At 60.2% G+C, this 110,968-nt stretch carries 112 protein-coding genes (1 of these 112 cut by a window edge); 57 read left to right on the forward strand and 55 right to left on the reverse strand.

Features of this window, described 5'->3' with window-relative positions; genetic code table 11:
• Positions 1-212: hypothetical protein (locus AGR7B_RS26085; protein WP_208616027.1), on the reverse strand; the 212-nt coding region annotated here is incomplete at its 3' end.
• Positions 213-224: 12 nt separating this feature from the next.
• On the opposite strand from AGR7B_RS26085, the gene AGR7B_RS10490 reads away from it, so the two are divergent.
• The gene (locus AGR7B_RS10490) at positions 225-704 is read left to right on the forward strand and encodes a DUF2938 domain-containing protein (RefSeq protein ID WP_065655748.1); all 480 of its coding nucleotides are present in this window, start codon (positions 225-227) and stop codon (positions 702-704) included.
• Positions 705-744: 40 nt separating this feature from the next.
• Here AGR7B_RS10490 and ypfJ read toward each other — a convergent pair whose 3' ends face one another.
• Together ypfJ and AGR7B_RS10500 are read right to left on the reverse strand one after the other, a co-directional pair.
• Positions 745-1,662 carry a KPN_02809 family neutral zinc metallopeptidase gene (gene ypfJ / locus AGR7B_RS10495; protein WP_065655747.1) on the reverse strand — a complete coding sequence of 306 codons (918 nt, stop codon included), beginning with the start codon at positions 1,660-1,662 and terminating at the stop codon, positions 745-747.
• Between the two features lie 97 nt (positions 1,663-1,759).
• A complete protein-coding gene (locus AGR7B_RS10500) occupies positions 1,760-2,248 on the reverse strand; it encodes a DUF2306 domain-containing protein (protein ID WP_078051811.1) in 489 nt (162 codons plus the stop codon).
• A 47-nt stretch (positions 2,249-2,295) separates the two neighbouring features.
• Here AGR7B_RS10500 and AGR7B_RS10505 point away from each other — a divergent pair, with 47 nt between their 5' ends.
• From AGR7B_RS10505 to AGR7B_RS10515, 3 genes are all read left to right on the forward strand, one after another.
• On the forward strand, positions 2,296-3,162 hold the full coding sequence (locus AGR7B_RS10505) for a LytTR family DNA-binding domain-containing protein (RefSeq protein WP_162934103.1): 867 nt from the start codon (positions 2,296-2,298) through the stop codon (positions 3,160-3,162).
• Positions 3,163-3,319: 157 nt separating this feature from the next.
• On the forward strand, positions 3,320-6,808 hold the full coding sequence (gene carB, locus AGR7B_RS10510; RefSeq protein ID WP_003522842.1) for a carbamoyl-phosphate synthase large subunit: 3,489 nt from the start codon (positions 3,320-3,322) through the stop codon (positions 6,806-6,808).
• 297 nt (positions 6,809-7,105) lie between these two features.
• The gene (locus AGR7B_RS10515; protein ID WP_078051809.1) at positions 7,106-7,294 is read left to right on the forward strand and encodes a type II toxin-antitoxin system antitoxin; all 189 of its coding nucleotides are present in this window, start codon (positions 7,106-7,108) and stop codon (positions 7,292-7,294) included.
• Positions 7,295-7,373: 79 nt separating this feature from the next.
• On the opposite strand, the gene AGR7B_RS10520 is transcribed toward AGR7B_RS10515, so the two are convergent.
• From AGR7B_RS10520 to AGR7B_RS10530, 3 genes are all read right to left on the reverse strand, one after another.
• Positions 7,374-8,513, reverse strand: a complete 1,140-nt coding sequence (locus tag AGR7B_RS10520) for a GGDEF domain-containing protein (RefSeq protein WP_080856602.1) — start codon at positions 8,511-8,513, stop codon at positions 7,374-7,376.
• Positions 8,514-8,664: 151 nt separating this feature from the next.
• Complete coding sequence (locus AGR7B_RS10525; RefSeq protein ID WP_080856603.1) at positions 8,665-10,113, reverse strand: UdgX family uracil-DNA binding protein; 1,449 nt, start codon at positions 10,111-10,113, stop codon at positions 8,665-8,667.
• Complete coding sequence (locus AGR7B_RS10530) at positions 10,113-11,345, reverse strand: putative DNA modification/repair radical SAM protein (RefSeq protein ID WP_080856604.1); 1,233 nt, start codon at positions 11,343-11,345, stop codon at positions 10,113-10,115. The genes AGR7B_RS10525 and AGR7B_RS10530 overlap by 1 nt, the downstream gene beginning before the upstream one ends.
• Before the next feature lie 221 nt (positions 11,346-11,566).
• Here AGR7B_RS10530 and greA point away from each other — a divergent pair, with 221 nt between their 5' ends.
• Together greA and AGR7B_RS10540 are read left to right on the forward strand one after the other, a co-directional pair.
• Entirely contained in the window at positions 11,567-12,043 is a 477-nt protein-coding gene (gene greA / locus AGR7B_RS10535; RefSeq protein ID WP_003522847.1) for a transcription elongation factor GreA, read from the forward strand.
• 90 nt (positions 12,044-12,133) lie between these two features.
• The gene (locus AGR7B_RS10540) at positions 12,134-13,189 is read left to right on the forward strand and encodes a glycosyltransferase family 4 protein (protein ID WP_080856605.1); all 1,056 of its coding nucleotides are present in this window, start codon (positions 12,134-12,136) and stop codon (positions 13,187-13,189) included.
• Positions 13,190-13,220: 31 nt separating this feature from the next.
• Here AGR7B_RS10540 and AGR7B_RS10545 read toward each other — a convergent pair whose 3' ends face one another.
• Positions 13,221-13,688 carry an Lrp/AsnC family transcriptional regulator gene (locus AGR7B_RS10545; protein WP_020811379.1) on the reverse strand — a complete coding sequence of 156 codons (468 nt, stop codon included), beginning with the start codon at positions 13,686-13,688 and terminating at the stop codon, positions 13,221-13,223.
• A gap of 266 nt (positions 13,689-13,954) precedes the next feature.
• On the opposite strand from AGR7B_RS10545, the gene trxB reads away from it, so the two are divergent.
• From trxB to AGR7B_RS10565, 4 genes are all read left to right on the forward strand, one after another.
• Positions 13,955-14,929, forward strand: a complete 975-nt coding sequence (trxB, locus tag AGR7B_RS10550; RefSeq protein ID WP_003522850.1) for a thioredoxin-disulfide reductase — start codon at positions 13,955-13,957, stop codon at positions 14,927-14,929.
• Between the two features lie 24 nt (positions 14,930-14,953).
• Positions 14,954-15,850, forward strand: a complete 897-nt coding sequence (locus tag AGR7B_RS10555) for a LysR family transcriptional regulator VtlR (protein WP_020011327.1) — start codon at positions 14,954-14,956, stop codon at positions 15,848-15,850.
• A 615-nt stretch (positions 15,851-16,465) separates the two neighbouring features.
• The gene (locus AGR7B_RS10560) at positions 16,466-16,756 is read left to right on the forward strand and encodes an ArsR/SmtB family transcription factor (RefSeq protein WP_003522852.1); all 291 of its coding nucleotides are present in this window, start codon (positions 16,466-16,468) and stop codon (positions 16,754-16,756) included.
• Between the two features lie 127 nt (positions 16,757-16,883).
• On the forward strand, positions 16,884-17,996 hold the full coding sequence (locus tag AGR7B_RS10565; protein WP_065655738.1) for an alkene reductase: 1,113 nt from the start codon (positions 16,884-16,886) through the stop codon (positions 17,994-17,996).
• Between the two features lie 53 nt (positions 17,997-18,049).
• On the opposite strand, the gene AGR7B_RS10570 is transcribed toward AGR7B_RS10565, so the two are convergent.
• The gene (locus tag AGR7B_RS10570; RefSeq protein WP_080856606.1) at positions 18,050-18,439 is read right to left on the reverse strand and encodes a DUF6220 domain-containing protein; all 390 of its coding nucleotides are present in this window, start codon (positions 18,437-18,439) and stop codon (positions 18,050-18,052) included.
• Complete coding sequence (locus AGR7B_RS10575; protein ID WP_080856607.1) at positions 18,439-19,476, reverse strand: NAD-dependent epimerase/dehydratase family protein; 1,038 nt, start codon at positions 19,474-19,476, stop codon at positions 18,439-18,441. Before AGR7B_RS10575 ends, AGR7B_RS10570 begins: the two co-directional genes overlap by 1 nt.
• Positions 19,477-19,565: 89 nt before the next feature.
• Here AGR7B_RS10575 and AGR7B_RS10580 point away from each other — a divergent pair, with 89 nt between their 5' ends.
• The gene (locus tag AGR7B_RS10580; protein WP_003522856.1) at positions 19,566-20,510 is read left to right on the forward strand and encodes a LysR family transcriptional regulator; all 945 of its coding nucleotides are present in this window, start codon (positions 19,566-19,568) and stop codon (positions 20,508-20,510) included.
• A gap of 58 nt (positions 20,511-20,568) precedes the next feature.
• On the opposite strand, the gene AGR7B_RS10585 is transcribed toward AGR7B_RS10580, so the two are convergent.
• A complete protein-coding gene (locus tag AGR7B_RS10585) occupies positions 20,569-20,835 on the reverse strand; it encodes a DUF2188 domain-containing protein (protein WP_003522857.1) in 267 nt (88 codons plus the stop codon).
• Between the two features lie 194 nt (positions 20,836-21,029).
• Between AGR7B_RS10585 and AGR7B_RS10595 the strand changes: the two genes are divergently transcribed.
• Positions 21,030-22,136, forward strand: coding sequence for a calcium:cation antiporter (locus AGR7B_RS10595; RefSeq protein WP_080856608.1), 1,107 nt, complete (start codon positions 21,030-21,032; stop codon positions 22,134-22,136).
• A 58-nt stretch (positions 22,137-22,194) separates the two neighbouring features.
• Here the strand turns inward: AGR7B_RS10595 and AGR7B_RS10600 are convergent, their stop codons facing one another.
• Complete coding sequence (locus tag AGR7B_RS10600) at positions 22,195-23,397, reverse strand: pyridoxal phosphate-dependent aminotransferase (protein WP_003522859.1); 1,203 nt, start codon at positions 23,395-23,397, stop codon at positions 22,195-22,197.
• A gap of 211 nt (positions 23,398-23,608) precedes the next feature.
• Between AGR7B_RS10600 and AGR7B_RS10605 the strand changes: the two genes are divergently transcribed.
• The 4 genes from AGR7B_RS10605 (at position 23,609) to AGR7B_RS10625 (ending at position 26,706) form a co-directional block, all read left to right on the forward strand.
• Positions 23,609-24,535 (forward strand): EAL domain-containing protein, encoded by a 927-nt coding sequence (locus AGR7B_RS10605; RefSeq protein WP_080856609.1) that lies wholly within the window; start codon positions 23,609-23,611, stop codon positions 24,533-24,535.
• Positions 24,536-24,681: 146 nt separating this feature from the next.
• Positions 24,682-24,993, forward strand: a complete 312-nt coding sequence (locus AGR7B_RS10610; RefSeq protein WP_078051800.1) for a hypothetical protein — start codon at positions 24,682-24,684, stop codon at positions 24,991-24,993.
• Positions 24,994-25,143: 150 nt separating this feature from the next.
• Positions 25,144-26,046 (forward strand): DMT family transporter, encoded by a 903-nt coding sequence (locus tag AGR7B_RS10615; RefSeq protein WP_080856610.1) that lies wholly within the window; start codon positions 25,144-25,146, stop codon positions 26,044-26,046.
• A gap of 444 nt (positions 26,047-26,490) precedes the next feature.
• A complete protein-coding gene (locus AGR7B_RS10625) occupies positions 26,491-26,706 on the forward strand; it encodes a cold-shock protein (RefSeq protein ID WP_003494703.1) in 216 nt (71 codons plus the stop codon).
• A 145-nt stretch (positions 26,707-26,851) separates the two neighbouring features.
• Here the strand turns inward: AGR7B_RS10625 and AGR7B_RS10630 are convergent, their stop codons facing one another.
• The gene (locus tag AGR7B_RS10630) at positions 26,852-27,496 is read right to left on the reverse strand and encodes an MBL fold metallo-hydrolase (protein ID WP_080856611.1); all 645 of its coding nucleotides are present in this window, start codon (positions 27,494-27,496) and stop codon (positions 26,852-26,854) included.
• A 230-nt stretch (positions 27,497-27,726) separates the two neighbouring features.
• Here AGR7B_RS10630 and AGR7B_RS10635 point away from each other — a divergent pair, with 230 nt between their 5' ends.
• From AGR7B_RS10635 to AGR7B_RS10655, 4 genes are all read left to right on the forward strand, one after another.
• Positions 27,727-28,326, forward strand: a complete 600-nt coding sequence (locus AGR7B_RS10635; protein ID WP_080856612.1) for a DUF1236 domain-containing protein — start codon at positions 27,727-27,729, stop codon at positions 28,324-28,326.
• Between the two features lie 241 nt (positions 28,327-28,567).
• On the forward strand, positions 28,568-29,074 hold the full coding sequence (locus AGR7B_RS10645) for a MarR family winged helix-turn-helix transcriptional regulator (protein ID WP_031234081.1): 507 nt from the start codon (positions 28,568-28,570) through the stop codon (positions 29,072-29,074).
• Between the two features lie 2 nt (positions 29,075-29,076).
• The gene (locus AGR7B_RS10650; RefSeq protein WP_080856613.1) at positions 29,077-29,790 is read left to right on the forward strand and encodes a response regulator; all 714 of its coding nucleotides are present in this window, start codon (positions 29,077-29,079) and stop codon (positions 29,788-29,790) included.
• A 31-nt stretch (positions 29,791-29,821) separates the two neighbouring features.
• Positions 29,822-31,201: an ATP-binding protein gene (locus AGR7B_RS10655; protein ID WP_065655728.1), complete on the forward strand. Its 1,380-nt coding sequence runs from the start codon at positions 29,822-29,824 to the stop codon at positions 31,199-31,201.
• 58 nt (positions 31,202-31,259) lie between these two features.
• On the opposite strand, the gene AGR7B_RS10660 is transcribed toward AGR7B_RS10655, so the two are convergent.
• From AGR7B_RS10660 to AGR7B_RS10675, 4 genes are all read right to left on the reverse strand, one after another.
• Positions 31,260-31,601: a tRNA-binding protein gene (locus tag AGR7B_RS10660; RefSeq protein ID WP_003522868.1), complete on the reverse strand. Its 342-nt coding sequence runs from the start codon at positions 31,599-31,601 to the stop codon at positions 31,260-31,262.
• 11 nt (positions 31,602-31,612) lie between these two features.
• Positions 31,613-32,431 carry a pyrroline-5-carboxylate reductase gene (gene proC, locus AGR7B_RS10665; protein WP_078051799.1) on the reverse strand — a complete coding sequence of 273 codons (819 nt, stop codon included), beginning with the start codon at positions 32,429-32,431 and terminating at the stop codon, positions 31,613-31,615.
• Position 32,432: 1 nt separating this feature from the next.
• Positions 32,433-32,933 carry a type III secretion system chaperone family protein gene (locus AGR7B_RS10670; protein WP_003522870.1) on the reverse strand — a complete coding sequence of 167 codons (501 nt, stop codon included), beginning with the start codon at positions 32,931-32,933 and terminating at the stop codon, positions 32,433-32,435.
• Positions 32,934-33,361: 428 nt separating this feature from the next.
• Positions 33,362-33,625, reverse strand: coding sequence for an accessory factor UbiK family protein (locus tag AGR7B_RS10675; protein ID WP_003522871.1), 264 nt, complete (start codon positions 33,623-33,625; stop codon positions 33,362-33,364).
• A gap of 308 nt (positions 33,626-33,933) precedes the next feature.
• Here AGR7B_RS10675 and lgt point away from each other — a divergent pair, with 308 nt between their 5' ends.
• The 6 genes from lgt to AGR7B_RS10705 all read left to right on the forward strand — a co-directional run bounded on the left by lgt (position 33,934) and on the right by AGR7B_RS10705 (position 39,954).
• Positions 33,934-34,746, forward strand: coding sequence for a prolipoprotein diacylglyceryl transferase (gene lgt, locus AGR7B_RS10680; protein ID WP_162934157.1), 813 nt, complete (start codon positions 33,934-33,936; stop codon positions 34,744-34,746).
• Positions 34,747-34,761: 15 nt separating this feature from the next.
• Positions 34,762-35,862 carry a class I SAM-dependent methyltransferase gene (locus tag AGR7B_RS10685; protein ID WP_080856614.1) on the forward strand — a complete coding sequence of 367 codons (1,101 nt, stop codon included), beginning with the start codon at positions 34,762-34,764 and terminating at the stop codon, positions 35,860-35,862.
• Between the two features lie 151 nt (positions 35,863-36,013).
• The gene (gene pgeF / locus AGR7B_RS10690) at positions 36,014-36,808 is read left to right on the forward strand and encodes a peptidoglycan editing factor PgeF (protein WP_080856615.1); all 795 of its coding nucleotides are present in this window, start codon (positions 36,014-36,016) and stop codon (positions 36,806-36,808) included.
• A 1-nt stretch (position 36,809) separates the two neighbouring features.
• Positions 36,810-37,961, forward strand: a complete 1,152-nt coding sequence (locus AGR7B_RS10695) for a M24 family metallopeptidase (RefSeq protein ID WP_080856616.1) — start codon at positions 36,810-36,812, stop codon at positions 37,959-37,961.
• Between the two features lie 89 nt (positions 37,962-38,050).
• Complete coding sequence (locus AGR7B_RS10700) at positions 38,051-38,800, forward strand: hypothetical protein (protein ID WP_065655721.1); 750 nt, start codon at positions 38,051-38,053, stop codon at positions 38,798-38,800.
• Positions 38,801-39,021: 221 nt separating this feature from the next.
• Entirely contained in the window at positions 39,022-39,954 is a 933-nt protein-coding gene (locus tag AGR7B_RS10705; protein ID WP_003522877.1) for a ribose-phosphate pyrophosphokinase, read from the forward strand.
• A gap of 248 nt (positions 39,955-40,202) precedes the next feature.
• Here the strand turns inward: AGR7B_RS10705 and AGR7B_RS10710 are convergent, their stop codons facing one another.
• From AGR7B_RS10710 to AGR7B_RS10725, 4 genes are read right to left on the reverse strand one after another with little or no spacing between them, the layout of a single operon-like run.
• On the reverse strand, positions 40,203-41,051 hold the full coding sequence (locus AGR7B_RS10710) for a phosphatase PAP2 family protein (protein WP_078051794.1): 849 nt from the start codon (positions 41,049-41,051) through the stop codon (positions 40,203-40,205).
• Positions 41,041-42,549: an ArnT family glycosyltransferase gene (locus AGR7B_RS10715; protein ID WP_162934104.1), complete on the reverse strand. Its 1,509-nt coding sequence runs from the start codon at positions 42,547-42,549 to the stop codon at positions 41,041-41,043. The genes AGR7B_RS10710 and AGR7B_RS10715 overlap by 11 nt, the downstream gene beginning before the upstream one ends.
• A complete protein-coding gene (locus AGR7B_RS10720) occupies positions 42,524-42,811 on the reverse strand; it encodes a lipid-A-disaccharide synthase N-terminal domain-containing protein (RefSeq protein WP_031233742.1) in 288 nt (95 codons plus the stop codon). Before AGR7B_RS10720 ends, AGR7B_RS10715 begins: the two co-directional genes overlap by 26 nt.
• 20 nt (positions 42,812-42,831) lie before the next feature.
• Positions 42,832-43,671, reverse strand: a complete 840-nt coding sequence (locus tag AGR7B_RS10725) for a glycosyltransferase family 2 protein (RefSeq protein WP_065655719.1) — start codon at positions 43,669-43,671, stop codon at positions 42,832-42,834.
• A gap of 190 nt (positions 43,672-43,861) precedes the next feature.
• On the opposite strand from AGR7B_RS10725, the gene AGR7B_RS10730 reads away from it, so the two are divergent.
• Positions 43,862-46,126 (forward strand): methyl-accepting chemotaxis protein, encoded by a 2,265-nt coding sequence (locus AGR7B_RS10730; protein WP_080856618.1) that lies wholly within the window; start codon positions 43,862-43,864, stop codon positions 46,124-46,126.
• Between the two features lie 132 nt (positions 46,127-46,258).
• Here AGR7B_RS10730 and adh read toward each other — a convergent pair whose 3' ends face one another.
• The 3 genes from adh to AGR7B_RS10745 form a co-directional block, all read right to left on the reverse strand.
• On the reverse strand, positions 46,259-47,776 hold the full coding sequence (gene adh, locus AGR7B_RS10735; protein ID WP_080856619.1) for an aldehyde dehydrogenase: 1,518 nt from the start codon (positions 47,774-47,776) through the stop codon (positions 46,259-46,261).
• Positions 47,777-47,949: 173 nt separating this feature from the next.
• Complete coding sequence (locus AGR7B_RS10740) at positions 47,950-48,909, reverse strand: helix-turn-helix domain-containing protein (RefSeq protein ID WP_080857059.1); 960 nt, start codon at positions 48,907-48,909, stop codon at positions 47,950-47,952.
• Positions 48,910-49,014: 105 nt separating this feature from the next.
• Positions 49,015-51,099 (reverse strand): putative bifunctional diguanylate cyclase/phosphodiesterase, encoded by a 2,085-nt coding sequence (locus AGR7B_RS10745; RefSeq protein ID WP_080857060.1) that lies wholly within the window; start codon positions 51,097-51,099, stop codon positions 49,015-49,017.
• A 305-nt stretch (positions 51,100-51,404) separates the two neighbouring features.
• Here AGR7B_RS10745 and AGR7B_RS10750 point away from each other — a divergent pair, with 305 nt between their 5' ends.
• The 5 genes from AGR7B_RS10750 to AGR7B_RS10770 all read left to right on the forward strand — a co-directional run bounded on the left by AGR7B_RS10750 (position 51,405) and on the right by AGR7B_RS10770 (position 56,693).
• Positions 51,405-52,013: a 50S ribosomal protein L25/general stress protein Ctc gene (locus AGR7B_RS10750; RefSeq protein WP_065655715.1), complete on the forward strand. Its 609-nt coding sequence runs from the start codon at positions 51,405-51,407 to the stop codon at positions 52,011-52,013.
• A 295-nt stretch (positions 52,014-52,308) separates the two neighbouring features.
• Complete coding sequence (locus AGR7B_RS10755) at positions 52,309-54,696, forward strand: putative bifunctional diguanylate cyclase/phosphodiesterase (RefSeq protein ID WP_080856620.1); 2,388 nt, start codon at positions 52,309-52,311, stop codon at positions 54,694-54,696.
• Positions 54,697-54,713: 17 nt separating this feature from the next.
• Positions 54,714-55,427, forward strand: a complete 714-nt coding sequence (locus AGR7B_RS10760) for a substrate-binding periplasmic protein (protein WP_065655945.1) — start codon at positions 54,714-54,716, stop codon at positions 55,425-55,427.
• An 89-nt stretch (positions 55,428-55,516) separates the two neighbouring features.
• Positions 55,517-56,233 (forward strand): aminoacyl-tRNA hydrolase, encoded by a 717-nt coding sequence (gene pth / locus AGR7B_RS10765; protein ID WP_080856621.1) that lies wholly within the window; start codon positions 55,517-55,519, stop codon positions 56,231-56,233.
• 7 nt (positions 56,234-56,240) lie between these two features.
• The gene (locus tag AGR7B_RS10770; RefSeq protein ID WP_080856622.1) at positions 56,241-56,693 is read left to right on the forward strand and encodes a GNAT family N-acetyltransferase; all 453 of its coding nucleotides are present in this window, start codon (positions 56,241-56,243) and stop codon (positions 56,691-56,693) included.
• A 3-nt stretch (positions 56,694-56,696) separates the two neighbouring features.
• Here the strand turns inward: AGR7B_RS10770 and clpS are convergent, their stop codons facing one another.
• The gene (gene clpS, locus AGR7B_RS10775) at positions 56,697-57,008 is read right to left on the reverse strand and encodes an ATP-dependent Clp protease adapter ClpS (RefSeq protein ID WP_035260429.1); all 312 of its coding nucleotides are present in this window, start codon (positions 57,006-57,008) and stop codon (positions 56,697-56,699) included.
• Positions 57,009-57,249: 241 nt separating this feature from the next.
• On the opposite strand from clpS, the gene ychF reads away from it, so the two are divergent.
• The 3 genes from ychF to AGR7B_RS10790 all read left to right on the forward strand — a co-directional run bounded on the left by ychF (position 57,250) and on the right by AGR7B_RS10790 (position 59,598).
• Positions 57,250-58,353 carry a redox-regulated ATPase YchF gene (ychF, locus tag AGR7B_RS10780; protein WP_080856623.1) on the forward strand — a complete coding sequence of 368 codons (1,104 nt, stop codon included), beginning with the start codon at positions 57,250-57,252 and terminating at the stop codon, positions 58,351-58,353.
• 307 nt (positions 58,354-58,660) lie between these two features.
• Positions 58,661-59,134, forward strand: coding sequence for a MaoC family dehydratase (locus AGR7B_RS10785; RefSeq protein WP_065655710.1), 474 nt, complete (start codon positions 58,661-58,663; stop codon positions 59,132-59,134).
• Positions 59,131-59,598 (forward strand): MaoC family dehydratase, encoded by a 468-nt coding sequence (locus tag AGR7B_RS10790; RefSeq protein WP_059757406.1) that lies wholly within the window; start codon positions 59,131-59,133, stop codon positions 59,596-59,598. The genes AGR7B_RS10785 and AGR7B_RS10790 overlap by 4 nt, the downstream gene beginning before the upstream one ends.
• A 43-nt stretch (positions 59,599-59,641) precedes the next feature.
• Here the strand turns inward: AGR7B_RS10790 and AGR7B_RS10795 are convergent, their stop codons facing one another.
• The 5 genes from AGR7B_RS10795 to petA all read right to left on the reverse strand — a co-directional run bounded on the left by AGR7B_RS10795 (position 59,642) and on the right by petA (position 63,600).
• Entirely contained in the window at positions 59,642-60,184 is a 543-nt protein-coding gene (locus AGR7B_RS10795; protein ID WP_003494623.1) for an adenine phosphoribosyltransferase, read from the reverse strand.
• 92 nt (positions 60,185-60,276) lie between these two features.
• Entirely contained in the window at positions 60,277-60,669 is a 393-nt protein-coding gene (locus tag AGR7B_RS10800) for a GFA family protein (protein WP_080857061.1), read from the reverse strand.
• A gap of 84 nt (positions 60,670-60,753) precedes the next feature.
• Complete coding sequence (locus AGR7B_RS10805) at positions 60,754-61,662, reverse strand: cytochrome c1 (RefSeq protein ID WP_080856624.1); 909 nt, start codon at positions 61,660-61,662, stop codon at positions 60,754-60,756.
• A gap of 22 nt (positions 61,663-61,684) precedes the next feature.
• Positions 61,685-63,007 (reverse strand): cytochrome b, encoded by a 1,323-nt coding sequence (locus AGR7B_RS10810; RefSeq protein WP_065655707.1) that lies wholly within the window; start codon positions 63,005-63,007, stop codon positions 61,685-61,687.
• A gap of 14 nt (positions 63,008-63,021) precedes the next feature.
• Entirely contained in the window at positions 63,022-63,600 is a 579-nt protein-coding gene (gene petA / locus AGR7B_RS10815) for a ubiquinol-cytochrome c reductase iron-sulfur subunit (RefSeq protein ID WP_065655706.1), read from the reverse strand.
• A gap of 309 nt (positions 63,601-63,909) precedes the next feature.
• Between petA and AGR7B_RS10820 the strand changes: the two genes are divergently transcribed.
• Positions 63,910-64,842 carry an endonuclease/exonuclease/phosphatase family protein gene (locus tag AGR7B_RS10820; RefSeq protein ID WP_080856625.1) on the forward strand — a complete coding sequence of 311 codons (933 nt, stop codon included), beginning with the start codon at positions 63,910-63,912 and terminating at the stop codon, positions 64,840-64,842.
• Positions 64,843-64,851: 9 nt separating this feature from the next.
• On the opposite strand, the gene AGR7B_RS10825 is transcribed toward AGR7B_RS10820, so the two are convergent.
• Complete coding sequence (locus tag AGR7B_RS10825; protein ID WP_425352599.1) at positions 64,852-66,861, reverse strand: ABC transporter ATP-binding protein; 2,010 nt, start codon at positions 66,859-66,861, stop codon at positions 64,852-64,854.
• A 200-nt stretch (positions 66,862-67,061) separates the two neighbouring features.
• The gene (locus AGR7B_RS10830) at positions 67,062-68,912 is read right to left on the reverse strand and encodes an ABC transporter ATP-binding protein (RefSeq protein WP_080856626.1); all 1,851 of its coding nucleotides are present in this window, start codon (positions 68,910-68,912) and stop codon (positions 67,062-67,064) included.
• A gap of 540 nt (positions 68,913-69,452) precedes the next feature.
• Here AGR7B_RS10830 and AGR7B_RS10835 point away from each other — a divergent pair.
• Both AGR7B_RS10835 and AGR7B_RS10840 read left to right on the forward strand, forming a co-directional pair.
• Positions 69,453-69,914 (forward strand): tRNA (cytidine(34)-2'-O)-methyltransferase, encoded by a 462-nt coding sequence (locus tag AGR7B_RS10835; protein ID WP_161987926.1) that lies wholly within the window; start codon positions 69,453-69,455, stop codon positions 69,912-69,914.
• A 172-nt stretch (positions 69,915-70,086) separates the two neighbouring features.
• The gene (locus AGR7B_RS10840; protein WP_065655703.1) at positions 70,087-71,739 is read left to right on the forward strand and encodes a Na/Pi cotransporter family protein; all 1,653 of its coding nucleotides are present in this window, start codon (positions 70,087-70,089) and stop codon (positions 71,737-71,739) included.
• Between the two features lie 36 nt (positions 71,740-71,775).
• Here AGR7B_RS10840 and AGR7B_RS10845 read toward each other — a convergent pair whose 3' ends face one another.
• The gene (locus AGR7B_RS10845) at positions 71,776-72,051 is read right to left on the reverse strand and encodes a hypothetical protein (RefSeq protein ID WP_003523094.1); all 276 of its coding nucleotides are present in this window, start codon (positions 72,049-72,051) and stop codon (positions 71,776-71,778) included.
• A 129-nt stretch (positions 72,052-72,180) separates the two neighbouring features.
• Here AGR7B_RS10845 and hemF point away from each other — a divergent pair, with 129 nt between their 5' ends.
• From hemF to AGR7B_RS10860, 3 genes are all read left to right on the forward strand, one after another.
• Positions 72,181-73,092, forward strand: coding sequence for an oxygen-dependent coproporphyrinogen oxidase (gene hemF / locus AGR7B_RS10850; protein WP_080856627.1), 912 nt, complete (start codon positions 72,181-72,183; stop codon positions 73,090-73,092).
• A gap of 123 nt (positions 73,093-73,215) precedes the next feature.
• A complete protein-coding gene (locus AGR7B_RS10855) occupies positions 73,216-73,485 on the forward strand; it encodes a hypothetical protein (RefSeq protein ID WP_078051779.1) in 270 nt (89 codons plus the stop codon).
• A gap of 228 nt (positions 73,486-73,713) precedes the next feature.
• Complete coding sequence (locus tag AGR7B_RS10860; protein WP_003523091.1) at positions 73,714-73,899, forward strand: DUF1059 domain-containing protein; 186 nt, start codon at positions 73,714-73,716, stop codon at positions 73,897-73,899.
• A gap of 24 nt (positions 73,900-73,923) precedes the next feature.
• Here the strand turns inward: AGR7B_RS10860 and AGR7B_RS10865 are convergent, their stop codons facing one another.
• Genes AGR7B_RS10865 through AGR7B_RS10875 form a run of 3 tightly spaced genes read right to left on the reverse strand, consistent with a single transcriptional unit; the run spans position 73,924 to position 76,432 of the window.
• Positions 73,924-75,180: a CCA tRNA nucleotidyltransferase gene (locus tag AGR7B_RS10865; protein ID WP_080856628.1), complete on the reverse strand. Its 1,257-nt coding sequence runs from the start codon at positions 75,178-75,180 to the stop codon at positions 73,924-73,926.
• Positions 75,177-75,806 carry an NUDIX hydrolase gene (locus AGR7B_RS10870; protein ID WP_080856629.1) on the reverse strand — a complete coding sequence of 210 codons (630 nt, stop codon included), beginning with the start codon at positions 75,804-75,806 and terminating at the stop codon, positions 75,177-75,179. The genes AGR7B_RS10865 and AGR7B_RS10870 overlap by 4 nt, the downstream gene beginning before the upstream one ends.
• The gene (locus AGR7B_RS10875; protein ID WP_065655697.1) at positions 75,803-76,432 is read right to left on the reverse strand and encodes a DUF1285 domain-containing protein; all 630 of its coding nucleotides are present in this window, start codon (positions 76,430-76,432) and stop codon (positions 75,803-75,805) included. The genes AGR7B_RS10870 and AGR7B_RS10875 overlap by 4 nt, the downstream gene beginning before the upstream one ends.
• A gap of 175 nt (positions 76,433-76,607) precedes the next feature.
• Here AGR7B_RS10875 and AGR7B_RS10880 point away from each other — a divergent pair, with 175 nt between their 5' ends.
• The 5 genes from AGR7B_RS10880 to AGR7B_RS10900 all read left to right on the forward strand — a co-directional run bounded on the left by AGR7B_RS10880 (position 76,608) and on the right by AGR7B_RS10900 (position 83,954).
• Positions 76,608-77,618 carry an AAA family ATPase gene (locus AGR7B_RS10880; protein WP_065655696.1) on the forward strand — a complete coding sequence of 337 codons (1,011 nt, stop codon included), beginning with the start codon at positions 76,608-76,610 and terminating at the stop codon, positions 77,616-77,618.
• Positions 77,619-77,643: 25 nt separating this feature from the next.
• Positions 77,644-78,558, forward strand: coding sequence for a DUF58 domain-containing protein (locus tag AGR7B_RS10885; protein ID WP_020808613.1), 915 nt, complete (start codon positions 77,644-77,646; stop codon positions 78,556-78,558).
• Positions 78,555-81,365 (forward strand): DUF4159 domain-containing protein, encoded by a 2,811-nt coding sequence (locus tag AGR7B_RS10890; RefSeq protein WP_080856630.1) that lies wholly within the window; start codon positions 78,555-78,557, stop codon positions 81,363-81,365. The genes AGR7B_RS10885 and AGR7B_RS10890 overlap by 4 nt, the downstream gene beginning before the upstream one ends.
• Position 81,366: 1 nt before the next feature.
• Positions 81,367-83,451 (forward strand): hypothetical protein, encoded by a 2,085-nt coding sequence (locus AGR7B_RS10895; RefSeq protein ID WP_080856631.1) that lies wholly within the window; start codon positions 81,367-81,369, stop codon positions 83,449-83,451.
• A gap of 89 nt (positions 83,452-83,540) precedes the next feature.
• Positions 83,541-83,954: a GNAT family N-acetyltransferase gene (locus AGR7B_RS10900; RefSeq protein WP_080857063.1), complete on the forward strand. Its 414-nt coding sequence runs from the start codon at positions 83,541-83,543 to the stop codon at positions 83,952-83,954.
• On the opposite strand, the gene AGR7B_RS10905 is transcribed toward AGR7B_RS10900, so the two are convergent.
• Positions 83,951-84,904 (reverse strand): LysR family transcriptional regulator, encoded by a 954-nt coding sequence (locus tag AGR7B_RS10905; protein ID WP_080856632.1) that lies wholly within the window; start codon positions 84,902-84,904, stop codon positions 83,951-83,953. The genes AGR7B_RS10900 and AGR7B_RS10905 overlap by 4 nt on opposite strands.
• Before the next feature lie 85 nt (positions 84,905-84,989).
• Here AGR7B_RS10905 and AGR7B_RS10910 point away from each other — a divergent pair, with 85 nt between their 5' ends.
• Positions 84,990-85,955 (forward strand): MBL fold metallo-hydrolase, encoded by a 966-nt coding sequence (locus tag AGR7B_RS10910; protein WP_080856633.1) that lies wholly within the window; start codon positions 84,990-84,992, stop codon positions 85,953-85,955.
• Between the two features lie 59 nt (positions 85,956-86,014).
• Here the strand turns inward: AGR7B_RS10910 and AGR7B_RS10915 are convergent, their stop codons facing one another.
• Together AGR7B_RS10915 and AGR7B_RS10920 are read right to left on the reverse strand one after the other, a co-directional pair.
• Entirely contained in the window at positions 86,015-87,328 is a 1,314-nt protein-coding gene (locus AGR7B_RS10915) for an MFS transporter (RefSeq protein WP_059757366.1), read from the reverse strand.
• A gap of 338 nt (positions 87,329-87,666) precedes the next feature.
• Entirely contained in the window at positions 87,667-88,236 is a 570-nt protein-coding gene (locus AGR7B_RS10920) for a GNAT family N-acetyltransferase (RefSeq protein ID WP_035220162.1), read from the reverse strand.
• Between the two features lie 297 nt (positions 88,237-88,533).
• On the opposite strand from AGR7B_RS10920, the gene AGR7B_RS10925 reads away from it, so the two are divergent.
• On the forward strand, positions 88,534-89,526 hold the full coding sequence (locus AGR7B_RS10925) for a glutathione S-transferase family protein (protein WP_065655689.1): 993 nt from the start codon (positions 88,534-88,536) through the stop codon (positions 89,524-89,526).
• 16 nt (positions 89,527-89,542) lie between these two features.
• Here the strand turns inward: AGR7B_RS10925 and AGR7B_RS10930 are convergent, their stop codons facing one another.
• Positions 89,543-90,034, reverse strand: a complete 492-nt coding sequence (locus tag AGR7B_RS10930; protein WP_065655688.1) for an NUDIX domain-containing protein — start codon at positions 90,032-90,034, stop codon at positions 89,543-89,545.
• Positions 90,035-90,100: 66 nt separating this feature from the next.
• Between AGR7B_RS10930 and AGR7B_RS10935 the strand changes: the two genes are divergently transcribed.
• Positions 90,101-91,051 (forward strand): metallophosphoesterase family protein, encoded by a 951-nt coding sequence (locus AGR7B_RS10935; RefSeq protein ID WP_080856634.1) that lies wholly within the window; start codon positions 90,101-90,103, stop codon positions 91,049-91,051.
• A 204-nt stretch (positions 91,052-91,255) separates the two neighbouring features.
• Here AGR7B_RS10935 and leuA read toward each other — a convergent pair whose 3' ends face one another.
• The 4 genes from leuA to AGR7B_RS10960 form a co-directional block, all read right to left on the reverse strand.
• On the reverse strand, positions 91,256-92,965 hold the full coding sequence (gene leuA / locus AGR7B_RS10945; RefSeq protein WP_080856635.1) for a 2-isopropylmalate synthase: 1,710 nt from the start codon (positions 92,963-92,965) through the stop codon (positions 91,256-91,258).
• Between the two features lie 319 nt (positions 92,966-93,284).
• On the reverse strand, positions 93,285-93,527 hold the full coding sequence (brnA, locus tag AGR7B_RS10950; RefSeq protein WP_174036285.1) for a type II toxin-antitoxin system BrnA family antitoxin: 243 nt from the start codon (positions 93,525-93,527) through the stop codon (positions 93,285-93,287).
• The gene (locus AGR7B_RS10955; protein ID WP_080856636.1) at positions 93,508-93,777 is read right to left on the reverse strand and encodes a BrnT family toxin; all 270 of its coding nucleotides are present in this window, start codon (positions 93,775-93,777) and stop codon (positions 93,508-93,510) included. The genes brnA and AGR7B_RS10955 overlap by 20 nt, the downstream gene beginning before the upstream one ends.
• Positions 93,778-93,811: 34 nt before the next feature.
• Positions 93,812-94,990 carry a benzoate/H(+) symporter BenE family transporter gene (locus tag AGR7B_RS10960; protein ID WP_080856637.1) on the reverse strand — a complete coding sequence of 393 codons (1,179 nt, stop codon included), beginning with the start codon at positions 94,988-94,990 and terminating at the stop codon, positions 93,812-93,814.
• Positions 94,991-95,268: 278 nt separating this feature from the next.
• Between AGR7B_RS10960 and AGR7B_RS10965 the strand changes: the two genes are divergently transcribed.
• Positions 95,269-96,351, forward strand: coding sequence for an esterase-like activity of phytase family protein (locus tag AGR7B_RS10965; protein ID WP_080856638.1), 1,083 nt, complete (start codon positions 95,269-95,271; stop codon positions 96,349-96,351).
• Positions 96,352-96,414: 63 nt separating this feature from the next.
• On the opposite strand, the gene AGR7B_RS10970 is transcribed toward AGR7B_RS10965, so the two are convergent.
• Positions 96,415-97,059 carry an NrsF family protein gene (locus AGR7B_RS10970; protein WP_078051767.1) on the reverse strand — a complete coding sequence of 215 codons (645 nt, stop codon included), beginning with the start codon at positions 97,057-97,059 and terminating at the stop codon, positions 96,415-96,417.
• Entirely contained in the window at positions 97,056-97,604 is a 549-nt protein-coding gene (locus AGR7B_RS10975; RefSeq protein WP_121490424.1) for a sigma-70 family RNA polymerase sigma factor, read from the reverse strand. The genes AGR7B_RS10970 and AGR7B_RS10975 overlap by 4 nt, the downstream gene beginning before the upstream one ends.
• A 185-nt stretch (positions 97,605-97,789) precedes the next feature.
• On the opposite strand from AGR7B_RS10975, the gene AGR7B_RS10980 reads away from it, so the two are divergent.
• Positions 97,790-98,059 (forward strand): pentapeptide MXKDX repeat protein, encoded by a 270-nt coding sequence (locus tag AGR7B_RS10980; RefSeq protein ID WP_003523062.1) that lies wholly within the window; start codon positions 97,790-97,792, stop codon positions 98,057-98,059.
• A gap of 72 nt (positions 98,060-98,131) precedes the next feature.
• Here AGR7B_RS10980 and AGR7B_RS10985 read toward each other — a convergent pair whose 3' ends face one another.
• Positions 98,132-98,713 (reverse strand): ATP-dependent Clp protease proteolytic subunit, encoded by a 582-nt coding sequence (locus AGR7B_RS10985; protein WP_003523060.1) that lies wholly within the window; start codon positions 98,711-98,713, stop codon positions 98,132-98,134.
• Between the two features lie 236 nt (positions 98,714-98,949).
• On the opposite strand from AGR7B_RS10985, the gene AGR7B_RS10990 reads away from it, so the two are divergent.
• Complete coding sequence (locus AGR7B_RS10990) at positions 98,950-99,540, forward strand: HupE/UreJ family protein (protein WP_080856639.1); 591 nt, start codon at positions 98,950-98,952, stop codon at positions 99,538-99,540.
• Positions 99,541-99,640: 100 nt separating this feature from the next.
• Positions 99,641-100,393, forward strand: a complete 753-nt coding sequence (locus AGR7B_RS10995) for a DUF2076 domain-containing protein (protein WP_078051764.1) — start codon at positions 99,641-99,643, stop codon at positions 100,391-100,393.
• A 24-nt stretch (positions 100,394-100,417) separates the two neighbouring features.
• Here AGR7B_RS10995 and queF read toward each other — a convergent pair whose 3' ends face one another.
• The 4 genes from queF to AGR7B_RS11015 form a co-directional block, all read right to left on the reverse strand.
• Entirely contained in the window at positions 100,418-100,882 is a 465-nt protein-coding gene (gene queF / locus AGR7B_RS11000; protein ID WP_078051763.1) for a preQ(1) synthase, read from the reverse strand.
• A gap of 16 nt (positions 100,883-100,898) precedes the next feature.
• Positions 100,899-101,801 carry a cation diffusion facilitator family transporter gene (locus AGR7B_RS11005; protein WP_080857066.1) on the reverse strand — a complete coding sequence of 301 codons (903 nt, stop codon included), beginning with the start codon at positions 101,799-101,801 and terminating at the stop codon, positions 100,899-100,901.
• A 155-nt stretch (positions 101,802-101,956) separates the two neighbouring features.
• Positions 101,957-102,358: a glyoxalase superfamily protein gene (locus AGR7B_RS11010; RefSeq protein ID WP_080856640.1), complete on the reverse strand. Its 402-nt coding sequence runs from the start codon at positions 102,356-102,358 to the stop codon at positions 101,957-101,959.
• Positions 102,359-102,426: 68 nt separating this feature from the next.
• Positions 102,427-103,533: a branched-chain amino acid ABC transporter substrate-binding protein gene (locus tag AGR7B_RS11015; RefSeq protein ID WP_065655678.1), complete on the reverse strand. Its 1,107-nt coding sequence runs from the start codon at positions 103,531-103,533 to the stop codon at positions 102,427-102,429.
• A gap of 285 nt (positions 103,534-103,818) precedes the next feature.
• On the opposite strand from AGR7B_RS11015, the gene AGR7B_RS11020 reads away from it, so the two are divergent.
• Positions 103,819-104,994 (forward strand): DUF3095 domain-containing protein, encoded by a 1,176-nt coding sequence (locus AGR7B_RS11020; RefSeq protein ID WP_080856641.1) that lies wholly within the window; start codon positions 103,819-103,821, stop codon positions 104,992-104,994.
• 132 nt (positions 104,995-105,126) lie between these two features.
• Here AGR7B_RS11020 and AGR7B_RS11025 read toward each other — a convergent pair whose 3' ends face one another.
• The 5 genes from AGR7B_RS11025 to AGR7B_RS25870 form a co-directional block, all read right to left on the reverse strand.
• On the reverse strand, positions 105,127-105,447 hold the full coding sequence (locus AGR7B_RS11025) for an ArsR/SmtB family transcription factor (RefSeq protein ID WP_003524068.1): 321 nt from the start codon (positions 105,445-105,447) through the stop codon (positions 105,127-105,129).
• A gap of 540 nt (positions 105,448-105,987) precedes the next feature.
• Positions 105,988-107,034 (reverse strand): choline ABC transporter ATP-binding protein, encoded by a 1,047-nt coding sequence (choV, locus tag AGR7B_RS11035; protein WP_035260963.1) that lies wholly within the window; start codon positions 107,032-107,034, stop codon positions 105,988-105,990.
• Complete coding sequence (gene choW / locus AGR7B_RS11040) at positions 107,031-107,882, reverse strand: choline ABC transporter permease subunit (protein ID WP_080857067.1); 852 nt, start codon at positions 107,880-107,882, stop codon at positions 107,031-107,033. Before choW ends, choV begins: the two co-directional genes overlap by 4 nt.
• A gap of 285 nt (positions 107,883-108,167) precedes the next feature.
• Positions 108,168-109,070 (reverse strand): choline ABC transporter substrate-binding protein, encoded by a 903-nt coding sequence (locus AGR7B_RS11045; RefSeq protein ID WP_371259706.1) that lies wholly within the window; start codon positions 109,068-109,070, stop codon positions 108,168-108,170.
• A 108-nt stretch (positions 109,071-109,178) separates the two neighbouring features.
• On the reverse strand, positions 109,179-109,436 hold the full coding sequence (locus AGR7B_RS25870; RefSeq protein ID WP_139102971.1) for a hypothetical protein: 258 nt from the start codon (positions 109,434-109,436) through the stop codon (positions 109,179-109,181).
• A gap of 20 nt (positions 109,437-109,456) precedes the next feature.
• Between AGR7B_RS25870 and AGR7B_RS11050 the strand changes: the two genes are divergently transcribed.
• The 3 genes from AGR7B_RS11050 to AGR7B_RS11060 form a co-directional block, all read left to right on the forward strand.
• Positions 109,457-110,038: a thymidine kinase gene (locus AGR7B_RS11050; protein WP_080856642.1), complete on the forward strand. Its 582-nt coding sequence runs from the start codon at positions 109,457-109,459 to the stop codon at positions 110,036-110,038.
• A 113-nt stretch (positions 110,039-110,151) separates the two neighbouring features.
• Positions 110,152-110,604: a pseudoazurin gene (locus AGR7B_RS11055; protein ID WP_003524080.1), complete on the forward strand. Its 453-nt coding sequence runs from the start codon at positions 110,152-110,154 to the stop codon at positions 110,602-110,604.
• Between the two features lie 238 nt (positions 110,605-110,842).
• Positions 110,843-110,968, forward strand: partial view of a DUF2333 family protein gene (locus AGR7B_RS11060; protein ID WP_078051758.1) — the 5' end (the start) only. The gene runs 1,026 nt beyond the window's last position; only the first 126 of its 1,152 coding nucleotides appear in the window; it begins with the start codon at positions 110,843-110,845; the stop codon falls past the right edge of the window.

Genomic DNA, 110,968 nt, shown 5'->3' on the forward strand with positions numbered 1-110,968 from the left:
CTTGTCCCGAGGATCCAACCACGTCGCGTTAAATCCGATCGGTTGCAGATGCTCGGGACAAGCGCGAGCATGACGGGGGCGAGGTCTTGCGCCTTTCTCACCACTCTGATGGCCGGAGCGATCCGGCCATTCTCATGTCCATTCGCAGCAATCGAAAAAAGCCTGTTCCCGCCACCGTCCCGATCCGCTAGAGCTTGATCGATCATGATCATGCGGAGGGATCTATGCTGGAACTGATTTGGCGCGGCATTGCCATGGGTATTGGCGGCACCCTGTTTATGGATATATGGGCAATCGTGCTGCACCGGTTCTTCGGCCAGTCCGCGCCGAACTGGGCGCCGGTCGGCCGCTGGTTCTGGCATGTGCCGAAAGGTACGATATTTCACGACAGTATCGCCACGGCTGAACCCTATGAACATGAACTGGCGCTCGGCTGGATTTCACATTACGCCGTCGGCATTCTTTATGGCATCGTTCTCGCGCTGGTAGTCCCGGCCGCGTGGTTTGCCAATCCTTCGTTCATTGAGCCGTGGATCGTCGGCATCGTAACGGTTGGCGCGGGCTGGTTCCTGTTGCAGCCGGGGCTCGGCATTGGCTGGGCGGCGTCGAAGACCCCCAACCCGAACAAGGTCCGCTTTCTCAACCTCGTGGCCCATACGGTTTTCGCCCTCGGCATGTATGCCGTGGCGCTTTTGATGCGCTAAATGAAAAGGGGGCTGAAAAGCCCCCTCTCCTGTCCGGCTCTCAGATATTCGCCGAGAACGTATCGCAATCTTCGACACGGCCGCTCTGGAAACCGCGCTTGAACCACTCCGCGCGCTGTGCCGAGGTGCCGTGGTTGAAACTGTCAGGCACCACATAGCCCTGTGTCTGCTTCTGCAGCGTATCGTCGCCGATCTGGTGGGCGGCGTTCAGCGCTTCCTCGAGGTCGCCGGTTTCGAGAATACCCTTCTGCTCGGTGAATTTGCCCCAGATGCCCGCATAACAATCCGCCTGAAGCTCCACACGCACCGACATCTTGTTGGCGTCCGTCTGGCTCATCGACTGACGGCGGCGGTTGAACTCCGGCAGAACGCCGGTCAGGTTCTGGATGTGGTGGCCGACCTCATGCGCAATCACGTAAGCCTGCGCGAAATCGCCGGCCGCGCCGAAACGCTGGTCCAGTTCCTTGAAGAAGCTGGTGTCGAGATAGACCTTGCGGTCGCCCGGGCAATAGAACGGGCCGCTGGCGGCGGAAGCATAACCGCAGGCGGAAGACACCTGCCCGGAGAACAGAACCAGCGTCGGCTTCTGATAGGTCTCCCCGGCCGACTGGAAAATGCCGCTCCACGTATCTTCCGTCTCGGCAAGGACGGTGCGGACGAAGGCGGTCGTCTCGTCGGACGATTGTCCCTGTGGTCGCGTGCCGGACTGCTGGGTCCCCGATTGCGTCGTACCGCCGCCATCCATCGACAGGTCGCCGCCGGTCAGCAGCGTCAGCGGGTTGATGCCGAGCACCCAGCTGATCAATAGAATGACCAGAAGACCGCCAATCCCGATACCGCCGCCGCGACGCCCGATTGGCACGCGCATCCCGCCTCGGGAAAAAGGATCACTCGGCCCCGCCGACATGCCGCGCCGATCCTCGATATTGTCCGACTGGCGACGCCCTCTCCATTCCATGCTCTTCTCCCGGCGGTTCCGCCTCAACAAGCTGCCTTATAACGGCACTATAATACATCTTGTTCCGGAAGAAAGCAGAGGCGGCCAAAGGAACCTTTCAGACGGTTCGGCGTCGCTGTTTCAATACCGTCAGAAACAGGAAGACGAACACCAGTGCGCCGGCGGAAAGGGCCACAAAACCGGCTTTTCCATCACCAAAAGCAACCTCATGCATGATGCGGCCGGGAACGAAGGTGAAGCCTCCGGCAATCACGATGCCGCCGAGATAAACGCTCTGCATGATCCGCATATGGCGTCTGATATCACCGCGGCGCGCGAAATAGATCGATTGCAGACACCCGTAGATGGTGAAGATGGAAAGCAGATGGATCGGGCTGAAACCATAAAACACCTTCAATTCATGGATGAAGAAGGTAGACGCCGCAGTCGCGACCATCAGCACCACCCAGATCTTGCCGAGCAGCCGGTGAATGGCGGTGCCCTTTGGGCGCAGGAAAATGAAGGCCCCAAGAAGGGCTGCGGGCACGACGGTGGCGACATGGAACTGCACGGCAAGCGGTGCATCTAACAAAGGCTGGAATGACATGGGCGCTGTTTCGGTTCGGTTGAAATCGAAGCCAATTTCGGCAAAACATGCGGAGAAGAAAAACGGATTGGCGCCATCAGCAGGAAAACTTCGTGGATCACCCGTCTCTGCAATTCACGCTTCGTGAAATGCACGCCATGCTGCAATCGCGCAGGCTGTGGCTGACATTTCTTGCGGTGCTGGCGATCTTCATCTTGACCGGGCCTTTCGGGACCAGCGAAACCATGAGCTTCGCCGACCGGCTGCTTTACTGGACAATCGTTCAGGCGGGCGCCTGGATGCTCGCCATCTCCTTTTCGGTCATCGCCAAGACGATCCTTGCAGGCCACATCGACAACATGCTGACACGCATGATGATCGGCTCGCTGACGGCAGCACTGCCGATCGGGCTACTGCTCGCCATTACCAATCAGATTTTCTACGGCAAGGAGATGGGTCTCACGCCGGTTCTGAAGAGCAGCCTCTCATCCCTGCCGCTCTGCGCGATCTTCTGCCTGTTGAGTTACCTTACGACCCGCCAGTCCTTCGAAAAGGTGGCGGACGCTGAAACGGACACAAATGCAAATGCAGATAGGGACGTGAAAGGCATCATCCCCTTGCTGGAACGATTGCCGCCGCAAAAGCGCGGAGAATTACTGCGACTATCGGTCCAGGATCATTACACGCAAATCGTCACCACGCGCGGGCAGCAGCTGGTTCTGCTACGTTTTGCCGATGCGCTGAAAGAACTCGGCCAGACGGCGGGTTTACAGGTGCATCGTTCCCACTGGATTGCCGATGCCGACTTTGTCTCCCTGCGCAAACAGGCCGGCCGTCTGCATGTCATGACCAGAGACGGCAGTGAAATCCCCGTCAGCCGCTCTTACAGTGCTGCGGTACAGGCCCGTTTCACCGCACACGCCCCTGCCCGTTAAGAGTTTCTGTCGATTCCGGAATTTATGGGGTTCCGTTCTCAAAAACATTTGCCTATAAGCCGCTTCTAGCCTGAAAACATTTGAATTGCGCCCCCCGACCGGTGATCCTTCACCCTGGCCGGTGTTTTGCGCAACCGAAAAGCGGAACGAGAGAGCCATGCCGAAGCGCCAAGATATCAAGTCCATCCTCATCATCGGCGCGGGACCGATCGTCATCGGTCAGGCATGTGAATTCGACTATTCCGGCACCCAGGCCTGCAAGGCGCTGAAGGAAGAGGGTTACCGGGTCATCCTGGTCAACTCCAACCCGGCGACGATCATGACCGATCCGGGCCTTGCCGACGCCACTTACGTCGAGCCGATCACGCCCGAAGTCGTGGCAAAGATCATCGCCAAGGAACGTCCGGATGCGCTTCTTCCGACCATGGGCGGTCAGACCGCGCTCAACACCGCGCTCTCTCTCAAGCGCATGGGCGTTCTCGACCGTTACAATGTGGAAATGATCGGCGCAAAGCCGGAAGCCATCGACATGGCCGAAGACCGCGCTCTCTTCCGCGAAGCCATGGCCCGCATCGGCCTTGAAACCCCGCGCTCCATGCTGGCCAACGCCACCGAAATCAAGGATGCCGACCGCAAGAAGCACGAGGCAGCCCGCACCGAGCTGAAGGGCAAGCTTTCCGGTCCCGATCTCGACAAGGCGCTGGACGATCTCGAAAACCAGTGGAACCTCGGCGAAACCGACCGCAAGCAGCGCTATATGGCCCATGCCATGGCAATCGCCGCTCAGGCCATCGATCATGTCGGCCTGCCGGCCATCATCCGCCCGTCGTTTACGCTTGGCGGAACCGGCGGGGGCATTGCCTATAACCGCTCGGAATTCTTCGATATCGTCTCGGGCGGTCTCGACGCCTCGCCGACGACGGAAGTTCTGGTCGAAGAATCGGTTCTCGGCTGGAAGGAATATGAGATGGAAGTCGTCCGCGACAAGGCGGACAATTGCATCATCATCTGCTCCATCGAAAACATCGATCCGATGGGCGTCCACACGGGTGACTCGATCACCGTTGCGCCGGCGCTGACCTTGACCGACAAGGAATACCAGATCATGCGCAACGCCTCGATTGCGGTGCTGCGCGAGATCGGCGTGGAAACCGGCGGCTCGAACGTGCAGTTCGCCGTCAACCCGAAGGACGGCCGCCTCGTCGTCATCGAAATGAACCCGCGCGTGTCGCGCTCGTCCGCTCTCGCTTCCAAGGCCACCGGCTTCCCGATCGCCAAGATCGCCGCCAAGCTCGCCATCGGTTATACGCTGGATGAGCTGGAAAACGACATCACCGGCGGCGCGACACCTGCTTCGTTCGAACCTTCCATCGACTACGTCGTCACCAAGATCCCGCGTTTCGCCTTCGAGAAATTCCCCGGCGCTTCGCCGATCCTCACCACCGCCATGAAGTCGGTCGGCGAAGTCATGGCCATCGGCCGCACCTTCGCGGAATCGCTGCAGAAGGCGCTGCGCGGCATGGAAACCGGCCTCACCGGTCTCGATGAAATCGAAATCCCCGGTTACGAGGAAGGCGAAGGCTCCAAGAACGCCATCCGCGCCGCCATCGGCACGCCGACGCCGGACCGCCTGCGCATGGTCGCTCAGGCGCTGCGCATGGGCATGAGCGAAGAGGAAGTCCACGAAAACTCGAAGATCGACCCCTGGTTCATCGCCCAGTTCAAGGCCATCGTCGACATGGAAGCCCGCATCCGCGAGCATGGCCTGCCGCAGGATGCCGAAAACCTGCGCATGCTGAAGGCCATGGGCTTCTCCGACGCCCGCCTCGCCAGCCTGACGTCCAAGCGTCCGAAGGAAGTGGCCGAACTGCGCAACAGCCTGAATGTTCGTCCGGTCTTCAAGCGCATCGACACCTGCGCGGCCGAATTCGCCTCGCCGACCGCTTACATGTATTCGACCTATGAAATTCCCTTCGTCGGCGCAGCCCGCTCGGAAGCGCAGGTTTCCGACCGCAAGAAGGTGGTCATCCTTGGCGGCGGTCCGAACCGCATCGGCCAGGGCATCGAGTTCGATTATTGCTGCTGCCACGCCGCCTTCGCGCTGAAGGATGCCGGTTTCGAAGCAATCATGATCAACTGCAACCCGGAAACCGTCTCCACCGACTACGACACCTCCGACCGCCTCTATTTCGAACCGCTGACGGCCGAAGACGTGATCGAGATCATGCGCGCCGAACAGGAAAAGGGCGAGTTGGTCGGCGTCATCGTGCAGTTCGGCGGCCAGACCCCGCTGAAGCTCGCCGAAGCGCTGGAAAAGAACGGTATCCCGATCCTCGGCACGGCGCCTGACATGATCGACCTTGCCGAAGACCGCGACCGCTTCCAGAAGCTGCTGATGAAGCTCGATCTTGCCCAGCCGAACAACGGCATTGCCTATTCGGTCGAGCAGGCTCGCCTCGTCGCGTCTGAAATCGGCTTCCCGCTGGTTGTTCGCCCGTCCTACGTTCTGGGTGGCCGCGCCATGCAGATCATCCATTCGGAAGGCCAGCTCCAGACCTATCTGCTCGACACGGTTCCGGGCCTCGTACCCGAGGACATCAAGCAGCGTTACCCGAACGACAAGACCGGCCAGATCAACACCCTGCTCGGCAAGAACCCGCTGCTGTTCGACAGCTACCTGACCAACGCCGTGGAAGTGGACGTCGATGCGCTGTGCGACGGCGAAAGCGTCTTCGTGTCGGGCATCATGGAGCACATCGAAGAAGCCGGCATCCATTCGGGCGACTCGGCCTGCTCGCTGCCGGTCCGTTCGCTGTCGAAGGAAATCGTCGACGAGTTGGAACGCCAGACGACGGCGCTTGCCAAGGCGCTCAATGTCGGCGGCCTGATGAACGTGCAATATGCCATCAAGGACGGCACGATCTACGTTCTCGAAGTCAATCCGCGCGCCTCGCGCACCGTGCCTTTCGTCGCCAAGACCATCGGCGCGCCGATCGCCAAGATCGCCGCCCGCGTCATGGCCGGCGAGAAGCTCGATCCGGCGATTGCCGCTTACGGCGAAAAGCCCGATCCGCGCAACCTGAAGCACATTGCCGTCAAGGAAGCCGTCTTCCCCTTCGCCCGCTTCCCCGGCGTCGACATTCTGCTCGGACCGGAAATGCGCTCGACCGGCGAAGTCATCGGCCTCGACACCGATTTCGCGCTGGCCTTCGCCAAGAGCCAGCTCGGCGCCGGCGTCGACCTGCCCCGCTCCGGTGCGGTCTTCGTCTCGGTGCGTGACGAGGACAAGGAAGGCGTTCTGCCCGCCATCCGCATTCTCGTGGAAAGCGGCTTCAAGGTGCTGGCCACCGGCGGCACGCAGCGCTTCCTCGCCGAAAAGGGAATCAACGCCGAAAAGATCAACAAGGTGCAGGAAGGCCGTCCGCATATCGAAGACGCCATCCGCAACCGTCAGGTCCAGCTCGTCATCAACACCACCGACAGCAACAAGGCGATTTCTGACTCGAAGTCACTGCGCCGCGCGACGCTGATGCAGAAGGTGCCTTACTACACGACGATGGCCGGCGCGGAAGCGGCAGCGCTTGCCATCAAGGCGCTGAAGGCCGGCAATCTGGAAGTGAAGCCGCTGCAGAGCTACTTCCAGTAAGCTGCGGGAACCGCAGGTTCCAACGCTGAATGAAAACAAAACGCCGCGGGTCACCATGCCCGCGGCGTTTTGCATTGCGTAATCCTGCTGCAATTCATTGCCGGTATCAAAACATCAGGTTCGAACGAGGCCCATGATGTCCCTATTGCTCAATGGCGGATCGCCCGCATCCATTCGCCGCGCCGTTGCCAAAGCTCCGGTCAAACGCTCCATGAAGATGCTGAGGTACCCCGCCATAGTATCCCAGCGATGGGGACACCTGGCCCCGATAAGCCAAAGCACCTTGAGGGACTGACCATGGCTGGACGTCCACCGGGACCGGAGCGGGTGGCTTTTCCGCTGCGGATCGAACCCGCAATATTGAACATGATCCGGCACACCGCGAGCGGCGAGTTGCGCAGCATCAATGCCCAGATCGAGGTTCTTCTGAAAGAGGCCCTGTCCCGCCGCGCCACGGCGGATGAAGCAGACAAGCCGCCCTTCTAGACCGAAGGGCAACAACGACGCTACACGACACGACGATGCGGTGCCGCCCTGCGGAAAAATCGACAGCCCGCAGCCCCGCCTATGCCGCCTGCGCCTCCCGAACGCAATTGCGCCCTTCCATCTTCGCGCGGTAAAGTGCGCGATCCGCCATTTCCGCGAGCGTCTGGAGATCGCAGCGCATCTCGCCAGTGGCGGCAACGCCGATGCTGATGGTGACGCCGACACGCAAACCGCCGCAATCGACCTCGGTTACCGCAATCGCATCGCGAATGCGCTCGCCGATCATGCAGGCTTTGCGAACGCCGGCGCCCGGCAGGTAGATGATGAATTCCTCTCCGCCGTAACGCGCCAGCACGTCCCCGCTGCGGATGCTGCCGCCGATGCGCTTCGCAACTTCCTGCAGCACACTATCGCCGACGGCATGGCCGAAACGGTCGTTGATCGACTTGAAGTGATCGATATCCAGCAACATGGCCGCATCGGTGGGATCGGGCGTCGCAGGCATGGTCTGGAAAAAGAAGCGCCGGTTCTTCACGCCCGTCAGCGGGTCGGTATTCGCAAGAACAAGCAGTTTTCGCTCCGACCGCTCGGCCACGAACATCATCACGAACAGGGCAATGGCGAAGTTCAGCATGATGATCAAGAAAAACGCATTGACCAGATTGATAGTGGCATAATCGGGCAAAAGCACGCTTTTCACCACCGATAGCGAAATGAGACCGGAGACGCCGGTGATGCCACCCAGCGCCAGGCGAGACAGCAGCGGCTCCCTGCGCCATCTGGCGAAAAGCACCGATGCCCCGGCGAGATAGGCAAGCGATGCGCAGCCATTGAAGAGCGCCGCGCGATACGCATTATTGTCCGCCACCTGCTGGGCGACAACCATCGCCAGCACGGAGATGACGCAGACAATGGATACCGTCCGTCGGTCGACGGAACGCCCGTCGCTCAACGCCTTCAAGCCGAGCCAGATCAGCGCGTAACCCACAATACCGAAAGCGACACTGCCGAGCCGCCACAGGGCCGGCGACAATATTCCCCATTCGCCATAACCAGCAAGCGTGGAACCAATCGTCATCGAGGCGAAACCCGCCGCAAGGGGGATGGGACCGCGCAAGCCGCGATTGGTCATTTTCAGATAGATAAAACTCAAAAGCCCAACGATATAAGAACACTTTTGCATCAGTATGACTGTCGCAAGGTCGAGTTCACCCAACATGATTTGTCCATACGGTAAATAAATTCGGAGGACTTAATTATAGTATTAAGTATAAAGTTTCAATAAAAATAACAGATAAATAATCAGTAAATGATACTACTGCAAGTTATGGCTCAAATATTGAATAAATCTCCAGCGCCCAAATGGAAATTTATTCGAATATTCTAATAAAACTTATATCCTTCTTGAACCGCATCATTTCCGCCTCTTTCACCTGCGCATCGGCAAGGCGCAGGAGGTAGGACGGATGCATGGTGACAAAAAGCGTTCGGCCTTCCTCCATCGGCAGAGGACGGCTCCGAATCTCCGAGAGCTTTTCCTTACCGCCGGTCAGCGCATAAAGCGCCGTCGCGCCCATGGCAACGATCAACTTCGGCCGAATAAGCGCGATTTCCTGATTGAGCCACCAGCGGCATTGCTCCACTTCGCCCGCATTCGGCCGCTGATGGATGCGCCGTTTGCCGCGCGTTTCATATTTGAAGTGTTTGACGGCATTGGTGACATAAAGCTTTTTGCGCTCGATACCGGCATCGGCAAGAGTCCGGTCGAAAAGCTGGCCGGCCGGACCGACAAAAGGCTTGCCGGCGAGATCCTCGTGATCGCCCGGCTGTTCGCCAACGATCATGATTTCCGCATCCTCCGGCCCCGAACCGAAAACCGTTTGCGTGGCGCTGCAATGCAGAGTACAGCGGGTACAGTGGGCAGCCTCCCGCGCCAGCGACGCGAGCGTGCCATCCGGCACGGGTTGCGTCGTCTCCCGGGCAGCGGCCGCAGCCTGCAGGCGATGGTGAAAGGGCCGCGGCTGGCTTGCCGCCCTGGCGGCCATCTCCAGCACCCGCGCCTCGGCACCGAGAACGAGACCGGGAATGAGATCAGCTTCCGGCAGGTTCTTCCAGTATTTCTTCGGCATCTCCGCCGTCATGGCTTTGATCTTGAGGCGCGCCGGATTGAATATATTGGCATAATAGGTCCGCCAGAGTTCATCCGTCTCGTCCGTCAGATCAGGCTTCGCCGCCGCCTCCCGTGAGCTTTGCAGCTCGCTTCCGTCCCATCGGGCGGACCCTTTCGGCGTGGCGATCAGCCAGTCCATATCGGTAAACCGTCGCTGGAAAAACGCTGCCGTTCGCTCGACGATGAAATGATCCGGCTCGAACCAGGCCATGAACCGCCGTCGCCCGCCCTGCCCCTGCGGCAAGGGCAATTCCTTGAAACGGACGAAGGCCGTCATCTTGTGACAATCCCGGCGCACCGATTTCTCGAGCAAGCGGGCCTCTGCAACATCCGGATCGGACTTGAACTGCAACAGGGCGCGATCCCGCTTCAGCCGCCACAATAATCGGTAAAGCAACGCAAACCGGCCGGGATCGCCATGGCAGATGACGGCCTGCGCCAGCGCCAGGAACGAGGCCGAAACGGAAACCTGCCCATTGCCGGCATCGACGGTCGGCAAAGGCTCACCGGCGAAATCCAGCAGCCCTGCCCCGTCGTCCCGCAACCGCCAGTCAATCGTCTCCGGCGGAATATCGGCGGCAAGGGCCGCACGCGCGGCATCGCGCCACTCGCCGAAATCGCCCCGCCCTTCGAGAACCGGGCCATACATCACAACAGCGACAATTGTTCGGGCTGCGGCGCAAACATCGCCCGCAAATCCGGCCGCTCGGTCAGCTTGCCCGGCGTCCAGCCCTCGGCGACGATGAAAGCCTTCACCTTTTTCAGGGAAACACCAAAACGGGCGATATCCTCCAGCCGCAGCCGCCGGAACCGCCGCGACGAGAGGATGGAAGCAACCGTCTTGGTGCCGAAACCGGGCACACGCAGCAGCATTTCCCGATCCGCCGCATTGACGTCCACCGGGAAACGGTCGCGATGTTTCAGCGCCCAGGCGAGTTTCGGGTCGATATCGAGATCGAGCATGCCGTCGCCGCCGATCGCCGTTATCTCGCTGATATCGAAGCCATAAAAGCGATACAGCCAGTCGGCCTGATAAAGCCGGTGTTCCCGCATCAGCGGCGGCTTGACGAGCGGCAGGTTTTTCGACGAATCGGGAATGGGGCTGAAGGCCGAATAATAGACGCGCCGCAAACCGTAGCTGCCATAAAGCCGGGCGCTGGTGGAGAGAATGGTGCTATCGTCAGCGCCATCCGCCCCCACGATCATCTGCGTGCTCTGTCCGGCCGGCGCAAAGCGCCTGGTTTTGCGTGTCCGGACGGTAGGCTCTCCCGCCTCCTCGATCTTCAGGCGGATATCGGCCATGGAGCGGCGAATATTGACGGGCTGCTTTTCCGGCGCGAAACGGCCAATGCCGCTATCGGTCGGCAATTCGATATTGATCGAGAGCCGATCCGCATAAAGCCCTGCCTCCTCAATGAGCCTGGGCGATGCTTCGGGAATGGATTTCAGGTGAATATACCCGCGAAAACCATGGGTAACCCGCAACTCCCGCGCCACGCGCACCATCTCCTCCATCGTATGATCGGAGGAGCGGATGATGCCGGAGGACAGGAACAGCCCCTCGATATAGTTGCGCCTGTAAAACTCCAGCGTCAGCCAAACCACCTCTTCCGGCGTGAACCGTGCCCGCTCGACATTGCTGGAGGAGCGGTTGATGCAATAGGCGCAATCATAGATACAGAAATTGGTGAGCAGGATTTTCAAAAGCGAAATGCATCGCCCGTCCGGCGCATAGGCATGGCAGATGCCCGACCCTTCCGTGGAGCCCAGACCGCCCGATGCTGCGGAGTTGCGTTTTGTCGTGCCGCTGGATGCGCAGGAAGCATCGTATTTCGCCGCGTCGGAGAGAATGGCCAGCCGTTGCCTGATGGACTTCTTCATGGGTATGTTCACTATATGTTCCACAGACAAATGTCAATGACATAAGGTAACGCATTGATTACGTGAGAAAATATGTACGCCTCAAATTTGCTGGCATTTCGCTGTCGTCTTCTGATATAGTCGGCTCAGTTATGATTTTGGCATGGTTCCGGAGTTCCCCTCCGGAACCTGTTTCTTTTTGTGTCTGCAAGTAAAGCGACCGGAATGCGAAGGATAAAAAAATGGTAGAAAAAGTACCGATGACTCAGGGTGGATTCGTCAAGCTGCAGGAGGAGCTGCGCTGGCGCCAGCAGGAGGAACGCCCCCGTATCATCGAGGCGATTGCGGAAGCGCGCGCCCATGGCGACCTTTCGGAAAACGCCGAGTACCATGCTGCCAAGGAAGCACAGAGCCACAATGAAGGCCGCATCACCGAACTCGAAGACCTGACCGCACGTGCGGAAGTCATCGATCTCTCCAAGATGTCGGGCTCGAAGATCAAGTTCGGCGCCACCGTCAAGCTGGTGGATGAGGATAGCGACGAGGAAAAGACCTATCAGATCGTCGGCGATCAGGAAGCCGATGTGAAGGCGGGCCGCATCTCCATTTCCTCGCCCATCGCCCGCGCGCTCATCGGCAAGGAAGTCGGCGACAGCATCGAAGTCAACGCGCCTGGCGGTGCCAAGGGCTACGAGATTCTCGCGGTTCAGTGGGGCTGATGCCCTCACATGCAATGCGCCCCATGCGGGCGCATTGCTTTTCTTGACGTCTTCAATCCCCCGAATTAGCCGCAAAGACGGAAGCCCATCTTGTCCCACGTCAGTCTGAAAGATGTGCAGGTGCTTGCGCCGAACTTCAAACGCAGGCTCTCCGGCGTCACCTCCACCATCGTTCAACTTATTCCGGTGCAGAACCGGCTGGGACAGAAGGTGGCCGTCATTGGACCGGGCTTGCCGCCGCATCTGCCGCATGTGCGCTTCCGCGATCTGTGGCGGCTCTGGCAAAATAGCCCGCAGGGCGGCCCGCGCATCTGGCATGCCCGCCGCAACCTTGAAATGTTGCCGGGTCTTTTCATGCGTGACGTGCTGCGCATGAAGGTGAAGCTGCTATTCACCTCGGCCGCACAGAGGCGACATTCCGCCTATACACGGTTTCTGATTTCGAAGATGGACGCCGTGGTCGCGACCAGCACCCGCTCCGGCTCGTTTCTGGAAGTACCCCATCGCGTTGTCATGCATGGCGTCGATACCGACCTGTTCCATCCGGCAACCGGCCCGGAAGACACAATCGCGGCAACCGGCCTGCCGGGACAATATCTCATCGGCTGCTTTGGACGGGTGCGCCACCAGAAGGGCACCGATCTCTTCGTGCGCGCCATGATCGAGCTTTTGCCCGCCCATCCGCAATGGACAGCCATTGTTTCCGGCCGGGTAACGGCAGAACACAAGGCTTTTGCCGAGGCACTCGAGGCCGATGTCAAGGCTGCCGGCCTTTCGGACCGCATCGTGTTTCAGGGTGAGGTGGACGACATCAAGCCGTGGTACCGGCGGCTGACGCTCTATGTCGCCCCATCCCGCAACGAAGGTTTCGGCTTGACGCCGCTCGAGGCCATGGCATCGGAAACGGCCGTCGTCACCAGCACTGCCGGCGCCTATGAGGAAATGATCGTCAGGGGTGAAACCGGCGCAGTCGTCGAGGCGGGTGACTACGCATCGCTCAGGGATGCGATAAGGACCTATCTTGCCGACCCTGCTCTGGCCGAGAGCCATGCAAAGGCCGGCCTTTCGCATGTACGAAGCACATTTCCGCTTGAGAAAGAGGCCACGAGTCTGGGCGACGTCTATGAGGCTTTGCGGCGCGGGTAACGCGTCTTGAGGCAGGAACAAAGCCTGCCGCTCAGATTTCCACCAGACCGACGCGCTTGACCTGCCGGATGGTGAGCATGGTGCGCACCGTATCGACATTTTCGTCTGCCGTCAGAACCTCGATGACGAAATCCTGAAACTCGGTCAGGTTTTTGGCCACGCAATGTAGCAGAAAGTCGCTTTCGCCCGACACCATCCACGCCTGACGCACCAGCGACCAGCCGGCCGTTGCCGCCGCAAAGGCCTTCAGATTGCTGTCCGACTGGCGCTTGAGACCAACCATGCAGAAGGCGACGAGATCGAAACCGAGCTTCGGCGCGTTCAACATGGCGTGATACCCCTCGATCACGCCCGCCTCTTCCAGCTTGCGGACGCGCCGGAGGCAGGGCGGCGCGGAAATACCGACCCTTTCGGCCAGTTCCACATTGGTCATGCGCCCGTCGCGCTGCAATTCGCGCAGGATTTTCAGATCGATGGCATCGAGTTCGACGCTGGTCACGGAGGAGTACCTCGTTAAGCTGTGGAACTTCCTTGTACTATTCAGCGCGGGATTCGCAACATTATGCCACCGCCCGGTCACAAAATTGCGCGCGCATCCACAACTGCCTTGTTGGTAACGCAAGGCTGCCCTTGAATAAAGACACTAGACAACCTTAAATACCGGGCAACGAAGGGGTTGCGGCCTGTCCGCCGTCTTGCGGCTCCAGGGCCCGGTGCCGAAAGGCGCTGCCAGGGGAAGGCCCCGTTATTGAAAGGAACGTTTCCATGTCTGCCCGCCACACGAAGGTATTGATCATCGGCTCCGGTCCCGCCGGTTATACCGCGGCGATCTACGCGGCCCGCGCAATGCTGAAACCCGTGCTGATCGCCGGCATGGAACAGGGCGGCCAGCTGATGATCACCACCGATGTCGAGAACTATCCGGGCTTTGCCGATCCGATCCAGGGTCCGTGGCTGATGGACCAGATGCTGAAGCAGGCGACGCATGTGGGCGCGGAAATCGTCAGCGACCTCGTCACCGAAGTTGAAACCAATGTACGGCCTTTTGTGGTCAAGACTGATTCCGGTCAGGTCTGGACCGCCGATACGCTGATCATCGCCACCGGCGCCAAGGCAAAGTGGCTCGGCATTGAGAGCGAGCAGCATTTTCAGGGCTTCGGCGTTTCCGCCTGCGCCACCTGCGACGGTTTCTTCTATCGCAACAAGGATGTGATCGTGGTCGGCGGCGGCAACTCCGCCGTGGAAGAAGCGCTGTACCTCGCCCATATCGCCAAATCGGTCACCGTCGTGCACCGCCGCGACAGCTTCCGCTCGGAAAAAATCCTGCAGGAACGGCTGTTCGCCAAGGAAAACGTCAAGATTCTCTGGAACACGGAAATCGCCGAAATTACCGGTGCACCCGCAAAGCCGCCAATGCCGCCTTCCGTCTCCGGCGTGAAGCTGCGTGATACCAAGACCGGCACGATCAGCGAATTCCCCATCGACGGCGTCTTCGTCGCCATCGGCCATGCGCCGGCAGTCGAGCTGTTCAAGGGCAAGGTGAAGCTGAAAGACAACGGCTACATGTGGACCGCCCCCGATTCCACGGCGACCGACGTGGAAGGCATTTTCGCGGCTGGCGACGTCACCGACGACATCTACCGTCAGGCGATCACCGCCGCCGGCATGGGCTGCATGGCCGCGCTGGAAGCGGAACGTTATCTCACCGCGCATCAACCGCTTGCTGTCGCAGCGGAATAACCGAAAGGCAGGATAGGCATGGCAATGCCATTGGACTGGGATAAACTGCGCATTTTTCATGCCGCAGCCGAAGCAGGGTCTTTCACCCATGCTGCCGACAAGCTGCATTTGTCCCAGTCGGCCATTAGCCGTCAGGTCAGCGCGCTGGAGCAGGATGTCGGCGTCAAGCTGTTCCATCGCCACGCCCGCGGTCTCATCCTCACCGAACAGGGCGAGTTGCTGTACCGCACCGCCCATGACGTGCTTCTGAAGCTCGAAACGGTGAAGATGCAGCTCACCGAAACGACGGAGAAGCCGAGCGGCAAGCTGCGCGTGACGACGACCGTCGGCCTCGGCCAGGGCTGGCTGACGGACAAGGTGCAGGAATTCCTGCAGCTCTATCCGGAAATGTCGATCCAGCTCATCCTCGACAATGAGGAGCTGGACGTGAACATGCGTCACGCCGATTGCGCCATCCGCCTGCGCCAGCCGCAGCAGTCGGACCTCATTCAGCGCAAGTTGTTCACGGTGCACATGCACGTCTACGCCGCGCCGTCCTATATCAACCGCCATGGTGAGCCGCAGTCGATCGAGGATCTCGACAATCACCGCATCATCTCCTTCGGCGAACCGGCGCCCAACTATCTGCTGGACGTCAACTGGCTGGAGAACGCCGGACGCTCATCCGACAACACGCGTACACCACACCTACAGATCAACAGCCAGACCTCGATCAAGCGCGCCTGCCTGCTGGGAATCGGTATTGCCTGCTTGCCGGATTATATCGTCGGCCGCGATCCGGGCCTTATCCAGCTATCGCTCGCCGCCGATATTCCGTCCTTCGATACCTATTTCTGCTATCCGGATGAGATGAAAAACGCTGCAAAGCTGAAAGCCTTCCGCGACTTCATCGTGGCAAAGGCGCGGAACTGGAACTTCTGACGTTAAAATAATCGACACTCGGTTATAGCTATTAAATTTCAATAGCTTATCTGACACGATACCTGAGCGGCGCACCTGCGCCGCGCAGGAGCATTGCACATAAAATATACCGGAAATATCGAGGGCTGCGTGGTGCGCATGCCTGACCTGCACAAAAAAGAGTTGTTTCGTGCACAAAAAAGCACCATATCGCTCTCAGCTGATGCACACGGTGGCTTTTCCTCCCAGTTCCACCGCATCAGCTGTTCCCCTCTGGAGGTTTTTGACCTTCACACTTAAAGGGCCCTGGATCCATCCGGCGGCCCTCTTTTTTTACCCGCAAGAATTTTCTCCGAATTGGCGAAATATCGCATGATGCAACCTTGTTTTGCATTATTCCCACACCCATATTTTAGTCAGCTGTCACGCTCGCTCAAGGCACGCGGCAGCTGTTCCCCTCTGGAGGTTTTGACCTTCAAACTTATCAGGCCGCGGAGATATCCAGCGGCCTTCTTTTTTGGAAATGCATGCCCGCCCCCCCCTCGATCCTCACAGACGATCCTCACAGAGACGTGACTTGTATATCGATGATGATCGATATAAATATCGGACATGCCAGATATTGAAGAAGCACCGATGAACCCGGAGGAAATCCTCAAAGCCCTTTCGCACCCCGCAAGGCTGAAATTCCTGGAATGGCTGAAGTCTCCTGAAAGTCACTTCTGCCAGGAGCATCCCCTCAGCATGGGTGTATGCGCCAACCAGTTTCAGATCAGCGGCCTGTCGCAATCCACCGTCTCGTCGCATCTGGCGGTGTTGCAGGCAGCCGGCCTGATAAGGTCGAAAAAGGTCGGGCAATGGGTGTTTTTCGAACGCAACGAGGAAACCATCGACGCCTTCCGCAATTATCTGCAAGCCAATCTCTGAGCCTCCCAAGCTTTGAGCCTCGGGGTGTCGGACCGGAAACTGCAAGACGGTTTTCATTCCGGCACCCAGACAGAAAGACAGCGCGTCCCCCGCGCAATTTCGCCAACCGACCAGAAAGTGAAGTCGCATGACCAGTCTTTTCGAACCGGCACAGGCCGGCGATATCGCACTCGCCAACCGTATCGTCATGGCCCCCCTCACCCGCAACCGTTCGCCGGGCGCCATTCCCAACAATCTCAACGCCACCTATTACGAGCAGCGCGCCACGGCCGGGCTCATCGTCACGGAAGGCACGCCGATTTCCCAGCAGGGTCAGGGTTACGCTGACGTTCCCGGCCTCTACAAGCGGGAAGCAATCGCGGGCTGGAAACAGGTGACGGACAGCGTGCATTCTGCCGGTGGCAAGATCGTCGCGCAGATCTGGCATGTGGGCCGCATTTCCCACACCTCGCTGCAGCCGCATGGCGGCCAGCCGGTCGCGCCTTCCGCCATTCCGGCCAAGTCGAAGACCTATATCATCAATGATGACGGCACCGGCGCCTTTGCCGAAACCTCCGAGCCCCGTGCGCTCACCATCGACGATATCGGCCTCATTCTTGAGGATTACCGCAGCGGCGCGCGCGCAGCACTGGAAGCCGGTTTCGACGGTGTCGAAATCCATGCCGCCAATGGCTACCTGATCGAGCAGTTCCTGAAATCCAGCACTAACCAGCGCACGGATGATTATGGCGGCTCCATCGAAAACCGGGCCCGCTTCCTGCTCGAAGTTGTCGATGCCGTGGCGGAAGAGATCGGCGCAGGCCGTACCGGTATCCGCCTCTCACCCGTCACGCCCGCCAACGACATTTTCGAAGCCGATCCGCAGCCGCTTTATAATTACGTGGTGGAACAGCTCGGCAAGCGCAATCTCGCCTTCATCCATGTCGTTGAAGGTGCAACCGGCGGCCCGCGCGATTTCAAGCAGGGCGACAAGCCTTTCGATTATGCCGCCTTCAAGGCCGCTTATCGCAATGCCGGCGGCAAGGGTCTGTGGATCGCCAATAATGGCTACGACCGTGAGAGCGCCATCGAGGCGGTTGAAAGCGGTAAAGTCGATGCCGTGGCTTTCGGCAAGGCCTTCATCGCCAATCCGGATCTGGTCCGCCGCCTGAAAAACGACGCGCCGCTCAACGAGCCGAACCAGCCGACCTTCTATGGCGGCGGAGCCGAAGGTTACACCGACTATCCGGCGCTTGCCTGATAATGGATAAAGCAAAGACGCCGCACTGCCCGAAAGCAGTGCGGCGTTTTCTTTCAGCGCAGGCTTCGCGCCTGCCGCGCGGCAAAATCGGAAAACGCGCCCATGACGAAGGCGTTAGGCACATGCAGCGCCTGCAGGAAGCCATTGCCCGTTTCCCGGCCGATGCTCATCAGGGCCACCTGAAGACAGTAAAGACCAAGCAGGGCCAGCGTGCGGGCAAGATTCGGCCGGAGATGGTCATATAGAGAAGCGAGAACCGCCAGCGACAGGATCGGAACGGCGATCAGAAAGCCGAGCCCCTTGTGCAGCGAAAGCAGCGATCCATCGTAATAGATCGACAGCCCGGCCAGCAGCACCTGCGCGAAGATCAGCATCGGCACGCTTGCCGAAATCACGGCAAACACGCGACGCCGGGCCGACATCCCATTCGCAATCGTGGCCATCACACCCTGCCCCCGGCATCGGCCGGATGAGAAAGGCTCGACGGCTGCGGCCTCTGCTCAAGGCAGCCGAGGCTCGCAAGTGTCGTCGCTACCGCGATGTCGATCGGTGTTCTGGGTTCCGTTCCGAGGAAATCCGTCAGCCTGCGATTGCTCATCCGGATCGGCATCTGCCAGAGATATTGCATTTCCAGCACTTCGCGGAACAGGGGAACGAAGGGAGCGGCCAATTTGATGCCCGACCAGGACAGCTGCCGCCTCCTGACCGGATGCCCGACAACCCGCTCGATGGCTTCAACCAGTTGCAGCCCGTCGAAATCCCAGAAACCTTCCATGTGATAGACGGCGAAAGCCGGAAGCTCGTCTGCGCGGTCCAGCAGCCGGCCAATGGTCTCGGCGACATCCGGCAGATAGGCCCATTGATGCCCGGCATGGGGCGCGGCGGGATTCCGGACACTCCGGACCGGCTTTCCGGGTTTCACCAGCATCTGCGAAAACCAGTTGTTTCTCGCATCCGGCCCAAAGAAATCCCCGGCGCGGACGATCAGCACCGACACGCCACGCATCGACGCCATTTTCAGCCGACGCTCCATCTCCACACGCAATGCGCCCTTGCGGGTGAACGGCTTTTGCGGGCTGTCTTCCGTCAGAAGCGGAAAGGCGTCCGGGCCGAAATTATAGACGCTGCCCGGAAAGACGATCCTCGCCCCGCTGGCCTCGGCGGCGGCAATGGTATTGTCGAGCATCGGCAGCACCTGGCTTTCCCAGTTGCGATACCCGGGAGGATTGACCGCATGGACGATGAGGCTCACGCCTTTTGCCGCATCCATCACATCCTGCCGGTTCATGGCATCGCCGATCACACGTTCGACGCCATCCGTAGCGCCCGTTGACGTCCGCTGGCGCGTCATCGCCCTCACCCGCCATCCCCGTTGCTGCAGCATTCTGGAGACCTGGCTTCCGACACCGCCATTCACCCCCAAAATCAGGGCCAGAGGCCGTTCATTCTGCGCTGCATTTGCGTTGTTTTCATATATCATCGCCGTACTCCTTGTTGTGGGCTGGAGTATCGTCCCGTTCCACGATATACGAAATTATCGAAATGAGTGGAGCAGCTATACAAAATCTTATGACGAGAAACCGCGACATCAGCTGGGATTTCTATCGCACCTTCCTCAGCGTGCTGAGCGACGGTTCGCTTTCCGCCGCCGCCCGCGAGCTTGGCATCACCCAGCCGACGGCGGGACGTCATATCGGCGCGCTGGAAGAGGCCGTCGGCTTTCCGCTGTTCATCCGCTCGCCGCACGGGCTAATGCCGACGGAAGCAGCGCTTGCGCTCCGCCCCTATGCGGAAAATCTCGCGGCGACGACCGCCGCCCTCATGCGCGCGGCCTCCGGCGAAGTCGGTAAGATCGAAGGCACGGTGCGCATCAGCGCAAGTGATATCATCGGCGTGGAAATGCTGCCGCCGATCATCACGGCCATGCAGGAGGTTCACCCGCGGCTTGAAATCGAGCTTTCGCTTTCCGATACGCTGGAAGACCTTTTAAGGCGCGAGGCGGATATCGCCATTCGCATGACCGAACCGCAGCAGGATGCGATCGTCATGCGTTATATCGGCAATTTCCGTCTGGGATTTCATGCAACGCGCGACTATCTGGCAAGAGCCGGCACCCCGAAGAGCATGGAAGATCTGAACCATCACCGGATGGTCGGCTTCGACCGCAAGACGCCTTTCATCCGGGCGGCCATCCAGCGCATGCGCTCGCTCGATCCGGACATACCCGATATTGAGGAAATTTCCTTTGAAATCCGCGCCGACAGCAATCTCGCCCAGCTTGCCATGATCCGCGCCAGCGCAGGCATCGGCGTCTGTCAGATCGGTCTGGCGCGCAAGGACCCCCGGCTCGTTCAGGTTCTTCCGAAAATCGACATCCCGCTCCACACCTGGGTCGCGATGCATGAAAATCTCAAGACCTCGCCGCGATGTCGTGCCGTGTTCAGCGCCCTCGTCGAAGGCCTCAAGGGGCATCTTAAAGAAACCGATCCGGGCGCACCGCCGAAACGGCGCTAATGCCGAACAACTCCCGGCAAAGTGATCCCGGCTTTGCTGGAAATCCACGGATCGGTGATCAAAACGGTCTGGCCTGCTGCGTCGTCTTGTCGACCACCTCGGCTTCCGGCCGGTCGCCGCCCTGGCTGTATTCTTCATGCCAGTGGCCGCTCTCATCCTGATAGCTGATTTCCTCGTCATCGCCCCCCACCTGCTGTTCGGCGGCAACGATGCGCGCAGCCTCGACGGCATCCGCATAAGAAGGGAATGTTTCGGAATAAGCGCCGTTCATGCGGTAGGCAAAGCCTCCGTCATGTTCGACAATTTCATATACCACTTTGGTCATGCATGGTCCTCCTGCTTCGGTAGGCGACATGGCAACCACAACCGCGTTTCAAGCATTGCACCCGATGGGACACCGCGGCATGAGCAGCATGTCCTGCAACACCACTATCCTACCAAAAGCATTCAAGCGCAAATCCTGCTTGATCTGGGGGACGATACGTCACAGCCTGAGCCGATCAGGGGGAAGGGAAATCGATGGCGGGTTCTATTCTGAAACAGGAGCGCATGCTGCTGCTGGCGATACCGGCGGCAATCGTCGCCTATCTGGCCGAACATGCAATATTCGAAGCCGGAAAAACGGCGGCGCTGATCGCCGCGGTCGCGCTGATCGGGCTCATCGTCCTGGTCTCGATGCGGGTTGCCCATCACGCCGAAATCCTCGCCACCAAGGTCGGCGACCCTTACGGCACCATGATCCTGACGCTGTCGGCCGTTGCGGTGGAAGTGCTGATCCTCGCCATCATCATGAGCGAATCCAGTTCGCCCACTCTGGTGCGGGATACGATCTATTCCGCCGTGATGATCGACATCAACGGCATTCTCGGTCTCGCGGCGCTGCTCGGCGGTCTTCGCCACGGCGAGCAGCCCTATAATGACGATTCCGGCAAGACCTATGGCGTGATGATCCTCACCGCCATGGGTATTTCGATGATCGTGCCGGAATTCATCCCCAATGAAAGCTGGCATGTCTACTCCGCCTTCACCATCGTCGCGATGATCGCGCTTTATGCCCTGTTCCTCAAAATGCAGGTCGGCCCGCACAGCTATTTCTTCAGCTATGCCTATCCCCGCAAGGCGCATCCGGCCGGACAGGCATCGGACGGCCATGCGGAAGAGGAGGACGAAGGCAGCGTACCGCTCTCCATCGGCCTCATCATCGCCGGCGTGGTGCTGATCGGCGCGCTGGCGGAATTCATGTCGGCCTTCTTAAGCGAAAGCCTCGAGGGCACCAGCGCGCCGCCAGCGCTGATGGCGGTAGTGGTGGCGACGATCTCGGCATCGCCGGAAATCCTCACCGCGCTTCGGTCCGCCTTGCGAAACCGCATGCAGGCGGTGGTCAATATCGCCATGGGCGCATCGCTGTCGACGGTCATCCTCACCGTGCCCGTCATGGAGGGTATCGCGCTTTATACCGGCCAGCCCTTCATCATGGCAATGACCCCGGTTCAGACCGTCATGGTCTTCATCACCCTCATCGCCGCCGCCATCAATCTCAATGACGGCGAGACCAACGCGATTGAAGGAATGACGCATTTCATTCTCTTCGCCACCTTCATCATGCTGCTGTTTCTGGGGCTTTGACCAAAACGAAAAAAGCCCGGCATCGCTGCCGGGCTTCTTCATTTGAGATCACAACCGATCAGCGGCAATCGGCGCAGAAGCGCTGGATGCGCTTGCAGGCTTCTTCCAGCAGCGCTTCCGACGTGGCGTAGGAAATGCGGAAGTTCGGGCCGAGGCCGAAAGCCGATCCCTGCACGACGGCGACGCCTTCGGCTTCCAGAAGCTCGGAAACGAAATCCGTATCCGTCTCTATGACCTTGCCCGACGGCGCGGTCTTGCCGATCAGGCCGGCGCAGGACGGATAAACGTAGAATGCGCCTTCCGGAGCCGGGCAGCTGATGCCCTTCGCCTGGTTGAGCATGGAAACGACGAGGTCACGACGGCCTTCGAAGATTTTCTTGTTCGCCGGAATGAAATCCTGCGTGCCGTTCAAGGCTTCGACAGCGGCCCATTGCGCAATCGAGCTTGCGCCCGAGGTCTGCTGGCCCTGGATCATGTCCATGGCCTTGATCAGCGGCAGCGGGCCGGCAGCGTAACCGATACGCCAGCCGGTCATGGCATAGGCCTTGGAGACGCCGTTCATCGTCAGCGTGCGGTCATAGAGCGAAGGCTCCACTTCGACCGGCGTGACGAATTTGAAATCGCCATAGGTCAGGTGCTCATACATGTCGTCCGTCAGCACCCAGACATGCGGATGCTTGACCAGCACATCGGTCAGCGCCTTCAGCTCGTCGTGCGAATAGGCGGCGCCCGACGGGTTGGACGGCGAGTTGAACACGAACCACTTGGTCTTCGGCGTGATCGCCTTTTCCAGCGCTTCCGGCTTCAGCTTGAAATTGTCTTCCAGCGTGGCGTCGACGAAAACCGGCGTGCCGCCGCAGATCGCCACCATTTCCGGATAGCTGACCCAGTAGGGCGCCGGAATGATGACTTCATCGCCTGGGTTCAGGGTGGCCATGAAGGCGTTGAAGAGGATCTGCTTGCCGCCCGTGCCGACAATCGTCTGCTCCGGCTTGTAGTCCAGCCCGTTTTCACGCTTGAACTTGTCGGCAATCGCCTTGCGCAGTTCCGGAATACCCGAAACCGGCGTGTATTTCGTTTCGCCGCGCTTGATGGCGTCGATGGCCGCTTCCTTGATATTTTCGGGCGTATCGAAATCCGGCTCGCCGGCGCCAAGGCTGATCACATCGCGGCCCTTCGCTTTCAGCTCACGGGCTTTCTGGGTAACGGCGATGGTGGCGGATGGCTTTACGCGGGAGAGAATGTCGGCAAGGAAGGCCATTTTTAATCGGTCCTATTGGGGTTGACATCGGCAGAGGTTGGAAAACTTGTCATCTGCGGCATTTTCTATGTCGAAAGACAGGCCTTCTTTCAAGGTCAAAAGCCGGCTTATGTGCTGCATCGCAGAATTTAAACCTTCCTTAACCCGGAAGTAACGCTTGATACGCTACATTCGCGAGCCTAGAGGTCGTGTCTCTATAGCTGGTTGAAAAATGGCGCTCAAAAGCATCTTTTCCAGTCTTGTCCGCGAGGTCGATGGCACATGGTCCACCGTCTATAGCACCTTCAACCTGAAATCGGCCCTGCAGCCCATTTTCCGCCGCACGGCGAGCGGTATTCTCGACATCGATTCCTTTGAGGGTCTGGTGCGTCCCCATCGCAATGGCGAGCCGGTGACGCCGGGAGAATTCTTCTCGCTGGTCGCGCCGGAAGATATCGAAAATATCGACAGCATCCTGCGCACGATCCACATTCTCAACACCGGCCGGCTCAACCGGTCCCGCGCCCGCATCTTCGTCAATTTCCATCCGGGGCTGTTCCAGACTCCGGCCAAGATGCGCCAGGAAGTGGAGCGCATGCGTCTTGCCGCCCACGAAGCCGGCATGACGGCGGATCGCATCGTCTGCGAAATATCCGAGAAAAAAGCCTCCGATACGCAGATGGTCGCCGACTTCGCGTACCACATGCACGATATCGGCTTTCGCGTGGCGCTCGATGATTATGGCGCGGGCGATTCCGACATCGACCGGGTGAAGCTCATCAAGCCGGACTATGTGAAATTCGAAGCCGGCTGGGTGCGCGATTTCATGCAGAATTCGGCGGGCGCTGCCCTTCTGCGCGTCATCGTCAGCCAGTTTCGCGCCGATGGCATAGAGCCGGTCTTCGAAGGACTGGAAGCTGCATGGCAGGTCGATCTGTGCGAAGAACTCGGCGTCTTCTTGATGCAGGGCTACGTGCTGGCAAAGCCAGAACTTGCCCCGACTAGTTTCGACACACGTTTCCCGGAACTCGGTAGTGAATATTTCGCCCCCTCAAGGACGGAAAGAGGCCCTGCGCCACCGGCATTTTTCCGGGAAGAACGCCCCGCCGATCCGCACCCGCTGCGCCAGACCCGGACCTTCGGAAAACGCGGCCTCTGACGCCAAATCCGCCCAAACGGCTCTCCTAACCGGCTTTGCCACAATATTGCCGCAATAAATGCCGCGGAACGCCAGAATTCGGTCTCCAAGCCGTCCATTTCGAAGCCTCTTTTATCCTTTAAGAACAGGGACAAGAGGCGACAGCCATGTTTACCAACGATCGGACTTCCGTTGAAAGGTTAAGGGCGCAGAGAACGCTGTTTTCCCTCTGGATGGCCGTTGCGGCGTTTCTTGTCATCGTCACCATGGCCGCCGGCATCGCAACCTCGGCCAATGCGGCTGCCCAGGCGGTCGATACCCTGCATACTTCCGCCATTCCGCAGGTGGCAGCGACGACGAAAGCGAGTCCCCACATCCTGCTCATCGTCCTTTCGGCCGCGGCCTTCATTGGCCTCGGCATTGGCGGCCTGACGCTCACCCGGCGCAGCCTGAAGGACGAGGCCCGCCGCTACAAATAAGCGGCCCTCCCCTCGACTTGCGGCATCGGCAGCTTGCTGCTAAAGCACCCGGAAACAGTCATCCGCATCGCGGATCGATATTTCAAAAATCCCCGAATTGCCACGGCCGCGACTGAATGATCTTCCGGCCCTGCCGTGCTGGTGCCAACAATGACGCGTATTCAGGCCAATATGCTGCTTCTGCTCGCCGCAGCAATCTGGGGAGGCGGCTTCGTCGCGCAATCCTCCGCCATGGCGTCTATTGGCCCATTCTGGTTCGTCGGCCTGCGTTTCGCCATTGCCGCCATCGCCGTGCTGCCCTTCGCGTTCATGGAAACACGGTCGCTGAAATCGCCGCCGCGCCGGCGCGAAATCGGCAGCTTCATCCTCGTGGGTCTGGCCCTGTTCGGCGGCGCCACCACCCAGCAGGTCGGGCTCCTGACCACGACCGTCACCAATTCCAGCTTCCTGACCGGGCTCTACGTCATCTTCGTACCGGTGATCGCCGTCGTGCTTTACCGCCGTCATCCCCACTGGATCGTCTGGCCATGCGCGCTGATGATGCTGGGCGGCATATTCCTGCTCTCCGGAGGCGCATTCGAGGCGCTGACCACCGGCGATATTCTCAGCATCATCTGCGCCTTCTTCTGGGCGATCCAGATCACGCTGGCCGGGCGCTTCGTCTCCGAAAGCGGAAGGCCGCTGGCGCTTTCCTGCACCCAGTTCGCCGTTTGCTCCCTTCTTAGTTGCATGATCGGCGTCGTGTTCGAACCGATCAGCATGGCCTCCATCGAGGCGTCGCTGGCGGAAATCCTCTATGTCGGCCTCGTCTCCTCCGGCCTCGCCTTCGTGCTGCAGGTCATCGGCCAGCGTTACACCACCGCCCCGCAGGCCGCGATATTCCTGTCCTCGGAAGCGCTTTTCGGCGCTTTGCTGGCTTCGGTGTTCCTGAAGGAAACCATTTCAAGCGCCGGCTACATCGGCTGCCTGATCATATTCGTCGCGATCCTGATCGTGGAACTGGTGCCGGAATTGACGCGCAAACGGCAAAAAACCATGGCTGGAGCGGCCTGACGCAAAAAGAACTTATTTTTCTCGTTCCGCCGTAAATCCAGATAGGGCATTCAAATTTTGCCGTGAAATCCTGCGGTAAACGGCAATTATTTCATCAACTGTCGCTTCTGCGGAAAAAATATGCGATTGCGCAATCTTATTCTACCGCAGGTTTTTTATCTGACAAAAAGCCCGTGAAAACTTTTGCTTGCCAATTTTCGATAAACGCATCACTCTACCGCGGTTCGGGCAATTTGCGAGCATGGGAAGGCCTATAATTTTGCGCACTGGGGACGCTATAAACCTCGGGCGGTGGGACGAAAAACGTTGGATGAGAACGCCATTACTTCCCGCTGCGAAGGTCCATTTTCTCAATAGTCAAAAACTGCCTGCCAACGCCCACGCGGGGCAAAACTGTAATGCTGCCTGTAGCTGAACGCGGGCAGAGCGAAAAGGACCTGATGCATGGCCGAAACTGGCACCGTAAAATTCTTCAATACAGACAAAGGCTTCGGCTTCATCAAGCCAGACAATGGTGGCGCTGATATCTTTGTTCACATCTCTGCCGTACAGGCTTCTGGCCTGTCCGGACTTTCAGAAAATCAGAAAGTGAGCTTCGACACGGAACCGGATCGTCGCGGCAAGGGGCCGAAGGCAGTCAATCTGCAGATTGCTGGCTGACCCTAAAACGGCTTTCTTTTCTAGTTGAAGCCCGGCAGGAATGCCGGGTTTTTTTGTGCGGTCCCGCAGGCCTTAGAGCATTTCCAGGAAAAGTGGAATCCGGTTTTCCGTCTGGGAATGCGTAAAAACTCTAATAGGCCGGCGCTCAGAGCCCCTTGAGATAGGGGTTGGTGAGCCGCTCCTCGCCCAGCCGTCCACCCGGACCATGGCCGCAGATGAAACCGACATCGTCACCCAGCGGCAAAAGCTTGTCGCGGATGGACGCCATCAATTGCTCGTGGTTTCCGCCCGGCAGGTCCGTGCGCCCCACCGATCCCGAAAACAGCACGTCGCCGACATGGGCGAAGTTCTGGTCGCGGTTGTAATATATGACGTGGCCGGGCGCATGACCTGGGCAATGATAGACCTCGAAGACGTGGTCTCCAAATGAGACCTTATCGCCTTCCTTCAACCATGTATCAGGCACCACATTCTTCAGACCGCTGATGCCGTATTTCTCCGCCTGCACCTCGATCCTCTCCAGCAGAGGCCGGTCGTCCTCATGCGGCCCGATGACCGGCAGCGACAGCTTTTCACGCAGCTCATCGGCACCGCCGGCATGATCGAGATGCCCGTGCGTCAGCCAGATTTCCTTCAGCGCGATGCCGTTTTCAGACACGACCTGGAGAATGACGTCCACATCCCCACCGGGATCGACGACGACGCCCTCTTTGGTGTCCTGATCGAACAGGATAGTGCAATTCTGCTCGAATGGCGTGACCGGAATAATGCCCGCCTGCAATTTTCCCATATCCTGTATCTCCTGTCTGAAAGCTCCAGCCTCCTATAGCCCGCGACCGGGTGCGGCACAATGGCGGCGGAAAAGACGGCGACTTCCGGCGACTGAAGCAGTCTAAAATATAATTGGAAACAGTGAGATAGCAACAAATCCTAGGCTGATGGCGGGATTTGCCGGCAAAAAATGTGGAACGCCCCGATGGTTGCGACGTTGTAGCTCCAGTCTTGAAAGGAGTGAGACACATGGACAAGACGCTTAAAATGCTCATGGCTGGCGGCGCCTTCGCCTTGATGGCCGGTTTCGCGAACGCCGCCATGGTCGCCACCACCGCATCTGATATTTCCGTTCGCTCAGGCCCCGGTGAAGACTATCCCGAAGTGGGACTGGCCACCCGCGGCAGCAATGCGGTTCTGGATGGCTGCATGGAAGGCAGCAGCTGGTGCCGGATCGAAGTCAACGGTCTGCGCGGCTGGGCCCACGCCGATCATCTGAATGTCATGTATGAGGGCTCTCCGGTCATTCTCGAACAGCGCCGCTCGGAACTCAGCGTGCCGGTCGTGACCTACGAAACGACCTCGAGCGTGCAGGTAGAGCCCAATCCCGGCGATCCGAACCTCGGCCGCGTCGGTGAGGTCGATCCTCCGCAATCGGTGATCACCTACATTGACGAACATCCCGCAGACACCGTCACATATGACGGCGACATAGCCGTCGGCAGTGTGTTGCCGTCGGATACGCGTCTCGTCGAAATTCCGGACTATCAATATCGTTATGTCCGGGTGAACGACGTGCCGGTTCTGGTAGAACCTTCGACACGACGGATCGTTTACGTCTATCAGTAAACGCACGGCGGACATCAAGAGACGGATGAAGAGCGCGGAGTTTCCGCGCTCTTTTCTATTTCCGGTAAAGGTCACTCAGGATTCCAGTTGCACCCGCACCCGCGCCATATTATCCACCGCAACAGAAAATGATCGCGGCATTCTCCCGAGCGGACGCATTTTCGGCTATGTTTACAGAATATTGGCGCATCGACGCCTGTCAGCTTATGATCAGACAGCCGCAGAATATGAAGGAACCGTAGTGCCACCGCAATCGCTTAAAACCGCAGCCGCCAGGCAGACACCGGCACTCCCGAAGGTTGACGACGGCAAGATCGACTTCGACACGATCGAGGCGCTGTTTTTCGCCTATCGCGATTTCGTCTCCGATCCCGATGTCATTCTGTCGAAACTGGAATATGGGCGCGCGCATCACCGGGTGGTCTATTTCGTCAGCCGGCAGCCGGGCATGACGGTGGCGGATCTGCTCGATACGTTGCAGATTACCAAGCAGAGCCTTGCCCGTGTGCTGAAGCAATTGATCGACGACGGTTACATCCGCCAGATGGCAGGCCCGGAAGACCGCCGCCAGCGCAGGCTTTACCCCACGCTGACGGGCCGTGAACTGGCGCTGGCGCTGAGCGAGCCGCAGTCGCGCCGCATCGACCGCGCGCTGGAAGGTCTCGGGCCGGACGCCCGCGCCTGCGTGCGCAAATTCCTGGCGCAGATGCGCAGCCCGACGACGACAACCACCGTGGAGGACGAGTGACGATGGCGACAGCACCGACAAAACGTCCACCGGCGGATGACGATGCGGCCCATCTCCTTATCGTCGACGACGATGCCCGTATTCGCGATCTTCTGCAGCGCTTTCTGGGCGACAAGGGCTATCGAATCTCCGTGGCTGCCGATGCCGCCGAAGCACGGCGCAAAATGGTGGGCATCCGTTTCGATCTGCTCATCCTCGACGTGATGATGCCGGGCGAAAACGGGCTTTCGCTGACCCGTTCGCTGAACGAGGACAAATCCGTGCCGGTCATCCTTCTGACCGCCCGGTCGGAAGCGGATTCGCGCATCGCCGGGCTGGAAGCCGGAGCGGACGATTATCTCGCCAAACCCTTCGACCCGCGCGAGCTCGTCCTTCGCATCAACAACATCCTGCGGCGCAATACCTCGCCCGATACCCCCAAGATCGAACAGATCATGTTCGGCCCCTACAGCTTCTCCATCGCCAAAAAGGAATTGCGGCGCGGCCCCGAAACGATCCGCCTGACGGATCGCGAACAGGAGATCATGCTGCTTTTTGCGCTGCGCGCCGGCGATACCATTCCCCGCCACGAGCTGGTGGAAGCGGAATCGGAAGTGGGCGAAAGAACCATCGACGTGCAGATCAACCGTCTTCGCCGAAAGATCGAGGACGACCCTGCCAATCCTGTCTATCTGCAAACGGTGCGCGGCATCGGTTACCGCCTGAGCGTGGACTGACGAGCACCCAACGAAGGGCGAACGCACGGCCATGGCGAGCCTCGATTTTCTCAGCACGGTCAGAAACAGCGGCGTGGCCAAGGCCTGGCGCATGTCGGGCAGATGGCTGCGCCATTGGCTGCCAACCGGCCTCTACACCCGTTCGCTGCTCATCATCATCCTGCCGATGATCCTGCTTCAGGCCGTGGTCGCGGCCGTTTTCATGGAACGTCACTGGCAGCTCGTGACGGAACGCCTCTCCTCCGCCGTGACGCGCGATATCGCCGCGATCATCGAGCTTCTGCAGACGGACCCGGAGGAAGACGACTATCAACGCGTCATCCGCATCGCCCGCGACAAGCTGGGTCTGAGCGTCTATATCGAACCGAAGGCGGATCTGCCTGCTCCGAGACCTGAGCCGCTGTTTTCGATCCTCGACAGGATTCTGGCGGATCAGTTAACGCAGCAGATCGGCCGACCGTTCTGGATCGACACCTATGGCAATGGTTCATTGGTCGAAATCCGCGTCCAGCTGGAAGACAAGACCCTGCGCGTCTTCACAAGCCGCAGCGCGGCCTATGCCTCCAACACCCATATCTTCCTTGTCTGGATGGTCGGGGCATCGCTGGTGCTGATCGCCATCTCCATCCTCTTCCTGCGCGGGCAGATCAAACCCATCGAAGCGCTTGCCAAGGCGGCGGAAAACTTCGGCAAAGGCCAGAAGATCAGCGGCTATTCCCCGCGCGGTGCGGATGAGGTGCGGCGCGCCGGCCTCGCCTTCATCCTGATGCGCGAGCGTATCGAGCGGCAGATGGAGCAGCGCACCGCCATGCTGAACGGCGTCAGCCACGACCTGCGCACCATCCTCACCCGCTTCAAGCTGCAACTGGCGCTCGCGGGCGACAATCCCGACCTCGAGGGGCTCGACAAGGATGTCGAGGACATGCAGTCGATGCTGGAGGCCTATCTGACCTTCGCCCGTACCGATGTCGAAGAGGATGTCGGCACGCTGGAGCTTCCGGCCCTTCTCGAAAAAATCAGCCATGATTTCGAGCTGCACGGCAAGAAATTCAGCTACGAACTCTATAATATCGAGCGGATCATCGCGCGGCCGAACGCGCTGTCCCGGCTCGTCGCCAATCTGGCCGAAAATGCACGGCGCTACGCCGGCAATCTCCACATCGATATCCGCAAGGCGCCGCGTTCCATCATCATGACCTTTGACGATGACGGACCGGGCATTCCGGAGAACTCACGCGAGGATGTGTTCAAGCCGTTCTTCCGGCTGGACGAGGCGCGCAACCTCAATGCTTCGGGCACCGGCCTTGGCCTTTCCATCGTTCGCGACATCGCCCGCAGCCACGGCGGCGATGTGACGCTCGATGAAAGCCCGATGGGTGGATTGCGGGTAATCGTCAAAATTCCGGCTTAAAGCACCGGATCGAAAAGTGTGTCACGGACCCACTCCGGCACTGAGCCGTCGTGTTCCATCAGCACATTTTCTCGCCGTTCGGTACTGGCCGTTCAACGGCGGCAAGCACGATATCGCCATTGGCATCGGCAAAACCGAGCGTCAGAACCTCGGACCGGAAAGGGCCGATCTGGCGCGGCGGAAAATTCACCACGCCCAGAACCTGCCGGCCGACAAGGCTTTCCAGCGTATAATGCACCGTGATCTGCGCCGAGGATTTCTTGACGCCGATCTCCGGCCCGAAATCGATCTTCACCTTGAAGGCAGGCTTGCGCGCCTCGGGAAAAGGCTCGGCCTCGATGATGGTGCCGACGCGGATATCGACCTTCTCGAAATCGGCATAGGAAATTTCACCGCTCATCGCCCGTCCCTTCAGCCCGCCAGCTCTTCAGCGCGGGTTTTTGCGGCAGCGACCGCCCTGTCGAACAGGGGCTGCATGCCGTCTTCCGCCATCAAAACGGACAGCGCCGCAGCCGTGGTGCCGCCCGGCGAGGTGACATTCTGGCGCAGGCGCGCCGCTTCGTCGGAGGATTGATGCAGCAGCTCACCGGCGCCGGCCACGGTCTCGCGCGCCAGACGCATGGCCACATCCGCCGGCAGACCGGCCTTGCGGCCGGCTTCGGCCATGCATTCCACCAGATAGAAGACATAGGCCGGGCCGCTTCCCGAAACGGCGGTTACCGCGTCGATATCGCTTTCGGCATCCACCCATTCGACCGGGCCGCTGACTTTCAGCAGCCCGTCCACCACCGTTTTAAGCTCCGGCGTCAACAGCTCGTTGGCATAGGCCCCCGTGACGCCACGGCCGACCATGGCCGGTGTGTTGGGCATGGCCCGCACGGCCGCAACCTTGCCGAAATGCGAAACGAACGTGCCGATGGTGGTGCCCGCGGCAATCGAAACGACGACCGTATTCGGGCCCAGCAGGGGTTTCAGTGAGGGCAGTACGGCTTCCATCATCTGCGGCTTCACCGCCACGAAAAGAATACCGGCCTTCACACCCTCGGGCACGCTTTCGCTATGGGTGGCTCCGGCTTCCGCAATCGTCGTCCGCATGGCGTCGGAAGGGCGCGGATCAATCACGATGACCTGCGATCCCGGCACGCCCTTTTTCAGCCAGCCTGAAAGCAGAGCGCCGCCCATATTGCCGGCGCCCACCAGGACGAGCGGCCCGGAAGCCTTATATACCATCTTACGCTTCTCCGACGGTCTCGAACATGACCGCTTCGATTGCACTTTTCGCATCCAGCCCCGACCAGACGACGAACTGGAATGCCTGATAATATTGTTCGCAGGCCTCCAGCGCGCTGGAAAGCAGCACTTCCACCTGCTGGTTGTTCGGCTCGGCGCCGCCCGCCAGAAGCAGGGACTGGCGGAAGATCACCACATCTTCCTGCCGCCACAGATCGAAATGCCCCATCAGCACCTGACCATTGACCTGGGAGAGCAGACGAATAACTTCGTTGACGCGCTGGTCCGGCACCTTGATATCGAAGGCGCAGGCAAGATGCAGCGCCTCGAACTCTTCCATCCATGAAAAGGAAACGTGATAGTCGGCCCAGTGACCGGCGACGGTCATGGCGATCTCATCTTCGCCCGAACGTTCGAACGACCAGTCGTTCGAGGCCGCGACGATCTCGATCATGTCCACGGGATTGGACTGACGCTCAATTTCAAATTCTATCAGACTCATGCGGCACCTTCTCAGCCGGTAGGAATGTCCTGTTTTGAACGCCGGGCACAAAACGCACATACAAACCGGGATAAACATTTGAGACGATTGCCCGACACCACCAGAATTACGCATTCACCCTGTCTGGAGCTTACCAGGTCTTTTCGAATCATCATTTAAAATCAGTGTATAATGGCCGAGTCCTGCTGCCACCCCTTCCCCGCCATTTTTGCTTTTTGAACAGTGGATATCTCCTCCCCCATCACCTCAGGCGAGATACATAAGCGACTCTGCCGATTGCGTTTTTTGGAAGTGTCCACAGGCCCCAAAAAATTCGCGCAGGAGGGATGATTTTAACAACCGGGAGTCATTTCGGGCGGAATGGGCCGAAAACAAAAAGTCCCGGAATCGCAAGCGATCCGGGACCCATCGAAAAAAGCGTTAAAAAATCAGTCCTTGGCGGCGGAAAGCTTCGCTTCCAGAGCCTCGATACGGGCGCGCAGCGCGTCGTTTTCATCACGCGCCTGAATGGCCATTTCGCGAACGGCATCGAATTCCTCGCGCCGGACGACGTCCAGACTGTTCAGCCAACGATCCGCCTGGGCGTGAAAAGCGGCTTCGGCTTCCTTGCGCACACCCTGCGCCGCGCCGGCCGCATCGGTCATCAGCTTGGCGAATTCATCCAGAAAACGGTTGGTGCCTGTCGTGCTCATGGCGCTCATCCTTCGTCGGTTCAGGGGCATCGTCTTGCCCGCTGTTGCTAGCCTTCAGGTATGCACTCCATCGCCGCCTTGCAAGCGAAATCGAAAAATCGCAAGAGCTTGCATGGCCTTTGCTATCTTAAGCCGCAGCTTGAAGAATAACCTTGACCGCCGCCATCGCAATCGCCATTTTCCTTGGCGTCAGGGAGACCGGTGAGCATCATCGCCCGGCCCCATGAGGCAATGGCTCGTTCCGTTGTCCGCCCCGCAACGATGACGGAATATACGGATTGTTAGCCGCTCCCACCCAACTCGCCATCATGCCATTCCCCAATATCGATCCCGTAGCGCTGTCCCTCGGCCCGCTCTCGATCCACTGGTACGGCATCGCTTATGTCGCGGGCATCATGCTCGGCTGGTTTTATGCCCGTCGCCTCGCCCGCACGGATCGCCTGTGGCCGAACGAGACGTCGCCGATCTCGGCGCAGCATCTTGACGATTTCATCCTCTGGGCAGCCGGCGGCATCGTACTCGGCGGGCGCATCGGCTACATCCTGTTTTACGATCTCGCCGCCGTCGCCGCCAATCCCATCAGGGCAATCGAGATATGGAACGGCGGCATGTCGTTCCATGGCGGCCTGATCGGCACCACCATCGCCATGATCCTTTTCGCCCGCAAGAACAGCATTCCGGTCTGGAGCATGTTCGACATCGTCGCGGCCGTAGCACCCATCGGCCTGCTGTTTGGGCGCATCGCCAATTTCATCAACGGCGAATTGTGGGGGCGCATCGCCGACGTGCCATGGGCGGTCGTCTTCCCGACCGGCGGCCCCTTCGCGCGGCACCCGAGCCAGCTTTATGAAGCCGGCCTCGAAGGCCTCGTGCTCGTCATCGTTCTTGCAATCGCCATCTACGCCTTCAGGGCGCTGAAGACGCCCGGCGTCGTCACCGGCATCTTCGTCTGCGGTTACGCGCTATCGCGCATCTTCGTAGAGTTCTTCCGCGAGCCGGACGCCCAGATCGGTTATCTCGCCGGCAACTGGCTGACCATGGGCATGGTGCTCTCCACGCCGATGTTCGCTCTCGGCCTCTGGGCGGTTCTGCGGGCGCGCAGCGCGGCAAAAAGCGCCTGAACGGTATGACCCGCCATGACGACACCGCTCGCGCAACGCATCAAATCACTTATCCGGCTCAACGGTCCGCTTAGCGTTACCGACTTCTTCTCGCTCTGCCTCGCCGACCCGGAGCACGGTTATTACAGGAGCCGCGAGCCCTTCGGCCGTTCGGGCGATTTCATCACCGCACCTGAAGTCAGCCAGCTTTTCGGCGAAATGCTCGGCGTTTTCGTGGTCCATGCCTGGCAGAGGCACGGCGCGCCCATGGAAACCCAGCTGGTGGAAATCGGCCCCGGCCGCGGCACCATGATGTCGGACATGCTGCGCGTCATCCGCCGCATCGCACCGCCGCTTTACGAGACGATGCGGGTGCATCTGGTCGAAACCAGCCCCCGCCTTTCCGCCATCCAGAAGGAAACGCTGGCCGCACATGCGGACAGGCTGACCTGGCATGACAGTTTCGACGATGTGCCGGAAGGTTTCCTGCTCCTCGTCGCCAACGAGCTTTTCGACGCCATTCCGATCCGGCAATTCATAAAAACACCACAGGGTTTCCGCGAACGGGTCGTCAGCCTCGACGCCAATGACGAACTTGTGTTCTCGACCGGGCTTGCCGGCATAGACCCGGCCCTGCTGCCGCCGCAGCCGGAACGGCAGCCGATTGGCGCCATAGTCGAGATTTCGCCTGCCCGCGAAGCCGTGATGACCGCGATCTGCCAGCGCCTCTCCGTCCACGGGGGCACGGCGCTCGCCATCGATTACGGCCATCTGGTCGCCGGGTATGGCGATACGTTGCAGGCCATGCGCAACCATGCCTTCGACCCGGCGCTTGCGCATCCCGGCGAAGCCGATCTCACCAGCCATGTCGATTTCGAAAGCCTCGTGAAAACAGCCGAAGCAACCGGCGTACACGTCAACGGCACCCTGAGACAGGGCGACTTTCTCTATGGCCTCGGTCTCAAGGAACGCGCGGCCGCACTTGCCGCCAAAGCCACGCCGGACCAGACGCTGGAAATCGCCGAAGCGGTCAACCGCCTCGCCGGCGAAGGCGCCGGCAAGATGGGGGAACTTTTCAAGGTCATCGCCGTTTCAAGTCCCGCGCTTCATCTCCTGCCGTTTCGCGCGGTGGATTGACAGCGCAATCACCTCTGGGCCAACATCGCCGCGACACACGAAGCAGGCACACTGCATCACACACGCCGCGCAACGCCGCGGCAACCGGAAACATCTCGCTTAACCGTACCTCACTGGCCAACAGCGATATTCTCCAAGGAACTCCCGCACCATGCAGAACGCAACGCTGCCGCTCCCCATCCAGAGTCCCCTGCTCGCCGACTATAGCAAAAACCGTATCCGTCACGGTTTTTTCACCCGGCAGGGCGGGGTGTCGGAAGGGCTTTATCAGGGCCTCAATGTCGGCCTCGGCTCGCATGACGAACCGGAACGGGTGCAGGAAAACCGTCGGCGCGTAACGCAATGGTTCGGCCTGTCGGCGGAGCGCCTCGCCACCGTGCACCAGATCCATTCCCCCGATGTCCTCGTGGTCGATGAAACCTATGACGGCAGCCGCCCGCAGGCCGACGCCATGGTAACCGCGACACCGGGTTTCGTGCTTGGCGTGCTGAGCGCCGATTGCGGCCCGATCCTGTTTGCCGATGCGGAAGCCGGCGTCGTGGGTGCCGCCCATGCCGGCTGGAAAGGCGCGCTGTTCGGCGTGCTCGAAAACACCATCGAGACCATGACGACGCTCGGCGCCAGCCGGGAACGCATCGCCGCCTCGCTCGGCCCTTCGATCAGCCAGAACAATTATGAGGTCGGTCCGGAATATGTGGCGCGTTTCACCGATGTCGATCCGGCCTATGCGAATTATTTCGCCGGGACGGAGAAGGAAGGCCACGCATTGTTCGACCTCAAGCAATTCACCATCGACCGGCTGACGAAAGCCGGTGTGAAAGCGGAAAATCTCGGCCTCTGCACCTATCCCGACGAACATCGCTTCTATTCCTACCGCCGCACCACCCACCGCGCCGAACCCGATTATGGCCGGCAGATTTCCGCAATCGCAATTCTGGAGGACTGACATGGCCCTGCATTTCGAGCTTTCGGAATTCGATGCCCGCCGCGAGCGTCTGCTCGCAAAAATGGCCGAGGAGAAGCTGGACGCCCTTCTGCTTTTCGCGCAGGAAAGCATGTATTGGCTGACCGGCTACGACACGTTCGGCTACTGCTTCTTCCAGACGCTGGTGGTCAAATCGGATGGCTCCATGACGCTTCTGACCCGCTCGGCGGATCTGCGCCAGGCCCGCAATACCTCCATCATCGAGAATATCCTGATCTGGGTCGACCGGCCCAATGCCGACCCGACGCTCGATCTGAAGAACCTGCTGAGCGATCTGGACCTGCTGGGTGCAAAGATCGGCGTCGAATACGACACCCACGGCATGACCGGCCGCGTCGCCCGCCTGCTGGACAACCAGCTCGCCAGCTTCTGCCAGATGAGCGACGCTTCCTATCTGGTCAGCACACTGCGGCTGGTCAAAAGCCCGGCCGAGATCGCCCATGCGCGCAAGGCGGGCCAACTGGCCGATGCGGCGCTGGACGCGGCGCTGCCGCTCATCAGGCCCGGCGCGGACGAGGCCGCAATTCTCGCGGCCATGCAGGGAGCGGTCCTGGCCGGCGGCGGCGATTACCCCGCCAATGAATTCATCGTCGGTTCCGGCGCGGATGCGCTGCTGTGCCGTTACAAGGCCGGCCGCCGCAGGCTCGACGACAAGGATCAGCTGACGCTGGAATGGGCCGGCGTCAGCGCCCATTACCATGCCGCCATGATGCGCACGGTGGTAATCGGCGAACAGGACTTCCGCCAGAAGGAGCTTTACAGCGCCTGCCTGCAAAACCTCACCGCCATCGAAGAGGTGCTGGGGCCGGGCAAGACCTTTGGCGATGTCTTCGACGTGCATGCCCGCGTGATGGACGAACGCGGCTTGACCCGCCACCGGCTGAACTCCTGCGGTTATTCGCTGGGCGCGCGCTTCTCGCCGTCCTGGATGGAGCATCAGATGTTCCATGCCGGCAATCCGCAGGAGATTACCGCCGACATGACACTCTTCGTGCATATGATCGTGATGGATTCCGATTCCGGCACGGCCATGACGCTCGGCCAGACCTATCTGACCACCGACGGCGCACCGGAGCCGCTCTCGCGCCACAACCTCGATCTTCTCACAGCTTAAATCGCTGCCGGGTTTGACAGAGCGGGAAAACCGCCCTTACATTGCGCCACCTTGGGCAAGAAGGAGCGGAACATGAGAGGGAAAATCGCATGAGCCGGACGGGGTTCACCCCCCTTTTTCCGGCCATCATTGTTCCAGCGATGATGCTGGCCCTGTCAGGCTGCAACACGACGGAAGCGCTTACACCGCAGGTGGATGTCGGCCACAATGCCTCGCAGTCGACACCCGTGACCCAGGGCGATCTCGACCAGATGGCCGCCGCCGCCGACCGCGCCCCCACGGGCGCTCCGGCAACCGCAACATCCGTTCCCGCCTATGCACCGCAAAACTCGTTGCAGGCGCAGGCACAGGCGCTGTCCAACGGCAGCCAGTATGGCGAGCCGCTTCGCCAGAACCAGACCGCAACCCAGCCACCCGCCGCCGCTCAACCCGCCCCCGCGCAGCAGACGGCATCGCTTGCGCCCGCCTCTTCCGCAAACTCCATCCGCTTCCTGCCTATCATCGGAGCCCCGGTTCAGGCGGTGACGCCGCTGTCGCGCCAGCTCGGGGCCGAAGCGCGGGCGAAGGGGCTGACCATCCGGGCCTCAAACGACAATTCGGCCGAAAACATCCTGAAGGGATATTTCTCCGCCTTTGCCGATGGCGCCAAGGTCAATGTCGTTTACGTCTGGGACATTCTGGACGCCAATGGCGTGCGGCTTCACCGCCTGCAGGGGCAGGAAACGGTGGCGGCAAAAGGCAGCGATCCATGGGCCGCCGTGACCGACAGGGTCATGCAGGATATCGCTGCAAAAACGCTCAACGACTATTCGTCATGGAAGCAGTCTCAACAGGGATGAGGTGAAAACGGCGGGAGAAGTCACAGAGATTTCACGAAAATCATTGCGAAAGCGCGGAGTCCTCTTGCAATCGGAAGCAACAGCGCTATTAAGGCGCGCATGGCAACAAGGCGTATCCGGCAAAGGCTTTTCAGCCGGATGTTCCTCCCCTTGAACGACGCTTGGTTACGGTGGATTGAGCCCCGTGATGCAAGGCGATGGCATGGAAACAGGCGGCCGCAATGAAGGTTTTCGCAGGCAATTCGAACCGGCACCTTGCCGAAGCGATCTGCAAGTATCTTAATGTTCCTCTCGGAAATGCCACTGTAAAGCGGTTTGCTGACCAGGAAATATTCGTAGAAATCAGCGAGAACGTGCGCGGCGAAGACGTTTTCATCGTCCAGTCCACCTCCTTCCCGGCAAATGATCATCTGATGGAGCTGCTCATCATGATCGACGCCATGCGCCGCTCCTCTGCCAAGCGTATTACCGCGGTGCTTCCCTATTTCGGTTACGCCCGCCAGGACCGCAAGGCCGGCCCCCGCACCCCGATTTCCGCCAAGCTCGTCGCCAATCTGATCACCGAAGCCGGCGCCGACCGCGTTCTCACCCTCGATCTCCATGCCGGCCAGATCCAGGGCTTCTTCGATATCCCCACCGACAATCTCTTCGCAGCGCCCATTCTCGCCCGCGACGTGAAGGACCATTACGACACCAACAATGTCATGGTGGTTTCGCCCGACGTTGGCGGCGTGGTTCGCGCCCGTGCACTCGCCAAGCGTCTCGACTGTCTTCTGGCCATCGTCGACAAGCGTCGTGACCGTCCGGGCGAATCCGAAGTCATGAACGTCATCGGCGATGTCTCCGGCAAGGACTGCATCCTCATCGACGACATCGTCGATTCCGGCGGCACGCTCTGCAATGCCGCCGAGGCGCTGCTGAAAAAGGGCGCCACCAGCGTTACCGCCTATATCACCCACGGCGTGCTTTCCGGTGGCGCGGTTGCCCGTGTTGCGTCCTCGAAGCTGCGCGAACTCGTTATCACCGACAGCATACAGCCGACCACCGGTGTCCAGTCCGCGCATAACATCCGCGTGGTCAGCACCGCAGGCCTGCTCGGCGAAGCGATCAACCGCACCGCACAGGAACAGTCGGTTTCCGGCCTGTTCGACTGAAGAGCTGCGGCAAACCTCGACAACCGTTCTGCCGCTTGGCGAATTGCCGCCCGGTTTAGATTCCCGGGCAGGTTGCGTTCCATGTTGAAATCGCTGGTTGCCTCGACGTCGTCCTCGGCCCTGCGCCGAGGATCCAGTCATGTTGAATGAAATCAACAGGTCGCAGATCCTCGGAGACCCGAGGATGACGCAGGAGTGTCTGGCGCGCTTCGTCATTCACCTCATTGAAGCGAACTCCGAAGTTCCCCTTAAGACGATGCCGCACCCGCATCCGGCGGCCGTTGCAGACGTGAGGCTGCGGCCTTGATTTTCGGCCACCAGCGCCGAACCCGGGTCAGGACAGCATGGCGACCGTTACGCCAGATGCTGACCGTATCGGCTGTGACCGCATCGCCGGTAAACAGATGGCGATGACGTCCGATCACCAGCGCCCGGTAGAGAAACAGGGTTGTGAGGGCGGAAAACAGGATGGACATCACCACATCGCTGAGGAAATGCCCGCCGGCCGCGATGCGCAAGCCGGACATGAGGACGATCATGCCGGCGGCGATGCCTCCCATCACCAACCGTCCGCGCCGTTGCAGCCGGGGCCAGACGAGCACGCAGAGCGGCAGGAAAAAACTGGCGATCAGCGCGGTTTCGCCGGAAGAAAACGAGCAGTTCGAATAACATTGCGCACTGTACTGAAAAGGCGGCGTGAAAAGCTGCTGCCCGCCGAATTCGGTGACGCTGAATGGGCGCGCGCGACCGATGGTCGCCTTCAGCACACCATTGACCAGAAGCCCGGCACAGAGGATCACCGGCCCACACAGGAAGGCCCACACCCGCCAGCCGGTTCTTTGCAGCGTGCCCAGCCGAAGATTGCCGACAAGGATCGTGAAAGCCAGAAGGGTGGCAAGCTCCGTACCTTCGCGCAGCGTATCCCGCAACCATTCGGGAAACGGCTCACGGCCGGACCATGGCTGCTCGACGGGCGAGAAAAACAGGGCGGAGAATCTCAGATCGATGGAGGGAAAGGTCGCGAACAGGATGACGAGCGCCAATGTCGCGAGTGTCACCCAGATCGTGATCCGCATATGCGAAAGATCATTGTCCATTGCTGCCCTCCGGCATGCATCGCGGCAGCAGGCGCCAGAGTCCGATTTCCCTGCCCTCGAGGAAACCCGGCCCGGCGGTCCAGCGGGCGACCGGAGCTTCGCCGGCAAGGCAGGCCGGCAGGCCATCCGCACTTGCCAGAAACAGGGGATTTTTCGCCTCGCCCGGTTTCAGCGGGTAAAGAAGCGCATAGTGACTGGAAGGCACGCCGGTCTCGGGCAGCGCGCGCGTCATCACCTGTTTCTCATCCCGAAGCTGATAAAAAAGCTCGGCAAGTATCGAACGGTCGGTAGCGACGATGGCGTCCGCACCCGCCTCGCGCGCCCGTAACAGACCGGTCGACACCAGCTCGGCGCGCCCGAGATACCGCGCCATCGCCAGTTCACCTTTCGGCAGGCGCAATTGCGTTCCAGCAATGGTCATCAGCGGCAGCGCGATGGCCACGATGCTACCAAGTACAAGCGTGGACACGATGAGCCAACGCCGCGACGTCAGGACCGGCACCGCCAGAAGCACGCCCGCCGCATAGGCCCCGACTGCCCAATTGGCGAGCGCCCGTGACATCAAACCCTGCGCGGTAATCAGCAGAACGATCGGCACCGAAAGAGCGACCAGCGCCCGGGTTTCGGCGTTCTTCGCACGAATTGTTGCGACGACCATGCCGACGAAAACGAACGGTCCGACCACGCCCGCCTGCGAGAAGAAGAATTCCAGCGCGGAACCGATCTTCAGCTGGACGCCATGCCAGTTCGCATTATCCGCCGTATGGCGTGCGGTCATGAAATCATGCGCCGCGTTCCACCACAGATTGGGCGCGATGACGGCGACGCAGACGAGCGCAGCAATGACCGCGTCACGCAGCCGGATGCGCCATGCCTCACAAAGCCAGCCGGCAGCGATGAAGCAGGGCAGAAAATAGATCATCGCATATTTCGACATCAGCCCGAGGCCGAAGCAGAGACCGAGCGCGATGCTCCAGCCCAGCGCCGCCCTGCCCTCGCGGCGGGCCAGCGCAAGCTTCCGCACGGAGATCATCGACAGCACGATGAACAGCATCATCGGCGTATCGGTCGAGATCAACAGGCTGCCGAGCGTTACGGCCGGCAGGGTCAAATAGATAAGGGCGGCCAGGGATGCCAGCCTGACATCATAGATCATGCGGCCGAGCGCAAGAATGGCCGCCGCCGCGACGCCATGCACCACAGGCGCGGCCAGCCGAACCTGAAACGTGCCCTCACCGCCGCCCAGAATGGTTGCCGCGCGGATAAGCCAGCCGATTAGGGGTGGCTTGGAATAGGCGCCGAGCGCCATCTCCCTGCCCCATAGCCAATATTGCGCCTCATCGACGAAAAGGTCGGTGCGGTTGAAGGCCAGCCCAACAACGCGCAACGCGGTTACAAGGACAATCGCCGCGAATGCAAATGTCAGCCATCGACGCTCATCGCCTGCCTGCTCGTAAGGCAGGGTCGCCGCCTCATGCATGCTGGCGGCGTTCTGCATGAATCAACCAGAGATTTCGGGCATAGATGAAAAGGCCGGACGCCTGGCCCAGAATGAAGACCGGATCGCGCCGCCAGATGGCGTAGGAAAGCAGCACCAGACCGCCGAGAACGGAAAAATACCAGAAAGCCACCGGAATGACCGAGCGGTTGGCCCGTTCCGAAGAAATCCATTGAACCAGAAAACGCATGGTAAACAGCATCTGGCCCATGAAGCCGGTGCAGACCCACAGAAATTCCTTCCAGCTGTTCACATGCAGCATGGACCATAAAGCCGGTGCATTCACGGCGATGTCTCCGTTTTGAAAGTTTCAGCCCAGCTTGAGCGCTTGCGCCGGCGCAGCAGCCAGGCGACGCCGATCAGGTCGTGGATGCCGACAAGCGCGCGGCCGATATTGGTGTAATGGGAATTCCCGTGCAGCCGCGCCCGGTGCGTGACGTCGACATGGGTGACCTGCCAGCCGTCGCGATTGAACAGCGCCGGGAAATAGCGGTGGTGATGATCGAAATAGGGCAAGGCGAGATAGGCGTCGCGGCGGAAGGCCTTGAGCCCGCAGCCGGTGTCGCGCGTGCCGTCCTTTAAGATCCGCGCCCGAAGCCCATTGGCGAAGCGGGAGGAAAGACGTTTTCCAAGCGTATCGCGCCGACCGACACGCTGGCCGGCCACAAGACCGAGCCGGCTGGGAGCGCTGGCGGAGAGAAGCGGCGCGAGAAGAGCCGGCAGATTGTCCGGCGGGTTCTGCCCGTCTCCATCCAGCATGCAGATGACAGGCGCACGCGCCGCCTGCACACCGCTGTGGATCGCCGCAGACTGTCCGCCCTGACGATCATGCCGGACGAGCCGCAGCATCGGGTAACGATCGCCAAGCGCAAGCACCGCATCGACCGTGCCGTCGGAAGATGCGTCGTCCACCACCACGATCTCGAAGGCGCCGACGGGCTGGCAGGCGGCAAAAATCTCCGCCACGAGCGTTTCCACACTCGCTTGCTCATTGTGCATGGGCACGACAACGGCGAAATCCGGCCTCGGTTTCACGCTGGCTCCGTCATATCCGTCCGCACTCAGTCCGCAGACATCATTGATATTGGCGAGAGAAGGAGCGCGGAAAGCTTGCATGAACATGAACAGCCGTTGAACTTCACTCGATATGCGCCCGTTCTATTGCAGTTTTATTACGGGAAACGCGTCAGTGGCGGCCGGCTATTTTTTCACGGCATGCGGGAAACAATCGTACAATTCCCAGCACTTTTAACGCGGCCGTAAACAATTTTTGCCACGGTATGGCCACGTTTTTTTGGGGGGAGGAAACAGGATGCCGGGTGTAAATCCGACTGCTGTCAAAGCTAAATCATTGTCGATAAAGGCCAAATTCGCAGCGCTCGTCACGGGCGCAACGCTGGTTTCATGTCTTTCCGTGGGGCTGTTGTCCTATGAGATGGGGAAGTCGGGACTGATCGACGCCAGCGAAATCAGGCTCGAAACGGTTGCAGGCAACCAGTCCAAGCAGCTTGATGCCTATACTTTGCGCGTCGAACAGAGCATTTCCGAGCTGTCGCAGAACGCCGCGGTCGCACAGGCGCTGGAAACGATGACCACCGTTGTACCGACGGAAAGGGATGCGATCATCCAGGCTTTCCGGCGCGAGGGCGTCTCCGAAGAGGAGCGCGCCTCCTTCAATGGCGAAGGCCTGCGACTGCTTTACGCCATTCGCCACGCCACCATCAACGCCGCCATCGCCAGCGTCTGGCGCAACACCCGTGTCAGCGACATCTATGTGATCGACAAGACCGGCCTCATTATTTACACTGTGACCAAGGGGAAGAACTTCCTCACCAGCGTGACGGAACCGCAGAACGCCGCGATCAAGGACCTGTTCGACCGCATCGAAGCCGGCAAGGACGGCTTCGTCAGCACCACAGGTTTCACTGGCGGCGAAAATGATTCGGCCATGATCGGCATGCCGCTCGCCGTCTCCAACTGGGGCCAGCTCCAGCGCAAGGGCGCCGTCATCATGCGCATCGCCGCTGATCGCATCGGCGCGGTGGTGACGCCCGAGGAAACCGGCAAGACCATCGATGACGCCGTTCTCCTGAGCGCCGACGGCAAACGTCGGGCCGGCGTACTCTCGGGCGGTGCTGACGCTGCGGTTTCCGAAAGCCTCGCCGCCCTTTCCAACGCAAACAACGCCGGAACGGTGATGGCGCAGACACCTGCGGGCAACATCTTCTATGCCTATCGCCCGGTCTCCGTCTTCGGCCAGAAACATCTTTTGGCCATCGGCCAGCAGGAAAGCAAGGTCCTCGCCGCCGCCAACGATCTCGCCTTCTGGGCAACGGTCGCGACGCTGGCCGTGCTTGCGATCATGACGCTGATCGGCATTTTCGTTTCCGCGAGCCTTACCAAGCCGCTGACCGGCCTTGCGGGGCTGATGGAGCGCCTGAACGGCGGTGAAAACAACATTGAGATCAAGGCCGTTTCCCGTGGCGACGAGATCGGCATCATGGCGCGCGCGCTGGAATCCTTCCGTCAGGGCATTCTGGACAAGCAGCGCATGGAAGCCGAATCCCATCGCAAGAGCGAAGAACTGGACGAAGAACGCGCCCAGCGGGAAATGGAAAAGGCAAGAAGCGCGAAAGAACTGGAAGAGGCTGTTGACGCACTTGCCACCGGTCTTGCCAATCTCGCGGCCGGCAGGCTCGATCTCCGCATCGACAAATCCTTCGTGCCGTCGCTCGATCATCTCCGCATCGACTTCAACAACTCCATGGCAGGCCTGGAAGCGACCATCTCCAACATCGGCGAAAGCGCCAATGCCATCCGCTCCGGCTCCGGCGAACTGAAAAGCGCATCGGAAGACCTGTCGCGTCGCACCGAACGCCAGGCCGCAGCCCTTGAGGAAGCGGCAGCGGCACTCGGAGACATGACGCAGGCCGTCAACCTCTCGCTGTCGCGCTGCAATGTCGCCGTCGAGGCGACGGCGGGCACGATGCAGGATGCGCACAAGTCCACGGCTGTCGTTAAAGAAGCGATCGTGGCGATGGAACGCATCGAGACCTCGTCGGCCAAGATCCGCCAGATCATCGATGTCATCGACCAGATCGCCTTCCAGACCAATCTGCTGGCGCTGAATGCCGGTGTGGAAGCCGCCCGCGCCGGCGAAGCCGGCAAGGGCTTTGCCGTTGTGGCACAGGAAGTTCGCGAGCTTGCCCAGAAATCGGCAGCTGCCGCCCGGGACATCACGACGCTGATCGCCACCTCGGCGGGCGATGTGGAAAGCGGCGTGGCGCTGGTGCTGAAGACGGGTGAAAGCCTCGAGCAGATCCAGAAACGCATCCAGTCAGTCAACGACCAGATCGGCGAGATCGCCACCGCATCACGCGAACAGTCCGGCCGCCTCAGCGAAATCAATGCCTCCGTCAACGAACTCGACCATGTAACGCAGCAGAACGCGGCCATGGTGGAGGAAACGACGGCCGCCGCTTTCTCGCTATCCAGCGAGGCGGACGGCCTGACCGAACAGGTGGGGCAGTTCTCGGTCGGCGGCCTCCGCCAACGGGACCAGCGTTACGCGGCATAAACCGCAACGAAAAAAGGCCGGAGGCGAAACCTCCGGCCTTTCTGTTTGAAGCCGGGCTCCCAGGGGCCGAAGCCCCTGGGAACACGCCGGCGATCTGGCACCACAGCCCCTCGCCGGCTTCCGGGGAGGACCTCAGAAGAAACCGACCTTGTTCGGGCTGTAGGACACGAGCAGGTTCTTGGTCTGCTGGTAATGATCGAGCATCATCTTGTGGGTCTCGCGACCGATGCCCGACTGCTTGTAGCCGCCAAAGGCAGCGCCCGCCGGATAGACGTGATAGCAATTCGTCCATACGCGGCCCGCTTCGATGCCCCGGCCGGCCCGATAGGCAATGTTGGTATCGCGGCTCCAGACGCCTGCGCCCAGACCGTAAACAGTGTCATTGGCGATTTCGAGCGCCTCTTCCACCGTCTTGAAGGTGGTGACGGAAACAACGGGACCGAAGATTTCCTCCTGGAAAATCCGCATCTTGTTGTTGCCTTCGAAGACGGTCGGCTGGATGTAATAGCCATCCTTCAGATCGCCCGTCAGCGTCTTGCGGTCGCCGCCGGTCAGAACCTTGGCGCCTTCCTTCTTGCCGATCTCCAGATAGCCCATGATCTTGTCGAACTGTTCCTGCGAGGCCTGCGCGCCCAGCATGGTCGACGGATTGAGCGGATCGTCCTGGCTGATCGCCTGAACGCGCTTGATCGCCTTTTCCATGAAGCGGTCATAGATCGATTCATGCACCAGCGCACGCGACGGGCATGTGCAGACCTCACCCTGATTGAGCGCGAAGAAGGCGAAACCTTCGAGCGCCTTGTCGAGGAAGGCATCGTCCTCGTTCATCACATCGGCGAAAAAGATGTTCGGCGACTTGCCGCCCAGCTCCAGCGTGATGTTGGTGACGTTGTCGGCCGCATAACGCATGATTTCCTTGCCGACCGAGGTGGAGCCGGTAAAGGCGATCTTGGCGATGCGGTTGCTCTGCGCCAGCGGCTTGCCGGCTTCGAGGCCCGTGCCGTTGACGATGTTGAGGACGCCGGGCGGCAGCAGGTCTTCGATCAGTTCCATCACGATGAGAATCGAGGCCGGTGTCTGTTCCGCCGGCTTCAGCACCACGCAATTGCCGGCGGCAAGTGCCGGTGCAAGCTTCCACGCGGCCATCAGGATCGGGAAGTTCCACGGAATGATCTGGCCGACGACGCCGAGCGGCTCATGGAAGTGATAGGCGACCGTATCGTTGTCGATTTCGCCGATCGTGCCTTCCTGGGCGCGGATGCAGCCCGCGAAATAACGGAAATGGTCGATGGCGAGCGGAATATCCGCATTGGTGGTTTCGCGCAGCGGCTTGCCGTTGTCCCAGGTTTCGGCACGTGCGATGAGATCGAGATTGTCTTCGATGCGCTGGGCGATCTTGAGCAGGATGTTGGAGCGCTCCGTCACGCTCGTCTTGCCCCATTTATCGCGAGCCTTGTGGGCGGCATCCAGCGCGAACTCGATGTCGGCTGCATCCGAACGCGGCACTTCGCAGATCTTGTGGCCGGTGACCGGCGAAAGATTATCCATGTAGCGGCCGGATTTCGGCTCCACCCATTTGCCGCCGATGTAATTGCCGTATTTCAGCTTGAAGGGCGCTTCGCCCGCTTTCTGCTGAACCTGAATGTTCATGATTTCATCCTCCCTGATGAAAACGATCCGCAGCGGACCGCATGGGAGGAAGGTGGGCCTAGATGGCGCGGTTCGGTAGAGGGGCGACGCGGTTCCGCAGCGCACATTGTCTCACATCTGCGACAAAGCCGCGTTGATCCGGCGCGATCGGCCGGATCGCAACCACAAGGACGTCAATGAACGTCGAATTTCTTCATCTTGCGATGAAGCGTGGCCCGGCTGATGCCGAGCAAGGACGCGGCCTGCGTGACATTGCCGTTGGTGCGCGACAACACGCGCCGCAGCGCCGAACGCTCCGCTTCCGCGAGGTCGGAACCGCCATCGTGGCGCTGTTCCTGAAGAACATCGGCGGCGGGCAGACCCTGCGCGATGCGGGCATCGTCCAGCTTCAGCGCGAGACGAGCGGCACGGGTCGCGCCCAGCACGAGATCGTCCTGATCCACGGCGAGCAGCGACAGCGCCGCGCCGAAACCGCTCGGGACGACGACGATTCGCGCACCCGGAAAGGCACGGCGGAACAGATTACCCTCGATGCGCTGCGCCGCGTCCTTCACCGCCTGGGTGACAAAAGAAAAGGTCATCTCGTTGATGTCGTCGCGGCAGGTGGAAATATCGAGCGCGCCGGTCACCCGGCCGGTATGATCGCGGATGGGAGCCGTGGTGCAGCAGAGTTCGGTATTCGACGTGAAGAAATGCTGATCGCGGTAGACTACCACCGAGCGCTCATCCACCAGCGCCGTGCCGATACCGTTGGTGCCCACGCTTTCTTCGCTCCAGACCGCCCCGGACCAGAGGCCAAGCGCACGGAAATCACGGTCATCGCCCGAAGCGCCGCGCCGCTCCAGCGCAACGCCCTGCGCGTCGGTCAAAAGCAGGCAGCAGCCGGATCTGCCGACGCTTTGGAAAATGCGGTCGAGTTCATCCGTGCTTTCGGCAATCAGGCCGGCCGCACTTTCGCGGGCGCGGCGGAACTCATACTCGCTGAGAAAGATCGGCTTGCAGTTTTCCTCCGGTGCAAGATGATGTTTGACCATGCAGCGACGCCAGGAGGCGACAATCGGAGAACTTGCGGCTGCGGAACGATGGCGCGCGGTTTCATACACGCGTTCCGCATGGGCGATGTCTGTCGGCATACGCTCCTCCCAAAGCTTTTCGGCGATGGTGCGCTGGAAGCGGCCATGTTTCAACAAAAAATTTCGCGACCGGCCTTGCCGGGCGCAGCCGCAGGTGCCGCCGGACTATCGGACCGCCTTGAAATAACGCCGGCCGGCGGTCACGTCCGTTTCATCCTCGGCCGAGAGGAAAGTATCGTCCACGAGATTGGCGATGGAAGTCAGCGGACCGGGCTTGCCAAAAAAGAAGCCCTGCACCTGCAAGCAACCTTCACGCCGCAGGAACTCGATATGGGCCTTGGTTTCAACGCCTTCCGCAAGCACCGGAATATTGAGGCTGTGCGCCAGAATGAGCGTCGAGCGAACGATCGCCTCCGACTGCACGTTGGTCGACAGGCCATCGATGAAAGCGCGGTCGATCTTGATCTTGTCGAAGGGGAAGCTCTGCAGCGTCGAAAGCGAGGAATAGCCCGTGCCGTAGTCGTCCATGGCGATCTTGACGCCGAGCGACTTGAGTTTGCGGATGGTGACGAGCGCGTGGCGATGGTCGGCGATGATGCTGCCTTCGGTAATTTCCAGCTCGAGCCTTTCCGGCGCAAGTCCCGTTTCGGCAAGAATTCTCTCAACCTTGTCGGGGAAATCATTATCCGCAAGCTGCTGCGGCGCGACGTTAACGGCAATGGCGAGTGACTTTTTCCACCGCGCAGCCTGCGCGCAGGCTTCTCTCAGAACCCATTCGCCCAGTTCGACGATAAAGCCGGTCTGTTCGGCGATCGGAATGAATTCGGTCGGCGAAACCATGCCCCGTTCGGGATGGTTCCAGCGCAAAAGCGCTTCAAAACCGACGATGCTGCCGCTTTTGGTGTCGTTCTGCTGCTGGTAATAAAGCTCGAACTCGTTATTGGCGAGGCCGCTGCGCATGGCGATGGCCAGCACGTTGCGCTCACGCGCGGCCTCGTCCATGGATTTGTCGTAAAAGCATATGGTGTCCGAAGTACCGCTTTTTGCCCGGTACATGGCGACATCCGCCTGGGCCATCAGAGTATCGGCATCGATGGAGCCGGTATTGCGAACCGATATGCCGACGCTTGCGCCAACCGAAAATGTCTGCCCGTTCCATTCCACCGGCTTGCTGATCTGCTCGATCAATCGCTGGGCGAATTCCGCGCCGTCGGCGCGGGTGTAATAGGAATGGGTCATCGCCACGAATTCATCACCTCCCATGCGGGCCAGAAACTCTCCGGTCTTCAGCACGGAACTCGCGCGGTCGGCGATGGCGCGCAGCACGGCGTCGCCTGCCGCATGGCCATGCACGTCATTGATTTCCTTGAAACGGTCGAGATCAATGGAAAGGAGCGCGGTGTGTGCGCCCAGCGAGACATGGCGTGTGCGGCGATTGAGATGCTCGATGAATGCCGCCCGGTTGGGAATACCAGTCAGCGGATCGTGCAACGAAAGATGGCGATAGCGGGCAACCGCCTGCTGAGTGGACTGCGCATCGATGACATAAGTGGAGAGCCCGAGCGCCAGAAGCAGAAGCGTCACCGCAATGGCGCCTCCGCCCATGATGGCCGGCGGCAGCAGGTTTTCCGGAATGACGATGCGCGGGTCGAAGGCGAAGGACATCGACGCCATGCCGGTATAATGCATCGAGGCAATGGCGAGGATGAGAAACGCCACCGCGCTATACTGGCAGAAACGGTTAATAGGCCGGGCAACGCGATTGACCGCAATGGCGCCCAGCACAGCTCCCAATATCAGCGAGGCGATGACATAGGCCTGATCCCAGAAAATCATGCCCTGAACATTATAGGCGGCCATACCCGTATAATGCATTGCCGCAATGCCGAGGCCGAGAACCACGCCACCGGCTTCCACCAGCACGCTGCGCCCGCCATAGGCGGAAATGCCGAGGCCGGCAGTCGTTGTGGTAATGGCAATCAGAAGCGACAGCCCGGTCAGATAGGGATCGTATCCCACATCGCCCGCCGCGACATAGCCCAGCATCGCCACGAAATGGGTGGTCCATATCGCCGCCCCGCCATTGACGCCCGCCAGAAACAGCCAGTTGACCTTCTGCACGCCCGTCGCCAGACGTGCTTTCGAAAAAAGGCGCATCGACACGAAACTGCCCAGCATGCAGACGAAGACCGCTGCGGCGGTGTATCGATAGTCGTGATCGATGGTGAGGCACTGGAGAACTTTGAGCATTGTCATCTACGCAATTGGAATTTTGCATAGCCTTATCATTCGCCAAGTTTTCACCCGGTTTATGTGCATGGATAAGCATATATTAAAGGTTGCAACAACCGAGTGAATTAGCGAGAACTAATAAAATTACAAAGCGGCACCCGGCAAAAACGGGCCGCTCTTGTCTTTATGCACCGTTTGTATTATAGCGCCCGCACCCGTGTAGACACCCTTGGAGGCAACGCGGGCGGGATGGCCTCTGGCCTCTCCGGTTCAGGCCGCTTCATTCGGCGTGAACTCTCCATATAACCTCGAAAGGAATTGCCATGAGCAAAGAATCGTATGAGCTCAAGGCCGAGGCGCGCGAACGAGTTGGTAAGGGGTCCTCTCGTGAACTTCGCCGCAACGGTTTGATTCCCGCTGTCATCTATGGTGACAAGCAGGCCCCCATTTCCATCGCGCTCTCGACCAACGAAGTCACCAAGCGTATCCACGCTGGCGGTTTCATGACGACGGTTGCGACCATCGACGTCGACGGCAAGAAGATCAAGGTTCTCCCGAAGGACTACCAGCTTGATCCGGTCCGCGACTTCACCATGCACGTCGACTTCCTGCGCGTTTCGGGCAACACGCTCGTCAACGTCGAAGTTCCGGTTCACTTCGTCAACGAAGAAAAGTCGGACATCAAGATCGGCGGCGTTCTGAACATCGTTCGCCACACGGTGGAATTCCACTGCCCGGCCAACGACATTCCGGAATTCATCACGGTCGATCTCGCTGGTCTGAAGATCGGCGACAACGTTCACATTTCGAATGTGAAGCTGCCGAAGAACATCACGCCGGTTATCGCCGACCGTGACTTCACGATCGCAACGATCGTTGCTCCGGCCGCTGGCGTTGCAGAAGAAACGACCGAAGAAGCTTCCGAGGAATAATCGGCGGCCGCAAGGCCGACAGCTTTGAACAATGAGGCCCGTTCCGTTTTCGGAACGGGCCTTTTAGTTTTTATGAACTTTAAAACCAGAAAGCTTGCCATCCTCACCTGATACGCAACCCGTTTCAGTGTCGATTAACACTTCCATGAAACGATACCCTCGCGCTGTCGTGGAACACCGGCCGGGCTGAGGAAATGCGTGGGAAAACAGGCTTTTGCCGAAAACCCTTGCAAAACCCTCCGGGCGGAGGAAACGGGCGCAGCAAGTCTGGGGCAAAGGGTAGCTGCAATCGAACATGGCTCATTCCGTCGAAAGTCGCTTTATCGCGATTGTTTCCGGCGCACTTCTTACAGTGGTCGCCCCGCTCTTCACGCTTTTGCTGACGCTCTCCTACCACGAAGCCATTCGCAGCCAGCGTAACCACCTTGAGATTCTGCTGTCGACCAATGCGCAGGCGCTTGCCCGGCCCCTGTGGGACCTTGATGACGACACCATAAACCAGATTACCGGCACCCTCATTTCCGACCCCGTGATCAGGATGGTCGAGGTCAGGGATACCTCCGGCCAGCTCGATATCATCCAGACGGCCGGCAGCGACATCATTCAGGATGCCGCCTCTACGACGCGCGAAGTGACCTACAAGACCACGAAGGGCTCCGTCACCGTCGGGCAATTGACGATCTATTACGACAATGTCAGCCTTCTGACCTCTTTGAGCCGCACCGAACTGGCCTTCATCACGATTTTCATCCTCGCCGTCCTCACCATCGTTCTTGCCGCCATAGCCGGCAACCGTTTCATGGTCATCCGCCCGCTGATGCGGCTCGCGGCCGCCATCGAGGCGACGCGGCGTCTCGGCTCGCGCCACCACGTCGACTGGCGTTCGAAGGACGAAATCGGCCGGCTGGCGAAAAGCTTCAACGAAATGCAGACCCAGCTTGAAAAGGAAGAGCTGGAGATCAAGAATGCGCATGAGCGCAAGACGGAAATCTACAACCGCACGCCCGCCATGCTGTTTTCGCTCGACAGGCACGACCGCATTGCCGCCGTCAGTGACTATTGGGTGCAGGCGACCGGTTACGACCGCACGCGGATACTCGGCCTGAATTTCGCCGATCTCATCCATCCCGATGACCGGCTTCTGTTTCAGCAGCGCAAGACGGCTCATCCCTCGCCCGATGCCTCGCATAGCGGCATTACGGTCCGCTTCCATTGCATGGATGGCAGCGTCATGGATGCGCTCATCCTCGAAAAGGCCCTTGATTCCGGCGATGCGGCCCATCAGAGCACCTGCCTCTGCGTCATGACGGACGTGACCGAACTGCGCCAGTCGGAAAAGCGCAACCGCCAGCAGGCCATTTCCGACCACCTGACCGGCCTTTTCAACCGCCAGGGCTTCGAGGCCATTCTCGACCTGCAAATCCGCGATGCGGACCGCAACGGCAGCGAGCTGGCCTGCCTGTTCATCGACCTCGACCGGTTCAAGGCGATCAACGACAATCTCGGCCATGCCGCGGGCGACGCCGTTCTCAAACAGTTCACGTTGAAGCTCGAACCACTGCTGACACCGCTGGACAGCGCATCGCGGCTTGGCGGCGACGAATTCGCCATCCTTCTGGCCGGCGACAAGGTGGAAGAGCGCGCCCTGCAATTCTGCGAGCGCATCTGCGCCATGCTCGACACGCCCTTCGACATCGAAAGCAACAGCATCCGCCTCAGCGCCAGCATCGGTATGGCGGTCTATCCCCTGCACGCCGCCAGCGCCTCCGAGCTTTTGCAGAATGCCGACATGGCCATGTATACCCGCAAGCGCACGGGCAAGAACGGCTCGCAGGTCTTCGACAGCTCGATAATGGACCGTGCGCGCGAACATGCGGAGCTGGAACGGGATATCGCGCAGGCGCTTTCCGAAGACTGGTTCGAGGCCTATTTCCAGCCGATTCAAGACCTCGCCACCGGCCAGACGGCGGGTTTCGAGGCGCTGCTGCGTCTCAACCACCCGGACAAGGGCCTGCTTTCCCCGGCCACAATCGTCAGCCTTGCGGAAGAAAACGGCACCATCCACCGCATCGGCAATGTCATTCTCGATCAGTCGATCGCCAATCTCGCCCGGCTGTCGCGCCTTCCGGGCATGGAACAGACCTATGTGGCGGTGAATTTCTCGCCGCTGCAATTCGAACCGGGATTGCCGACGCGCATCGCCGGCGTTCTGCACCGCCATGGCATTCTTCCCAGACGGCTGGTCATCGAGATCACCGAAGCCGTTATCATGAAGGACGATCCGCAGGTCCGGGCGATCCTCAATGCCATCCACCAGCTCGGCTGCCGCATCGCGCTGGATGATTTCGGCACGGGTTATTCCTCGCTTAGCTATCTCAGCCGTTTTCCGGTCGATATCGTCAAGATCGACCAGTCCTTCACCCGCTCGATCTGCGACGACAGGATGGACATCAGGCAGCGCAACCGCATGCTGGTCGAAGGCATCGCGGCCATCTCGCACAAGATGAACTGCGCCGTCATTGCCGAGGGCGTCGAGACGGAAGAACAGAAGGCGCTTCTGAGCGATATAGGCGCGGATTTCGGGCAGGGTTATTTCTTCGCACGTCCGAAGCCGGTCGAAAGATTGATCACCTCACTCGACACGGCGTCCGGGCAAAACCGCGCCGCTGCGCGGCAAGCATGAACCGGCAGGGGGCAGCCATGGGATTGATCCGCTTTTGCCTGATCTTTCTTGCACTCGCCACTCCGGCCAGCGCGGCCAAGCTCTTCCTGACCACCGAGGTCTATCCGCCCTATAATCTGCAGGCCAGCGACGGCAGCGTGCGGGGTGTCTATTTCGAACAGCTCAGAACCGTGCTCGAAGACACCGGCACCAGTTACGAGGTCGCCGTCATGCCCTGGGCGCGGGCGATCGCACTGGCCAGAACGCAGGCCATGCACTGCGTCTTCGCCGCTGCGAGAACACCGGAGCGGGAAAAACAGTTCAAATGGGTCACGCCGATCCATATCGACCGCAACATTCTCGTGGCGCGCCGCAACGCGAATATCGAAGCCTCCAGCCTTGAGGAAGCCAAGAAATATCGGGTGGGAACCCAGCGTGGAGATTACACTGAAGCGCTTCTGGAAAAGCTCGGTTTCCCGCAGGTGGATGTCGGCGCGGATTTCGAGATCACGCTTCACAAGCTCAAGGCCGGCCGCATCGACCTGATGCCCATGTCTGAAAGCACCTTCAAAAGCCTGCCCGCTGACACGTTCAGCGAAGTGATAACTCTCTCGCGGCAGCAGCTTGGGCTTGCCTGCAACAAAAGCGTGCCCGACGAGGTCATCGCGAAATTACAGGCCCGGCTGGACAGGCTGATCGCCGATGGAACGCAGCAGCGAATATTCGACCGCTACAATCTCGTCAGCCCCTGAGCCCATCCGAAACTCCATAAAAAGATTGACAGCCGGCGGTTTTCGGGGTGGTGACAACAGCATCATCAGGCAAAACGCGGACATGCCCCATGAAGATCATCGCAGGACTTGGTAATCCCGGCACGCAATATGCGGGAAACCGTCACAATATCGGCTTCATGGCCGTCGATGCGCTGCAGCGCCTGCCGTCCTTTGCGCCCTGGTCGAAAAAATTCAAGGCGGAGATTTCCGAAGGCGAAATCGGCGGCGAAAAGGTCCTGCTGATTAAGCCGCTGACCTACATGAACCTTTCGGGTGAGTCCGTCGGCGAAGCCATGCGCTTCTTCAAGCTTGCGCCGGCAGACATCATCGCCATCCATGACGAACTGGATTTGCCGGCCGGCCGCGCCCGCATCAAGACCGGCGGCGGCCATGGCGGCCATAACGGCCTGAAATCGCTCGACGCCCATTGCGGCAAGGACTATCGCCGCCTCCGTCTCGGCATCGGCCATCCCGGGGACAAGGAGCGGGTGCATGGCCACGTGCTCGGCGATTTCGCCAAGGCAGACCGGGTCTGGCTCGATCCGCTTCTGGACGCCATTGCCGACAATGCCGCCATGCTGGTGAAAGCCGAGGATTCGCAGCTGATGAACAAGCTGGCGCTGGCCACGGGCAGCACGCCGGAAGCCGAAAAGCCGGCCAAGGCAGCCAAGCCCGCCGCACAGTCCCACATCCATCAGGCACGCAACAGCGCCCAGCCGAAAAAGCTGCCGGAAACCGGCCCGATGGCCGAAATGCTGAAACGCATGTTCAGCAAGAAGGACTAAATCGCAAATGTCTTCGGAGCCCATCGTCCCGCGCGCAGCCGGAGCCAGCGATCTGGCCGGATTGCTTGACCTTTACCGGGCGCTCAATCCGTCCGATCCTGAAATGACGACAGAAGAAGCGAACACGGCTTTCGCGGTCATGCTTGCCCAGCCGGGCCTGACCGTGTTTCTTGCGACCGAAGGCGAAGAAGCGGTCGCCACCGCCACGCTGCAGATCGTTCCGAACCTGACGCGCGCCGCCCGCCCCTATGCCCTTATCGAAAACGTGGTGACGCTGGAAAACCGTCGCGGCCGCGGATATGGCCGCGCGGTGGTGCGCCATGCCGTCGAGGCCGCTTTTGCGGCGAACTGCTACAAGGTGATGCTGCTGACCGGGCGACAACGCCCGGAGGTTCACGCCTTTTACGAAAGCTGCGGTTTCGTGCAGAACAAGACGGGTTTTCAGATCCGGCAGGATTAACGCTCACTCCTCCGGCTCGGTGGTGAACATCAGCGGAAATCCCGCTTCCTTGCCGAGATCGGTCGCTTCCTTGGCCTTGGTCTCGGCGATATCGCGCTCGCAGACAACGACGACCGCGCTGCCGAAGCGGTGCGCCGTCATCATCACCCGGTGGCCGGTTTCCTCGCTCATGCGGAAGACGGCTTTCAACACCACGGTAACGAACTCACGCGGCGTATAGTCGTCATTCAGCAGAATGACCTTGTAGAGCTTCGGCCGCTCCAGCTTCGGTTTGACTTTCGGTTTCGGCTTGAGATCGACAGGACTGTCACTCATCATGGTCGCTCGTGCCTGTCGCTCATCGCGGTTATTCATGGGAAAACCCCATTGATGACGAAAGATCGATCGCTTGACCCGCTTATATTGCGCCGCAACCGCCGCATCGGCAACCCTGCCCGAAATTCCGCACCATTAAAGGGGCTTTGCCCGCACAAATCGGCCCGCGGGCTTGACCTTGCCCTGCCCTTTCCGCAAAAGGCTCCTCAACGAATTCTTTCAAACGGACAGGTTTCAAGCCATGGGCTTCAAATGCGGTATCGTTGGATTGCCGAATGTCGGCAAGTCCACTCTCTTCAACGCGCTGACGAAAACGGCAGCGGCGCAGGCGGCCAACTATCCCTTCTGCACCATCGAGCCGAACACCGGCGAAGTGGCGGTTCCGGATGCGCGCATGAAAATCCTCGCCGACATTGCCGGCTCGAAGGAAATCATCCCCACCCGCATCTCCTTCGTGGATATTGCCGGCCTGGTGCGCGGCGCATCGAAGGGCGAAGGCCTCGGCAACCAGTTCCTCGCCAATATCCGCGAAGTGGACGCTGTGGTTCACGTTCTGCGCTGCTTCGAAGATGACGACATCACCCACGTCGAAGGCCGCATTAACCCGGTGGCCGATGCCGAAACCATCGAGACCGAGCTGATGCTTTCCGATCTCGAAAGCCTTGAGCGCCGCACGGAACAGACCCGCAAGCGCGCCACCGGCAAGGATAAGGAATCGCTGGCGCAGCTGCCTTTGATGGAAGCGTCGCTGAAGCTTCTGAACGAAGGCAAGCCGGTCCGTACCCTGCTCTCCACGCTCGATGCCGAAGAACTGCGCATCCTTCAGGGCCTCAACCTCCTGACGGCGCACCCGGTTCTCTATGTCTGCAACGTCGCCGAAGGCGATGCCGTCGATGGCAATGAGCACACCCGCGCCGTCGCAGACATGGCCAAGGCTCAGGGTGCCGAGACCGTCATCATCTCCGCTGCAATCGAATCCGAGGTCGCGCAGCTTCCCGACGACGAGGCGAAGGAATTCCTCTCCGCCCTCGGCCTCGAGGAAGCGGGCCTCGACCGCCTGATCCGCGCCGGCTACAAGCTGCTCGATCTCATCACCTATTTCACCGTCGGCCCGAAGGAATGCCGCGCCTGGACCATCGAGCGCGGCACCAAGGCCCCGCAGGCGGCCGGCGTCATCCACTCCGATTTCGAACGCGGCTTCATCCGTGCCAACACCATTGCTTACAACGACTATGTCGCCTTCAAGGGCGAAGTCGGCGCGAAGGAAGCCGGCAAGGCTCGCGACGAAGGCAAGGAATATGTGGTTCAGGACGGCGACGTCATCCACTTCCGCTTCAATACCTGATCTGGCCTTTGGCGACTTCGATAAGGTCCGCCAAGAAGGGTAACCGAACATTGCGGCGCGGTTTCTTCTCCCCGCCAGGGAGAAGGTGGCCCGAAGGGTCGGATGAGGGGGCAAGCTCTCGGTTTATCTCTACCCTCGCCCCCTCATCCCGCTGCCGCGACCTTCTCCCCCTCGGGGAGAAGGCGAAACGCGCGCCCACTCGCTCCAAACCACCTCCCCAAGAACCGGCCTCCCCGATTTGACCTTTACGTAAAGGGAAAAATCATTTTAGATGCCGCCGATATTGACTGTGCGAAGGGAGGAAACCATGACGCCGGTCGCGACATATGCCTATGAGGATTTTTCCGTCGGTCGGGAATTTCCTTTGGGCCCGCAATCGATTTCCGCAGAGCAGATCATCGCCTTCGCCAGCGAATTCGACCCACAGCCGATGCATCTTTCCGAAGAGGCTGGCCGCCAGAGCATTCTCGGCGGCCTGGCGGCTTCCGGCTGGCACACCTGCAGCCTGCTGATGCGGATGATGGCGGACAGCTACATCTCGAACTCGACCTCACAGGGCAGCCCCGGCATCGATTTCGTCGACTGGAAAAAGCCGGTTCTGGCCGGCGATACGCTTGTCGGAAAATCCATCGTGCTGGAACAGCGGCCCTCCGCGTCGCGCCCCGGCATCGGCCTCGTGAAATTACGCCACGAGCTTTATAACCAGCGCGGCGTTCTGGTATCGCACGGGGAAAACACCGTGATGTTCCTGATGCGCGGCAATGGAGGCGTTGCAGCATGAAACTGGCAGAACTTTCTCCCATCGGCGAACGCGTCACCCTCGACACGCTGCATTTTTCCGCCGAAGACATCATCCGTTTCGCGCGCGATTTCGATCCGCAGCCCTTTCATCTCGACGCGGAAGCCGCAAAGAACAGCGTTTTCGGCGCTCTCTGCGCTTCCGGCTGGCACACCGGCGCAGGCTGGATGAAATGTTTCCTCTCTCACTGGGCCAAAGAGGTAAAAAGGTTGAAGCTACAGGGCCTTGAGCCGCCCAAACTCGGCCCCTCCCCCGGCTTTCGCGAACTCAAATGGAAAAAACCGGTCTTCGCCGGAGACGATGTCACCTATTTCGTCACCCTGCTCGAGACCCGAGCGCTGGAATCCAGAGCCGGCGTCTGGCTGAACACCACATTTAACGAGGGCGTCAACCAGTCGGGAGAAACAGTGATGACCTTCCAGAGCGGGGTTCTGGAATTCGAATAGAAAAGCGTCGGGGCAATAGCGTTATCATTGCCCCGTTACCATCTCAGTGGCCGGAAAATTCCACCAGTGTGCGCACCTCGACACCGAGGTCTTCCAGCTTCTTGCGGCCACCGAGATCGGGCAGGTCGATAACGAAACAGGCGGAAACGATTTCCGCACCCATCTGCCGCAGCAGCTTGACCGCACCTTCGGCAGTGCCGCCGGTGGCAATCAGATCATCGACCAGAATGACCTTTTCGCCCGGCTGTACAGCGTCCACATGCATTTCCATTTCGTCGACGCCGTATTCAAGGCTGTAGGCGACACGGACGGTGGTGTGCGGCAGCTTGCCCTTCTTGCGGATCGGCACGAAACCGGCCGATAGCTGATGCGCCACCGCACCGCCCAGAATGAAGCCGCGTGCTTCCATGCCGGCGATCTTGTCGATCTTGGTTCCCGCATAGGGCTGCACGAGTTCGTCCACGGCACGGCGAAAAGCGCGGGGGTTGCCGAGCAATGTCGTGATGTCCCGGAAGATGATGCCCGGCTTCGGATAGTCGGGAATGGAACGGATGGCAGCGGAAAGCTCCGAAGCGATAACGGTCATGGTATTTCCAGTTGAGATAAGGGAAATGGATCAGAAGGTTCGGACCACCCTATCAACTTGACGGCTGCGGACCAACTAAAAAGGGCCGGCGCTCATTCCGCCGGCGACATTCCCTCGATCCGCGCCCAGACCGGGCAGACATCCTCGAAGGAATGCGACAGGGGCCGCAGCGCCTCGTCGTCCCTGTCATCGAAACTTCCAAAGACCAGCGCAACCGTCGGCGCGTCGTCGAGGGCGCCAAGCGTGCTGCCGCAGGTCGGGCAGAAAGCCCGGCTGGAATAATCGGAGGATCGGAAAGTCGAAGGCGCGCCGCCCTCTCCCGTCCATGTCACCGCATCCTTCTCGAACTCCACCCAGGAAAGGCTGGGCGCACCGGAATGCCGCTGGCAGATATCGCAGGAGCAAGTGTGCGGATTACCGGGCTCGCCCTTCGCTTCGAAGCGGATGGAGCCGCACAGGCAGCCGCCGTTACGAATTTTCGTCATTTCCACCATCCCTCTCGACACATGAAAAGGCCCCCACGGAAGACCGTGGGGGCCAATGACTGACAGGCATCTTCTGGATGCCGATCAATGTTCCTTGTTGGCGTAGACCGATTTCTTGGTGAGATAGATCAGCGCCGTGAAGATGAACAGGAACACCATGACCATGAAGCCGGTGCGCTTGCGCTCTTCCAGATGCGGTTCTGCCGCCCACATCAGGAACGCAGCAACGTCCTTGGAATATTGGTCCACGGTCTGCGGCGCGCCGTCATCATAGGTCACCTGATCAGCACTGATCGGCGGCGCCATCTTTAAGGAAGTGGCGCTGACGAAGTACGGATTGAAGTGCGTGCCTTCCGACACCTTGTAATCCGAGCCATCCGGGTTTTTTATGCCGGCCGGCGGATCCTGATATCCGGTCAGCAGCGCATGGATATAATCCGGGCCGCCTTCCTGGTAACCGCCGACGATCGGGATCATATCGATGAGGAATTGCGGAAAGCCACGCTCCACGCCACGCGCCTTGGCGAGCAGCGACATGTCGGGCGGGGCCGCTCCACCGTTGGCGGCAGCGGCCGCCTCATGGTTCGGGAAAGGCGAAGGGAAATGATCGGAAGGCACGGCCTTGCGATTATACATTTCACCATCGGCGTTCGGCCCGTCCTGTACCTCATATTCCGCGGCGAAAGCCTTCACCTGCTCCTCCGAATAGCCGAGATCCTCCAGCGTGCGGAAGGAAACGAGGCTCATGGAATGGCAGGCGGAGCAGACTTCCTTATAGACCTTCAGGCCGCGTTGCAGCTGGCCCTTGTCGTATTTGCCGAAGGGTCCGGCAAAGGACCAGCTCTGCTCCTCGGGCTTGATGACCGGGAAGTGATTGCCGGCGATCGCATGCGTGGCCTGGGCGGCGAGATCATGGCTCTCCTCCGCCGCAAAAGCGGCGGCGGAACAGCCAATGGCGGCGAAAAGCGCGATGCTCGTGAGAAGCGTCTTCATTGTCGTCATCCTTCCTTCGCGCTCAGACTTCGGCAGCCGCAGATGCGGCACCTGTCTTGGCGGCGTTCTTTTCGAGAACGGCCTCGGTAATCGAATTCGGAATACGCCGGGGCGTTTCGACCAGACCGAGGATCGGCATGATGACGAGGAAGAAACCGAAGTAATAAAGCGTGCCGAGCTGCGAATAGCCGACATAATTGCCTTTCAGCTCGCCGGTGAGCAGGCCGAGCAGGCCAGTTCCTTCCGCCGGGCGTGAACCCAGCCAGCCGAGCATGATGGCATTGACCACGAACAGCCAGAAAAACATCTTGTACCAGGGACGATAGACGGCGGAACGCACCTTCGACGTATCGAGCCAGGGCAGGAAGAACAGCACGACGATCGCGCCGAACATCACGAGAACGCCGCCCAGCTTGGAATCGATGATCCAGATGTTGAAAGTGATGGCGCGCAGCATGGCGTAGAACGGCAGGAAGTACCATTCCGGAACGATATGCGCCGGCGTCTTCAGCGGGTCGGCCATGATGTAGTTGTCGGGGTGGCCAAGGAAGTTCGGCATGTAGAACACGAACCAGGCATAACCGATCAGGAACACGGAAACGCCGAGCGCATCCTTCAGCGTCGCATAGGGCGTGAAGGGAACCGTGTCGGTCTTGCTCTTCACTTCAACGCCGGTCGGGTTGGTCTGGCCGGTCACATGCAGCGCCCAGATGTGCAGGATCACAACGCCTGCGATCATGAAGGGCAGCAGATAGTGAAGCGCAAAGAAGCGGTTCAGGGTCGGCTGATCAACGGCAAAGCCGCCGAGCAGGAACTGCTGGATCCATTCGCCGATGGCGGGGAACGCGGTGAAGAAGCCGGTGATAACGGTTGCGCCCCAGAAGGACATCTGGCCCCAGGGCAGAACGTAGCCCATGAAGCCCGTCGCCATCATCAGCAGGAAGATCACGCAGCCGAGAATCCAGAGGATTTCGCGCGGCGCCTTGTAGGAGCCGTAATAAAGGCCGCGGGCGATATGCAGGTAAACCGCGATGAAGAAGAACGACGCACCATTGGCATGCATGTAGCGCAGCAGCCAGCCATGGTTGACGTCGCGCATGATCTTTTCGACGGAATTGAAGGCGACCGTCGTTTCGGCCGCATAATGCATGGCCAGCACGACGCCGGTGAGGATTTGCACCAGCAGCATGACGGAAAGCATCGCGCCAAAGGTGTAGGCGTAGTTCAGGTTACGTGGGACAGGATAGGCAACGAAGCTGTCATAGATCATGCGCGGCAAGGGAAGCCGCGAATCGATCCACCTTTCGATGCCGGTGGACGGCTGATAACTGGAATGACCACTCATGAATATCTGTCCCCTTATCCGATCTTGATCACGGTATCGGATGTGAATGCAAATGTCGGGATGGCGAGGTTTTCCGGCGCCGGACCCTTACGTATGCGGCCCGCCGTATCGTAGTGCGAGCCATGGCAGGGACAGAACCACCCGCCGAAATCGCCGGCCTGGCCGAGCGGAACGCAACCGAGATGGGTGCAGGAACCGACCATGACGATCCAGTTTTCCTTGCCCTCGCCGGCGGAGCGGTCGATATCCGTCGCCTGCGCGTCGGCGGCGATGTTGGCATTGCGCGCCACAGGATCCTTCAGATCGCCGAGAGCGACGGCCTTGGCTTCCTCGATTTCCTTCTCCGTGCGGTTGCGGATGAAAATCGGCTTGCCGCGCCACTTCACGGTAAGCGACATGCCCGGCTCGACGGCCGTGACATCCACCTCGATGGAGGCGAGCGCCAGCGTCGATGCATCGGGACGCATCTGGTCGATAAAGGGCCATGCGACGGCGGCGGCACCGACAGCGCCCGCCATTCCCGTCACTAGGTAAAGAAAATCGCGACGGGTCGGTTCACCCGAAGCGTCGTGATTGGTTACGTGCTCGCTCACCGCTACACCATCCTCTGCGCTGTTTTTGCCGTAAATCGCATGAGTCCTCCCGCTATGATTTGATCCAAGACAAACTCCGTCCCATCGTCCTGGTCATTCTCGCGGCATTTGAGAAACCGCGTCATGTGTTTGATCGCAAAATATTGACTGACTTGGCAAGAGCAAAGCACACAAAGCTGCCGTAATTCTGCCGGAGGGGGCCGATTTGGCTCGCATTTTTTCGCCGTCCTTGGCAGGCGGGCAACATTGTGCGCATCCATGCACCATGTTAGGAGACTTCAAGGGAGAGCGCGGAAAGCAGGGATTCGGATGACGGCGAAGCTCTCTTGCATGGTCTCCACGGCGGTGGCTGCCGTTCTTTTCGTTGCCAGCCTGCGTTATGTGACGGATTTCTGGCTTCTCGCCTTCGTCACCAGTTTCCAGCTGCACATCGCCATCGTCTGTATCCTGCTCTCATGCCTCGTTTTCTGGCTGACGCGCGACGCGGTTTCCGCGCTCCTCGTCGTCTGGTCGCTTGCGCTCGCCATCCATGCTATTGCCATGCTTCTGGAATTTTCCTCATCCGCCAACCCGGCGCCGGGCGCCAAACCATTCCGGCTGCTGTCCTTCAACGTGCTGATGGACAATGCCACCAATGCGGATGCAATTGCCGACACGATTCTCGAATCGGGCGCGGATGCCATCTATCTCTTCGAGGCGGCGGCGCTGAAATCGGCCCTGCCGCGTCTGCAGCAAACCTATCCGCACAGGCTTGGCTGTTACACCGGAACGCCCGCATGCGATCTGGTCATCCTGTCAAAAAGACCGTTGCTGGAAGGCCGTTTCCATAGTCTCAGCGATCTTCGGCGGGATCGGTTCGCCATAGCCCATATCGATCTCGACGGCACGGAACTGACCCTCGCCGCCGGGCATATCACCAAGCCCTATTTCGACGATTATCATCGCGACGAACTCGATGAAGTCAGTGAAATTCACTTTCGCGTCACCGGGCCGCTCATTCTGGCCGGAGATTTCAATTCGGCCAGCATCGCCCCTGACATGCGCGCTTTCCTCGCCGCCAACGATCTGAAAAAAGCGACCTTCGAACCCGCCACATGGCCGACAGAGGCCGGCCGCTTCGGCATCGCCATCGACCACATCTTCGCCCGCGAACCGGCGACGCTGATGAAAACCACCCGCCTGCCCGACAGCCTCGGTTCCAATCATTACGGCCTGATGGCGGATTTCATGATCGGGAAATAGCCGAGGGCCTTATTGCGCCGCTTCGTCCGCTGCAAGAAAACCGCCCGACTGCCGCGCCCAGAGTTCCGAATAAAGTCCGCCCTGCATGACCAGATCGGAATGGCTGCCCTGTTCGACGATGCGCCCCTGATCCATCACGATCAGCCGGTCGAGAGCCGCGATGGTCGACAGGCGGTGGGCGATGGCGAGCACCGTCTTGCCCTGCATCAACTCATCCAGATTGCTCTGGATCGCCGCCTCCACCTCCGAATCGAGCGCCGACGTCGCCTCATCGAGCACCAGGATCGGTGCGTCCTTCAGCATCACGCGGGCGATTGCGATACGCTGGCGCTGGCCGCCGGACAATTTCACGCCGCGTTCGCCCACATGTGCGTCGAACCCCTTGCGGCCGCGCTGATCCTCGAGCCTGGCGATGAAATCATCCGCCTTGGCGCGCCGCGTCGCCTCCTGCAATTGCTCTTCGGTCGCGTCTGTACGGCCGAACAGGATGTTGTCGCGAATGGAGCGATGCAGCAGCGAGGTATCCTGTGTGACCATGCCGATATGGGCGCGCAGCGATTCCTGCGTCACTCTGGCGATATCCTGCCCGTCGATCAGGATGCGGCCTTTTTCGACATCGTAAAAACGCAGGAGCAGATTGACGAGGGTGGATTTTCCCGCCCCGGAGCGTCCGACGATGCCTACCTTCTCGCCCGCTCTGATTTCGAGATTGAGATGGTCGATGACGCCGTTCGCGCGCCCGTAATGGAAGCTGACATTTTCGAAACGGATGCCCGGCTTCTTCACCTCCAGCGCCGTCGCCTCCGGCGCATCGACGAGACCGATCGGCTGCGAAATCAGTTCGGCGGCATTCTGCACCGTGCCGAAATTGCGCATAATGCCGTTGAACTGCGTCATCAGCCGGCCGAGCAGGAAGTTGAGACGCAGCACCAGCGCCAGCGTGAAGGCCACCGCACCGGAACTGATCTTGCCGGAAAGCCACAGATCGATGCAGAGCGCCGCCATGGACGTGATCATCACGCCGGACAACAGCGCCATGGAGGCGCGCACGCCGGTGATGAACCGGGTGAATGTCATGGTCGCATGCTGGAAAATGTCGAAACCCTGCCGCATGTAGCGGTCATTGGCATCATCTCGCCCGAACAGCCGGAGCGTCTGGATATTGCTGTAGGCATCCACCATGCGGCCGGAGAGCATTGAGGCGGCTTCCGCCGTTTCCTTGGAATGGTAGCGGATACGTGGCACGAAATAGCGCGCCAGCAGCGAGAATATCCCCACCCAGACGACGACGACGACCGCAAGCCGCCAGTCCAGCCCGCCAATCAGGAACAGCATGGAAACGGAATAAATGCCTACGAACCACACGCTTTCCATCAGCGAGGTGACGAGATCGCCCGCTGCCTGCCCACCCGACCAGACCTTGGTGACGATGCGGCCGGAAAAATCGTTCTGGAAGAAGGTCAGCGATTGCCGCGCCACATGCATATAGGATTGCCAGCGCACCAGATTGTAAAAACCGGGCGTGATGATCTGCTGATCCACCAGCGCCGTTACCATGGTGACGATAAAACGCACCACGCCGATCAGCACCAGCATGCCCACCAGCTCGCCGCCATGGGCCGCAAGCAGCCCCGCCCAGCCCTCTTCCGGCTTCACGGTAGAGAGAATATCCACCAGCCGCCCGACGAACCAGAACAGCGCCGCCTCGATGGCCGCCGTCAGCCCGCCCAGCACCAGCATGGCTAAAAACGGCGCCTTGGCCTGCGAGATGTAGAACCAGATAAAGGCGAACGTGCTTTCAGGCGGCCGCAAATCGTCCTTGCGGGCGAAGGGCTTTATCCAGTTCTCGAAAAACTCGAAGATGCGGGTAATAACCATGATCCGGATATAGGCGGATTCCCGGAGCGGGAACAGCCGCGAAGGCTTCGGGAAGAGATTATATTTCGGTAACATTCGTGGAATGAAGAAGGGCGGGGAATGTTCCCCGCCCTTAAATCGACCCAGCGATATTTTGCGCATCGGTTGCATCCTCACACCGTCACCCCGGACTTGATCCGGGGTCCAGCGCGATCAAGTCCTTGATCGCAAAAGACTCCTCTCACGGCGCGGACGCGCCGTGGCTGGATGCCGGATCTAGTCCGGTATGACGGAAGAGAGGTTGGCACACATATCATAGGCGAGCGGGCGGGAAACCATGCTTGCCGCCCTCTCGCTTTTCCTTACTCTGCGGCCACGTCCGCCTCATGGTCGGCGATGAAGCCGCCGGACTGGCGCCGCCACAGGTCGGCATAGATACCGCCCATCGCCACCAGTTCCGCATGGCTGCCCGCCTCCACGATCCGGCCCTTGTCGAGGATGATGAGCCGGTCCATTTCGGTCAGTGTCGACAGGCGGTGGGCAATCGCGATCACCGTCTTGCCTTCCATCAGCGAGAACAGATTCTCCTGGATCGCCGCCTCGACTTCCGAATCGAGCGCCGAGGTCGCCTCGTCCAGCACCAGGATCGGCGCGTTTTTGAGGAAGACCCGGGCGATAGCGATACGCTGGCGCTGGCCGCCGGAGAGCTTCACGCCGCGTTCGCCCACCTGCGCATCGAGGCCCTGACGGCCATGCATGTCGACAAGCGTTTCGATGAAGTCCCAGGCATTCGCCCGCTTCGCCGCCGCGATCACCTGCTCGTCCGTAGCTTCGGGGTGACCATAAGCGATATTGTCGCGGATCGACCGGTGCAGCAGCGAAGTATCCTGCGTCACGACGCCGATCAGCTCGCGCAGGCTGTCCTGCGACACCTTGGAGATGTCCTGCCCGTCGATGGTGATCCTGCCCGCTTCCAGATCGTAAAAACGCAGAAGCAGGTTCATCAGCGTCGTCTTGCCCGCACCCGAGCGCCCGACCAGACCGACCTTTTCGCCAGGTTTGATGTCGAGCGTCAGCCCGTCGATCACGCCCTTGTTCTTGCCGTAGTGGAAACGGACATTGTCATAACGGATCGCGCCCTGCGGTGCGGCAAGCTGAGGCGCCTTCGGAACGTCGACGATATCGTGCGGCTTCGTCATCATAGACATGCCGTCATAGACAGTGCCGATATTTTCGAACAGCGAGGTGACCTCCCACATGATCCACTGCGACATGCCGTTGACGCGCATGGCAAGGCTGATGGCGATGGCGACCGAACCGGCCGTGACCGAACCCTGCATCCAGAAATAAAGACCGAGCGCCGCCGTGGAAAACAGCACCAGGGCGTTGTTGAGGTCGATCAGGATGTTGAAGCCGGAAATCTTGCGCATCTGGCGGTGAACGGTTCCGAGAAACACATTCATGCCCTCCCGCGCATATCTTTCCTCGCGCCCCGCATGGGAAAACAGCTTGATCGTCGAGATGTTGGTGTAACTGTCGACGATCCGGCCCGTCATCATCGAGCGTGCATCGGCCTGCTCCTGCGCCAGCCGGCCGAGCTTGGGCACGAAATAAGCGAGGATGGCCATATAGATACCGAGCCAGACCAGCAGCGGAATAACCAGCCGCCAGTCCGCCGCCGCGACCATGAACAGCATCGAGACGACGAAGCTGATCGCATAGACGAAGACGTCGATCACCTTCAGCGCCACTTCGCGGATCGCCAGCGCCGTCTGCATCACCTTGGTGGAAACGCGGCCGGCAAACTCGTTGGCGAAGAAGTTCATGGAATGGCGCAGCAGGAAACGGTGCATCTTCCAGCGCGCAATCATGCCGAAATTGCCGGCAAGCGTCTGGTGCATCGTCATGGTGTGGATCGCGCCCATCAGCGGCAAAACGAAGAGCACCAGCGCCGCCATGCCGATCAGATGCCAGCCCTCATCGGCAAAAAATGTCTCGCGATTGGCCGTGGACAGCCAGTCGACGATATTGCCGAGGAATTTGTAGAGCATGGCTTCCGCAATCGCGATGCCCATGGACATCAGGCCGAGCAGCAGGAGCCATGGCCATGCGGGCTTCACATAATGCCACAGGAACGGCAAAAGCTTCTTTGGCGGCACGGAGGGCGCCGAAGAGGGAAAAGGATCGAGGCGTTTTTCAAACCAGCCAAACATAGGCCAAGCTCCGGCAATCAATCGCACCATCGTGACATGGTGAGCGGACACAAATATGGCTCACGACGGAACGGAAAAGTCTTTGGATATGGCCGTGACAGCCACATGACGAATCGAAAAATGGGAAACGCGGGCGAACCGCGGAGTAACACCTAAGCCAGCAGCGGCACGACTGGGGCCGGGAGGCGGATGCGAATGTCATTTGGCATGAGAACCTCCCTTGGCTGGTGTTGAAGATATGGCCTTGTAGCGCAAAATTTAGTCAATGACCAGTCGGAAAGACACCGAATACGCGAGAAAACATGCAGGTGCCGCCCAAAGGCGAAGGGGCGGAGATGACCCCGCGAGGTCTCCGCCCGTTAAACGATGCCGACATCGCCCTATTCGGCCGCGGGTAGCCGCCCTGTGTGTCACGCGAATGAACATCCAGCCGGGAACGGCGCTTCAAGGGGACTTTTTGCAGCATAGCTGTCGCCCGGCCCCTGCCCGTGATAATCGGACGGGCAGACCAACCGCAGTGAGACGTCCATGTCCGATACCATGCCCGAAATCAGGATCGCCCTTTACCAGCCCGATATTCCCGGCAATACCGGCACCATCCTGCGGCTGGCCGCCTGTCTCGGCCTCGGCGTCGACATCATCGAGCCGGCCGGTTTCGATATTTCCGACCGCAACCTGAAACGGGCGGGCATGGATTATATCGCGGCGGCGGCGCTGACGCGCCATGTCAGCTGGGACCGTTTCGAGGAATGGCGGGCAACCACCGGCCGCCGTCTGGTTCTCGCCTCCACCAAAGCCGCCCTTCCCTATACGAAGATCGCCTACCGCACGGATGACATCCTGCTTTTCGGCCGCGAAAGTGCGGGCGTACCAGACCATGTGCATGAAAAGGCAGAGGAGCGAATCATCATCCCCATGATGTCGGGACAGCGCTCCATCAACGTCGCCATGTCGGCGGCGATGATCGCTGGCGAGGCTTTGCGCCAGGTGGCGTGGGCATAGGCGTCATTTTTAACGCCAATTTTTCGGGCAAATACAAAATTTGACCGTTTTTACTTCAAAACTGTCGCAACCCGGCCTGTACCGAGGGCATTGAGGCTCCTATACTGATTAGCCGGACAATAAAAATCGTGCTCGCCGGAACCATCCGCCGGCGGGTGTGAGGAGACGTCGCATGCAATCCACCATTGTCATCGTCAACCTTCTCGGCGCAGTCGCGCTGCTGCTCTTCGGCCTTTCCCAGGTCAAGGATGGCGTCACCCGCGCCTTCGGCATGAAACTGCGAAGCGTGCTGGCCACCGGCACCCAGAACGGTCCGCGTTCTTTCTTTTCCGGCTTTTTCGCCACCGTCGCGCTGCAAAGTTCGACGGCGACGGCACTCACCGTCGCCTCCTTTGCTGAACGAGACCTCATCAGGCCGCGCATGGCGCAGGTGGTGCTGCTCGGCGCCAATGTCGGCACCGCCGTTACCGCATGGATCGTGGCGGCCGGGGTGGAATGGCTGTCGCCTCTGCTGATCCTTGCTGGCATTATTTTGAAAAAGGGCAGTTCCAATGCCCGGCAGGGCGGCGGAACGGCGCTGATCGGCATCGGCCTCATGCTTCTGTCGCTGCATCTGTTGAGCGGCGCGACAGAACCGATGCGCGCCTCGCCGGCTCTCGGCGTCTTTATCGGCCTGCTTGACGGGGCATGGCCCGTCGCGCTGATCTTTTCCGCCGTGCTCGCCTTCGTTTCGTCTTCGAGCCTTGCCGTCGTGGTGCTCATCCTGTCGCTGGCCGCCACCGGCACGCTTTCCACCGGCCTCATCATCGTGCTCATTCTCGGTGCCAACCTCGGCGGCGCCATTCCGCCGGTCATCGCCACGCTTTCCGGCCCCGCCTCGGCGCGGCGCATCACCATGGGCAACCTTCTGGTGCGCACCATTGGCTGCCTCATCGCCCTGCCGCTCGCCTCCTATGGCGCGGAGTTCCTGCAGCAATTGCCGCTTTCGCCCGCAAAATTGCCGGTCGACGCCCATCTGATCTTCAACGTCATTCTAGCGGCGCTGGCCTGGCCCTTCTCCGGCCTCCTGTCCGACCTGATGGCGAGGCTGGTGCCGGGCGATCCGAAAGCCGAAGACGGTCCGAATTTCCTCGACCAGCAGGCGCTGGACATGCCGGTCGTGGCCCTTGCCAACGCCACCCGCGAAGTGCTGGGTGTCGGCGACAGCATCGAGCGCATGTTGATCCGCGCCGAGAACGCCTTCAAGCACAATGATCTGGCACCGCTTCAGGAGGTTTCCCTGCTCGAAAAGAAGGTCGACCGGCGCCAGCAGGAGGTGAAAGTTTATCTGTCGCAACTGGGACGCAAGGGGCTTTCCGACGAAGAAGCCCGCCGTTCGATCGCCATCATCGATTACGCGATCAACCTCGAACATATCGGCGATATCATCGAAAAGGGCATCTGCGAGCAGATCCGCAAGAAGGTGCTGAACAGCTTCAAGTTTTCCGACGACGGTTATGAGGAGCTGAAAACCCTGTTCGACATGACCATCGAGAACCTGCGCGCCGCCCAGAGCATTCTGGTGACCGGCGATTTCGAACTCGCCCGCCGGCTGATGGAAAGCAAGGTTGATATACGCCGGCTCGAAAAACAGTCCTCCAACCGCCATCTGGAGCGGCTGCGCGACGGGCTGGCGGAAAGCATGCAGACCAGTTCGCTGCATCTCGACATGCTGCGCGACCTTAAACGCATCAACGCCCATATCGTCACGGTGGCGCATCCCATTCTGGATGAAAGCGGTGTGCTGATCGAAAGCCGACTGCGTTATGCCGAGCCCCGCGCCTGAAAGCATTTCCGGGGAAATGCGAAAACGCTCTAAACTTCAATCGGCCGAAGGAAGCCGCCGCATGGTGAATTCGATGCGGTCGCCTTCCAGTTGCCGCCAGCTTTCCACTTCCGTCCAGTAGGCCGCTTTCGGAAAGCTGTCGAACCATTCGCGCGCCTTGGCGCGGGCTTCCTCGCGTCCGAGACAGAAGGTCTGCCGCACGAACATGCCATTGCGCGTCTTGTCGTCGCCCGAGCCTTCACGCGCCTTGCGGTGATTGGCGATCCTGCGCTTCAGCCCGTCGAGGGGCGGCGGTCCGGTAAATTTCGTCATGATATTCACCTCTGGCACCTACATCGATAAAGATAGTGCCCGCATGTGAACTTGGCGAGTCGAATTTGTGCGCGGGGCCTGCACCTGCTAGACGCGACAGGGAATCGACTTCACCTAAGGAGAATACGCATGGAACGGCCAATCTTGCCGAAGGGCTTGCCCGACGACATCGACGACAAGAAGGCCCTTGCCCAAGCCTGGTTCCAGCATCTTCGCGACACCATCGTTAACTCCTTCGAGACCCTCGAAAACGATCTGACCGGCCCTCTTTCCGATCAGGAGCCCGGCCGTTTTGTCCAGAAAGACTGGCTGCGCGACAATGGCGAGGGAGGCGGCGGCAGGATGTCGATGATGGAAGGCCGCGTCTTCGAAAAGGTCGGCGTCCACACCTCCACCGTCTACGGCGAATTCTCGCCGGAATTCCGCAAGCAGATACCCGGTGCGGAAGAAGACCCGCGTTTCTGGGCGTCGGGCATTTCGCTCATCGCCCATCCCGTCAACCCCAATGTGCCGGCGGTGCACATGAATACCCGCATGGTCGTCACCACCAGCCACTGGTTCGGCGGCGGCGCGGATCTGACGCCGGTGCTGGGGCGCAGAAGGACGCAGGAAGACCCGGACAGCCAGCTTTTCCATCGTGCCTTCGAAATCACCTGCAACCGCCATCCGGTTGCCGATTATCCGCGCTACAAGACGTGGTGCGACGAGTATTTCTTCCTCAAGCACCGTAACGAAGCCCGCGGCATCGGCGGCATCTTTTTCGACTGGCTGCACCCGCAGGAGGAAAATGGCGGCTGGGACGCCAATTTCGCCTTCGTGCAGGATGTCGGCCGCGCCTTCAATCTGGTCTATCCGAAAATCGTCCGCGCCAATTTCAACCAGAGTTGGACGGAAGAGGACCGCGACGAACAGCTCATCCGCCGCGGCCGCTATGTGGAATTCAACCTGCTTTACGATCGCGGCACGATCTTCGGCCTCAAGACCGGCGGCAACGTCGAATCGATCCTCTCGTCTCTGCCGCCGGTGGTGCGCTGGCCTTAAAAAACCTCACGCAAATTTGACGCTCATCAGCCAATTTGTCGCAAATAGCGCAAATTAGGACTTATGGAAAAATCAAGGCAATGATAGTCTCCTCCCCGCAGACGTACTGGAGGAGCTATCGTCATGATTACTTCGAACAGCATGCCTATCTCTGCTTCCCCCGAGGGAGCGCCACAATCCATCGATACCCCGGAATTGATCGACCGCCTGGCAGCAGAAATGCGCGCCACGGGTGATCGCGAACTGCCGCATTCCTTCTATGTCGAACAGGTAAAACGTTCCCTTGCCGGACAAAAAACGGCACGGCGGGCGGCCAATGACGAAATGCCTCGTACAAAAATTCCGGCAGCCGGCACATCCTCTGTTTTTCAGTGCTGGGCGATGCCCGAATAGGGGCCTGAATAAGGTCGAAGGACGCCGCTCTGGAACATAAGCGGTGAACATTCGTTTCTTGTCGGAGGGACAGCAGGCAATCGAATTGCTGTCCCTCACTCTCGCACATTCTTCCTGTCGAAAATCGATTCCGCTTTTCGACAGGGAGAATGTGCAGACTCAAAATGTTAGAGCGTCCTTTATGCGTCCGAACAGACGCATGGCGCTCTAAAACAGGGAGGCAAGACCATGAGACTGTTTGAATGTGGAACGCTCGTGCCCGGCTGTGCCTGGCACACGCGCGCAGATGACGACGCCGAGGTGGTGCGGCGCACCGTGGAACATATGCGATCAGCGCACGGCGAGACCGTCATCCGCGAGAACATGATCGAAAATATCAAATCCCGCATTCGCGACGAGGCAAATGCGGCTTGAGCCGCGACGCCGCCGTCGCTGACCTCAATTTTCCAGCATATCCTTCAGCCGGGCGGTTAACGCTGCCCGGTCGAGTGAGAAATTGACGTCGACCCACTTCTCCTCGAGGCTTTTCAGCACTTCGCCCACCTTCGGGCCCGCCTCGACGCCCGCGGCCATCACATCAGCGCCGCTCAGCGGAAAGCCCGGTTTGTGAAATTTTTCCGCCCGCGTCAGCAAAGTAGAAAGCCGCGCCACTTTCTGCATGGCCGTGTCGCCAGCCGAAAGATCGGCACGGGCCGAAGCAAGCGCCAGTTTCAGCCGCGTCTTCACGCCCTCGACGCCCTGACGATAAAGCAACCGGTCGAGCGCGGTCTCCTTCATCTCCGGGTCAGCCGCCGGCGCCGAAGCCCAATGGGCAAGATAAGCCGCTTCGGCCTTCGACAGCCGGAGACGCGCGGCAAGGGCGGCCAGCCTGTCCCTGTCCGGCGGCACGATGGCGGCAAGCCGCAGCATCGGGTCCACCGCCCAGCCGAGAGCCTGCTCCGTCGCCACCAGCCCGTGAATGGCGTCGATTCCCCATTTTTCCGTTTCGGGAAGAATTTCCGCAAGAACGCCGGATTGCCGCATCCAGAGCAGGGCGCGGGAAGGATCGCGGGCGGAAAGCAGCTTTTTCAGCTCGCTCCACACCCGCTCGGCTGAAAGCGTGCCCAGCTTGTCCTTGGCCCGCGCGCTCGCCCGCAAGCCGTCCGCATCCGGGCGGCCGGAGCCGTAATGGGCGAAAAAGCGGAAAAACCGGAGAATCCGTAGATAATCTTCCGAAATCCGCATCGCCGCATCGCCGATGAAGCGCACCGTGCCGGTCTCGATATCGGCAAGGCCATCGATAAGGTCGATGATCTCGCCCTTTTCGTCGGCATAAAGAGCATTGATGGTGAGGTCGCGCCGCTCGGCATCGGTCTGCCAGTCGGTGCCGAAGGCCACCTGTGCGTGGCGGCCATTAGTTTCGACATCGCGGCGCAACGTCGTCACCTCGAAACCTTCGCCATCGATCACCAGCGTTACCGTTCCGTGCTCGATGCCGGTTGGCACCGCCTTGATGCCCGCAGCCTTGGCCCGCGCAACAACCACGTCAGGGGTGAGCGTCGTCGCCATGTCGACATCGACCACCGGCAGGTCCATCAGCGCATTGCGCACCGCGCCGCCAACGATCCGCACCTCGCCGCCATCGGCATTCAGAAGCGTAAAAATGCGCTTCAGCGCCGGTTTTTCAAACCAGTCCCGCCCGGCAAGGCTGCTCATGAATAAAACCTCTCGTAAATCGTCCTGACGATGCCCGCCGTAATGCCCCAAATGTAGCGTTCGCCATAGGGCATTTCGTAGAAAAACCGCTCCTTCCCCTGAAAGATACGGCTGCCGCGCCCGTGGTTGGCCGGGTCCATCAGAAAGGACAGCGGCACCTCGAAAACCTCATCCACTTCCGTTGGATTGAGCGTCAGGTCGAAGCCGGGCCGAACGATGGACAGCACCGGCTTGATGCGGAAACCCGTGCCGGAAATATAATCCGGCAGACGCCCGACCGTTTCCACGAAAGACCTGGAAAGGCCGATTTCCTCTTCCGTCTCGCGCAGCGCCGCCTCTTCCGGCGTCCGGTCCTCGGCATCGATGCCGCCGCCCGGAAATGAAATCTGGCCGGAATGTTTGCGCAACGTCGAAGTGCGCTGGGTGAAGATCACCCGCGCATCGTTGCCATCGTCAATGACCGGCACCAGCACGGCGGCGTCCTTCAGCCTGATGCCGTTTCCAGACAGCACCACGCCCGGATTGAGGACATGGTCGCCATTTTCACGCTCGGCCACACCCTCACCTTCCTGCAGTACCCGGCGGCGGAAATCGCTGGCGGTAAAACCTTTGAGTGTTGTTGTCATTGCGAAAGCCGTTCCAGTTCCTTGGCCGGCATCACCGGAAAGATCACCCCGCCCGAGCGCACCGCGAACATCTCAACGCCATCCACCTTAATCACCTCGCCAAGTGCGACGAGATCATACATCACCGCCCGCGACACGAGCGCTTCCAGTCTGCCGCGCACCAGAAGATAGGGCTTCAATTCGCGGTTCTCACCGAAAACCTCGAACCGCAGCGGATGCTCCGGCCCAGCCTCCACCACATCGCCGACATTGGTGCGGAAGGTCAGCAGCGGCTCGCCATCATCCTCACCCGCCGTCAGCTTCATTTCCACGGCGACGAAAGGCGCGTCCACGACGCGGATGCCGACTTTTTCCACAGGAGTTACGAGGTAGGTTTTGCCATCCTCATCCTTGCGCAGAACCGTGGAAAACAGCCGCACCAGCGGCGCCCTGCCGATGGGGGTGCCGAGGTAGAACCAGGTGCCGTCGGCGCGGATTTCCATGTCGAGATCGCCGCAAAAAGGCGGGTTCCAGCGCTCCACCGGGGCCGGCCCGCGTTTGGCGTCGCCGGTCTGTTCGGCGGCGCGGGAAATCATCGCCGCAAGCCCGGCCGCATCGCCTGCCGAATTTATCGTCTCCGCTGCCATATTCGAGTCTCGCTTTGCCGATAAGGAAATACTAAGTCACGACATAGTCATTCGAATGGCGCTTGTCAGCGGCCAAGAGAGCAATAAGCTATATGCAGCGCAAAATCCGTCCCGGCCGACTGCCAGCAAAACCGGGATGCGACTGTGACAGCGGCGAAGGTATGAGGAGAGCGACATGGGCGTGATGAATACCGGCGAAACCCTCGATGAAAAGGCCATCGTCGCCTCGGCCGAAAAGGCGCTTTCCGATATCGCGGCCATCCGCACGGAAGTCTCCAAGGTCATTTTCGGCCAGGAAAAAGTGGTGCAGAACACGCTTCTCGCCATCCTTTCCGGCGGCCATGCGCTGCTGGTCGGCGTTCCCGGCCTTGCCAAGACCAAGCTCGTCACCACGCTCGGCACCGTACTCGGCCTCGATGCCAACCGCATCCAGTTCACGCCGGACCTGATGCCGTCGGATATCCTCGGTTCGGAAGTCATGGATCAGGACGAGAACGGTCGCCGTTCCTTCCGTTTCATCAAGGGTCCGATTTTCGGCCAGCTGCTGATGGCCGATGAAATCAACCGCGCCAGCCCGCGCACGCAGTCCGCACTTTTGCAGGCCATGCAGGAATATCATATCACCATGGCCGGCCAGACCTATGAGCTGCCAAAGCCGTTCCATGTTCTCGCCACCCAGAACCCGCTGGAACAGGAAGGCACCTATCCGCTGCCCGAAGCCCAGCTCGACCGTTTCCTGCTGCAGGTCGATGTCGGTTATCCCGAGCTTGCCGCCGAACGCCAGATCCTGCTCGACACGACGGGCACCGCCTCGGGCGAAGCGCGCGGCGTGATCGATGCCGGGCGCCTGATGGAAATCCAAGCCCTCATCCGCCAGATGCCGGTGAGCGACAAGGTGGTGGATGCAATCCTCTCGCTCGTCCGCTCCGCCCGCCCCGGCCATGGCAACAAATTGACCGACAAACACGTTGTCTGGGGTCCGGGCCCGCGTGCCGGTCAGTCGCTGATGCTGACGGCCCGTGCCCGTGCGCTTTACGAAGGCCGGCTCGCCCCGTCGCTGGACGATGTCCATGCGCTGGCCGAACCGGTGCTGGAACACCGCATGGCGCTGACCTTTGCGGCCCGCGCCGAAGGCATGTCGGTGCGCGATGTCATCGCAGCGCTCGTGGAGCAGGCGAAGAACTGAAAGCACGTTCGCGAAAGGACTGCATGTGGCATCCATCGGCCAGATCGTAGACAAGACGCCGGGTAGCGAAGTTCTGGCGCGCGCACGCCAGCGCGCAGCCCTGGTGCCGGACTGCATGGTCGAGGCAAAGCGCATCGCCAACACTGTCACCGCCGGCTGGCACGGCCGCCGCAAACGCGGCATCGGTGAAAATTTCTGGCAGTTCCGCCCCTATGCCGAAGGCGAGAGCCTGTCGCGCATCGACTGGCGGCGCTCGGCCCGCGACGATCATACCTATGTGCGCGACCGGGAGTGGGAAGCCGCCCACACCATCTGGCTCTGGGCCGACATGTCGCCGTCGATGATGTTCAAATCCACCCTCGGCTCCGTCTCCAAGGAAAGCCGCGCGCTGGTGCTGATGCTGGCGCTGGCGGAAATTCTCGCGCGCTCCGGCGAGCGCATCGGCTGCCCCGGCATCATGGAGCCGGTTTCGGCCAGAAACGCCGCCGAACGGCTGGCCGCCGCCATCATGCATGCACCGCTGACAACGGGCATGCCGGAAACGGGCATGATCCGCGGCGCGAGCGACATCGTCCTCATCGGCGATTTTCTCGATGATGCCAAAGCCGTGATGGAGCGGATTTCGCCTCTGGCGCGGCGGGGCCTGCGCGGCCATGTGGTGGAAATTGCCGATCCGGCCGAAGAAACCTTCCCCTACTCCGGTCGGACCGAATTCACCGACCCGGAAACCGGCGAAAAACTGGTGTCCGGCCGTGCCGAAACCATTCGCGAGGATTACACCCGCGCCTATCTCGCAAGGCGTGAGGCGCTGTCCTCGTCGCTGCGCCGTCTCGGCTGGAACTTCGTGTTCCACCGCACCGATCATCTGGCTTCCGAGGCGCTTGTGGCCATGCACATGTATCTTTCCGGCGCGCCAGCACAGGGCGGTGGGCACAGATGAGCGCATTGCCTTTCGTCTTCACCAGCCCCTATATCCTCCTCGGCTTGCTGGCGCTGCCCGCCATCTGGTGGCTGCTGCGGCTCACCCCGCCGCGCCCCAAGGCGGAAGTTTTTCCGCCGCTGAAGATATTGGCGACGGTGCTGAAACGCGAGGAAACGCCCTCGAAAAGCCCGTGGTGGCTGACCCTGCTGCGCATGGCGCTTGCCGCCGCCGTGATTTTCGCGCTCGCCGATCCGGTGGTGAACCCGCGCAACAACAGCATTGCCGGCAGCGGCCCGCTGGTGCTGGTGGTCGACAACAGCTGGGCCTCCGCACCTGACTGGGAAAGACGCGTGGCGACCGCTCAGGCCCTGATCGGCGATGCGGAACGGGCCGACCGCCCCGTCTCCATCAGCTTCACCGCCGATGCGGAACATGACGCCGTACCGGGAACGACAGCCGTTGCACTTGAAAAACTCGCCGCAGCAAAGCCGAAGCCGCTCGTTCCAGATCGTATCCGCACGGCGGAAGCCATCACCGAGGCGCTGAACGGCACGGCCCCCGGCACGATTGCCTATATTGCCGATGGTGTTCAGACCGCGCAGGATGAAAGCGCGATGAGAACGCTCGCCAGCCTCTCCCCCGCCGAACTCCGCATCGTGAAGGGCGACGGCAGGGCGATTACAGCCATTACCGGCGCCACCAACAATGCCGATGCCATGAGCGTCACACTGTCGCGCCTCGATACCGCCGAAGCCGGCCGGATAACCGTCAATGCACAGGACAGCCAGGGCCGCATCCTCGCCAACGGCGTCGCAAACTTCGCGCCCGGCGCGGCTGAAACCACGGCGACGGTGGAAGCACCCTTCGAATTGCGCAACGATTTCGCCCGCCTCTCGCTCGAAGGCGTGTCGACGGCGGGTGCGGTGCATCTTCTGGATGACGGCTTCCGTCGCCGCCGCGTGGCGTTGCTGGCCGGCGAAACCGGCAATGATTTCCAGCCGTTGCTGCAGCCGCTTTATTATATCAGCCGCGCGCTCCAGCCGTTTGCCGATCTCATCCCGCAGCGGCAGGCCGATCTGGCGCAAGCGATCCCGGAAATCCTGCAATCCAATCCTTCGGTCATCGTCATGGCCGATATCGGCCGTCTGCCGCAGGAAACCTATGAGCCGATGCAGCGGTGGCTCGCCGGTGGCGGTACGCTGATCCGTTTTGCCGGACCGCGCCTTGCCGCAGCCCCGGCCGACGATCCGCTCGTGCCTGTAACACTGAGACAGGGCGAACGCGCGCTTGGCGGTGCGCTCTCCTGGGCCGAGCCGCAGCCGCTTGCCGATTTCCCGAATTTCGGCGCCTTTGCCGGCATGCCGAAGGCCGACGGTGTCCTCGTCAAGCGTCAGGTTCTGGCCGAACCGACACCGGATCTGGCCGAACGCACATGGGCAAGCCTTGCCGATGGCACGCCGCTCGTCACCACCCGCAATGTCGAGGCTGGCCGCATCGTGCTGTTCCATGTCAGCGCGGAGGCAAGCTGGTCCGACCTGCCGATCTCGGGCCATTTCGTCGATATGCTGCGCCGTATCGTGCAATTGTCGAAAGCGGGCGGCGCTTCCGCCAACGCCAATGCCCCGGCCGCGGCCCTTCCGCCCTTCCGGCTGCTGACGGCGGAAGGCGCGCTTTCAGCCGAAATCGGCACTGCCCGGCCGCTGGAAATGCGCGCCGGCCAGCCGCCGCGCACCGGTTTCGACAATCCCCCCGGCCTCTATGGCACAGAGGATGGTTTCGTGGCTCTCAATCTCTTACCCGCAGGTGCCACACTTCGCCCGCTCGACACCTCCGCCGCCGGTGTCAGCACCACTAGCGAAGCCCTGATCGGCGAAACCGCGAAATCGCTGCGCCCCGCGCTCTTCATCGCCGCCTTCCTGATGTTGATTGCCGACAGCCTGATCGTGCTCTTCATGAACGGTGCCTTCGCACGCCTGCCGAAAGCCCGCAGCGCCACAGCCGCCACCGTGCTTCTGGCGCTTGGCGCCTTCGCTGCCATGTCACCAACCGATGCCCGCGCCGACGATCCCAAACCAGGGGACGAGCAGATTTTCGAGCGGCTGGACACCACCCATCTCGCCTATGTGCGCACCGGCGAAGACGATGTCGACCGTATTTCCGAGCAGGGTTTGCAGGGGTTAAGCGAATTCCTGACCTGGCGCACGACGCTGGAGCCCGGCCAGCCGGTCGGCCTCGATATTTCCAAGGATGAATTGTCCTTCTATCCCATCATCTACTGGCCGGTTTCCGCAACGGCACCCATGCCCTCAAGCGCCGCCATCTCGCGCATCGATGCGTATATGCGTGCCGGTGGCACCGTTCTGTTCGATACGCGTGACCAGTTCTCTTCGCTCGATACCGGCGCGACCAGCCCTAACGGCGAGCGTTTGCAGGCGATCCTCGCCAATATCGATATTCCGCCGCTGGAGCCCGTGCCGGAAGACCACGTTCTGACGCGGTCCTTCTATCTGCTCACCAATTTCCCCGGCCGTTACAATGGTTCGCCGCTCTGGGTGGAATCGCGGCAGGGGGCGGCGAAGACCACCTCGGGCCTCTCCTCCTCCGGTGACGGCGTGACGCCGATCATGATAACGGGCAACGATTTCGCCGGCGCATGGGCCGTCGATCCGCAGGGCGCGCCGGTTCTGCCAACGGTGCCGCCGGATGAGATGCAGCGCGAGCATGCCTTCCGGTCCGGCGTCAACATCATGATGTATATGCTGACCGGCAACTACAAGGCGGATCAGGTCCACGTTCCCGCACTTCTCGAACGGTTGGGGCAGTGACATGACATTGACCTTCGCCCCCTTCCTGCCGTGGATCGTGATTGCCGTTCTGGCCGTCGCCGCCCTTGCCCTCTCCTTCATCGGCCTGTGGCGTGGCGTGCGCGGCGCATGGCTGCGCGGACTGGCGCTTGCCGCCTTGCTGGCTGCCATCGCCAATCCGCTTCTGACGCAGGAGGAACGCGAGCCGCTTTCCACCATCGTGCCCGTCATCGTCGACCGCTCGCAGAGCCAGGATGTACAGGACCGGCCGCAAATGACCGATACGGCGCTGGAGACGCTGAAAGACCGGCTGTCGCGCTTCCCGCGTATCGAACCGCGCATCGTGGAGGTGCGCGACGATGGCGAGAGTGATTCGCCCTCGACCCAGCTTTTCTCTGCGCTCTCCTCTGCCGTCTCGGATGTCTCGCCGTCACGCGTCGGCGGCGCGATCTTCCTCAGCGACGGCCAGATCCACGATATCCCGAATGCGCTGCCCAATGCCGAACAGGCGCTCGGCTTCCGCGCCCCCGTGCATGGGCTTATCACCGGCAAGGCCGATGAATTCGACCGCCGCATCGAGATCGTCCGTGCCCCGCGCTTCGGCATCGTCAACGAGGAACAGCAGCTGACGCTGCGTGTGTTTGATGACGGCCGCCCCGCAGGCAGCGGCTCGGCGGAAGTGACGGTGAAGATGAATGGCGAAGAAATCGCCACGCTTCAGGCCACACCCGGCCAGCCGACGCCGTTCAGCTTCAAGGTTCCGCGTGGCGGCAACAATGTCATGGAATTTTCCGTCGCCGAGCTTCCCGGCGAAGTGACTGCTGCGAACAACCGCGCCGTTCACCTGATCGAAGGCATCCGCCAGAACCTGCGTGTGCTGCTCGTCTCCGGCGAGCCGCATGCGGGCGAACGCGCCTGGCGTAACCTGCTGAAATCCGACGCCTCGGTCGATCTGGTGCATTTCACGATTCTGCGCCCGCCGGAAAAACAGGACGGCACGCCGATCAACGAGCTCTCGCTGATCGCCTTCCCGACCCGAGAATTGTTCGTCGAAAAGATCGAGGATTTCGACCTCATCATCTTCGACCGCTATCAGCATCGCGGCGTGCTGCCGATTCTTTATTACGATTACATCGCCCAATATGTCGAAAAGGGCGGCGCGCTTTTGATCGCCGCCGGGCCGGAACATGCCGGTCAGGATTCGATCGCCATGACGCCACTCGCCTCCGTGCTGCCGGCGCAGCCGACCGGTCAGGTGCATCAGGCCGCTTTCTACCCGCGCCTTTCGGAAGCGGGCAAGAAACACCCCGTCACCCGCGGGCTGGAAGGTTCGGGCAACGAGCCGCCGCAATGGGGCCGCTGGTTCCGCACCATCAGCGTCGACCCGCCGCAGGGCCAGACCGTGATGCTGGGCGACGGGCAGGACCCGCTTCTGGTGCTCAACCGTCAGGGCGAAGGCCGTGTCGCTATGCTGCTGTCCGATCAGGGCTGGCTGTGGGCGCGCGGTTTCGAAGGCGGTGGCCCGCATGTGGCGCTTTATCGCCGCATCGCCCACTGGCTGATGAAGGAACCCGAGCTTGAAGAAGAGGCGCTGACGGCGCGCGCCAACGGCCGCACCCTGCAGATCACCCGCCAGACCATCGGCGACGATCCCGGTCAGGCCAGCGTGCGTTTCCCTTCCGGCAAGACGGAAAACATGGCCTTCACCAGCACCGAGCCCGGTCTTTACAGGATCGAGCGCCGCATGGACGAAACCGGGCTGTTCGAGATCAAAAACGGCGATTTCACCACCCTCGTCCATGTCGGCGCGGTGGATGCGCCGGAATTCAAGGCGATGATCTCGACCACCGAAACGCTGAAGCCGCTGGCCGAAGCCACAAAGGGCAGCGTGCACCGTGTCGCCGACAATTCCGGCCGTATCGCGCTGCCCGATATATTGCCCGTGCGAGGCGATATCAGGGTTGCCGATGAGGATCGCATGCTGATACGCATGACCGACGAGACGGTGCTGAAAGGCGTCAACACCCTGCCGCTCTTTGCCGGTTTTGCCGGGCTTGCCGCCCTGCTGCTCGCCTTCTCCGCGCTGTGGTGGCGTGAGGGCCGGTAAGGGCGTTTCCAGCGAAGAGCTTAAAGCGCTTCACGTCTCGGAACGGAAAACGGGAAACGGCCGCCGCCCGGCGGCCCGGGAAGATGAACATGAATTTCGTTTTGAGCGACGTCGCGGATGCAGAGGCCGAAAAGGCCATTCGCGATCCGCTGGTGGCCTATAATCTCGCCCGTTTCGGCGAAAGCGACAAACGCGAACTCAACATCACCATCCGTGATGACGACAATACCGTCACCGGCGGTCTGGTGGGCCATACCGCTCGCGGCTGGCTTTATGTGCAGCTTCTTTTCGTGCCGGAGGCCATGCGCGGTCAGGGCACAGGCCCGAAGCTGCTTGCCGTGGCGGAGGAAGAAGCCAGAAAGCGCGGCTGCATTGGCGCCTATATCGACACGATGAACCCGGATGCCTTGAGAACCTATGAGCGCTACGGTTTCACGAAGATAGGCTCGCTTGGTCCCCTTTCCAGCGGCCAGTCGATCACCTGGCTGGAGAAGCGGTTCTAGGCGGCAATCCCCGATACCCCACCGTCCACGGTTCGGCCCATAGCCTCGCGGATTTGCTGGCGAAGCCAAACGGCTCCGGCATCCGCGTCAGTCTGTAATGTCCAGACCATGGCGACGGGCGGGAAACTCAGCGTCACCGGCACCGGGCTTATTTCCAGCCCCAGCATTGGCGCATAACGCAGCGCGATGCGTGAGGACACGGTCGCCAGCACCGCCGAGGATCGCGCCGTTGCCAGCACCGAGAGGAAATCCGGCGCGGCCGCAACGACGTCGATTTCCAAGCCGCTCAGTTCCAGCGCATCCTTGATACAGCCATGCAGGCTGTCCGTCTGCGATATGACCGCGTGTTTCGCCTCCATATAGGCGTCCAGTCCGACGGGATTGGGCAGATCGAGCAAGGCCGGGTTGAAACAGCAAAGCACGCTGGAGGAATAAAGCGGTTCGCAATGGTGGCGCTGCTCTTTCGAGTAGGTGCATCCGACCGCCATGTCGATCACACCCGTATCCAGCATCGCGGTTATTTCCTGCTCCTGCCCGCTGCGGGCCAGAATGCGAATACCGGGCGCGATCTCCCGCAGCCGCGCCGTCAGATCCGGCAAAAGCAACAGCTCCACCTCGCTCGACATGCCCAGCCGGAACGTGCGGCGCTCCGTCGCCGGATCGAACACATCCGTCGTGAAAACCGCCGCCTGCGCCTGCCTGAGCGCCTGCCGCACCGGGCCGGCCAGATGGAGCGCCCGCGCCGTCGGCTTCATCTCCTGCCCCACGCGGATGAAAAGCTCATCCTGAAACAGGGTGCGCAAAGTCGAGATATTATGGCTCATGGCCGGCTGCTGGATTTTCAGCCGCCGCGCGGCGCGCGTCACGTTCATCTCCTCCATCATCGCATCGAAAGCGACGAGGAGATTGAGGTCGAAGGAACGGAGATTGAAATGATCGATAGTTTGCATAAGTCACATCGATTTGATTGCTGGCTTCCCTACACTTAGCTGGAGTGCGGAAAGTTTCAAGACGTCCCTAACTCAGGAGCCTTTAATGCCATCACGTCGCTCACTTCTCAAAGGCGCCGCCAGCGCCATCTTTGCAGCCTCTTTCATTGCGCCCTCCCTCGCCTTTGCCAAAGCGCCGCTCGCTGCCACCCAGGCACCCGGCTTCTACAGGCTGATGGTCGGCAAGGTGGAAGTCACCGCGCTGTCGGATGGCGTCGTCGCGCTGCCGCTTGCAAAACTTTACAGCAACACGACACCGGAACACGCATCCAAGGTTTTGCAGGATGCCTTCCTGCCGGACGAGACGCCGACCTCCGTCAATGCGTTTCTGGTCAATACCGGCGACAGGCTGGTGCTGATCGATGCCGGCACCGGCACCTATCTTGGCGCGAGCCTTGGCAAGCTTGTCGCCAATATCGAAGCTTCGGGCTACAAGGCCGGTGAGATTGACGACGTCATCCTCACACACATCCATACGGACCATTCCGGCGGACTGTCGGCGAATGGCAAACGCGTTTTTGCCAACGCGACCCTGCACGTCAACAAGCGCGAAGCCACTTTCTGGCTGGATGAGGCAAAGGCGAACGCAGCGCCCGAAGCGATGAAAAAATACTATGCCGAAGCGAAGGAGAGCATCCAGCCCTATATCGATGCCGGCAAGTTCGAGACATTCGGCGACAATGCCGCACCGGTTCCCGGTCTCGGCTCGATCCTTTATGCCGGCCACACACCAGGCCACAGCGCCGTCGTTCTGGAAAGCGAAGGCCAGAAAATCGTCTTCTGGGGCGATATCACCCATGGCGATATCCTCCAGTTCGATGAGCCTGACGTGGCAATTGAATTCGACGTCGACCAGAAGGCCGCCGTCGTGGCGCGTGATTTGGCATTCAAACAGGCGGTAGAGGGCAAATATCTGGTGGCCGGCGCGCATATCGCCTTCCCCGGCATCGGCCACGTGCGCACTGACAGCACCAATTACGATTGGCTACCGGTCAATTACGCCGCGCTGTAAGGGGCGAAACAGCCTGGCCTGATCCTCAACGGGTCAGGCCATTGCGCGGGAACGACGCGTCAGGTCAGCGCCACCTGCCGTGTTTCCGCATTGATCATCGTCGCCGCAATGGCGGCAAGAACCAGCAGGCCAGCGAAAATGCCGATTGCAACGCCAAAACCCTGCGCTATGGCATAACCGAGCAGGGACGGCGCCAGCAGGCCGCCGAGCCTTGCCATGGCGCCCGCCGCTCCCATGCCGGTCGCCCGCGATTCCGTCGGGTAAAGCTCCGGCGTATAGGCATAAAGCGCGCCCCAGGTGCCGAGCAGTGCAAAGCTCATGATAAGAAGCGAGGCGGCGATCATCGCGCCCGCCGAGGCCAGCGTGAAGAGCAGGCAACCGAGCGCAGACAGCAGGCAGAAGCCGATCAGCGTCGGCTTGCGGCCCCATTTTTCGACACCATAAGCGGCAAGCGCATAACCGGGGATCTGCGCCAGCGCCACTAGCACCAGAAAACCATAACCACGCACGAAACCGAACCCGTCTCCGGCCAGTTTCGCCGGCATCCATGTGAAGACGCCGTAATAGGAAACGGAAACGAGAAACCAGATGGCAAGGATCATGATGCTGCGCTGCCGGAGCGCCGGCGAAAATATCCCCTGCCCTTTGCCCACGTCAGGCTGGAAAAGCCCGGTCCCGGCATCGAGCGGCGCACGCCCATTCGTTACCAGCATTCGGTTGACGACGGCCTTGGCTTCCTCCAACCGCCCGCTGCGCAGCAGGTAAAGCGGCGATTCCGGCACCAGAAAACGAAGGCCAAGACCAAGAACGGCCGGAAAAGCCGTCACGGCGAATATATAACGCCAGGCATCGGCCACACCGGCAAGGCTTGCACCCCAGGCCGCCAGCGCCACTATCAGCGTTCCGACAGCCCAGAAACCCTCCAGAAAGACCAGCCAGCGGCCGCGATTCTTGGCGGGCAGGAATTCGGCCATCATCGCATAATCCACCGGCAGCGTGCCGCCCACGGCAGCACCGGTGAGAAAGCGCAGAACGAGCAGAATAGTGAAATCAGGCGCGAACACCGAAAGCACACCGAACAGCGCATCGCAGGCCACGGTGACGATCAGCACACGGCGACGCCCGTAACGATCCGCCAGCCGCCCGAAACCGGCAGCACCAAGCAACATGCCGAAAAAGAATGCCGTTCCGGTCTGCAGCGCCTGCGGCACCGTCAGCCCGAAGGTTGCGGCGATAGACGCGGCGGTGAAGCCAACCGCCAGAACCTGCATGGCATCCGCCGCCCAGACGAGACCGAATATGCCCATCAGCCGCCGCTGATAAGCGCCTGCGCCCGCACGCTCCAGCGCATCGTTCATGGTGATAGCCGTCATGCCCCGCCCCTTTGCAGAAATCGACTTTGACTTGCTATCGTATAGGGGGAGGAAACGGAATTGAATTCTGTGGAGGGAGACGCGTTGTTTCGAAACAGGCTACCGGAAGAAGTTTTTACCACACAAAAAGATGTGCAAGGCAGTCTCGATGTTTGCCATAGCGCGCAACGCCCCTTCCGTCATCCCGGCCTCGAGCCGGGATCCAGTCACGGCGCGTCTGCACCGTGGGAAAAGTCCTTTCAGCCCAAAGACTTGGGCTGGCTGGATTCCGGCTCAAGGCCGGAATGACGGGGGTTTTATGTCGCGCTAAAAAGCACAAAGCCCCTTCGGATACCCCCTCAGCCGTAAACCCTGAGCGGCTCCTCAAAACCCTCATCTTCCGCCGTGGCGGCCGGCATCACGGCCTCGCATTTGCGCCAGCCGATCTTGCCCTTCAGCCGCTGGTGCACGTCGTCGCCAATCGGCACGACGAGCACGCGGTTCGGGTCCACCGGGCCGGGAAAATCGAGCGCCGCATAAGCGACCTTCTCGAAACCGAGCGGCATGTAATAGGGCGGATCGCCGATCAGGATAACCGCTTCGGAGCCCTTCCGCCGGGCGGCGGCAATGGCGATCCGGACGAGTTCCCGGCCGATGCCCTTGTTCTTGTGCGAGGGCCGAACCGCAAGGGGCCCGAGCATATGGCCCTTCACCCCGCCCGCCAGAACCGGCGTCATGCGCACCGAGGCAATGGTTTCGCCATCGTCGGCGCAGACGAAGGACAGCGACCGGTCATGCGGCCCCTGCTCACGAATGCGCGCTGCGGCACGGGTATGCCTGCCGGGACCGAATGCCTCTTCGTTGATGACGTCGATGATGGCGTCGTGCGACGCGTCCTCGGTGAGGTAGACAAGATCGTGCTTGGACATGAAGAGACCGAAACTTCCAGAATGCGGATGCGACAATAGATGACGGCTGCGCCGGTAAGGGCGTTCAGGAGCGTCAGCGTCGTCGGAGCATCCGTGGTTCGATCATAATCAGCAATTTCCTCAGAATTGTGAAAATTGCAGTTATCAGGAAAATTCTCACCCGTCCAGAACAAATCTCTGCGCTATCCCATTCAGTTTGCCACAGGACCGGAAACGCATTGTTCAACGCCTTTCGGGTTCGCGGAAGAGTGCAGAACGGTTAGGATCGCTCAAAAGGAAACAATTAAGGAGATCGTCATGGGCATGCTGGTGGAAGGCGTATGGAAAGACGTCTGGTATGACACCAAGGAAACCAAGGGGCATTTCAAGCGCAGCGCCTCGCAATTCCGCAACTGGATCACAGCGGATGGCGCGCCCGGCCCTTCCGGAGAAGGGGGGTTCGAGGCGGAAAAGGACCGTTACCACCTCTATGTCTCCTTCGCCTGCCCCTGGGCGCACCGCACCCTGATTTTCCGCAAGCTCAAAAAGCTGGAAGACCTGATTTCCGTCTCCGTCGTCGATCCGCTGATGCTGGAAAACGGCTGGGAATTTAAGCCTGAGGGCGAGCGCACGCCGGGCGCGACCGAGGATCACCTCTTCGGCTCCTCCGCACTCTGGCAGGTCTACACGAAGGCAGACCCCAAATATTCGGGGCGCGTCACCGTGCCGGTGCTCTGGGACAAAAAGCGCGGCACCATCGTCTCCAATGAATCGGCGGAAATCATCCGCATGTTCAATTCCGCCTTCAACGATCTCACCGGCTCGCAGGCCGATTATTATCCTGAAGCGCTACGCAGCGAGATCGACGCACTGAACGACGTGATCTACGACACAGTCAATAACGGCGTCTACAAGGCCGGCTTCGCCACCACTCAGGATGCCTATCAGCAGAATGCCGTAAAAGTGTTCGAAACGCTGGATATGCTGGAGGATCGCCTGAAGGATCGGCGTTTCCTGTTCGGTGCGGAACAGACGGAAGCGGACTGGCGCCTGTTTACGACGATGGTGCGGTTTGACCCCGTCTATGTCGGCCATTTCAAATGCAATATCCGCCGCATCCACGACTATCCGCACCTGACGGATTACCTGCGCGATCTTTACCAGACGCCGGGCGTGCCGGAGACGGTGGATATGCGCCACATCAAGGAGCATTATTACCGCAGCCACCGCACCATCAATCCCACCGGCATCGTGCCCGTCGGCCCGGAACTGGACCTGACCATGGCCCATGGCCGCGAGGCGCTCTCCTGACGGAGAGCCGCCGCCGTTACCAGTGATCGGCGATCGCCGCTTCGCCGGCAAGCTCGGCAAGGCGGCGACGGGTGGCGGCCGTCACCCCTTCCGGCAGCTTCGACAGGTCGAAAAAGCCGCTTTCGGCAATTTCGTGATCCGGCTTTTTCGGTTTGGTCTGGGTGACGTCAAGCCGGTAGAGCGCAACATGATCGCGATTGCTGCCTTCCAGATTGAGATAGACATGGAAAAGCTCCGGCCTGGAGGCTGCTTCGAGATTGCCTTCCTCGCGGATTTCCTTGTGCAGCGCCACGAGCAGCGTTTCACCACGTTCCACCCCGCCGCCCGGCAGATACCAGCCCGGCAGATAGGTGTGCCGCACCAGAAAAATTCTGCCCTTTTCATCGAAACAGGCCGCACGCACGCCAAGGGTGGCGCCGCGCGTGAACAGAAAAACGAAATGCAGAAAACGGATGAAGACACGCATATGGAACGGACGGGCCTGCCGCCCGGTTGTTTCGTCATTCACCCTGGTTTCTCCCCGCCTGCCGGCTTTCATTGGACGCGCGGCATATCATAGGTTATCTCTGCCGCCATGTTCAAACTTGCGCATATTTCAGACGTCCATTTGGGGCCACTGCCAAAACTCACTTTCCGCGAACTTGCATCCAAGCGTATCACCGGTTTTGTCAACTGGCACCGCAACCGCCGCAAGCATCTCTTCACCGATACGCTGGAAAAACTGCTCGACGATCTGGAGACAAAGTCACCGGATCATTTGGCTATTACCGGCGATCTCGTCAATCTTGCGACCGGGATTGAAATCCGCGCCGCCGCCGACTGGCTGGAGGAGGTGGGCGATCCCGAAAAAACCTCCGTCGTTCCCGGCAATCACGACGCCTATGTTTCCGGCGCGCACGACAAGGCCATGCAGGCCTGGTATCCCTATGTTCGTGGCGATGGCGATCCGCCGGAATGGGACGACGACCGCAAGATTTTCCCCTATATGCGCGTGCGCGGTCCCGTCGCACTCATTGGCTGCTCCACCTCGATTGCGACACCGCCCTTTTCGGCAACCGGCTATTTCGGCAACCGGCAGGCGCGCGCGACGGCGGAGCTTTTGAAAAAAGCCGGCGAACAGGGGCTGTTCCGGGTGGTGATGATCCATCACCCGCCGATCCGGGGCGCTTCCCCCACCCACAAGCGTATGATCGGCATCCGCCGTTTCGCAGCGGCGCTGGGCGTTGGCGGGGCCGAACTCGTGCTGCATGGCCATACCCATCTCAACACGGTCTACTGGCTGAGTACGCATCATGGGGAAGACCACATCCCGGTCGTCGGCATTTCCTCCGCCAGCCAGGGACCCGGCGGTGAAAAACCGCGCGCGGCCTATAATCTCTTTCACATTTCCGGTGGCCCCGGCACCTGGAATGTCGCCTGTGAGCGTCACAGCCTCAATGAGACGGGGACGGGTGTGGCGCTGGAGGATGTGCGGGTGTTTTATGAAAACGGGCGGCCGCTGGGGTTTTCGCTGCTGGGGGAGTAGAGTCCAGGGCGGTGGGTGGAGTTCACCCCCCTCTGCCCTGCCGGGCATCTCCCCCTCAAGGGGGGAGATCAGCAGGGAGCACTATCACCGCTCCATTCGCAACACGTTGAGATGGCCGAGGGCTAGCCTCGAGTCGATCTCCCCCCTTGAGGGGGAGATGTCCGGCAGGACAGAGGGGGGTAAAGCCCCACCCTCGAGGCCCACTTACCGCGCCCGCTCTTCCAGCACCCGATTGGCCGCCGAAACAATCGCCTCCAGCGACGCCGCTACGATATTCGTATTGACGCCTGCCCCGAACAGCTTACCGCCCGGATGCTCCATCTCGACATAAGCGATGGCCGAAGCGTTCGAGCCATGCTGCAGCGAATGCTCGGAATAATCATTTACCGACAGGTCAATGCCGAGATAAACCGACAGCGCATTGATGAACCCGTCGATCGGGCCGGTGCCCTTGCCCTCGATGCGCTTCACCTCGCCATTATCGGTGATCTCGGCGGCGACGATGCGTACGCCCTTGAAATCGCCGGCCGGATAGGTGTGGTGATCGACGAATTTGATGCGCGCATTCGGCTGCGTCACGTAACGCTCGATAAAGCGCTCGTAGATGCGCTTGGCCGGCAGTTCCACGCCCTCTTCATCGGTGATGCGCTGGATATCCTCGCGGAATTCCACCTGGAGATTGCGCGGCAGGTTGATGCCGTAATCCTGCTGGAGAATATAGGCGATGCCGCCCTTGCCGGATTGCGAGTTGATGCGGATGATCGCCTCATAGGAGCGGCCGACATCCTTCGGATCGATAGGCAAATAGGGCACTTCCCAGACGGGATGATTGGCGACCTTGATCGCCTTCATGCCCTTGTTGATCGCATCCTGATGCGAGCCGGAAAAGGCGGTGTAAACCAGCTCGCCGACATAGGGGTGGCGCTCGGGGATCGTCATCTCGTTGGAATATTCATAGACAGCCTTGATGCGCTCGATATCGCGGCAATCCAGCTCCGGATCGACACCCTGCGTATACATGTTCAGCGCCAGCGTCACGACATCGACGTTACCCGTGCGTTCGCCATTGCCGAACAGCGTTCCTTCGACACGGTCCGCACCGGCCATCAGGCCCAGCTCGGTCGCGGCGATTCCGGTGCCACGGTCATTATGCGGATGCAGGGAGATGATGACGTTTTCGCGATTGTCGATATTGCGGCACATCCATTCGATCTGGTCGGCATAAATGTTCGGCGTCGCCATTTCCACCGTCGAGGGCAGGTTCAGGATCAGCTTGTTGTCGGCCGTCGGCTTCACCACCTCGACCACGGCGTTGCAGATTTCCAGCGCCACTTCCAGCTCGGTGCCGGTAAAGCTCTCAGGCGAATATTCGAAGCGGTAACCGCCGCCGGCCTTGGCCGCCATATCCGTGATCATCTTGGCGGCATCGACGGCGATCTGCTTGATGCCGTGCACATCCTTGCCAAACACCACGCGGCGCTGCAATTCCGAGGTGGAATTGTAGAAGTGGATGATCGGCTTGTTGGCGCCCTTCAGCGCCTCGAAGGTGCGGGTAATCAGCTCCGGCCGGCACTGCACCAGCACCTGCAGGGAGACATCGTCAGGCACATTGCCCTCTTCCACGCACCAGCGGGCGAAATCGAAATCCGTCTGCGAGGCAGAGGGGAAGCCGATCTCGATTTCCTTGAAACCCATTTCGAGCAGCAGCTTGAACATGCGGGCCTTGCGGTCGTGGCCCATGGGGTTGACCAGCGACTGGTTGCCGTCACGCAGGTCCACCGAACACCAGATAGGGGCCTTATCGATGGTTTTGCCCGGCCATGTGCGGTCGGGGATATTGATGGTGGGATAAGGGCGATACTTCACGCTCGCGTCAGCCATGCCCTTGGAAATATTGGTAATCTTAACGTCCATTTCGCTTCCTCCTTGCGCAGTCCGCGGGCTTCTTCAAGCCATCGGCGGATGCGCGGCCCCTGAGGGCCTAAATCCAGTATAAAATGAGATTTCGAGATGAGGAGCGTTTGCACCAGCGGGCTTTCGGCCGCCGGGCGCTCCTCACTGGACCCGGCAACCGCGTGTAAGGTCGAGGCTAAGAAGCGAGAGTGCACCGCACGGCGAGGCCTTCGCAGAAATCTGCGCGCTCATGCCAAAAATGGTTGCGATGCTGTTGCTCATGGCGATGTGTATAAACAGCGGCTGGCGGTCTGACAAGTGATCTTGTGCCGTGCGCCGGTTATTTTCCCTGCCTGCCGCTCTCCAGCCTTTCGGCAATCCATTCGGCCATCAGGGATTGTCGCGTCCTGCCAAGGCGCACCGCTTCCGCATCCACTTTTCGCAAAAGCTTTCCAGGCAGATCGATATCGACATGCACCATTTCCAGTCCAGGACGGCTTGCCTTGGACCAGTCGAGATAATCGTCGATGTCTTCGCCATCGTCGAATTTCCTGTCAAATTCTTCAGCGCTGATCGTCTTCATAACGCTGCCTTTCCTTGTCTCTGGAACGCCTGACGGAGATGATACGCAACCGGTCATTTCTGTAAGTATAAATGGCGCTCCAGCACTTTCCGCGTAACTGGGCGACCATAATATACCGCTCTTCCGACGTGGTTTCGAGAGGAACGAAGAGTCTTTTCTCGTCCAGCCAAAGCGCTCTTGCCTCCACGAAATCTATTCCGTGTTTGTCTTTGTTACTTTCACTTTTGGCAGGATCGAATTCGAAATCCATAAATAGTATTTCTTTAAAACAATAAGCTCCCTATCTAACCACGCTTCACCATTCGCTGCAACGCCATCATCAGCCCGCCGCCGATCAAGCCCCAGAAGGCCCCGGAAATGCCGCCGAAGGAAAGGCCGGAGGCCGTAATGAGGAAAGTGATGGCCGCCGCCTCGCGGGTTTCCGGCTCCCTGAAGGCTGCGACAGCGGAGCCGGAAAAGGCGCCGACCAGTGCCAGCCCCGCCACCGCCTGAATGAGGATGGGCGGCGCCAGCGCCACGAAGGCGGTGACCACGCCCGCCAAAAGACCGAAAATAATATAGCCGACACCGCCGATGATCGCCGCCCAGTAACGCCGCTTTGGATCGGGATGGGCGTCCTCGCCCGCGCACATGGCAGCCGTAATCGCCGCAAGATTGACGGCATGGCCGCCAAAGGGTGCGGAAAGCAGCGAGAAAAAGCCGGTCGAGGCGAAAAGCGGTCCGGGCTGCGGATCGTAATGATTGACCTTCAGTACCGCGATGCCGGGAATATTCTGCGAGGCCATGGTGACGATGAAGAGCGGCAGCGCGATGGAGACAACCGCGTGGAGACTGAAGACGGGCGTTACCCACTCCGTCGGCGGTGTCAGCGATTGCGCCACGCTGTCCAGCGCACCCGCCGGAATTTCGACGCCAAAAATCATCACCAGCACGAAGGCGGCAAGGGCGGCGGGCACGGCGAACAGTCGTTTAAAGGCTCCCACCACGATCCAGGCGAGGATGATGGGCAATCCGAGCGCCGGGTTGAAGCCGATCGCCTTGATGGGCGCAAAACACAGGCCGATGATGACGCCGGAGAGCATGGCATTGGCAAGCGGCGCGGGAATGGAGGCGACCGCCTTTCCCAGCGGCCGGAACAGGCCCGCGATGATGATCAGGATGGCGCAGATAATGAACCCGCCGACGGCCGCCGGAAAGCCGCCCTCAATGAAGCCGGTGGTCGCAAGCAGCGCCGCACCCGGTGTCGACCAGGCGATGCTGATGGGAAGCCGGGTGGCGGCGGAGAGAATAATGGCGCAAAGCCCCATCGCCACCGAAAGCGCCATCAGCCCCGACGCCGCCTCGAAATCCGTCGCGCCGACAGCTTTCAGGCCCTGCAGCACGACGGCGAAGGAGCTGGCGAAACCGACAAAGGCGGTGAGGCAGCCCATGAACAGGCTCTGGACGGAAAAATCTTTCAGCATGAAGCACTCTGCGGCCTGCTGTCTGTCGCAAACAACCGCAGCGGTCCGCATTGGCGACAGGCAGAAACAAAACTGAAGCGTGACGCGCGAATCCGGGGATGGCGACACGCTTTGGATGAAGCGTGATTATATTCAGGATCAAAAAAGACGCGGCTTGGCAAGATGAGCCGCCAGACTTCAGGTACGGCGGCATGGAAAACGTCATCAAAGTTTAGCGGCACGGCGCTAATCCTCCCTGCACCACAACCGGTCATCCGCCACAAGAGGGACCCTTGCCAATGCTGCGCATCGTCACCACCGTCGCCTGCTGTTTTGCGGCTTTGCCCGCCGCGGCCCAGACCCCGCCGCCGCCGGCCTTTCTCGGCCAGATCGTCGTTCCATCGGGCCTCTCCATCGATGGCGTCACCTTCGGCGGCATTTCCGATCTCGCTTTTGACAGCGAAACCGGGCGTTATCTCGCAATTTCCGATGACCGTGTGGAAAAAGGGCCGGCCCGTTATTACGAGCTGGAGCTGACTGTCGCGGAAGGCGCCGCCACGCTCAACATCGCCGCCACGCGCGAATTGAAGGACGAGACCGGCGCTGCTTTTGCGCCGAAGGGCATCGATGCGGAAGGCATCGCGCTCGACCGCAAGGGCGGCAAGCTCTACTGGTCCTCCGAACGCGACCTGAAGAACCAGCCGGCGCTTTACGTCTCGGACCTCGACGGCAGCAATGTGAAGCGGCTGGAACTGCCAAACGCCTATCTCGTCGATGACGCCAAGACCAGGGGCGTACAGAACAACCTCGCTTTCGAAGGCCTGACGCTGATGCCCGGCCGGCTGATCGCCGCCACCGAAAATGCGCTCACCCAGGACGGCCCCAAGGCGACCCCGCAGGCGGGCAGCCCGGCCCGCATCCTCGTCATCGACACGGCGACGCTGAAACCGGTCGCCGAGCATGTCTATGTAACCGAGCCTATCTCTAAGACGCCGACAGCCGCCGAGCCGAAATATAACGACAACGGCCTTTCCGCCATCGCGGCCCTGCCGGATGGCCGTTTCGTCGCCGTCGAGCGCAATTTCGCCTCCGGCGTGGGCAATCACATCCGCTTCTTCATCGCCGACATGTCCCGCGCCGACAATATTCTCGGCAAGGACAAGATCGATCCCGCATCCGTGGCCGCCGTATCCAAATCGGCCTGGTTCGAAATCAACGAAGGCGATTTCGGCCTCGATATCGACAATATCGAAAGCTTCGCTTTCGGCCCGGTGGTGGATGGCAAGCAGCTCTTCGTCATCGGCTCCGATGACAATTTCAACACCGGCAAGCAGTTCACCCAGTTTGCAGCTTTCGCAATTCCCGCCAATCTGGGTCAGTGAAATCCACATGAAGCAGAATGCCGGTTCTGGACCATGTCCGGGCCGGCATCGGCAATCTTGCCTTCACCAGCGGAGCAGACGTGAACCGGCAAAAGCGCCGATGATGCCGGTCAACAGGATGCCCAGCGAATACCAGATCAACACGAAAGCCATGCCGTTTTCGGTGCAGAACCACGAATAGACCCATGCCCCGGCCGCACCCGCGGCGATGCCCGCGGCAAAACCCGCAAGCCTGGGATCAGCGGGAGCCGAACGCCTGAGAACCGCGAAATTCGCGATAAACAGCGGCAGCGCGAAAGCAACGATCAAAAATGGGCAATGCAGCGCCGACGATCCGAGAATGAGGGTCCTGTAGGTGCCAGGCACGGCAAATCCAAGCTGGACGAAGGCGATGACCGCCATGGCCACGAAAATCACCGCAAGCCACGCAAACAGGCCACCCCTGTCGCCGTCCGGCCGCGCAAGACGCATGACGGCGAAAAATGCGGTCACGGCCAGCAGGACATTATAGGCGGATTTGACCCAGAAACCCGGTTCGGTCATGGCGTCATTCATATCGCTGCGAAGCCCCAGAATGACGACCATCAGCAGCAGCGAAACGCCGAGCGCGGGCAAGGCCACGAACGCCAGCCTCCGCTCCAGCGCGAAAGCTCGTACCGGTTTCAGATCGCCCGCCAGTTGATCGATGATGTCTTCCGTCTTCCTCACGTGTCCCCCCGCAACTTTGCCGCCAGGACTTTCAGCGTTCTGTGAATACCGACCCTCGCCGCAAGCTCGGTCTGGCCGGATTTTTGCGCCGCTTCGGCAATTGAGTGACCTTCGAGCTTCACCCTTCGAATGAGATCCCGCTGCCGTTCCGGTAACTCATCAAGCAGCCGCTCCACATCCATGCGGGCCGTGACCGCATCGACGGACGGTTCCGCCTCCAGCGTTTCATCGAGTTCCACTTCTGCCAGCACGCGCGCACCCCGGCCCCGATAGTGATCAATGAGCTTGTAGCGCGCTATCGAAAAGAACCAGGCCGTAAAGGGTCGCGCACGGTCATAGGTCTCCCGCTTGGCGTGAAGCGACAACAGGGTTTCCTGCACAAGATCTTCGACATCGCCTCTGGCAGCTGCTCCCATGCGCCGGCCGTAATAGGCGATCAGCAGCCGTCTCAGGGCATGAAGCAAATGCCTGTAGGCGCCTTCGTCCCCATCGAGGGAACGCAGCATCAGCATTTTCAGTGTTTCTTCCGAAGGGCTGCCTGTCATCGTCACTATCGGGTTATTCGCAATCGGCAGGATATTGTTACATAGTGGCTTTAAAAAAATCTCGCCCGAACTTGTCGTCACAAGCGCGTGAAGATGTAACGGCCGGCCGTTCCCGGCCGAATGGACAATCGTGAGCCCCGGCACGATGCCGGCGGACATTCAACGACGTCCAGAGGAGACCCTTCATGACCCGCATTTTCACCGCCATTGCCGCCGCTTCCCTTCTGTCCGCTCTTTCCTTCGCAGGCATCGCCCATGCCGACAGCATGAAAACCGATACGATGAAGAAGGATACCATGCATAACGACACCATGAAGACGGAGACGATGAAAAAGGATGGCATGTCCATGACCGGCAAGAAGGCCAGCAAAAAGGACTGCATGCACAAGGCCGGCATGGAAATGGACAAGATGAAAAAGGCCGACATGATGAAGGCCTGCGACATGATGAAATAACACCGGCCTGAAAGGAAAAAGCCCGCACCGGTTTTCACCGATACGGGCTTTCTCAACTGAAAAATCGAAAACTCAGAGTTCCGACTGGCTCTCGACGATCTTGCCGACGAGGCCGTAGTCCTTGGCCTCTTCCGCGCCGAGCCAGTAATCGCGATCGATATCCTTGGCGATCTTTTCTTCGCTCTGGCCGGTGGCCTTGGAGAAGATCTTGATCAGGCGCTGGTTCATCTTGATGATTTCGCGGGCCTGGATTTCGATGTCGGACGCCATGCCGCGCGTACCGCCGGAGGGTTGGTGCAGCAGGAAGCGGGTGTTCGGCAGGCAGAGGCGACGTTCCTTCGGCACCGAAACGTAAATCAGCGCGCCGGCGGAAGCGACCCAGCCCGTGCCGATGATATAGACCTTCGGCTTGATGAACTTGATCATGTCGTGGATGGAATCACCCGATTCGACATGGCCGCCCGGCGAATTGACGTAAACGCGAATGTCGTCGTCGCTGGCGGCGGCGAGAGCCACGAGCTGCGTGCAGACCTTCTGCGCCAGTTCCTGCGTGATGCCACCATAGATGAAGATCGAACGCGACTTGAAAAGATTCGCTTCCGTTTCCTTGCCGATCGGCAGTTCCTTGCTCTTGTCGTCTTCGTCTTCGTTCATCAACGGCTCTCTCCAGCAAAATTCGTGCATGCCCTTCGGACATAGTGCGACTTGTTACGTAAGGCAATGAGAGAAAAAGGCAAGGTTTGCCCGCCAACAATAAACAGCACCCCCGGCAGATGACGCATGGACAGCCTGTCCGCCTTCGCGATATCGTTGACGCCTCATTGCAGCGCCGCCTGCCGCGGGAAGCCCCAAGATTCCGTTGCGGACGGCCATAATTTCAAGAGGGAACCATGCTGAAAAGACTAAGCCTCACTGCCGCCGCACTGGGCGTTACCGCCCTGCCCGCTTTCGCGCATTTGAACCCGGAAGAACACGGCTCCTTCATGGCCGGCGTCTCCCACCCGTTCTTCGGTGCGGATCACATTCTGGCGATGGTGGCCGTCGGCATCTGGGCCTCGCAGATTGCCGTGGCGCAGGGCGACCGCAAGGCGCTGTGGATCGTGCCTTCCGCCTTCGTCGGCACCATGGCCGCCGGCTTCCTGATGGCTGTTTATGGCATCGGGCTTCCCTTCGTCGAACCGGCCATTCTCGCCTCCGTCATCGGTCTCGGCCTGCTCGTTGCCATGGCGGCAAGGCTTCCGACGGCAGCGGCGGCGGCCGTTGTCGGTGTTTTCGCGCTTTTCCACGGCCACGCCCATGGCGGTGAACTCGGCAGCGCCGGCGCGCTTCAATTCGGCATCGGCTTCATGATCGCCACCGCCATCCTGCATGCGGCCGGCATCGCGCTCGGCCTCAACATTGCCCGTTTCGGCTCGGTCGCAAGCCGCACGGTCGGCGCGTTGACGGCGATTGCGGGTCTCTCGCTCGCCTTCGGCGGTTGACGATCATTACCGAAATTTAAAATTCGGGCTGCTTTGAAAAGCCGGAATTGAGGCCTACCTCCTTATCGTGGATTTTCGCTTCACGGTAAGGAGGCATCATATGTCACCGGAAGAAAGCCAGCTTCTCAAGGCCCTGTTCGACAGGACCAGAACCGCATCCGCCACCCCGCGTGACCGCGAGGCGGAAACATTGATCGCAGACGCCGTGCGCGATCAGCCCGCAGCTCCTTATTATCTCGCCCAGGCGGTGATCGTTCAGGAAAAGGGTCTGGAGGCGGCAGCAGCCCATATCAAGCAGCTCGAAGACCGTATCCACGCGCTGGAAAGCGGCAATAGCGCCCCGCAGGCCGCAGCGCAGGGCGGCTTTCTGAGTTCCATCTTCGGAACCGGCCAGCCGCAGCCGCCGGCACCCACGCCTGCCCCCTCCCCGGCTGCCCCGCAAACCTCATGGCGAAACGATACCGCTGGCCAGACGGCCGGTCCCTGGGGATCGCCAGCCGGCCAGCAACCCGGCGGCCCCTGGAGCCAGCAGTCCGCCGCATTCGGGCGTTCTTCCGGCGGTGGTTTTTTGCAGGGTGCGCTTGGGACCGCTGCGGGTGTCGCCGGCGGCATGCTGCTCGCCAATTCGCTGAGCGGCATTTTCGGCAGCCATATGTCGTCGCTCGGCCTTGGCTCGCCCTTCGGCGGCGGCAATGCCGCGGGTAACGCCCCTGTCGAGGAAACCGTCATCAATAATTATTACGGCGACAACGCCAGCCCCCAGAACAACGATGACGACGATATCCAGCAGGCCGATGACGACAGCGCCGACGATGCGGATTTCGATTCAGGCGACGACGGTTCGTTCGCCTGAACCTTTAGTCTCGTAAAAGCCGGATCAGCCGCGACCGCGATAGGTGGGAACGCCCTGATCCGGCAGCCATACGCCCTCGGGCACCGGTCCGGTCTGCCAGAAGACGTCGATCGGAATGCCGCCGCGCGGATACCAGTAAGCGCCGATTCTCAGCCACTTCGGCTGCAGCAGCTCCACCAGCCGCCTGGCGATATAGACCGAGCAATCCTCATGGAATGCACCGTGATTGCGGAATGACTGCAAAAACAGCTTCAGCGACTTGGATTCCACCAGAAAGTCGCCCGGAATATAGTCGATGACGATATGGGCGAAATCCGGCTGGCCGGTCATCGGGCAAAGAGAGGTGAATTCGGGTGCGGTGAAGCGCACCACATAATCGGTGCCGGCATTGCCGTTCGGCACCTTTTCGAGAACGGCCTTTTCCGGGCTCTCTGGCGTATCGACCTTCGTGCCCAGCTGCGACAGGCCGGAAACATCCGTCACGGACATGGAAAACTCCTGTTTTTCAAACAATCACTTTGACGCCATGCGCCTTTTCGCCTTCCGGCTCGACGTGAATGGCAAGGCTGGCGCCCGGTATGACGTCCCTTATGGCATCTTCAAGGCGGTCGCAAATATCATGCGCCTCGCGCACCGTCATGACAGCAGGGACCACGACGTGAAAATCGATGAAGGCGGCCGAGCCGGCGCGGCGTGTCCTCAGATCGTGTACGCCAATGACGCCGCCGCAATGTTCGGCGATGGCCTTCTTGATCGCCTCGTCTTCTTCCGGTTCCACGGCCCGGTCCATCAGCCCGCCAAGCGAATGCAGAATGACCTTGGATCCCTGGAACAGGATGTTGATGGCCACCAGAATGGCGAGCAGCGGATCGAGAATGGCATAACCCGTCAAAAGCGCAAGAACGAGACCGACGAGAACGCCTGCCGAGGTCACGACGTCGGACATGATGTGATGGCCGTCCGCGGCCAGTGCCGGTGAGGCGTGTCTTTTGCCGACACGGATCAGGATCGTCGCCCATATGGCGTTGATGACGCCCGCCGCCGCATTGATGGCAAGACCAAGGGCCGGTGCTTCCGGCAGCCTCGGGTTGAAAAGACCGCCCCAGGCCTCCTGCACGATCAGAAGCGCGGCAACGACGATCAGCACTCCCTCCACGACGGCGGATATATATTCCGCCTTGTGGTGGCCGAACTGGTGGTCGTCATCGGCGGGCTTCTGCGCATAACGAATGACAAAATAGGCGATGAAGGCCGCGACCACGTTGACGGTCGATTCCAGACCGTCCGATAAAAGCGCGACCGAGCCCGTGACCCACCAGGCCACGAGCTTGAGGCCCAGCACGCCGAAAGAAAGCGGAATGCTCCAGAATGCGAGCTTCCGGACCAGCGTATTGCCTTCACTGTTCATTTTTGCCCCCGTGCGGATGCGAACGAATTGCATGACCGATTGCCAAAACGCACGAACCGCGCGCACGGGGTCTCCGTGCGCGCGGTTCGCTGTTTGCGCGTTCTATCGTTCAAACGGAGAACAAGGTCAAGGGCCTTGCGCTCAGGCCCAAAACATCACTCTTCGCTTTTCTGCTCGCAGAAACGAATGCGGTTGCCGAACGGATCGGTCACTTCCATCACATCGCCCCAGGGCAGCTCTTCAACGCCCGGCTTCATGAAGCGATAGTCTTTCGCCGCCAGTTCCTGTTGATAGGCGTGAACACCGTGCATCGTGGCGAAGATGTTGGAGCCCGGCGTCGCATCGCCGTGATGGCCGCTGAGGTGAAGCCCCATCCCGGCCCGTGAAACCTGCATGTAAAGCGGGAAATTAGCGCCGAAGCGATGTTCCCAGTCGACCTCGAAACCGAGAAAATCGACATAAAACTCCCGCGCCTTGGCCTCGTCGAAAATTCTGACGATCGGGAATATCCGCCCGAAGCCGATGTCTTCAACAGTCCGCTTCCCGGCATCGCCCATGCTGCCTCAACCCCTTTTCCGGCCGTAAAACGATACCGGCCGCACAGGGTGCGGCCGGTAGGATCAGCTTATTCGGCTGCGACGATCTTGCCGTCCTGCCACTTGAACAGCGAGAAGGCCTGCGAGGTCAGGTCGCCGTTTTCGCCGTAGGTCACCTTGCCGATTGCGGTCGGGAAAGCGTCACCGCTTTTCAGGGCCGTGGCAACCGCTTCGGAATCCTTGGCGCTTCCAGCCTTCTCGATGCCGGCCTTCAGCACTTCCACGGCAGCGTAAGCATTGAGCGTGAAGGCTTCCGCCGGAATGTTGGCGGCCTTCAGCGCTTCGGCAGCGGCCTTGGAATCGTCGTTCTTCAGCGCGTCGGAAGCGTTAGTGAAGATCGTGCCTTCGCCAGCCTGCGAACCGATGTTCCAGAACTCGCTGTTCGACAGGCCGTCACCGCCGATGACGGCAGCCTTGGAGCCGATATCCTTCAACTGGCGCACCAGAAGACCCGCTTCCGGGTGGTAACCGCCGAAATAGACGATGTCGGCATTGTCGGACTTCAGACGGGCCGTCAGCGCGCCGAGATCCTTTTCGCCGGGCGTCAGCGCATCGTAGAGAACTTCGGTCACGCCACCGGCATTCAGCGTGGTCTTGAAGGCGTCCGCCAGACCTTTGCCGTAAGCGCCCTTGTCGTGAATGATGGCGATCTTCTTGTCCTTGAGGTTGGCGAGAACATATTTCGCCGCAACCTCGGCCTGCTGGTCGTCACGACCGCAGGTGCGGAAAACGTTGGCAAGGCCACGGTTGGTCAGGCCCGGCGCGGTCGCCGTCGGCGTCACCATCAGCACGCCGTTTTCGGCAAAGACATCCGATGCCGGAATGGCGACGCCGGACGTCACCGGACCGACGACGAAGTGGATGCCTTCGGCAACCAGCTGGTTGGCTGCGGAAACGCCCTGCTTCGGCTCACCGCCGTCATCGGCAAGCTTCAGCACGACCTGTTCGCCGAGGATGCCGCCCTTCTTGTTGATTTCATTGACTGCCGTCTGGGCGCCGTTCTTCACCTGGTCGCCATAGGCGGCGACAGGACCGGTGAGCGGCGCAATCAGGCCGATGACGATTTCGGCATGAGCAAGGGGTGCGAATGCGAAGGACGCTGCAAGCGTCACGCTGGTCAATGTCTTCAGTTTCATCCTGGTGTCTCCTTAAAGGGGGTCGCGGGACCCGGTGAGCGCCATGGGGCGCCGACCGAATGAAACTATCGGACGCCTCCCGGCGAAAACTCGTTCCATTTTTGAATTCCGAGCCTTCCACTCAACTCATACGGAAGGTTTGATGATTTATGCAAGTCACTTTGCTGGATTAGCTCTATTAGCGGTAAATCATTCGCCGGATCGGCTACGATTGCGCCGTGTGAATGGACGCATCGACCTTCCGTAAACGCTTGGCGTTTGGCCGCCGCTGGAGGATAATACGCCATGATCGCAGCAGATGAAGAATTTCTGACGGGCCTGCCCGTCTTCCGGCATTTTGAAGACGTGGCCGACCCGGCGCTTTATCGCGCCCTGCCGCCGGGATGGGGGCTGGCCATCGCCGATATCATCGATTCGACCTCGGCAATCGGCACCGGCCGCTACAAGGCCGTCAACATGGCGGGTGCGGCGGTCATATCGGGCGTATCGAACAGTCTCGGCCGTCACGACCTGCCCTTCGTTTTCGGCGGCGATGGCGCTGCCGTCGCGGTGCCGCCGCACGGGCTGTCTGTCGCACGCACCGCGCTTTCGAATGTACAGCGCTGGGTGAAAGACGATCTCGATCTTGCCATGCGCGTGGCGCTGGTTCCCGTCGAGGATATTCGTGAAAATGGCTTCGACATTCGTGTCGCCCGCTTTCAGGCGAGCGAGGACGTTTCCTACGCCATGTTTTCGGGCGGCGGCAACAGCTGGGCGGAAGCGCGAATGAAGGAGGGGCAATATGCCCTGCCGGCAGCCGAAAAGGGCGAACGCCCCGATCTCACCGGCCTTTCATGCCGCTGGAACCCCATTCCGGCCACCCATGGCAAGGTGGTGTCGATCATCGCCGTGCCGGGGGCGTCGCGGGACATGCCGGCATTTCGCCAACTCGTCGTAGATCTTGTCGATCTCGCCGAACAGGACGCAAGACACGGCCACCCCGTGCCCGAAGATGGGCCGAAACTCGGTTTTGTGCGCGAGGGTCTCGGCCTCGAAGCCCGGGCCGGCGCTGCCTATCGCGATGTCTGGGGCAAGATGCGCCGCTCGTTTCGCGTTCTCGGCGAGTCCCTGCTCGTCAATCTCTTGAGTGTGACGGGGCTCTCGTTCGGACCGTTCAATGCGATACGCTACCGGCGTTCGGTCGCGAGCAACACCGATTTCCGGAAATTCGACGACGGCCTGAAGATGACGGTGGATATCGACGCCGCACGCCTCGAAAAAATCCGCGCGCGGCTGGAACAGGGCCGCCTCTCGGGAAGCTGTTATTACGGCCTGCACGAACAGGATGCCGCATTGATGACCTGTATCGTTCCGTCTCCGCTTTCGCGAGACCATATGCATTTCGTGGACGGTGCCGACGGCGGATATGCGGCTGCGGCAAGCCGTCTCAAGCAGCAGATACAGCTTGCCGCGCCGGCCTGAAAAGCGCTCCAATACGCAGCCCCCGATTCTTGTGCCGGATGCGCCCGCAGCGAAGGCCGCTGAAAAGAAAAACCGGCGTCGTGCGCCGGTTTCAATCGAGTGATGCTGCCGGGCCTTAACAGGGCCGTGGGCTCATGCAGCGGTCTTGCTGCTCTTCTGCGCCTGGCAGTAAATTTCCTCGAGGGATGCGAGGATTTTTTTCACGGATTCGGAATTGCTGGAATAATAGATGGTCTGCGCATCCCGTCGTGTCTTCACCAGCCGCTGGGCACGCAATTTCGAAAGATGCTGCGAGAGAGCCGACTGGCTGAGACCAACCTGTGAAGCGAGAACACCGACCGGCACTTCCGTATCCACCAGCGTGCACAAGATCATCAGGCGCTTGGGATTCGCCATGGCTGAGAGCAAGTCTGCAGCGGCGATGCTATGTTCCGACAGAGATTGATTATCCATACGCTCAAGTCTCCTGATGACAGTCGAAAAAGACGGTCATGGTGGCTATTATAGGTGTTCCAAAAGGTGTTTTTATAATTCAGTCGATACGTTGTATATACCTAAATCTTGCTTATATCGTGTCCCCTTCAAAGACTATTCTTCACCGATTATTTACTTAAAATATTGTGACCAAATTATCAGCTTTTTGCCTGTTTTTTGTCAATTTGATGATAAACCCATGTATTAGCGGCAGTATTTATAAGCAATAAACGATAAAAAGTTGAGCACCTCAATCTTAACACCCGACGCCGGATTTTGGGGTGACAATCTATTACCACCTTAAATTTAGCAGCGAGCTAAAGAATCTAGATTAACTTTGCGCAATTTTCTCTAAGTTTGCAATATGATTTTTATTAGTAATTATTTTCATGCATAACTTGTGATATCAAAAATATTCTTTGCTACCGTGGGAAGGTATAACTTGCGCCGTAAAGATCTTCTGGAAACAGAAAAAGGGCCCTCCATGGAGGGCCCTTTCTTTTTCAGACAGGCGAATCACTATTTTTTGCGGTGACGTGTCAGCCCCGCGACAACTTCATCGGCGGAAATCGTGCCGACGATCGCACCGTTGTCGACGACGCCGATCGCGCCGGAATGTTTTGACAGCGCATCGAGAATATCGATGAGCGGCGATGACGGGCGGGCGGTGGCGGCGACTGTCATCTGCCCGTTGCGTTCGTCCACCCCACGCTTCATCACATCGGCGGCGGTCAGCATGGAGATCGGGTTCATGTTCTGCACGAAATCCGCGACATAGGGCGTGGCCGGCTGCTTGACGATCTGCTGCGGCGTTCCGCACTGGATGATGCGTCCGCCCTCCATCATGGCGATACGGTTGCCGATGCGGAAGGCCTCATCCAGATCGTGGCTGACGAAGAGGATAGTTTTCTTCAGCCGGCTCTGGAATTCCAGAAGCTCGTCCTGCAGGCGACTTCTGATGAGAGGGTCGAGAGCCGAGAACGGCTCGTCCATCAACAGGATCGGCGCGCCGGTGGCAAAGGCTCTCGCCAGCCCCACACGCTGCTGCATGCCGCCGGAAAGCTCTCCTACCTTCCGGTCGGCCCAGGCGGAGAGATTGACCAGCTCCAGCTGCTCAGCCACCATACGCTTGCGCTCGGCTTCCGGCACGCCGGAAAGCTCAAGCCCGAAGCCGACATTGTCGGCCACATTGCGCCAGGGCAGAAGGCCGAATTGCTGGAAGACCATGGAGACCGTGTGCATACGCAGGTCGCGCAGCGCTTTCGCCGTCGAGCGATAGGGATCGACATAGCCGGACTTGGTCTTCACGCCGACATTGCCGCGCACCACGGGCGCAAGCCCGTTGACAGCCCTCAGCAGGGTCGACTTGCCCGAGCCGGAAAGACCCATGAGCACGAGTATCTCGCCCTCGCTGACCGAGAGCGAGGCATTGGCGACGCCGAGAACCAGTCCGGTTTCGGCATTGATCTCGTCACGCGTGCTGCCCTTGTCGATCAGCGGCAGCGCCGCATCGGGCCGGTCGCCGAAAACGATATCGACATTTCCGAAGATGATGGCGTCACTCATAGATCATCCTCCGCGCCGGGAAGGCGGAAAAGCCGGTCGAGAACGATCGCCAGTACGACGATGCACAGTCCCGCTTCGAAACCCATGGCGATATTGACGGTATTGAGCGCGCGCACCACCGGCACACCCAGACCATTGGCGCCCACCAGGGCGGAAATGACCACCATCGACAGCGACAGCATGATCGTCTGGGTAAGGCCGGCCATGATCTGCGGCGCGGCGAAGGGAAGCTCCACCTTGCGCAATACTTGGGAAGGCGTGGCGCCAAAAGCAACGGCCGCCTCCACCAGCGCCGGCGGCGTCGAAACGATGCCGAGGCGGGTGAGCCGCACCGGGGCCGGAATGGCGAAGATGACGGTGGCGATGAGCCCCGGAACCATGCCGAGACCGAACAGCACCAGCGCCGGGATCAGATAAACGAAGGTGGGGATGGTCTGCATCAGGTCCAGCACCGGGCGCATGCCGGCATAAATCCACTTGCGCCGCGCCGCCAATATGCCGAGCGGTATGCCGATGATCATGCACACGGCGCTGGCGGCGATGACGAGCGCCAGCGTTTCCGTCGTCGCCTTCCAGTAGCCCAGATTGATGATGAGCAGCAGGCCGAGCGCCGTGAAGACCGGCATGCCGACGGAGCGGCGCGTCCAGGCGGAAAGCGCCGTCAGGATCGCCACGATAATGAGCGGATGCGGCGCCTGCAGCACATAAAGCAGGGCGTTGATGACGCTTTGGAAAATGAAGGAAAGCCAATCGAAGAAAAAAGCGAGATTGCCGGTCAGCCAGTCAATGGCCTCCTTGGCATATCGGCCGACGGGCAGGCGGTTTTCAGGAGCGCTGAGCCATTCCACGGTAAGAAAAGACCTTTCGTGAACTAAAACAATTCCGGCAAAAGTGCAGAGCGGTTTTGCGTCCGGAATTGCGCAGACAACAAAGAAATAGAGCATCGTCATCCCGTTTCACCGGGATTGCTCCAATGCAGAAATGACGGCCGGCAGCGGAACTGCCGGACGCGGTGCTGGCGCATGACCCTCAATGTCTGAAAATTCACAGGCAAGGTCATGCATGGGCATCGTTATTTCCCGCTGATCCGGCCTGCCGCGCAGGCCGGAAACAGTCATGCATCGTCTTGCGGCTTAGAGGCCGAGAGCCTTCTTGGCAGCAGGCAGGGCGTCAGCACTGCCGTCCTTGGTCTTGACGTTGGCGAGCCAGGGCTCGATCGCCGTCGGATTGGCCTTCAGCCAGGCGGTTGCAGCCGCCTCGCCCTCAAGGCCGTCATTCAGGATCTTGCCCATGATCTCGTTTTCCATGGGCAGGGAAAATTGCAGGTTCTTGAGGAAGGCGCCGACGTTGGGGCACTCCTCGACGTAACCCTTGCGGACATTGGTATGGATCGTCGCGCCGCCGAGATTGGGGCCGAAGACCTCGTCGCCGCCGGTCAGATAGGTCAACTTGAAATTCGCATTCATGGGATGCGGTTCCCAGCCGAGGAAGACGATGGGCTCGCCGGATTTTTCGGCGCGCGCCACCTGGGAGAGCATGCCCTGTTCGGACGACTCGACCACCTCGAATGACTTCAGACCGAAACTGTCCTTGGCCACCATGTCGAGAATCAGTCGGTTGCCGTCGTTGCCCGGCTCGATACCATAGATCTTGCCGCCGAGATCGGCGCTGTGGGCGGCGATGTCCTTGAAATCCTTGATGCCGAGTTCGGCGCCCTTGGCGTTGGTCGCCAGCGTGTATTTCGCGCCGGTCAGGTTTTCCCGCAGCGTCTCCACGGATTTGTCTTCGCGATAAGGCGCGATATCGCCTTCCATGGTCGGCATCCAGTTGCCGAGGAAGACGTCGATGTCCTTGTTTTTCAGGGATGTGTAGGTAACGGGTACGGAGAGAAGCTTGACGTCGGTTTCATAGCCAAGGCTTTTCAGAAGCACTGTGGCGGTCGCCGTCGTGGCGGTGATGTCGGTCCAGCCCACATCGGAAAAGCGCACTGTGCCACAACTTGCCGGTTCCGCAGCACCGGCCGCACTGAACGTCATGGAGGAGATTGCTGCGGCCAGGGCCAGACAGCGGCTTCTATTTGCAAACATATGGCTTGCTCCCTGTTTTTTCGTTCCCTTGCCATTATCAATATCTGCCGGACACAATCAACTCGCGCGCATTTGCGTGCTTTGGCGCACCGTTTGCGACAAAATGGTGAAAATGTCGGTATTCAGCGGTGCAATGTCGAAAAAGGGCAGACCGTAGAAATCTGTGTTTTTCCAACGGCCATACTTTTCAATCCGCGTCTTCGCCGTCAAAAGACGCTGGATGCAGCATCGGCTGGAAAACCGGGACAGGTTTGTGAGGCACGGTGTGCCGATTGAAGAGGTTGGAGCATTTAAACGCACGTCGGAATGATGCAACGGTGCTCCGGGAGTGGATAATGGCAAAACTCTATTTCAATTATTCGACGATGAATGCCGGCAAATCGACCATGCTGCTGCAGGCATCCTACAATTATCAGGAGCGCGGCATGCGCACACTGATCTTCACGGCCGCCTTTGACGACCGGGCCGGCGTCGGCCGTGTCGCCTCGCGCATCGGCCTGTCCTCCGACGCGCTGACCTTCGATGACAATACCGACCTGTTCGCCGAGGTATCGGCCCTCACTGCCGAAGCGCCGGTCGCCTGCGTTTTCATCGATGAAGCCAATTTTCTCTCCGAGCACCATGTCTGGCAGCTTGCCGACATTGTCGACAGGCTGAACATCCCGGTCATGACCTATGGCCTGCGCACGGATTTTCAGGGAAAGCTTTTCCCCGCCTCGAAAGAACTGCTGGCCATTGCCGACGAACTTCGCGAAATCCGCACCATCTGCCATTGCGGCCGCAAGGCGACGATGGTCGCCCGCTTCGACAATGAAGGAAAGGTCGTAACGGAAGGCGCGCAGATCGATGTCGGCGGCAACGAGAAATATGTTTCCTTCTGCCGCCGCCACTGGGTGGAGACGTTCAAGGACGAGTGAACATCTGCGTCCGGTTGCCGCATTTGATTTTCCGCAAAGATGACTCCCCCGCTCCTGGGCTAAGACGACGGCGACACATTCGCGTGGATGTGCTTTCTCTCAGGAGCAAAACGATGCAGAACAGAACTGCCAAATTCGCCGGCCTCGCCATTCTCGCAGGTCTTTTCGCCTTTCCCGCCCTTGCTGCCGAAATCGAAGTGAAGATGCTCAACAAGGGCAGCGACGGTCAGGCGATGGTCTTCGAGCCCGCAACCGTCAAGGCCGCCGTCGGCGACGTCATTACCTTCGTCCCGGTCGACAAGGGCCATGATGCGGCAGCCGTGAAGGACATGATCCCCGAGGGTGTCGCAGACTTCAAGGGCAAGATGAACGAGACGGTGAAGTTGACGGTCGAGAAGGAAGGCGCCTACGTCGTCAAATGCACACCGCATCTGGGCATGGGCATGATCGCGCTCGTTGTCGTCGGCGATGCCGCGCCGGCCAATCTGGACGCCGTCAAGAACGGCAAACTGCCGAAAAAGGCGCGCGACCGGCTGAACGACGAGATCGCCAAGCTCGGCCTTTGAGGACATATCCCTTCGGTTCCGCGGCGGCTGTTCCTCCACAATCGGTGTGGAAAGCCATAATGGCCGGCGCGGACCGCAGGTTGAGAAAAGTTTCGCAATCATGTTGTATCCCGGTTGACCGGGACATATCTGGAAGACAGTAAATGACCGCGGTTTATACGAAGCGCCGAAGGGCGCGGGTGGCCCGCGTGTTTTTCTTCCGGCGTCCAGCCCCACGGGCAGAGGAGACTATGACGACATGATCGACCGGATCACCGCTTTGATTCAAGCAGCCTTCAGCGCCATCGGCAGGGCCGCCGGTCTTCTCGTCGCCTGGCTTTTGTGGCCCTTCATGGCCGCCCACGGCTGGTACAGCGGCCGCAAC

This window comes from Agrobacterium deltaense RV3 (assembly GCF_900013505.1).
Lineage (GTDB): Bacteria > Pseudomonadota > Alphaproteobacteria > Rhizobiales > Rhizobiaceae > Agrobacterium > Agrobacterium leguminum.

What these genes read in the sequence shown, in the direction of transcription:
- AGR7B_RS10785 (WP_065655710.1), top strand. Translation starts at nt 58,661, where the DNA reads ATGACGCCGGTCGCGACATATGCCTATGAGGATTTTTCCGTCGGTCGG.
- AGR7B_RS10955 (WP_080856636.1), bottom strand. Translation starts at nt 93,777, where the DNA reads ATGGATTTCGAATTCGATCCTGCCAAAAGTGAAAGTAACAAAGACAAA.
- AGR7B_RS10840 (WP_065655703.1), top strand. Translation starts at nt 70,087, where the DNA reads ATGCAATCCACCATTGTCATCGTCAACCTTCTCGGCGCAGTCGCGCTG.
- AGR7B_RS10575 (WP_080856607.1), bottom strand. Translation starts at nt 19,476, where the DNA reads ATGATATATGAAAACAACGCAAATGCAGCGCAGAATGAACGGCCTCTG.
- AGR7B_RS10805 (WP_080856624.1), bottom strand. Translation starts at nt 61,662, where the DNA reads ATGAAGACGCTTCTCACGAGCATCGCGCTTTTCGCCGCCATTGGCTGT.
- AGR7B_RS10500 (WP_078051811.1), bottom strand. Translation starts at nt 2,248, where the DNA reads ATGTCATTCCAGCCTTTGTTAGATGCACCGCTTGCCGTGCAGTTCCAT.
- AGR7B_RS10890 (WP_080856630.1), top strand. Translation starts at nt 78,555, where the DNA reads ATGAGCGCATTGCCTTTCGTCTTCACCAGCCCCTATATCCTCCTCGGC.
- AGR7B_RS10555 (WP_020011327.1), top strand. Translation starts at nt 14,954, where the DNA reads ATGCCATTGGACTGGGATAAACTGCGCATTTTTCATGCCGCAGCCGAA.
- AGR7B_RS10925 (WP_065655689.1), top strand. Translation starts at nt 88,534, where the DNA reads ATGGGCATGCTGGTGGAAGGCGTATGGAAAGACGTCTGGTATGACACC.
- AGR7B_RS10605 (WP_080856609.1), top strand. Translation starts at nt 23,609, where the DNA reads ATGGCGCTCAAAAGCATCTTTTCCAGTCTTGTCCGCGAGGTCGATGGC.
- AGR7B_RS10920 (WP_035220162.1), bottom strand. Translation starts at nt 88,236, where the DNA reads ATGTCCAAGCACGATCTTGTCTACCTCACCGAGGACGCGTCGCACGAC.
- AGR7B_RS10860 (WP_003523091.1), top strand. Translation starts at nt 73,714, where the DNA reads ATGAGACTGTTTGAATGTGGAACGCTCGTGCCCGGCTGTGCCTGGCAC.
- AGR7B_RS10595 (WP_080856608.1), top strand. Translation starts at nt 21,030, where the DNA reads ATGGCGGGTTCTATTCTGAAACAGGAGCGCATGCTGCTGCTGGCGATA.
- AGR7B_RS10830 (WP_080856626.1), bottom strand. Translation starts at nt 68,912, where the DNA reads ATGTTTGGCTGGTTTGAAAAACGCCTCGATCCTTTTCCCTCTTCGGCG.
- AGR7B_RS10705 (WP_003522877.1), top strand. Translation starts at nt 39,022, where the DNA reads ATGAAGGTTTTCGCAGGCAATTCGAACCGGCACCTTGCCGAAGCGATC.
- AGR7B_RS11045 (WP_371259706.1), bottom strand. Translation starts at nt 109,070, where the DNA reads ATGACGTTCAGTGCGGCCGGTGCTGCGGAACCGGCAAGTTGTGGCACA.
- AGR7B_RS10905 (WP_080856632.1), bottom strand. Translation starts at nt 84,904, where the DNA reads ATGCAAACTATCGATCATTTCAATCTCCGTTCCTTCGACCTCAATCTC.
- AGR7B_RS10915 (WP_059757366.1), bottom strand. Translation starts at nt 87,328, where the DNA reads ATGACGGCTATCACCATGAACGATGCGCTGGAGCGTGCGGGCGCAGGC.
- AGR7B_RS10745 (WP_080857060.1), bottom strand. Translation starts at nt 51,099, where the DNA reads ATGCTCAAAGTTCTCCAGTGCCTCACCATCGATCACGACTATCGATAC.
- ychF (WP_080856623.1), top strand. Translation starts at nt 57,250, where the DNA reads ATGGGCTTCAAATGCGGTATCGTTGGATTGCCGAATGTCGGCAAGTCC.
- brnA (WP_174036285.1), bottom strand. Translation starts at nt 93,527, where the DNA reads ATGAAGACGATCAGCGCTGAAGAATTTGACAGGAAATTCGACGATGGC.
- AGR7B_RS10855 (WP_078051779.1), top strand. Translation starts at nt 73,216, where the DNA reads ATGATTACTTCGAACAGCATGCCTATCTCTGCTTCCCCCGAGGGAGCG.
- proC (WP_078051799.1), bottom strand. Translation starts at nt 32,431, where the DNA reads ATGGTATATAAGGCTTCCGGGCCGCTCGTCCTGGTGGGCGCCGGCAAT.
- AGR7B_RS10570 (WP_080856606.1), bottom strand. Translation starts at nt 18,439, where the DNA reads ATGGCCACGATTGCGAATGGGATGTCGGCCCGGCGTCGCGTGTTTGCC.
- AGR7B_RS11015 (WP_065655678.1), bottom strand. Translation starts at nt 103,533, where the DNA reads ATGAAACTGAAGACATTGACCAGCGTGACGCTTGCAGCGTCCTTCGCA.
- AGR7B_RS10865 (WP_080856628.1), bottom strand. Translation starts at nt 75,180, where the DNA reads ATGAGCAGCCTTGCCGGGCGGGACTGGTTTGAAAAACCGGCGCTGAAG.
- AGR7B_RS10625 (WP_003494703.1), top strand. Translation starts at nt 26,491, where the DNA reads ATGGCCGAAACTGGCACCGTAAAATTCTTCAATACAGACAAAGGCTTC.
- adh (WP_080856619.1), bottom strand. Translation starts at nt 47,776, where the DNA reads ATGAACATTCAGGTTCAGCAGAAAGCGGGCGAAGCGCCCTTCAAGCTG.
- AGR7B_RS10740 (WP_080857059.1), bottom strand. Translation starts at nt 48,909, where the DNA reads ATGCCGACAGACATCGCCCATGCGGAACGCGTGTATGAAACCGCGCGC.
- AGR7B_RS10725 (WP_065655719.1), bottom strand. Translation starts at nt 43,671, where the DNA reads ATGTTCATGCAAGCTTTCCGCGCTCCTTCTCTCGCCAATATCAATGAT.
- AGR7B_RS10695 (WP_080856616.1), top strand. Translation starts at nt 36,810, where the DNA reads ATGGCCCTGCATTTCGAGCTTTCGGAATTCGATGCCCGCCGCGAGCGT.
- AGR7B_RS10870 (WP_080856629.1), bottom strand. Translation starts at nt 75,806, where the DNA reads ATGACAACAACACTCAAAGGTTTTACCGCCAGCGATTTCCGCCGCCGG.
- queF (WP_078051763.1), bottom strand. Translation starts at nt 100,882, where the DNA reads ATGTCCGTGACGGATGTTTCCGGCCTGTCGCAGCTGGGCACGAAGGTC.
- AGR7B_RS10515 (WP_078051809.1), top strand. Translation starts at nt 7,106, where the DNA reads ATGGCTGGACGTCCACCGGGACCGGAGCGGGTGGCTTTTCCGCTGCGG.
- pgeF (WP_080856615.1), top strand. Translation starts at nt 36,014, where the DNA reads ATGCAGAACGCAACGCTGCCGCTCCCCATCCAGAGTCCCCTGCTCGCC.
- AGR7B_RS10565 (WP_065655738.1), top strand. Translation starts at nt 16,884, where the DNA reads ATGACCAGTCTTTTCGAACCGGCACAGGCCGGCGATATCGCACTCGCC.
- AGR7B_RS10935 (WP_080856634.1), top strand. Translation starts at nt 90,101, where the DNA reads ATGTTCAAACTTGCGCATATTTCAGACGTCCATTTGGGGCCACTGCCA.
- AGR7B_RS10685 (WP_080856614.1), top strand. Translation starts at nt 34,762, where the DNA reads ATGACGACACCGCTCGCGCAACGCATCAAATCACTTATCCGGCTCAAC.
- leuA (WP_080856635.1), bottom strand. Translation starts at nt 92,965, where the DNA reads ATGGACGTTAAGATTACCAATATTTCCAAGGGCATGGCTGACGCGAGC.
- AGR7B_RS10975 (WP_121490424.1), bottom strand. Translation starts at nt 97,604, where the DNA reads ATGACAGGCAGCCCTTCGGAAGAAACACTGAAAATGCTGATGCTGCGT.
- AGR7B_RS10755 (WP_080856620.1), top strand. Translation starts at nt 52,309, where the DNA reads ATGGCTCATTCCGTCGAAAGTCGCTTTATCGCGATTGTTTCCGGCGCA.
- AGR7B_RS10615 (WP_080856610.1), top strand. Translation starts at nt 25,144, where the DNA reads ATGACGCGTATTCAGGCCAATATGCTGCTTCTGCTCGCCGCAGCAATC.
- AGR7B_RS10995 (WP_078051764.1), top strand. Translation starts at nt 99,641, where the DNA reads ATGTCACCGGAAGAAAGCCAGCTTCTCAAGGCCCTGTTCGACAGGACC.
- AGR7B_RS10660 (WP_003522868.1), bottom strand. Translation starts at nt 31,601, where the DNA reads ATGAGCGGTGAAATTTCCTATGCCGATTTCGAGAAGGTCGATATCCGC.
- AGR7B_RS10490 (WP_065655748.1), top strand. Translation starts at nt 225, where the DNA reads ATGCTGGAACTGATTTGGCGCGGCATTGCCATGGGTATTGGCGGCACC.
- lgt (WP_162934157.1), top strand. Translation starts at nt 33,934, where the DNA reads ATGCCATTCCCCAATATCGATCCCGTAGCGCTGTCCCTCGGCCCGCTC.
- trxB (WP_003522850.1), top strand. Translation starts at nt 13,955, where the DNA reads ATGTCTGCCCGCCACACGAAGGTATTGATCATCGGCTCCGGTCCCGCC.
- AGR7B_RS10875 (WP_065655697.1), bottom strand. Translation starts at nt 76,432, where the DNA reads ATGGCAGCGGAGACGATAAATTCGGCAGGCGATGCGGCCGGGCTTGCG.
- AGR7B_RS10820 (WP_080856625.1), top strand. Translation starts at nt 63,910, where the DNA reads ATGACGGCGAAGCTCTCTTGCATGGTCTCCACGGCGGTGGCTGCCGTT.
- AGR7B_RS10720 (WP_031233742.1), bottom strand. Translation starts at nt 42,811, where the DNA reads ATGCTGCATGTGAACAGCTGGAAGGAATTTCTGTGGGTCTGCACCGGC.
- AGR7B_RS10505 (WP_162934103.1), top strand. Translation starts at nt 2,296, where the DNA reads ATGCGGAGAAGAAAAACGGATTGGCGCCATCAGCAGGAAAACTTCGTG.
- ypfJ (WP_065655747.1), bottom strand. Translation starts at nt 1,662, where the DNA reads ATGGAATGGAGAGGGCGTCGCCAGTCGGACAATATCGAGGATCGGCGC.
- AGR7B_RS10525 (WP_080856603.1), bottom strand. Translation starts at nt 10,113, where the DNA reads ATGTATGGCCCGGTTCTCGAAGGGCGGGGCGATTTCGGCGAGTGGCGC.
- AGR7B_RS10980 (WP_003523062.1), top strand. Translation starts at nt 97,790, where the DNA reads ATGACCCGCATTTTCACCGCCATTGCCGCCGCTTCCCTTCTGTCCGCT.
- AGR7B_RS10675 (WP_003522871.1), bottom strand. Translation starts at nt 33,625, where the DNA reads ATGAGCACGACAGGCACCAACCGTTTTCTGGATGAATTCGCCAAGCTG.
- AGR7B_RS10845 (WP_003523094.1), bottom strand. Translation starts at nt 72,051, where the DNA reads ATGACGAAATTTACCGGACCGCCGCCCCTCGACGGGCTGAAGCGCAGG.
- hemF (WP_080856627.1), top strand. Translation starts at nt 72,181, where the DNA reads ATGGAACGGCCAATCTTGCCGAAGGGCTTGCCCGACGACATCGACGAC.
- AGR7B_RS11005 (WP_080857066.1), bottom strand. Translation starts at nt 101,801, where the DNA reads ATGAACAGTGAAGGCAATACGCTGGTCCGGAAGCTCGCATTCTGGAGC.
- AGR7B_RS11050 (WP_080856642.1), top strand. Translation starts at nt 109,457, where the DNA reads ATGGCAAAACTCTATTTCAATTATTCGACGATGAATGCCGGCAAATCG.
- AGR7B_RS11025 (WP_003524068.1), bottom strand. Translation starts at nt 105,447, where the DNA reads ATGGATAATCAATCTCTGTCGGAACATAGCATCGCCGCTGCAGACTTG.
- carB (WP_003522842.1), top strand. Translation starts at nt 3,320, where the DNA reads ATGCCGAAGCGCCAAGATATCAAGTCCATCCTCATCATCGGCGCGGGA.
- AGR7B_RS10715 (WP_162934104.1), bottom strand. Translation starts at nt 42,549, where the DNA reads ATGCAGAACGCCGCCAGCATGCATGAGGCGGCGACCCTGCCTTACGAG.
- AGR7B_RS10630 (WP_080856611.1), bottom strand. Translation starts at nt 27,496, where the DNA reads ATGGGAAAATTGCAGGCGGGCATTATTCCGGTCACGCCATTCGAGCAG.
- AGR7B_RS10650 (WP_080856613.1), top strand. Translation starts at nt 29,077, where the DNA reads ATGGCGACAGCACCGACAAAACGTCCACCGGCGGATGACGATGCGGCC.
- AGR7B_RS10900 (WP_080857063.1), top strand. Translation starts at nt 83,541, where the DNA reads ATGAATTTCGTTTTGAGCGACGTCGCGGATGCAGAGGCCGAAAAGGCC.
- AGR7B_RS10880 (WP_065655696.1), top strand. Translation starts at nt 76,608, where the DNA reads ATGGGCGTGATGAATACCGGCGAAACCCTCGATGAAAAGGCCATCGTC.
- AGR7B_RS10580 (WP_003522856.1), top strand. Translation starts at nt 19,566, where the DNA reads ATGACGAGAAACCGCGACATCAGCTGGGATTTCTATCGCACCTTCCTC.
- AGR7B_RS10760 (WP_065655945.1), top strand. Translation starts at nt 54,714, where the DNA reads ATGGGATTGATCCGCTTTTGCCTGATCTTTCTTGCACTCGCCACTCCG.
- AGR7B_RS10990 (WP_080856639.1), top strand. Translation starts at nt 98,950, where the DNA reads ATGCTGAAAAGACTAAGCCTCACTGCCGCCGCACTGGGCGTTACCGCC.
- AGR7B_RS10770 (WP_080856622.1), top strand. Translation starts at nt 56,241, where the DNA reads ATGTCTTCGGAGCCCATCGTCCCGCGCGCAGCCGGAGCCAGCGATCTG.
- greA (WP_003522847.1), top strand. Translation starts at nt 11,567, where the DNA reads ATGGTAGAAAAAGTACCGATGACTCAGGGTGGATTCGTCAAGCTGCAG.
- AGR7B_RS10750 (WP_065655715.1), top strand. Translation starts at nt 51,405, where the DNA reads ATGAGCAAAGAATCGTATGAGCTCAAGGCCGAGGCGCGCGAACGAGTT.
- AGR7B_RS10985 (WP_003523060.1), bottom strand. Translation starts at nt 98,713, where the DNA reads ATGAACGAAGACGAAGACGACAAGAGCAAGGAACTGCCGATCGGCAAG.
- AGR7B_RS10710 (WP_078051794.1), bottom strand. Translation starts at nt 41,051, where the DNA reads ATGGACAATGATCTTTCGCATATGCGGATCACGATCTGGGTGACACTC.
- AGR7B_RS10655 (WP_065655728.1), top strand. Translation starts at nt 29,822, where the DNA reads ATGGCGAGCCTCGATTTTCTCAGCACGGTCAGAAACAGCGGCGTGGCC.
- AGR7B_RS11020 (WP_080856641.1), top strand. Translation starts at nt 103,819, where the DNA reads ATGATCGCAGCAGATGAAGAATTTCTGACGGGCCTGCCCGTCTTCCGG.
- AGR7B_RS10520 (WP_080856602.1), bottom strand. Translation starts at nt 8,513, where the DNA reads ATGTTGGGTGAACTCGACCTTGCGACAGTCATACTGATGCAAAAGTGT.
- AGR7B_RS10670 (WP_003522870.1), bottom strand. Translation starts at nt 32,933, where the DNA reads ATGAGTCTGATAGAATTTGAAATTGAGCGTCAGTCCAATCCCGTGGAC.
- AGR7B_RS11010 (WP_080856640.1), bottom strand. Translation starts at nt 102,358, where the DNA reads ATGGGCGATGCCGGGAAGCGGACTGTTGAAGACATCGGCTTCGGGCGG.
- AGR7B_RS10795 (WP_003494623.1), bottom strand. Translation starts at nt 60,184, where the DNA reads ATGACCGTTATCGCTTCGGAGCTTTCCGCTGCCATCCGTTCCATTCCC.
- AGR7B_RS10910 (WP_080856633.1), top strand. Translation starts at nt 84,990, where the DNA reads ATGCCATCACGTCGCTCACTTCTCAAAGGCGCCGCCAGCGCCATCTTT.
- AGR7B_RS10895 (WP_080856631.1), top strand. Translation starts at nt 81,367, where the DNA reads ATGACATTGACCTTCGCCCCCTTCCTGCCGTGGATCGTGATTGCCGTT.
- AGR7B_RS11055 (WP_003524080.1), top strand. Translation starts at nt 110,152, where the DNA reads ATGCAGAACAGAACTGCCAAATTCGCCGGCCTCGCCATTCTCGCAGGT.
- AGR7B_RS10600 (WP_003522859.1), bottom strand. Translation starts at nt 23,397, where the DNA reads ATGGCCTTCCTTGCCGACATTCTCTCCCGCGTAAAGCCATCCGCCACC.
- AGR7B_RS10635 (WP_080856612.1), top strand. Translation starts at nt 27,727, where the DNA reads ATGGACAAGACGCTTAAAATGCTCATGGCTGGCGGCGCCTTCGCCTTG.
- AGR7B_RS10585 (WP_003522857.1), bottom strand. Translation starts at nt 20,835, where the DNA reads ATGACCAAAGTGGTATATGAAATTGTCGAACATGACGGAGGCTTTGCC.
- pth (WP_080856621.1), top strand. Translation starts at nt 55,517, where the DNA reads ATGAAGATCATCGCAGGACTTGGTAATCCCGGCACGCAATATGCGGGA.
- choV (WP_035260963.1), bottom strand. Translation starts at nt 107,034, where the DNA reads ATGAGTGACGCCATCATCTTCGGAAATGTCGATATCGTTTTCGGCGAC.
- AGR7B_RS10810 (WP_065655707.1), bottom strand. Translation starts at nt 63,007, where the DNA reads ATGAGTGGTCATTCCAGTTATCAGCCGTCCACCGGCATCGAAAGGTGG.
- AGR7B_RS10800 (WP_080857061.1), bottom strand. Translation starts at nt 60,669, where the DNA reads ATGACGAAAATTCGTAACGGCGGCTGCCTGTGCGGCTCCATCCGCTTC.
- clpS (WP_035260429.1), bottom strand. Translation starts at nt 57,008, where the DNA reads ATGAGTGACAGTCCTGTCGATCTCAAGCCGAAACCGAAAGTCAAACCG.
- AGR7B_RS10825 (WP_425352599.1), bottom strand. Translation starts at nt 66,861, where the DNA reads ATGCGCAAAATATCGCTGGGTCGATTTAAGGGCGGGGAACATTCCCCG.
- AGR7B_RS10560 (WP_003522852.1), top strand. Translation starts at nt 16,466, where the DNA reads ATGAACCCGGAGGAAATCCTCAAAGCCCTTTCGCACCCCGCAAGGCTG.
- AGR7B_RS10835 (WP_161987926.1), top strand. Translation starts at nt 69,453, where the DNA reads ATGCCCGAAATCAGGATCGCCCTTTACCAGCCCGATATTCCCGGCAAT.
- AGR7B_RS10530 (WP_080856604.1), bottom strand. Translation starts at nt 11,345, where the DNA reads ATGAAGAAGTCCATCAGGCAACGGCTGGCCATTCTCTCCGACGCGGCG.
- AGR7B_RS10730 (WP_080856618.1), top strand. Translation starts at nt 43,862, where the DNA reads ATGCCGGGTGTAAATCCGACTGCTGTCAAAGCTAAATCATTGTCGATA.
- AGR7B_RS10700 (WP_065655721.1), top strand. Translation starts at nt 38,051, where the DNA reads ATGAGCCGGACGGGGTTCACCCCCCTTTTTCCGGCCATCATTGTTCCA.
- AGR7B_RS10790 (WP_059757406.1), top strand. Translation starts at nt 59,131, where the DNA reads ATGAAACTGGCAGAACTTTCTCCCATCGGCGAACGCGTCACCCTCGAC.
- AGR7B_RS10610 (WP_078051800.1), top strand. Translation starts at nt 24,682, where the DNA reads ATGTTTACCAACGATCGGACTTCCGTTGAAAGGTTAAGGGCGCAGAGA.
- AGR7B_RS10965 (WP_080856638.1), top strand. Translation starts at nt 95,269, where the DNA reads ATGCTGCGCATCGTCACCACCGTCGCCTGCTGTTTTGCGGCTTTGCCC.
- AGR7B_RS10960 (WP_080856637.1), bottom strand. Translation starts at nt 94,990, where the DNA reads ATGCTGAAAGATTTTTCCGTCCAGAGCCTGTTCATGGGCTGCCTCACC.